The sequence below is a fragment of the Winogradskya humida genome, assembly GCF_016862215.1.
Lineage (GTDB): Bacteria > Actinomycetota > Actinomycetes > Mycobacteriales > Micromonosporaceae > Actinoplanes > Actinoplanes humidus.
In genome coordinates this window covers 1-90789 of the sequence record NZ_BOMN01000060.1, presented here as the reverse complement: position 1 = coordinate 90789, position 90789 = coordinate 1, and the positions used below count along the sequence as shown (strand labels likewise).

97 protein-coding genes are annotated in these 90789 nt (G+C 69.7%); 56 read left to right on the top strand and 41 right to left on the bottom strand.

The features are described from left to right. From Ahu01nite_RS24305 to Ahu01nite_RS24290, 4 genes are all read left to right on the top strand, one after another. The coding region (locus Ahu01nite_RS24305) for a DUF6531 domain-containing protein (RefSeq protein WP_203838913.1) at positions 1 to 3646 on the top strand (3646 nt) is incomplete at its 5' end. Between the two features lie 10 nt (positions 3647 to 3656). Continuing rightward, positions 3657 to 4139, top strand: a complete 483-nt coding sequence (locus Ahu01nite_RS24300; protein ID WP_239159091.1) for a type VII secretion system-associated protein — start codon at positions 3657 to 3659, stop codon at positions 4137 to 4139. 28 nt (positions 4140 to 4167) lie between these two features. After that, on the top strand, positions 4168 to 6906 hold the full coding sequence (locus Ahu01nite_RS24295; RefSeq protein ID WP_203838912.1) for a putative T7SS-secreted protein: 2739 nt from the start codon (positions 4168 to 4170) through the stop codon (positions 6904 to 6906). Further along, a complete protein-coding gene (locus Ahu01nite_RS24290) occupies positions 6903 to 7241 on the top strand; it encodes a YrhB domain-containing protein (protein ID WP_203838911.1) in 339 nt (112 codons plus the stop codon). Before Ahu01nite_RS24295 ends, Ahu01nite_RS24290 begins: the two co-directional genes overlap by 4 nt. Before the next feature lie 29 nt (positions 7242 to 7270). On the opposite strand, the gene Ahu01nite_RS24285 is transcribed toward Ahu01nite_RS24290, so the two are convergent. From Ahu01nite_RS24285 to Ahu01nite_RS24245, 9 genes are all read right to left on the bottom strand, one after another. Then, positions 7271 to 8119, bottom strand: a complete 849-nt coding sequence (locus Ahu01nite_RS24285) for an adenylate/guanylate cyclase domain-containing protein (protein WP_203838910.1) — start codon at positions 8117 to 8119, stop codon at positions 7271 to 7273. Between the two features lie 67 nt (positions 8120 to 8186). Continuing rightward, the gene (locus Ahu01nite_RS24280) at positions 8187 to 8501 is read right to left on the bottom strand and encodes a hypothetical protein (RefSeq protein WP_203838909.1); all 315 of its coding nucleotides are present in this window, start codon (positions 8499 to 8501) and stop codon (positions 8187 to 8189) included. 31 nt (positions 8502 to 8532) lie between these two features. Next, the gene (locus Ahu01nite_RS24275) at positions 8533 to 8862 is read right to left on the bottom strand and encodes a DUF6313 family protein (RefSeq protein ID WP_438874822.1); all 330 of its coding nucleotides are present in this window, start codon (positions 8860 to 8862) and stop codon (positions 8533 to 8535) included. A 231-nt stretch (positions 8863 to 9093) separates the two neighbouring features. Then, positions 9094 to 9747 (bottom strand): response regulator, encoded by a 654-nt coding sequence (locus Ahu01nite_RS24270; protein WP_203838907.1) that lies wholly within the window; start codon positions 9745 to 9747, stop codon positions 9094 to 9096. Then, a complete protein-coding gene (locus Ahu01nite_RS24265; protein WP_203838906.1) occupies positions 9744 to 10865 on the bottom strand; it encodes a sensor histidine kinase in 1122 nt (373 codons plus the stop codon). The genes Ahu01nite_RS24270 and Ahu01nite_RS24265 overlap by 4 nt, the downstream gene beginning before the upstream one ends. Beyond that, on the bottom strand, positions 10862 to 11380 hold the full coding sequence (locus Ahu01nite_RS24260) for a hypothetical protein (protein WP_203838905.1): 519 nt from the start codon (positions 11378 to 11380) through the stop codon (positions 10862 to 10864). Before Ahu01nite_RS24260 ends, Ahu01nite_RS24265 begins: the two co-directional genes overlap by 4 nt. A 92-nt stretch (positions 11381 to 11472) precedes the next feature. Beyond that, positions 11473 to 12648 (bottom strand): glycosyl hydrolase, encoded by a 1176-nt coding sequence (locus Ahu01nite_RS24255; RefSeq protein ID WP_203838904.1) that lies wholly within the window; start codon positions 12646 to 12648, stop codon positions 11473 to 11475. 176 nt (positions 12649 to 12824) lie between these two features. Next, positions 12825 to 13574 carry a sugar isomerase domain-containing protein gene (locus Ahu01nite_RS24250; RefSeq protein ID WP_203838903.1) on the bottom strand — a complete coding sequence of 250 codons (750 nt, stop codon included), beginning with the start codon at positions 13572 to 13574 and terminating at the stop codon, positions 12825 to 12827. Continuing rightward, on the bottom strand, positions 13571 to 14488 hold the full coding sequence (locus Ahu01nite_RS24245) for a MurR/RpiR family transcriptional regulator (RefSeq protein ID WP_203838902.1): 918 nt from the start codon (positions 14486 to 14488) through the stop codon (positions 13571 to 13573). Before Ahu01nite_RS24245 ends, Ahu01nite_RS24250 begins: the two co-directional genes overlap by 4 nt. Positions 14489 to 14708: 220 nt before the next feature. Between Ahu01nite_RS24245 and Ahu01nite_RS24240 the strand changes: the two genes are divergently transcribed. Beyond that, the gene (locus Ahu01nite_RS24240) at positions 14709 to 15005 is read left to right on the top strand and encodes a DUF1905 domain-containing protein (RefSeq protein WP_203838901.1); all 297 of its coding nucleotides are present in this window, start codon (positions 14709 to 14711) and stop codon (positions 15003 to 15005) included. A 36-nt stretch (positions 15006 to 15041) separates the two neighbouring features. Here Ahu01nite_RS24240 and Ahu01nite_RS24235 read toward each other — a convergent pair whose 3' ends face one another. Continuing rightward, complete coding sequence (locus Ahu01nite_RS24235) at positions 15042 to 15779, bottom strand: SDR family NAD(P)-dependent oxidoreductase (RefSeq protein ID WP_203838900.1); 738 nt, start codon at positions 15777 to 15779, stop codon at positions 15042 to 15044. Between the two features lie 100 nt (positions 15780 to 15879). Here Ahu01nite_RS24235 and Ahu01nite_RS24230 point away from each other — a divergent pair, with 100 nt between their 5' ends. Beyond that, positions 15880 to 16473, top strand: a complete 594-nt coding sequence (locus Ahu01nite_RS24230; RefSeq protein ID WP_203838899.1) for a TetR family transcriptional regulator — start codon at positions 15880 to 15882, stop codon at positions 16471 to 16473. Here the strand turns inward: Ahu01nite_RS24230 and Ahu01nite_RS24225 are convergent. Continuing rightward, positions 16463 to 17473 carry a zinc-dependent alcohol dehydrogenase gene (locus Ahu01nite_RS24225; RefSeq protein WP_203838898.1) on the bottom strand — a complete coding sequence of 337 codons (1011 nt, stop codon included), beginning with the start codon at positions 17471 to 17473 and terminating at the stop codon, positions 16463 to 16465. The two genes, Ahu01nite_RS24230 and Ahu01nite_RS24225, sit on opposite strands and share 11 nt — an antisense overlap. A 47-nt stretch (positions 17474 to 17520) precedes the next feature. Between Ahu01nite_RS24225 and Ahu01nite_RS24220 the strand changes: the two genes are divergently transcribed. Further along, complete coding sequence (locus Ahu01nite_RS24220; protein WP_203838897.1) at positions 17521 to 19134, top strand: AMP-binding protein; 1614 nt, start codon at positions 17521 to 17523, stop codon at positions 19132 to 19134. On the opposite strand, the gene Ahu01nite_RS24215 is transcribed toward Ahu01nite_RS24220, so the two are convergent. Next, entirely contained in the window at positions 19101 to 19472 is a 372-nt protein-coding gene (locus tag Ahu01nite_RS24215; RefSeq protein ID WP_239159090.1) for an ankyrin repeat domain-containing protein, read from the bottom strand. The two genes, Ahu01nite_RS24220 and Ahu01nite_RS24215, sit on opposite strands and share 34 nt — an antisense overlap. A gap of 89 nt (positions 19473 to 19561) precedes the next feature. Here Ahu01nite_RS24215 and Ahu01nite_RS24210 point away from each other — a divergent pair, with 89 nt between their 5' ends. From Ahu01nite_RS24210 to Ahu01nite_RS24160, 11 genes are all read left to right on the top strand, one after another. Then, positions 19562 to 20473 carry a LysR family transcriptional regulator gene (locus tag Ahu01nite_RS24210; protein ID WP_203838895.1) on the top strand — a complete coding sequence of 304 codons (912 nt, stop codon included), beginning with the start codon at positions 19562 to 19564 and terminating at the stop codon, positions 20471 to 20473. A gap of 66 nt (positions 20474 to 20539) precedes the next feature. Beyond that, positions 20540 to 21262 (top strand): SDR family oxidoreductase, encoded by a 723-nt coding sequence (locus Ahu01nite_RS24205; protein ID WP_203838894.1) that lies wholly within the window; start codon positions 20540 to 20542, stop codon positions 21260 to 21262. 28 nt (positions 21263 to 21290) lie between these two features. Further along, on the top strand, positions 21291 to 21812 hold the full coding sequence (locus tag Ahu01nite_RS24200) for a hypothetical protein (RefSeq protein ID WP_239159089.1): 522 nt from the start codon (positions 21291 to 21293) through the stop codon (positions 21810 to 21812). 108 nt (positions 21813 to 21920) lie between these two features. Further along, complete coding sequence (locus Ahu01nite_RS24195) at positions 21921 to 22478, top strand: TetR/AcrR family transcriptional regulator (protein ID WP_203838893.1); 558 nt, start codon at positions 21921 to 21923, stop codon at positions 22476 to 22478. Position 22479: 1 nt separating this feature from the next. Continuing rightward, positions 22480 to 23385 (top strand): pyridoxamine 5'-phosphate oxidase family protein, encoded by a 906-nt coding sequence (locus Ahu01nite_RS24190; protein ID WP_203838892.1) that lies wholly within the window; start codon positions 22480 to 22482, stop codon positions 23383 to 23385. Positions 23386 to 23444: 59 nt separating this feature from the next. Next, positions 23445 to 23702 carry a type II toxin-antitoxin system Phd/YefM family antitoxin gene (locus Ahu01nite_RS24185; RefSeq protein WP_203838891.1) on the top strand — a complete coding sequence of 86 codons (258 nt, stop codon included), beginning with the start codon at positions 23445 to 23447 and terminating at the stop codon, positions 23700 to 23702. Between the two features lie 9 nt (positions 23703 to 23711). After that, positions 23712 to 23981, top strand: coding sequence for a Txe/YoeB family addiction module toxin (locus Ahu01nite_RS24180; protein WP_203838890.1), 270 nt, complete (start codon positions 23712 to 23714; stop codon positions 23979 to 23981). Positions 23982 to 24029: 48 nt separating this feature from the next. After that, positions 24030 to 25028 carry a hypothetical protein gene (locus Ahu01nite_RS24175; RefSeq protein ID WP_203838889.1) on the top strand — a complete coding sequence of 333 codons (999 nt, stop codon included), beginning with the start codon at positions 24030 to 24032 and terminating at the stop codon, positions 25026 to 25028. Positions 25029 to 25049: 21 nt separating this feature from the next. After that, on the top strand, positions 25050 to 26672 hold the full coding sequence (locus tag Ahu01nite_RS24170; RefSeq protein ID WP_203838888.1) for a GMC oxidoreductase: 1623 nt from the start codon (positions 25050 to 25052) through the stop codon (positions 26670 to 26672). Between the two features lie 231 nt (positions 26673 to 26903). Beyond that, positions 26904 to 27251, top strand: coding sequence for a histone-like nucleoid-structuring protein Lsr2 (locus Ahu01nite_RS24165; protein WP_203838887.1), 348 nt, complete (start codon positions 26904 to 26906; stop codon positions 27249 to 27251). Between the two features lie 120 nt (positions 27252 to 27371). Next, entirely contained in the window at positions 27372 to 28451 is a 1080-nt protein-coding gene (locus Ahu01nite_RS24160) for an NAD-dependent epimerase/dehydratase family protein (protein ID WP_203838886.1), read from the top strand. A 3-nt stretch (positions 28452 to 28454) separates the two neighbouring features. Here the strand turns inward: Ahu01nite_RS24160 and Ahu01nite_RS24155 are convergent, their stop codons facing one another. Further along, positions 28455 to 31520: a putative bifunctional diguanylate cyclase/phosphodiesterase gene (locus Ahu01nite_RS24155; RefSeq protein ID WP_203838885.1), complete on the bottom strand. Its 3066-nt coding sequence runs from the start codon at positions 31518 to 31520 to the stop codon at positions 28455 to 28457. A 78-nt stretch (positions 31521 to 31598) separates the two neighbouring features. On the opposite strand from Ahu01nite_RS24155, the gene Ahu01nite_RS24150 reads away from it, so the two are divergent. The 6 genes from Ahu01nite_RS24150 (at position 31599) to Ahu01nite_RS24125 (ending at position 36533) form a co-directional block, all read left to right on the top strand. Next, positions 31599 to 32252 (top strand): class I SAM-dependent methyltransferase, encoded by a 654-nt coding sequence (locus tag Ahu01nite_RS24150; protein WP_203838884.1) that lies wholly within the window; start codon positions 31599 to 31601, stop codon positions 32250 to 32252. Between the two features lie 94 nt (positions 32253 to 32346). Beyond that, entirely contained in the window at positions 32347 to 33597 is a 1251-nt protein-coding gene (locus tag Ahu01nite_RS24145) for an NRAMP family divalent metal transporter (protein WP_203838883.1), read from the top strand. A gap of 4 nt (positions 33598 to 33601) precedes the next feature. Next, positions 33602 to 34363, top strand: coding sequence for a LamB/YcsF family protein (locus Ahu01nite_RS24140; RefSeq protein WP_203838882.1), 762 nt, complete (start codon positions 33602 to 33604; stop codon positions 34361 to 34363). After that, positions 34360 to 34971 (top strand): 5-oxoprolinase subunit B family protein, encoded by a 612-nt coding sequence (locus tag Ahu01nite_RS24135; RefSeq protein WP_203838881.1) that lies wholly within the window; start codon positions 34360 to 34362, stop codon positions 34969 to 34971. The genes Ahu01nite_RS24140 and Ahu01nite_RS24135 overlap by 4 nt, the downstream gene beginning before the upstream one ends. 2 nt (positions 34972 to 34973) lie before the next feature. Then, positions 34974 to 35858, top strand: a complete 885-nt coding sequence (locus tag Ahu01nite_RS24130) for a 5-oxoprolinase subunit C family protein (RefSeq protein WP_239159094.1) — start codon at positions 34974 to 34976, stop codon at positions 35856 to 35858. Between the two features lie 33 nt (positions 35859 to 35891). After that, positions 35892 to 36533, top strand: a complete 642-nt coding sequence (locus Ahu01nite_RS24125) for a GntR family transcriptional regulator (RefSeq protein ID WP_203838879.1) — start codon at positions 35892 to 35894, stop codon at positions 36531 to 36533. A gap of 237 nt (positions 36534 to 36770) precedes the next feature. Here Ahu01nite_RS24125 and Ahu01nite_RS24120 read toward each other — a convergent pair whose 3' ends face one another. The 9 genes from Ahu01nite_RS24120 to Ahu01nite_RS24080 all read right to left on the bottom strand — a co-directional run bounded on the left by Ahu01nite_RS24120 (position 36771) and on the right by Ahu01nite_RS24080 (position 45591). Then, entirely contained in the window at positions 36771 to 37511 is a 741-nt protein-coding gene (locus tag Ahu01nite_RS24120; protein ID WP_438874821.1) for an HAD-IA family hydrolase, read from the bottom strand. After that, positions 37511 to 38263 (bottom strand): ROK family protein, encoded by a 753-nt coding sequence (locus tag Ahu01nite_RS24115; protein WP_203838878.1) that lies wholly within the window; start codon positions 38261 to 38263, stop codon positions 37511 to 37513. Before Ahu01nite_RS24115 ends, Ahu01nite_RS24120 begins: the two co-directional genes overlap by 1 nt. Positions 38264 to 38285: 22 nt before the next feature. Beyond that, entirely contained in the window at positions 38286 to 39191 is a 906-nt protein-coding gene (locus Ahu01nite_RS24110; protein ID WP_438874820.1) for a DNA-3-methyladenine glycosylase family protein, read from the bottom strand. Positions 39192 to 39511: 320 nt separating this feature from the next. Then, positions 39512 to 40612, bottom strand: a complete 1101-nt coding sequence (locus Ahu01nite_RS24105) for a Pecanex-like protein 1 (RefSeq protein ID WP_203838877.1) — start codon at positions 40610 to 40612, stop codon at positions 39512 to 39514. A gap of 110 nt (positions 40613 to 40722) precedes the next feature. After that, positions 40723 to 41511, bottom strand: coding sequence for a DUF4142 domain-containing protein (locus Ahu01nite_RS24100; protein ID WP_203838876.1), 789 nt, complete (start codon positions 41509 to 41511; stop codon positions 40723 to 40725). 168 nt (positions 41512 to 41679) lie between these two features. After that, positions 41680 to 42396, bottom strand: a complete 717-nt coding sequence (locus Ahu01nite_RS24095; RefSeq protein WP_307794543.1) for a COG4315 family predicted lipoprotein — start codon at positions 42394 to 42396, stop codon at positions 41680 to 41682. Positions 42397 to 42659: 263 nt separating this feature from the next. After that, a complete protein-coding gene (locus Ahu01nite_RS24090; protein WP_203838874.1) occupies positions 42660 to 43436 on the bottom strand; it encodes an anti-sigma factor family protein in 777 nt (258 codons plus the stop codon). Beyond that, entirely contained in the window at positions 43436 to 44113 is a 678-nt protein-coding gene (locus tag Ahu01nite_RS24085; protein WP_203838873.1) for a sigma-70 family RNA polymerase sigma factor, read from the bottom strand. Before Ahu01nite_RS24085 ends, Ahu01nite_RS24090 begins: the two co-directional genes overlap by 1 nt. A 776-nt stretch (positions 44114 to 44889) precedes the next feature. Then, a complete protein-coding gene (locus Ahu01nite_RS24080) occupies positions 44890 to 45591 on the bottom strand; it encodes a TetR/AcrR family transcriptional regulator (protein ID WP_203838872.1) in 702 nt (233 codons plus the stop codon). 87 nt (positions 45592 to 45678) lie between these two features. Here Ahu01nite_RS24080 and Ahu01nite_RS24075 point away from each other — a divergent pair, with 87 nt between their 5' ends. Continuing rightward, the gene (locus tag Ahu01nite_RS24075) at positions 45679 to 46581 is read left to right on the top strand and encodes an aldo/keto reductase (protein WP_203838871.1); all 903 of its coding nucleotides are present in this window, start codon (positions 45679 to 45681) and stop codon (positions 46579 to 46581) included. A 364-nt stretch (positions 46582 to 46945) separates the two neighbouring features. Here the strand turns inward: Ahu01nite_RS24075 and Ahu01nite_RS24070 are convergent, their stop codons facing one another. From Ahu01nite_RS24070 to Ahu01nite_RS24050, 5 genes are all read right to left on the bottom strand, one after another. Next, positions 46946 to 47917 (bottom strand): hypothetical protein, encoded by a 972-nt coding sequence (locus tag Ahu01nite_RS24070; RefSeq protein WP_203838870.1) that lies wholly within the window; start codon positions 47915 to 47917, stop codon positions 46946 to 46948. Beyond that, entirely contained in the window at positions 47914 to 50403 is a 2490-nt protein-coding gene (locus Ahu01nite_RS24065) for an AAA family ATPase (RefSeq protein WP_203838869.1), read from the bottom strand. Before Ahu01nite_RS24065 ends, Ahu01nite_RS24070 begins: the two co-directional genes overlap by 4 nt. A gap of 70 nt (positions 50404 to 50473) precedes the next feature. Further along, a complete protein-coding gene (locus tag Ahu01nite_RS24060) occupies positions 50474 to 51625 on the bottom strand; it encodes an exonuclease SbcCD subunit D (protein WP_203838868.1) in 1152 nt (383 codons plus the stop codon). 9 nt (positions 51626 to 51634) lie between these two features. Then, complete coding sequence (locus Ahu01nite_RS24055) at positions 51635 to 53395, bottom strand: ATP-binding protein (RefSeq protein WP_438874819.1); 1761 nt, start codon at positions 53393 to 53395, stop codon at positions 51635 to 51637. A gap of 96 nt (positions 53396 to 53491) precedes the next feature. Continuing rightward, the gene (locus Ahu01nite_RS24050; RefSeq protein ID WP_438874818.1) at positions 53492 to 54259 is read right to left on the bottom strand and encodes a pyrimidine reductase family protein; all 768 of its coding nucleotides are present in this window, start codon (positions 54257 to 54259) and stop codon (positions 53492 to 53494) included. 70 nt (positions 54260 to 54329) lie between these two features. Here Ahu01nite_RS24050 and Ahu01nite_RS24045 point away from each other — a divergent pair, with 70 nt between their 5' ends. The 4 genes from Ahu01nite_RS24045 to Ahu01nite_RS51850 all read left to right on the top strand — a co-directional run bounded on the left by Ahu01nite_RS24045 (position 54330) and on the right by Ahu01nite_RS51850 (position 57950). Beyond that, positions 54330 to 55346, top strand: coding sequence for a LacI family DNA-binding transcriptional regulator (locus Ahu01nite_RS24045; protein WP_203838866.1), 1017 nt, complete (start codon positions 54330 to 54332; stop codon positions 55344 to 55346). 147 nt (positions 55347 to 55493) lie between these two features. Then, positions 55494 to 56252 carry an ACT domain-containing protein gene (locus tag Ahu01nite_RS24040; protein WP_203838865.1) on the top strand — a complete coding sequence of 253 codons (759 nt, stop codon included), beginning with the start codon at positions 55494 to 55496 and terminating at the stop codon, positions 56250 to 56252. A gap of 95 nt (positions 56253 to 56347) precedes the next feature. Beyond that, positions 56348 to 57415: a GNAT family N-acetyltransferase gene (locus Ahu01nite_RS24035; RefSeq protein WP_203838864.1), complete on the top strand. Its 1068-nt coding sequence runs from the start codon at positions 56348 to 56350 to the stop codon at positions 57413 to 57415. A gap of 343 nt (positions 57416 to 57758) precedes the next feature. After that, a complete protein-coding gene (locus Ahu01nite_RS51850) occupies positions 57759 to 57950 on the top strand; it encodes a DUF2716 domain-containing protein (RefSeq protein ID WP_369076637.1) in 192 nt (63 codons plus the stop codon). A 39-nt stretch (positions 57951 to 57989) separates the two neighbouring features. Here Ahu01nite_RS51850 and Ahu01nite_RS24020 read toward each other — a convergent pair whose 3' ends face one another. Then, the gene (locus tag Ahu01nite_RS24020; protein WP_239159086.1) at positions 57990 to 58547 is read right to left on the bottom strand and encodes a GNAT family N-acetyltransferase; all 558 of its coding nucleotides are present in this window, start codon (positions 58545 to 58547) and stop codon (positions 57990 to 57992) included. Between the two features lie 783 nt (positions 58548 to 59330). On the opposite strand from Ahu01nite_RS24020, the gene bioD reads away from it, so the two are divergent. From bioD to Ahu01nite_RS24000, 4 genes are all read left to right on the top strand, one after another. Then, on the top strand, positions 59331 to 60182 hold the full coding sequence (gene bioD / locus Ahu01nite_RS24015; protein ID WP_203838915.1) for a dethiobiotin synthase: 852 nt from the start codon (positions 59331 to 59333) through the stop codon (positions 60180 to 60182). A gap of 21 nt (positions 60183 to 60203) precedes the next feature. Continuing rightward, positions 60204 to 61490, top strand: a complete 1287-nt coding sequence (locus Ahu01nite_RS24010; protein ID WP_203838863.1) for a hemolysin family protein — start codon at positions 60204 to 60206, stop codon at positions 61488 to 61490. Between the two features lie 100 nt (positions 61491 to 61590). After that, a complete protein-coding gene (locus Ahu01nite_RS24005) occupies positions 61591 to 62169 on the top strand; it encodes a GAF domain-containing protein (protein ID WP_203838862.1) in 579 nt (192 codons plus the stop codon). Between the two features lie 36 nt (positions 62170 to 62205). Continuing rightward, positions 62206 to 63102: a diacylglycerol/lipid kinase family protein gene (locus tag Ahu01nite_RS24000; protein WP_239159085.1), complete on the top strand. Its 897-nt coding sequence runs from the start codon at positions 62206 to 62208 to the stop codon at positions 63100 to 63102. Positions 63103 to 63311: 209 nt separating this feature from the next. On the opposite strand, the gene Ahu01nite_RS23995 is transcribed toward Ahu01nite_RS24000, so the two are convergent. Both Ahu01nite_RS23995 and Ahu01nite_RS23990 read right to left on the bottom strand, forming a co-directional pair. Beyond that, positions 63312 to 64103, bottom strand: a complete 792-nt coding sequence (locus Ahu01nite_RS23995; RefSeq protein WP_203838860.1) for a class I SAM-dependent methyltransferase — start codon at positions 64101 to 64103, stop codon at positions 63312 to 63314. 10 nt (positions 64104 to 64113) lie between these two features. Next, positions 64114 to 65238 carry an MBL fold metallo-hydrolase gene (locus Ahu01nite_RS23990; RefSeq protein ID WP_203838859.1) on the bottom strand — a complete coding sequence of 375 codons (1125 nt, stop codon included), beginning with the start codon at positions 65236 to 65238 and terminating at the stop codon, positions 64114 to 64116. Between the two features lie 118 nt (positions 65239 to 65356). On the opposite strand from Ahu01nite_RS23990, the gene Ahu01nite_RS23985 reads away from it, so the two are divergent. The 5 genes from Ahu01nite_RS23985 (at position 65357) to Ahu01nite_RS23965 (ending at position 69223) form a co-directional block, all read left to right on the top strand. Beyond that, the gene (locus Ahu01nite_RS23985) at positions 65357 to 65935 is read left to right on the top strand and encodes an LURP-one-related family protein (protein WP_203838858.1); all 579 of its coding nucleotides are present in this window, start codon (positions 65357 to 65359) and stop codon (positions 65933 to 65935) included. Between the two features lie 56 nt (positions 65936 to 65991). Continuing rightward, positions 65992 to 67476: a deoxyguanosinetriphosphate triphosphohydrolase family protein gene (locus Ahu01nite_RS23980; protein ID WP_203838857.1), complete on the top strand. Its 1485-nt coding sequence runs from the start codon at positions 65992 to 65994 to the stop codon at positions 67474 to 67476. Between the two features lie 70 nt (positions 67477 to 67546). After that, positions 67547 to 68092, top strand: coding sequence for an ATP-binding transcription factor AbmR (gene abmR / locus Ahu01nite_RS23975; RefSeq protein WP_203838856.1), 546 nt, complete (start codon positions 67547 to 67549; stop codon positions 68090 to 68092). Between the two features lie 10 nt (positions 68093 to 68102). Continuing rightward, on the top strand, positions 68103 to 68849 hold the full coding sequence (locus tag Ahu01nite_RS23970) for a HipA family kinase (RefSeq protein WP_203838855.1): 747 nt from the start codon (positions 68103 to 68105) through the stop codon (positions 68847 to 68849). Then, the gene (locus Ahu01nite_RS23965; protein WP_203838854.1) at positions 68846 to 69223 is read left to right on the top strand and encodes a DUF3037 domain-containing protein; all 378 of its coding nucleotides are present in this window, start codon (positions 68846 to 68848) and stop codon (positions 69221 to 69223) included. Before Ahu01nite_RS23970 ends, Ahu01nite_RS23965 begins: the two co-directional genes overlap by 4 nt. Positions 69224 to 69580: 357 nt before the next feature. Here the strand turns inward: Ahu01nite_RS23965 and Ahu01nite_RS23960 are convergent, their stop codons facing one another. Then, positions 69581 to 70684: an NADH:flavin oxidoreductase gene (locus Ahu01nite_RS23960; protein WP_203838853.1), complete on the bottom strand. Its 1104-nt coding sequence runs from the start codon at positions 70682 to 70684 to the stop codon at positions 69581 to 69583. 99 nt (positions 70685 to 70783) lie between these two features. On the opposite strand from Ahu01nite_RS23960, the gene Ahu01nite_RS23955 reads away from it, so the two are divergent. The 3 genes from Ahu01nite_RS23955 (at position 70784) to Ahu01nite_RS23945 (ending at position 73117) form a co-directional block, all read left to right on the top strand. Further along, positions 70784 to 71440: a TetR/AcrR family transcriptional regulator gene (locus Ahu01nite_RS23955; RefSeq protein ID WP_203838852.1), complete on the top strand. Its 657-nt coding sequence runs from the start codon at positions 70784 to 70786 to the stop codon at positions 71438 to 71440. 340 nt (positions 71441 to 71780) lie between these two features. Further along, positions 71781 to 72386 carry a hypothetical protein gene (locus tag Ahu01nite_RS23950; RefSeq protein WP_203838851.1) on the top strand — a complete coding sequence of 202 codons (606 nt, stop codon included), beginning with the start codon at positions 71781 to 71783 and terminating at the stop codon, positions 72384 to 72386. Beyond that, complete coding sequence (locus Ahu01nite_RS23945; protein ID WP_203838850.1) at positions 72380 to 73117, top strand: hypothetical protein; 738 nt, start codon at positions 72380 to 72382, stop codon at positions 73115 to 73117. Before Ahu01nite_RS23950 ends, Ahu01nite_RS23945 begins: the two co-directional genes overlap by 7 nt. A 162-nt stretch (positions 73118 to 73279) precedes the next feature. On the opposite strand, the gene Ahu01nite_RS23940 is transcribed toward Ahu01nite_RS23945, so the two are convergent. The 3 genes from Ahu01nite_RS23940 to Ahu01nite_RS23930 all read right to left on the bottom strand — a co-directional run bounded on the left by Ahu01nite_RS23940 (position 73280) and on the right by Ahu01nite_RS23930 (position 75692). Further along, complete coding sequence (locus tag Ahu01nite_RS23940; RefSeq protein ID WP_203838849.1) at positions 73280 to 74146, bottom strand: transglutaminase-like domain-containing protein; 867 nt, start codon at positions 74144 to 74146, stop codon at positions 73280 to 73282. Beyond that, a complete protein-coding gene (locus Ahu01nite_RS23935) occupies positions 74146 to 74637 on the bottom strand; it encodes a GyrI-like domain-containing protein (RefSeq protein WP_203838848.1) in 492 nt (163 codons plus the stop codon). The genes Ahu01nite_RS23940 and Ahu01nite_RS23935 overlap by 1 nt, the downstream gene beginning before the upstream one ends. Positions 74638 to 74756: 119 nt before the next feature. Beyond that, positions 74757 to 75692, bottom strand: coding sequence for an SDR family NAD(P)-dependent oxidoreductase (locus Ahu01nite_RS23930; protein WP_203838847.1), 936 nt, complete (start codon positions 75690 to 75692; stop codon positions 74757 to 74759). A gap of 70 nt (positions 75693 to 75762) precedes the next feature. Here Ahu01nite_RS23930 and Ahu01nite_RS23925 point away from each other — a divergent pair, with 70 nt between their 5' ends. Both Ahu01nite_RS23925 and Ahu01nite_RS23920 read left to right on the top strand, forming a co-directional pair. Further along, the gene (locus Ahu01nite_RS23925) at positions 75763 to 76830 is read left to right on the top strand and encodes an ATP-dependent DNA ligase (protein ID WP_203838846.1); all 1068 of its coding nucleotides are present in this window, start codon (positions 75763 to 75765) and stop codon (positions 76828 to 76830) included. 61 nt (positions 76831 to 76891) lie between these two features. Further along, entirely contained in the window at positions 76892 to 78460 is a 1569-nt protein-coding gene (locus tag Ahu01nite_RS23920) for an alpha/beta hydrolase (RefSeq protein WP_203838845.1), read from the top strand. Here Ahu01nite_RS23920 and Ahu01nite_RS23915 read toward each other — a convergent pair. Further along, entirely contained in the window at positions 78411 to 78869 is a 459-nt protein-coding gene (locus Ahu01nite_RS23915) for a potassium channel family protein (RefSeq protein WP_203838844.1), read from the bottom strand. The genes Ahu01nite_RS23920 and Ahu01nite_RS23915 overlap by 50 nt on opposite strands. Positions 78870 to 78955: 86 nt before the next feature. Here Ahu01nite_RS23915 and Ahu01nite_RS23910 point away from each other — a divergent pair, with 86 nt between their 5' ends. Next, a complete protein-coding gene (locus Ahu01nite_RS23910; RefSeq protein WP_203838843.1) occupies positions 78956 to 79408 on the top strand; it encodes a GNAT family N-acetyltransferase in 453 nt (150 codons plus the stop codon). On the opposite strand, the gene ligD is transcribed toward Ahu01nite_RS23910, so the two are convergent. Then, the gene (ligD, locus tag Ahu01nite_RS23905; protein ID WP_203838842.1) at positions 79392 to 80423 is read right to left on the bottom strand and encodes a non-homologous end-joining DNA ligase; all 1032 of its coding nucleotides are present in this window, start codon (positions 80421 to 80423) and stop codon (positions 79392 to 79394) included. The genes Ahu01nite_RS23910 and ligD overlap by 17 nt on opposite strands. Positions 80424 to 80490: 67 nt before the next feature. Beyond that, positions 80491 to 80967, bottom strand: a complete 477-nt coding sequence (locus Ahu01nite_RS23900) for an LPXTG cell wall anchor domain-containing protein (protein ID WP_203838841.1) — start codon at positions 80965 to 80967, stop codon at positions 80491 to 80493. A gap of 167 nt (positions 80968 to 81134) precedes the next feature. On the opposite strand from Ahu01nite_RS23900, the gene msrB reads away from it, so the two are divergent. Then, entirely contained in the window at positions 81135 to 81539 is a 405-nt protein-coding gene (gene msrB, locus Ahu01nite_RS23895) for a peptide-methionine (R)-S-oxide reductase MsrB (RefSeq protein ID WP_203838840.1), read from the top strand. Between the two features lie 22 nt (positions 81540 to 81561). Here the strand turns inward: msrB and Ahu01nite_RS23890 are convergent, their stop codons facing one another. Beyond that, the gene (locus Ahu01nite_RS23890) at positions 81562 to 81744 is read right to left on the bottom strand and encodes a hypothetical protein (RefSeq protein WP_203838839.1); all 183 of its coding nucleotides are present in this window, start codon (positions 81742 to 81744) and stop codon (positions 81562 to 81564) included. A 176-nt stretch (positions 81745 to 81920) separates the two neighbouring features. Between Ahu01nite_RS23890 and hemG the strand changes: the two genes are divergently transcribed. The 4 genes from hemG to Ahu01nite_RS23870 all read left to right on the top strand — a co-directional run bounded on the left by hemG (position 81921) and on the right by Ahu01nite_RS23870 (position 84880). Next, positions 81921 to 83318, top strand: a complete 1398-nt coding sequence (gene hemG, locus Ahu01nite_RS23885) for a protoporphyrinogen oxidase (protein ID WP_239159084.1) — start codon at positions 81921 to 81923, stop codon at positions 83316 to 83318. Then, entirely contained in the window at positions 83315 to 84019 is a 705-nt protein-coding gene (hemQ, locus tag Ahu01nite_RS23880) for a hydrogen peroxide-dependent heme synthase (RefSeq protein ID WP_203838838.1), read from the top strand. The genes hemG and hemQ overlap by 4 nt, the downstream gene beginning before the upstream one ends. 79 nt (positions 84020 to 84098) lie before the next feature. After that, entirely contained in the window at positions 84099 to 84512 is a 414-nt protein-coding gene (locus Ahu01nite_RS23875; RefSeq protein WP_203838837.1) for a response regulator, read from the top strand. Next, positions 84506 to 84880, top strand: coding sequence for an Hpt domain-containing protein (locus Ahu01nite_RS23870; protein ID WP_203838836.1), 375 nt, complete (start codon positions 84506 to 84508; stop codon positions 84878 to 84880). Before Ahu01nite_RS23875 ends, Ahu01nite_RS23870 begins: the two co-directional genes overlap by 7 nt. Here Ahu01nite_RS23870 and Ahu01nite_RS23865 read toward each other — a convergent pair. After that, positions 84877 to 85320 (bottom strand): GNAT family N-acetyltransferase, encoded by a 444-nt coding sequence (locus Ahu01nite_RS23865; protein WP_203838835.1) that lies wholly within the window; start codon positions 85318 to 85320, stop codon positions 84877 to 84879. The genes Ahu01nite_RS23870 and Ahu01nite_RS23865 overlap by 4 nt on opposite strands. 77 nt (positions 85321 to 85397) lie before the next feature. Between Ahu01nite_RS23865 and Ahu01nite_RS23860 the strand changes: the two genes are divergently transcribed. Beyond that, complete coding sequence (locus tag Ahu01nite_RS23860) at positions 85398 to 85673, top strand: isoamylase early set domain-containing protein (protein WP_203838834.1); 276 nt, start codon at positions 85398 to 85400, stop codon at positions 85671 to 85673. 72 nt (positions 85674 to 85745) lie between these two features. Next, a complete protein-coding gene (gene wrbA / locus Ahu01nite_RS23855) occupies positions 85746 to 86351 on the top strand; it encodes an NAD(P)H:quinone oxidoreductase (RefSeq protein WP_203838833.1) in 606 nt (201 codons plus the stop codon). Here wrbA and Ahu01nite_RS23850 read toward each other — a convergent pair. Next, positions 86348 to 87028 carry a polysaccharide deacetylase family protein gene (locus Ahu01nite_RS23850; RefSeq protein WP_203838832.1) on the bottom strand — a complete coding sequence of 227 codons (681 nt, stop codon included), beginning with the start codon at positions 87026 to 87028 and terminating at the stop codon, positions 86348 to 86350. The two genes, wrbA and Ahu01nite_RS23850, sit on opposite strands and share 4 nt — an antisense overlap. Positions 87029 to 87145: 117 nt before the next feature. On the opposite strand from Ahu01nite_RS23850, the gene Ahu01nite_RS23845 reads away from it, so the two are divergent. From Ahu01nite_RS23845 to Ahu01nite_RS23830, 4 genes are all read left to right on the top strand, one after another. Next, complete coding sequence (locus Ahu01nite_RS23845) at positions 87146 to 87352, top strand: DUF397 domain-containing protein (RefSeq protein WP_203838831.1); 207 nt, start codon at positions 87146 to 87148, stop codon at positions 87350 to 87352. Between the two features lie 44 nt (positions 87353 to 87396). After that, a complete protein-coding gene (locus Ahu01nite_RS23840) occupies positions 87397 to 87645 on the top strand; it encodes a hypothetical protein (RefSeq protein ID WP_203838830.1) in 249 nt (82 codons plus the stop codon). A gap of 70 nt (positions 87646 to 87715) precedes the next feature. Beyond that, positions 87716 to 88513: a thymidylate synthase gene (locus Ahu01nite_RS23835; RefSeq protein WP_203838829.1), complete on the top strand. Its 798-nt coding sequence runs from the start codon at positions 87716 to 87718 to the stop codon at positions 88511 to 88513. A 46-nt stretch (positions 88514 to 88559) separates the two neighbouring features. Beyond that, entirely contained in the window at positions 88560 to 89042 is a 483-nt protein-coding gene (locus Ahu01nite_RS23830) for a dihydrofolate reductase (RefSeq protein ID WP_203838828.1), read from the top strand. Here the strand turns inward: Ahu01nite_RS23830 and hemE are convergent. Beyond that, positions 89008 to 90036: a uroporphyrinogen decarboxylase gene (gene hemE / locus Ahu01nite_RS23825; RefSeq protein ID WP_438874817.1), complete on the bottom strand. Its 1029-nt coding sequence runs from the start codon at positions 90034 to 90036 to the stop codon at positions 89008 to 89010. The two genes, Ahu01nite_RS23830 and hemE, sit on opposite strands and share 35 nt — an antisense overlap. An 86-nt stretch (positions 90037 to 90122) precedes the next feature. On the opposite strand from hemE, the gene Ahu01nite_RS23820 reads away from it, so the two are divergent. Then, a complete protein-coding gene (locus Ahu01nite_RS23820) occupies positions 90123 to 90692 on the top strand; it encodes a DUF3000 domain-containing protein (RefSeq protein WP_203838826.1) in 570 nt (189 codons plus the stop codon). Positions 90693 to 90789: the final 97 nt, after the last annotated feature.

The window sequence follows — 90789 nt, the reverse complement described above, 5'->3', positions numbered from 1 at the left end:
AATCGTCGACTTCGCCCAGGGCAAGGGCTCCGTACTCGACCTCGTCATGGGTGTTCTGGGCATCATTCCTGGCGTGAAAGGGCTGACTTCCCTCTCGAAATTGTCGGCGCTCTACAAGGCCGGCGGCGTGAAGGAGATCGCCAAGGCGGCCCTGACCGGCATGAAGGACATGGCCAAGGGCATGGTCGACCTGATCAAGAACGCCGGCTCCAGCGCGCTGACGATCCTCAAGAACCTCGGCGGGGCGGGCAAGACCGGCCTCGACAAGCTCGGAGACCTCTTCCACGGCAAGGCACCCATCGTCCCCAAGGACGTCTCGCGCTCGTTCGACATCCGCGACTGCGTCACCGACCCCATCGACGTCGCGACCGGCGAGATGGTGCTCCCCGAGCTCGACCTGGAGCTGCCCGCGCCGTTGCCGTTCAAGCTCGAGCGCACGCACCTCTCGTCGTACCGCGCCGGCGGGTGGTTCGGGAAGACCTGGGCGTCGACGCTCGACCAGCGGATCGAGACCGACGGGCGGGCGTCGCTCTACTTCGCCCCCGACGCGATGGTGCTGGCCTACCCGATCGGCAAGCCCGGCACGGCGGTCCTGCCGTACGAGGGACCGCGCTGGCCGTTGACGATCGTCGAGGACGGCACCGCGCGGCTCGACACCGGCACGCGGGTGCTCGGCTTCGACCGCGAGGGCCGGCTCGGGACGGTCGAGGACCACGACGGCAACCGCCTGCGGGTCGAGCGGGATGCCACCGGAGCGCCGACCGCGCTGCAGCACCCCTCCGGGCGCCGGGTCCGCTTCGGCACCGCGGACGGCCGGATCACCGAGATCGCGCTGACCGGTGCCACGGGCGGCCCCGAGACGCGGATAGCCGCGTTCGAGTACGAGGACGGGCACCTGGTCCGGGCGGCGAACGCGTCGGAGCGCTCGGCGACGTTCCGCTACGACGACGCCGGGCGGATCGTGCAGTGGATCGACCGGAACAACTTCGGCTACCGCTACAACTACGACGAGCAGGGCCGCTGCGTCGGCACGGTCGGCGAGGACGGCTACCTCAGCGCGACCCTGACGTACGAGCCGGAGCGCACCACGTTCACCGACTCGCTCGGCAACACCAGCGTCTACACGTTCGACGAGTGGCACCACCGGACCAGCACCACCGACCCGCTGGGCAACACCACCCGCTACGTGTGGGCCCGCTACAACGAACTGCTCGAGACCATCGATCCGCTCGGCAACCGGGTCACCGGGGACGCGGCGGGGTCGGGTGTCGCGAAGCCGTTCGACGTGGAGAAGATGCGCGGGCCGCGGGACGAGCGGGTCCCGGCCCTGGCCGGCTGGCAGGTCCTGCAGGACCGGGAGATCATCCGGTACGACGACGAGGGCTACCCCGCCGAACGGATCGACGCGCTCGGCACGGTCCGGCGCACCGAGTACGGGCCGTTCGGGATCGTGCTGGCGAGCTTCGACGCGGATGGGCTACGGACCGCGTACACCCATGACACCGAGTTGCGGATCACCTCGGTCACCGATCCGGCCGGGCTCGTCTGGCGCTACACGTACGACGCCGCCGGGAACATGGTCGAGGAGTCGGACTTCAACGGGCGGGTCCGGACCTACGGGTACGACGCGGCCGGGCGGCTCGCCACGTCGACGAGCGGGCTGCGCGAGGTCACGGAGTACGTGCGGGACGCGCTCGGCAACGTCGTGGAGCGCCGGACGGCTACGGGCAGCACGCGGTACTCGTACGACAGGCAGGGCCGGATCCTCACGGCGGACACCGGTGCGACGAGCCTGGCCGTCGAGTACGACGAGTTCGGCCGCGTCCTGGCGGAGACCGTCGACGGGCGGACCGTCGGTTTCGAGTACGACGACGAGCGGGGCACCCGGCGGCGGCGCACCCCGGGCGGCGTGACAAGCGAGTGGACCAGCGACCCGTTCGGCATGCCCTATTCCCTGTCGGCCGGCGGTCACGAGTTGCTGGTCCGCCATGACGAGCGGGGCCGCGAGCAGCGCCGGTTCCTCGACGGCGAGCTGGTGCTGGAGCAGCGGCACGGCACCGGTGACGAACTGGTCGAGCAGCACCTTCCCGGCGTGGGACGGCGGCTGTTCGAGCACCGGGCCGACGGCGGCGTGGTCGGCATCGAGGACTGGGCCGGGCGCAGCGCGTTCACCCTGGACGCGGCCGGCCGGGTCACCCGGGTCGAGGGTCCGGGCCGCGACGAGACCTACGGGTACGCGGACGGGCGGCTCGCCGCGGCGTACGAAGGCACGCTCCTGACCGCCTCGGGTGCGGTGTCCTGCACCTACGACGCGCACGGGCGGATGGCCACCCGCACCTTGGCAGGCGCCGGCACCTGGCACTTCACGTGGAACACAGAAGATCAGCTCATCTCGGTACGCACACCGCGCGGCGAGGTCTGGGCGTACGTCTACGACCCGCTCGGCAGGCGCGTGGCGAAACACCGCATGGCCGGCACCGAGATCGCGGAGCGCCACGAGTTCGCATGGTCCGGCAGTTCGCTGATCGAGCAGGCGCACACCGCCGAGGACGGCACACTGCGGGTGACGACCTGGGAGCACGATCCGGTCGACGGCCGCCCGATCGCGCAGACCGTCCACACCGGATCCGGGGTCGACTTCGCCACCGTGGTCACCGACCGCATCGGCACCGCGACCGAGCTGCTCGCCGCCGACGGCTCCCTCCTGTGGCGCAACGAGTCGACGCTGTGGGGCGACGCCCGCCCGTCCGGGGTCGCACTGGGTTTCCCGGGGCAGTACAGGGACGACGAGACCGGCCTGCACTACAACGTCTACCGCTACTACGACCCGATGACCGGCCGCTACCTCAGCCAGGACCCGCTGGGTCTGGCACCGGCTGCCGACCCCGGCGGGTACGCCGCCAACCCGCTGCTCGTCGCCGACCCGCTCGGCCTGATGTGCAGCGGTCCCAGCGGCTCGAAGGTCCCGCCCGTCACCCCCGGCGCCGCCGACAACCCGGGCATCGTGAAGGCGCTCGACGAGGCGAACGACATCAAGCCCGGCGCGTTCGACGGTCACCCGGTCAGCGTCACGCAGACGCTCAGCGAGAACGGCAAGCTGCCCGACGTGCTCTACCACGGCTCGGACGTGCCCCCGAACGTCATCTTCGAGCAGGGCCTCAAGTCGTTCGCCGAGTTCAAGGGTGCCCCGTCGCACTACGACATCAAGCTGCACCAGCAGAGCAGCTCGAAGATCCGCGACGGCGGCGCGTACAGCGGTTTCATCTCCACCACGTCCGACACCGAGGTGGCGCTGAACTTCGTGCGCTCCAAGGACATCGCGTTCCGGTTGCAGAACCTGTCGCTCGACGGCGTACAGACGACGCAGAAGATCGGGAAGTTCAACTACGACTTCCACTTCGGCTACATCTACCTCGTGAAGTCGGACCGGCAGCCGTTCATCGACCTGACCACGCAGGTGAACCAGGACATCTCCAAGGTGTCGCAGAAGGAATGGGCGGCGCTGGACCACATCCCGGGCAAGGACATCATCCAGGCCTGGAAGATCGACGGTCCGTACGACGTCGCGGCGCAGGGTGGCAAGGTGAAGTTCCCCGTGGGCGTCCCGATCAAGGAATTCATCGACAACCCGCACTACGTCGCCTGAGGAGGCCGTCATGCAGCCCTATCCGCCCGGCACCTGGGTGTACGCCATCGACCCCGCATACGGCGGGACCGAGGACGTGCCACCGTTCGCGATCTCCGGGGCGTACGCGGTCGACGAGAACGGCGTGGTCGGCGACGAGCTGATCCCGAACCCGAACTACCGGCCGTCGCCGCGGGTGCTCGGACTGCCCGCCCCCGCCAACGACCTGGAGGACGCGATCCAGCGGGCCGCCACCGGGTACGGCACCGACGAGGACGTCCGCGTCGCGCTCGGCGCCGCCACGCTCTTCGTGGAGCCGGGAGCGCCGGAGGGTCCCGAGCTACGGGCGTGGACGTCCGACCGGTATCTGCCCGGCCCCGAGGTGCGCCGGGACTGGGAGCGGTCCCCGGTGGCCGACCTGGCCGGCGTACTGAATGATCGGGCATTGTTGCTCAATCCGGGCACCGAAATGGAAGCGAAGCTTCCGGCGGCTAGTCTCGGAACCCTTACGTAAGTCGATTTCACCAGGAAAGGGAACGCCGATGTCGCGACCGATGGACTGGGACGTCCTCGATCTCAGCGGCGACCCCACCCCCGGTGATCCCACCCGGGTGCGGCAGCTCGCGTCACGGTTCCACGACTTCGCCGAGACCGCGCACCGCGCCAAGGTCGCCGTCGAGTCACTGCAGGGTGACGGCGCCGTCCTGACCTGGGTGGGCCTGTCCGGCGACGCGTTCCGCGAGCAGTTCGGCGACTTCCCCAACCAGGTCAACAAGCTCTACCAGTCACACCTCATGGTCGGCGACGCCCTCGAGACGTACGCCCCAACCCTCGAAACCGCGCAGGCCCAAGCCGACCGCGCCCTCGCCGACGGCCGGGTCGCCGCGGAGAAGCTGAAGTCGTTGCAGGGCGCGCTGTCCACGGCCCAGACCGACTTCACCGGCGCATCCCAGGCAGCCGAAAAAGCACAGGCAGAAACCCAGGCACCCGACCCCGACCAGGTCAAACAAGCCGTCAAAGACGCCGACGCCGCGAAAGCCAAAGTCAGCGGCGCCCAGAGCGCGGTCAACGGCGCCCAGCAGGAACTCGACCTCGCCAAACAACTCGCCGACCAGGCCAAGCAAATGCGCGACGGCGCCGCCCAGGTCTGCAAACGCGAGATCGAGGACGCCTCCGACGCCGGCATCCAGCCCCGCTCCTTCTGGCAGAAACTCGGCGACGCCCTCAAAGAGCTCTGGAACATCATCTGCGAGGTCGCCAAATGGGTCGCCCTCGTCGCCGGCATCATCGGCATGATCCTCGGCGGCCCGCTCGCCTGGATCGCCCTCGCCGCCGGCGCAATCCTGCTCGTCAAAGCGATCGTCGACTTCGCCCAGGGCAAGGGATCAGTCCTCGACCTCGTCATGGGCATCCTCGGCATCATCCCCGGCGTCAAGGGCCTGACCTCGCTGTCGAAGCTGTCCGCGCTCTACAAGGCCGGCGGCCTCAAGGAGATCGCCAAGGCGGCCCTGACCGGCATGAAGACCATGGCCAAGGACATGGTCGGGCTGGTCAAGGCGGCCGGGACCGGCGCGCTGACCATCGTCAAGAAGCTCGGTGACAGCTCCGCCTCCGTCCTCGGCTCGGTCAAGGCAGCGGGCGAGATCGTCGGCGATGCCGTCAGCGTCGGCGCCGCCAAGATCGGTGACCTGTTCCCGGGTGGCTCCCCGAAACCGATCCGCGACATCCCGCCGCCGCGGGGCGGGGAGGACGGCTTCGGCGTGCTCACCCTGCCGACGCTTCCGGCCGCCGCGGGCGGGCAGAAGTTCGCCCAGCGCTTCAACGACCTCGCGACGCTGAAGACCAGCACGGAGACCACCGAGTTCACCAAGATCAAGGCCGACTTCGACGCGAAGTTCCAGACCGAGAAGACCGCGATCCAGAAGAACTACGCCGACCAGTTGAAGGTCAAGACCGACCAGCTCAAGGTCGAATACCAGGCCAAGTACGACGCCGGGAAGCTACCGATCGAGAAGAAGTACGCCGACGATCTCGCGAGCAAGACCAACGAGATCAAGCTGGACTACGGCAAGCAGCTCGACCTCGAGAAGGGCAAGCTCGACGTCAAGTACGACCAGCTCAAGGCCACCAAGACCACCGAGTTGCAGCAGCTGCACCTGGCCGACCACAACGTGAAGCTCAACGAGCTGACCCAGATCCACGCCGGTAAGCAGAACGGGTTGCCCGCGCAGATGGACCAGTTCGACCAGGCTGCGAAGGCGCACTTCGACAGCCTGGACCCCGTCTCCGCGCAGAACTTCAACACCGAATACTTCACCAGCCTGCGCCCGGCGAAGGAGCAGGAGCTGACGGCGGCGTTCAAGGCGGACTTCGACAAGGGCGTCGCCGATCTGCCGGGCCAATCCCAGAAGCTCTACGACGCGGACCTTGCGAAGAACCTCGGCGACCTCGACAACCTCAAGGCCGTCGACATCAAGGCCGCCGAGACGAACTTCACCGACCTGGCCAAGGTCGACATCGAGAAGGCCGACGTCAAGCTCACCGAGATCAAGACCAACGAGCTCAACGACCTGAACAACAAGCTTGTCGGCGACATCACCGCCGACGTCAACGTCGCCACCGCCGACTTCAACAAGCTCGAACTCGCCGACATCAAGGTCGCCGAGACGAAGTTCGACGGGCTGGCCAACGCCGACATCTTCCAGGCGCAGAAGAGCATCGACACCCACTTCACCAGCCTCGACCACAATCTGCGCGGGGAGCTGCTCGACAGCTCGGGTATCGACATCGCGACGTCGAGCGGGAACGTCAAGACGCTGTTCATCAACAACGGCGCGGACGTCGGCGACCTGGGCACGGTGGTCGACAAGAACTGGGCCAAGCTCGACGACATCAACCCGAACAAGAACCTCGCCACCGACGTCAACTGCACGGTCTGTGTGCAGCGGTTCGACGACTACGTCAAAACCGACGTCGTCACGCCGGCCGGGAAGATCCCCACCATCCGGCCGCTGAGCGACATCGAGGCCGTCAAGAGCGTCACGTTCCAGCAGATCCCCAACGCCGACTACGCGACCGTCGTGGACAAGATGGCGGCCATGCCCGACAACACCGTCGGTATCATCGGCTACCTCAAGAACGGCTCGGGCGGCGGTCACGTCATGAACGTGATCAAGGTCGACGGCCGGGTCGCGTTTGTCGACGGTCAGAGCGGCAGGCTCGGCGAACTGCCCTGGCTGGACCCGAAACTGGACGAGCTGCACTTCACCATTCTCAAATGATCAGCGAGGACAGCCCCATGGACCTGACCGAGGCACGGACGCTGGCCGAGGCGAAGCTGCGCGAGCTCGAGTCCCCCGACGCCCCGCTCCAGCTCAACGAGCAGTACGCGACCGAGATCCCCTGGGCGTGGTACTTCCCGTTCAACACGGCCCGTTACTTCGAGACCCGGCAGTTCAGCGACAGCGCCCCGAGCGGCCCGATCGTGGTCAACAAGGACGGCAGCGACATCTGGGTGGCGGGTTCCGCCGCACCCCTCGAGAAGTGGCTCAACCAGTACGCCGAGGAGCACGGCTATCCCCTCGTGCCGCTGCCGCCGACGCGTTCAGCTTTTTAAGAACGTCAACGCGCCAAGCTGAACTCGCATCAGGACGGTTTTCCGCGATTGGTCGTGTCGTCTTTGCTCTCGTGCCGGCCGAAGACATTGCCGCTGAAAGTCGCGTCGAGCTGTACCCCACGAAAAGCCTCCGGCCAAGGGACCACGGGAGCTTTCGGTGTCGAGGCCGGGCCCAGTGCCGGCGGGTAGGGGTAGCCGGGCACCTGCACCCAGGCGATCTCGTGCTGCTCCTTCCGACTGACCTCGACCTGCGCGAATGACGCGGGGTCGAGGTGACGGAAGCCGTGCCGGATCAGGCTCCGGTAGATGCCGTCAGAGGCGATGACGGCCATGGTCGCCCGAGGAGCCGAGAAAAGCGCCGCCCGCAACGGCGCGGCATCGACGAGCAGGCTCGCGGTATTGATGGCCGCACCGACCCACTGGTTGCGGTCCTGCCAGCAGTCGCCCTGGTGCAGCGCGACCCGCATCCGCATCTGATGCTCGACAGGCAAGGACCCGGCCTTCTCCCGCAGGCTCTCGTTCAGGGCGATCACGAACTTCCCCGCGAGGGTGACCGCGTCGGCAGTGGGCGGCACGAGCATCAGAAGTCCGTCACCGCGATCCAGCTTGACCACGGACTCCCAGTTCAGACCGGCGTCCTCGAACGCGTTCTCGGTCTCCTCATACATGGCAGCCCGCAGCGATGCCTGTGCGACCGCTGACCGGCTGCCGTATCCCTCGATGTCGACGACCACGATGTACACAAACGTCGGCTGACTACGTCCCGCCGATGGCGTAGAGGTTTGTTCGTCCCGCTTCATCGAATCCGGGTTCGCGGTCGTCTCGCGCAGCCGAATTGCGGATCGGTCCAGCAGATCATCGATGGACTTCGTGGGCATGTCGGGAAATGACTCACGTAGGAGGCGTTCCCCGAGGGTTCGGAGGCTTTCAGAAGGCTGGGCCCGGTCAGCGTCCATCGGTTTCATCCTTCCGTGTGGCGGAGGTACCCAGAAAGCAGATCGGGCACCAGGGCCAGATCTCATCATCCGTCAAGAAGACCGCCGCGGCCTCGACGGCTTGCCTGATCGCCTGCGCCCCGCTCGCGCCGGGACTTACCGCGGTCGTGTTCAGCACCAGCCCGACAATGTCTGTCCAGTCACGGTCGGCCACGCGCCAGTTATCGCCGTGCAGGCTTACGAAATCGGGGGTGAACTTCGCCGGGACAATGTATCCACAGTGCTCATAGAGGAGATCTCTCAAGGCTGGAATCACCGTACGCATGCGACCGCCCGAGACTCTGGTCGTTCGCTGTTCAGTCAACGGAATCCACCGGCTTCGCGAGCACCTCACCGATTGGTCGTTGCCGCCTGTTCGTGATCGCGACGCTGATGATCACGCCGGCGACTGCCCCGAACACCGCGGGTGCGGCCAGCCATCCCGCTATTGAGATCGGCCAGGCCAGGGCGGGCGCGGACACCGCGTCATCGCCTGGCGAGGTAATTCCGATTGTCACGTCATATGTGGTTTTCCACCCGATCACCAGGCCGTTCACCAGGTAGACAAGGGCGAAGGCGGCCACAATGATCGTTCCTCGGACCAGGAGCCAATGACGCAGACCTGTATAGGCTCCCAGCGTTCGCATACGCCGTCGAACCCGGTCTTTCCAGCGGTCCGATGGGGGCGGGCGCATCGGCACCCTGGATCCCAGAGCTGGCGGCGTCTGCATCCGAACACGTTACCGAAGACTCGGAGCGAACTCCATGCCATCAATTCCCCGGCAAGATCGACAACGCCATCAATAGTTTTTTGGCTGGAAATTCTTATGGTGCGCTGCCTCGTCTCCACATTTCGTGGCGCCTTTGTAGATCAAACCTCATTGGGCGCGGCCGGTTCGGAAGGCGTGGGCGACCAGGGCGGCGCGGTCTCGGCAGCCGGTTTTGGCGAGCAGGTGGTTGACGTGGGTTTTCACTGTGGCCTCGGAGACGTGGAGGCGGGTGGCGATCTCCGGGTTGGTGCGGCCCTGGGCGATCTCTCGCAGGACCTCGTCCTCGCGGGCGGTGAGGCCATCGGTGTCGGCCGGGGTGGGCACCGCGAACGGTGAGCCGGCGGCGAGGGCTTCCAGGAGGCGGCGCTGGACGCTCGGGTCGAGGAGGGCCTCGCCCGCGGCGACCGTGGTGATCGCCTGGCGGATCTCTTCGGCACCGGCGTCCTTGGTCAGGTAGCCGCGGGCACCGGCCTGCAGGGCGCGAAAGACCGAGCTGTCATCGGCGTACGTCGTGAGCACCACGACGCGTGCCCGGCTGCCGGACGCCGTGAGCTTGGCCGTCGCGGCGATCCCGTCCACGGTCGGCATGTTCAGGTCCATCAGGATGACGTCCGGGTCGGCGCCGGCGGCCTGGCGCAGTGCGTCGGCGCCGTCGATGGCGGTGCCGACGACCTCGATGCCGTCGAGCAGGCCGAGCATCATGGCGAGCCCGTCGCGGACCACTTTCTGGTCGTCGGCGATCAGGACGGTGACGGCGGTCATCGGCTCCCCAGCGGCAGTGTCAGGTTGACGCGCCAGCCGGCGCCGGACGGTCCCACTTCGAGATGGCCGCCCGCGAGGGCCGCACGCTCGGCCAGACCGGTCAGCCCGAATCCGCCGGACGGCAACGCGGTGTCCGGGTCGGGCACTCCCCCGCTGTCGGTGACTGTCACTGCCACCTCCACGGGGGTCCAGGCGAGCACGACGTCGGCGTAGGCGAGCGGGCCGGCGTGCTTGGCGGTGTTGGTCAGGGCTTCCTGAACCGTACGGTAGAGCGCCAGCCCCGCCTCCCCCGGCAGCGGCTGCGGAACGCCGGTGACCACGAACGTGGCCCCCGCCTTACCGGCCAGCTCCGGGATGTGTGCCGGGCCGGGCAACGGGTCACCGCGCAGGGTTTCCACCACCCGCCGGGCCCCGGCCAGCCCGTCGCGGGCGAGCCCGTGGGCGTCGGTCAGCTGGGCCACCAGCCGCGGGTCGGCCGATGTCTTCTCCGCGAGCAGCCGCGCGCCTTCGAGGTGCACGGCGAGGCCGGACAGCGTGTGGGCGAGCACGTCGTGCAGCTCGCGGGCCATCCGGCCGCGTTCGGCGAGCCGGGCTGCCTCCTCCCTGGCCTCGCGGGCCGCGGCCTCCTCGGCGAGCTGGGCTTCCGCGGCCTCCCGGGCCAGGCGGTTGGCGCCGGCGAAGGCCGAGGACAGGAAGAGGAAACAGCCACCGATGCCGAGGTTCAGAAAAGCCTGCAAACCCTGCTGCGATGCGTACGCCTCAGCGACCGCGAGGCTCACCACCACGATCCCGCCACTGATCAGGGCGATCCGCCGGGGAAGCCGCAGACCCATGCCCGCCAGCGCCATGAAGCCGAGGATGTAGCCGGGCCCGGCGATCTGGATCCGGTCGAGCACCGCCCCGCAGAGCCCGGCGGCGGTGAAGCAGAGGGTCACGATCCGGATGTCGGTGATCCGGGAGGCCGTGCCGGCCAGCCAGAGCGCTAGCCCGGCGGCGGTGATGATCGGGACGGCGATCCGCGCGGCGTGGGAGGCGGGGAATCCGGCCAGCACACTGTCGATCGCGATGACCGCGGTGCTGGCCCAGACCATGATCCGCAATCCGGTGCGAGCGTTCACCCGGCCATTGTCCAGGAAGCGACCGGGCGCGGGGCGCGGGAGGCGAAGATGCTGGTCATGGCGAGCCGGGCGCCGACCATGGCCAGCGACATCACGATGAAGGCGGCGGTCCAGGCGTCCGCTCCGGTGATCAGGTGGGTGCGGGAGAACGTGACGAGCCCGGCGGTGAACCAGTGGTCGGCGCCATAGATGAACGCGAGCCGGGCGGCGGTGACCGCGATCCAGAGGGCGGCGAAACCGAACCCCGCGGTGGTCATGATCCTGCCGGTTGCCGGGTCACGGTGGACCTTGACGAGCAACCCCGAGAAGACTCCGAGGAGTACGCCCGCAGCGCCGCCGATCACCACCAGCGGGACGTCGTTGCCCTCGGTCGGGAAGGACTTGAGGTAGATGGCCGCGACCACCGCCACGATGATCAGCGGGCGGATGATCCGCGACCGGGTGAGCTCGTGGGTGCCGAGACCGGTGAAGAGCATGAGAGCGAGGATGCTGAGGCTGATCACGTAGTTCGTCATGCGTCAACGATCGCGAACTTCGCGCTGATCCGAATCCGCACAGGGATGGAGGTCCCGCCTCCACCCGTAGGTGGAGACGGGATACCTGAGAGTCAGCAGCGGCCGAGGTCCTCCCACTGCTGGGTCCAGCCGGGCTCGGAGCCCTGCGTCCAGTACCTCGCCTTCCAGAGGTGCTTGCCGTCACCCGAGGCGGGCCCGCTCGGGTCGCCGTACCTGCTCTTCTCGTGGATGACCGTCTGGCCACCCGTGTACGCCGTCGCGAACGCCCACTCCGCCGCGGACGAGCAGTTTCCGGGGTTTGTCGGCGGAGTCGTGGGCGGTGACGTCGGTGGCGTCGTCGTGGGTGGTGTGGTCGGCGGGTTGGTACAGCCGCCGGTGGCGTCGACCGTGTCGGTGAAGGTGGTGCCGCCGGAGCGGTACGCCGCCGCCGAGGAGCTCACCTGCGCGGGCGTCAGGACCCGGTTCTTGGCGAACAGCACCCAGTCGACCTGCTGGACGTACGTCGACAGGCCACCGCTGTGCGCCGCGGTGTCGATGAACCACAGGTTCCAGTTGATGGTCATCGTCTGGCGCGGGTAGACGTGCCCCGAGTGGTCGCCCACCTGGACGCCGTCGATGTAGTAGATGACGTGCCCGTTCGCCACGGTGGCGACCAGGTCGTGCCAGCCGTTCAGCGAGCTGCGCTGCTCGGAGTGCGTGTTGTCGGCGTACCACGGCTCGTTGCGGTACGTGTACCAGGTGGTCTGGTAGTTGATCGGGCCGGTCTCGCCCCAGCCGCCGTTGGGCAGGTACTCGGAGATGTCCAGCTCGCTGTACGTCGGGTCCAGGTCGCCGTTGAGCGGGCTGATCGTGAAGAACGTCTCGTTGATGTGGTCGCCGTCCGAACCGCCGGTCGGGGTGTCGGTGAAGCGGACGCGGCTGGCGTACGTTCCCTCGAAGTAACGCTTCTGGGTGCTGTAGAGCTCGGCGTGGTTGGTGCCGGCGCCGGTGCCGTCGGTCGACGCGGTGAGCTGCATGACCTTCTGGCCGTCGGCGGTGGGGAACGTGATGTTGTTCGGGGACCAGGTGGCACCGGAGACGCCGGGGCCGCCGGAGTAGCTGCGGGGAGTCCAGCCGTGGGCGGTCAGGGCGGTATCCGAGGACGAGCTGTAGGAGAAGTCGTCGAAGAGCTGACCGCAGTCCGCGGCCGAGGCGCTCGGTGCTCCGGCGAAGACCGCCAGCGTGCCGAGCAGTGTGACCGCCCCTGCCAGAGCCAGGGATTGGCGCATGGATCCTCCAAGTTGGGGGTTACTTGGCCGCGCCGGTGGTCATCCCGGCACGGATATGGCATTCGCGCTGCGGTAACCCCGGCTGACCGACAGGGAGGCCAGGCCCTGCGCCGGGACGTACCGCCGTCTGGGTGGATCCGGGCTGCGTCCGGCCGTCGTGACCGGCCGGACACGGCCTACGCGCCGCGGCGGATCCGGCCGGCGTAGCGCGCCTCGAGCGCGTGGTTGTGCTCACGACCGCCCGGCACGTTGTCGGACAGGTAGACCGGTGGGGTCACGCCGAGCGCCAGCAGCCGCGCCACCACTTCGGCGACGAGCTGCTGGGCCAGCAACGCGGCGGTGATCGAGGAGACCGCGCCGACAGAGCCGCCTTCGTACGACAGGGTGGCGTCGCCGTACGGTGCGCCGTTGTCGAGGACGACGTCGGCGAGGTCGGTGAGTTTGAGTCCACTCGGGTGCCGCGACGGCACGCCCGCCGAGTGGGTGAGCGAGGTGATCGCGATCAGAGCATGCCCGCGCTGCTTGACGAGCTGGGCCATCTCGACGATCGCGCCGTTGACCCCGGAGTTGCTGGCGATCACGAACGCGTCGCCGGGCTGGACGGGGGCGAGCTCGTAGAGGCGGTGCGCGACGCTCGGGGTTCGCTCGAGCTCCGGGTCGGTGAGCGCGCTGGTGGGCTCCCCTCCGTACAGAACGATGTCCCGCAGTGCGATTTTGCTGGTTGGCACCAGGCCGCCGGCGCGCCCCGCGAGCTCCATGGCCAGCGCCTCGGAATGCCCGCAGCCGAAGGCCTGGATAACCCCGCCCGCCTGCAGCGTCGCGGTCAGCAGGTCGGCGGCGCCCGCGACCAGCTCACCCTGCTTGGTGCCGACCCGGTCGATCGCTTCCTGGATCGCGGCAACGTACGCGGCACTGGAGATCGTCATTGGGGCTTGTCCTTCCGTCCTCGTTTGCGGGTCGTCGAAGGGTCCGGGACGCGGTGGGCGTCGACCGCGCGGACGGTCAGCTCGAGCGCATCGGCGGTGCGCTCGAACGTGCGCTGCGCGACGGCGACGTAGATCAGGTCGAGGATCAGCAGCTGGGAGTGCAGCGCGGAGAGCGCGGCGAGCCGGAACGTCGTCTCGTGCACCGAGGTGGTGAAGACGACATCGGCGACCTCGGCCAGCGGGGACCGGCCGAACGAGGTCACCGCGACGGTCAGCGCGCCGTGGTCGGAGGCCTCGGCCAGCGTCTCGATCGCCTCCCTGGTCCGCCCCGAGTGCGACAACGCGATCGCGACGTCACCCGGGCCGAGCAGCGCGGCGTTGGTCAGCGCGGTGTGCGTGTCCGCCCGGTAGCGCACCGGGACCCGGATCCGCTCCAGCCGGAACGCCATCTCGCTGCCCGCCGTCCCGCTGCTGCCCAGCCCGAAGATCTCCACCCGGCCGGCCGTCGCGATGGCCGTGGCGACCCGCTCGACCGCGTCGGTGTCCAGACCGGACGCGGTGGCCTGGATCGCCCGGCTGTCGGCGGCGGTGATGATGTCGAGCACCTTGTCGAGCTGGTCCCCGGGGTTGATGTCGCCGCTGATGTCGGTCTCCCAGCGCGCCTGCTCGGCCCGGCCGGTCTCGGTGGCGACGGCTACGCGCAGGTTCGCGTACCCCTTGAAGCCCAGAGCCCGGGAGAAGCGGGTGACAGTCGCCGTCGAGGTCCCGGACCGCTCGGCCAGATCGATGATGCTGGCGTGCGCGGCCGTCTCCGGGTCGTCGAGGATCGCCTCGGCGATCTTCGCCAGCGCCTCCGGCATGGTCGGTCCCTCGATGCGCAGCCGCCCCAGCAGCCCACCACTCTCACCCGTCACGGCGAACTTCCTTTTCATAATGTCGCTTAGCGATGAAAATTACGACCACTTCGAGCTCTGGTCAACAACCAGTTTCCATGGTTCGATCAGCGACATGATGCCCGCAGTGGGCCACTGTGGAGGCGACGGCACACCCGGGGCTGTCCACTTGACGCCATGTCCGCTCTGCGGCACCCCCGGAACATCCCGCCGGGCGGGGCGGGCGGGCCATGATCCGATCATGAACCCCTTCCAGGCGGGTACGCGATTCCGCGCCGAGCTACGCCGTGGCGCCGGATTCGCGGCCGGGTTCGACGTGCCCGACGACGTGCTGACCCAGCTCGGCGGCGGCCGGCCGCGGGTACTCGTCACGGTCAACGGGCACCGCTTCCGCGGCACGATCCTCCGCACCCCTCGCGGAAACTGGCTCGGTGTCAGCCCCTGGCACCGAGCCGCCGCCCGGATCACCGCAGCCCGGCGCTATGACATCGATGTCGAACCGGACATGGCCCGCCAGAGCGCGACGCTGCCGTCGTAGAGCTTCACCACGGCGCGATGCTGTCGTCGTAGAGCTTCACCACGGCGCGATGCTGCCGTCGTAGGAGAAGAAGCCGCCGGTCGGGCCGGCCTTGTCGAGCAGCGCGAGCCGCACCGCTTCGGTGGCAGCCTCCGCGGGATTGCCGATCCCTGCCGCGGCACGCGCCTCCGGGCTCATACCGCTCATCGCCGGGACCAGGTTCGTGGCGCGCAACCCCGGGGCCAGGGCGTTGACTTTGAAGCCGGCCTCGGCGAGGTCCTGGGCGTAGAAGACCGTGAGCGCGTTCAGCGCCGTCTTCGAGGACCGGTAGGCCGCCGCGTAACTGCCCCGCCGATGGTCGAACTGCGGGTTGGGCCCAGTGCTCCACCCCAGCGACGCGGTGCCGCTGGAGATGTTGACGATGCGCGGGCTGGCGGAGCGGCGCAGCACCGGCAGAAGCGCGTTCGTCACGGCCACAACACCGAAGACATTTGTCTCGTACGCCAACCGCATCGCACCGAGGTCGATCTCGCTGACGGGCGCACCGCCGTTGTTGATGCCCGCGTTGTTGACGAGCACGTCCAGCTCGCCGACCTGCGCCACGGCGGCCGCGATCGACTGCTCGTCGGTCACGTCGAGCACGAGCAGCCGCGCGTCGCCGCCGAGCTCGTCAACGGCGGCCTGACCGCGGGCAGCGTCGCGGGCGCCGACGTAAACCGTGTGGCCGGCGTCCAGCAACTGCCGGGCGATCTCCTTGCCGATGCCGCTGTTGGCGCCGGTGACAAGTGCGTGCATGAGTGCCTCCTCAAATTCCAACGCATCCGTTGGAGTTTTAACGATAGGAGGCCGCTGACCGAACTGCAACGCTGGCGTTGGAATTGGTTACCGTGGGGGTATGGCGTGGGACACCGAAGGAACGCGGCGACGGCTCAGGGAGGCCGCGACGGCGGAGTTCGCCGAGCGCGGGCTCGACGGCACGACGATGACCCGCATCGCCACCCGCGCGGGGATCAACAAGGAGCGGCTCTACAGCTACTACGGCGACAAGAACGCGCTGTGGGCCGTGGTCCTCACCGACGAGCTCGACAAGCTGGCCTCCGCCGTCGCCCTGACCGGCGCGGGCCTCGACGACATCGGTGACTTCGCCGGCGCGACCTACGACTATCACGCCGCCCACCCCGAGCTCGGCCGGCTGCTGCAATGGGAGGGCCTGACCCGCGCCCCCGCCGCCGACGTGGCCCGCCGGTCGGCGCACTACCGCGAGAAGGTCGAACGCTTCGCACAGGCCCAGCGCGACGGGCTGCTCGCCCCCGGTCTGGACCCCGACCACCTGTGCTTCGCCCTCATCGCGCTGGCCGCGTGGTGGCAGACCGTCCCGCAGCTCGCCGAGATGATCACCGGCGCCGGCGGGGACGACCTCGACGAACGCGCCCGCCGCCGCGCCTTCGTGGTCGAGGCCGCCCGGCGGCTCGCGAGTCCTAAGGCTTGACCAGGACCTTGAGGTGGGCGCCGCTCTCGGCGTCGGCGAATGCCGCTGCGGCCTCGTCCAGCGGGTGGACGGCCGTGACGAAGTCCGTGGCGGTCACGACGCCGGCGCGGAGCAGGGACATGGCGAGCGCGTAGTCCTCCGGGAGGTAGGTGGCGCTGCCCTGGATGCGGAGCTGGCTGTCCTGGACGAGGGCGAGCGGCAGGCGTACGTCGCCGGGTGGCACGCCGACCACCATGACCGTGCCGCCCTTGTTCGCGATCGCCAGCGCCTGGAGCAGCGTCGATTCCTCGGCTACGCAGTCGAAGACGTAGTCGGCGCTTTCGCCGAGCTCTGCGCGTACTGAATCGATGGCGTCCGGAGCTGAAGCGTCGACCACCGCGTCCGCACCGAAGGCCCTGGCCCTTTCCCTGCTCCGCGCCGAGCGGGCCGTCATCACCACGCGTTTCGCGCCCTGGGCCTGGGCGAGCCGGAGCGTGAGCAGGCCGATCGTGCCGGCACCCAGGATCGCCACCGCCCTGCCCTCGACAGGGCCGGCGAGTCGCAGCGCGTGCACGGGCGTGGACAGCGGCTCGATCAGCGCGGCGGTGCGGTCGTCGAAGTCGGCCGGGACCTCGTGCAGGCGGCGCGCGTCGATCGTGAAGAGGTCGGCCATGCCGCCCTGTTCGGAGCCGCAGCCGAAGAAACCCAAGTTCTCGCATATGTTCTGCCGGCCCGACAGGCACTGTTTGCACGACCAGCACGGTAGGTCCGGTTCCACGGTCACCCGGGTGCCGGGACGCACGCCGGTCACGCCGGGCGCGACCTGCTCGACCACGCCGACCACCTCATGGCCGGGGGCGTACGGCGGGTGCACGTGGGGGTGCGACCCGCGCAGGGCGTGCGTGTCGGAGCCGCAGATGCCGGAGACCGACGTGCGGACCAGCACCTCACCGGGGCCCGGCACCGGCTCCGCGGCCTGCTCGACCCGGACGGAATCCTGTTCGACGATCACCCTGCGCATCCCGCGAGACTATGGGAAAAATCGGCGACCTGGTTCATGCTGCGAAGATGGCCTCCTACGCGAGCGGGACATCCGGCGTGGCACTGCTCGGCGAGACGATCGGTGCGAACCTCGAACGCACTGTCGCCGCGCACGGTGATCGGGAAGCGCTGGTCGATGTCGCCTCCGGCCGGCGGTGGACGTATGCGGAGTTCAACGCGGCCGTCGACGAGGTCGCGCGCGGCCTGCTGGCCCGCGGCATCGGCAAGGGCGACCGGGTCGGCATCTGGGCCCCGAACTGCGCCGAATGGGTGATCGTCCAGTACGCCACGGCGAAGGCCGGCGCGATCCTGGTCAACGTCAACCCCGCCTACCGCACCCACGAGCTCGCCTACGTGGTCGAGCAGTCCGGGCTCCGCCTGCTGATCAGCGCGGTCACGTTCAAGACCAGCGACTACCGGGCCATGATCGCCGAGATCGGCTTCGAGCAGACCGTCTTCATCGGTACGCAGGACTGGGCCGCTCTGACAACCGCGGGCTCTTCGCACGGCGAGGATTTCCCCGAGCTGGCGTTCGACGACCCGATCAACATCCAGTACACGTCCGGGACCACGGGCTTCCCCAAGGGCGCCACGCTCTCGCACCACAACATCCTCAACAACGGCTACTTCATCGGCGAGCTGCTCGGCTACACGCCCGAGGACCGGATCTGCATCCCGGTGCCGCTCTACCACTGCTTCGGCATGGTGATGGGCAACCTCGCGGCGACCACGCACGGCGCGACCATCGTGCTGCCGGCGCCCGGCTTCGACCCGGCGGCGTCGCTGCGCGCGGTCGCTGCGGAGAAGTGCACGTCCCTCTACGGCGTCCCGACGATGTTCATCGCCGAGCTGGGACTGGCCGACTTCGCGGCGTACGACCTGACGTCGCTGCGTACGGGCATCATGGCCGGCTCCCCGTGCCCGGTCGAGGTGATGAAACGGGTGGTCGCGGAGATGAACATGGACGAGGTCGCCATCTGTTACGGGATGACGGAGACCTCGCCGGTGTCCACGATGACGCGGCGGGACGACAGCCTTGCCCGGCGTACCGAAACGGTCGGCCGGGTGTTGCCGCACCTGGAGTCGAAGGTCGTGGACCCGGCGACCGGCCTGGTGGTGCCGCCCGGCGAGCCGGGTGAGCTCTGCACGCGCGGCTACTCGGTCATGCTCGGCTACTGGGACCAGCCCGCGGCGACCGCCGAGGCGATCGATGCCGCCCGGTGGATGCACACCGGCGACCTGGCCACGATGGACAGCGACGGCTACGTGAGCATCGTCGGGCGCATCAAGGACCTCGTGATCCGCGGCGGCGAGAACATCTATCCGCGCGAGGTCGAAGAATTCCTCTATGCCCACCCGGACATAGCGGATGTGCAGGTGATCGGCGTCCCCGACGACAGGTACGGCGAGGAGCTGATGGCCTGGGTGGTGATGCGCCCGGGCGCCACGCCGTTGACCGCGGCGGCGGTGAAGGAATTCTGCACGGGCCGGCTCGCGCACTTCAAGGTGCCGCGGTACGTGCACGTGGTGGACGGGTTCCCGATGACGGTCACGGGCAAGGTCCGCAAGGTGGAGATGCGCACGCAGGCCGTGGAGATCCTCGCAGGTCAGCCCCGCAACAACGCGACGGTCGAGTCGTAGCCGTTGCGTTCGGCCCACTCGAGGGCGCTCAGGGTGCCGTGCTCCTTCAGCAGCGGGTCCGCGCCGGCGGCCAGCAGCTCCCGCACCGCGTCATCGTGACCCCAGCAGGCGGCGCCACACAGCGGCAGGCCCTCGTCGCACTCCTCGTTCGGTGGCGCGCCCGCTTCCAGCAGCACCCGGACGTTACCGGCGGCACCCTGGACACTGGCCCGATAGAGCGCCGTCTCACCGTCCCTGTGCACAAGCGGGTCGGCGTCGGCGCGCAACAGCGCCGCTAGTCGCTCCGGGTCATCGCAGTAGAGCGCGTCGGCCAGCTTCGCCTGCAGCTTCTTCCGCATCCGCCGATTCACCGGCCCAGTCTCCCAGCCGACGCCAGCCATTTGATCCGGCCCGATCTCCCAGCCGGCGCCGGTGGTTTGATGGGGGCATGGGGGACCTCGATCTGCGGCGGCTGCGGTATTTCCTCGTGCTCGCCGAGGAGCTGAACTACGGCCGGGCCGCGGATGCCCTGCGGATCGCGCAGCCGGCGCTGAGCCGCTCGATCGCCGCCCTCGAACGGGAGCTCGGCGTCACGTTGTTCGAACGGTCCCGGTCCGGAACGCGCCTGGCCGCGGCGGGTGAGCTGCTGCGTGACGACGCGCGGGAGCTGTTGCACGCGGCCGAGACGCTGCAGCGGCGGGTCCGGCTCGCCGACCGGGAGGGCCGCAGCCTCCGCGTCGGTTTCATGCCCGGCCTGATCGTGACGCCGGTGGTTCGCCGGCTGGAGGAGCGGTGGCCGGGGCTGCGGGTCGACGTCCTGCGTACGTCGTGGACCGAGCAGATCCAGGCCCTGCGCGACGGCCGGTTCGACGCGAGTTTCGCCCGGCGCCCGTTCGACGACGAGGGCCTGACCGTCATCGACCTGTACGCCGAGCCACGCGTCGCCGTACTGCCGGTTGATCATCCCCGGGCCGGTGCGGACGAGGTGCTGCTGGCCGACCTGACCGGCGACCTGCTGCTGCAGCCGCCCGGGTTCATCCCGGAATGGCGCGGGGCGGCCGAGCCCCCCACGACCTCGCCGACGGTGGAGGAGAAGCTGGAGCTCATCGCCGCGGGGCGCGGAATCGTCATCCTGCCCGCGTCGACCACGCGCTACTACCACCGGCCGGACGTCACGTACGCGCGGGTGATCGATCTCGCGGACACCACGGTCTGCCTGGCGATCGAGACCCGGCGCGAGTCACCGGTGCTGCGCGATCTGGTGCGCATCGCCCGCACCGTGCCGCCGAGCGACTTCTCAGGGCAGGTAGGTGAAGCCGGGCAGGTCGCTGATGCCGGGCAGGCATCAGTTGCTACCTGATTGGTCTTGGACGGCGACACGGCCGCGCACGCAGGCTTGGGGACGTTCCCTCTGGAAGGAAATCCCATGTCCCTCGCCTCGAACTCCCGTGTCGTCATCATCGGCGGCACCAGCGGCATCGGCTTGGCGGTGGCCACGGCGGCCGCCGGCACCGGCGCCGAAGTTGTCATCGGTTCCCGCTCGGCGCAGTCCGTCGAGCGGGCACTCGCCCAGCTGCCCGGCACCACCAAGGGCCACACGGTCGACGTCACGTCCGCCGAGTCGCTGACGTCGTTCTTCGCGTGGGCCGGCGACTTCGACCACCTCGTCTACACCGCCGGCGACGACCTGGTCCGCATGCCGATCAGCGACTACACCCCGGACCAGGCCCAGCGGTTCTTCGACATCCGGCTCTTCCGGGCCCTTGACTCGGTACGCGCGGCGCTGCCCACGATCCGCCCCACCGGCTCGATCACGCTGACCAGCGGCGCTGCTGCCTTCCGCGGCGGGCCCGGCATGCTGCTCGGCGCGACGGTGTCCGGCGCTGTCATCTCGGCGGGCCGGTCGCTGGCTGCGGAGCTCTCACCCGTACGCGTCAATGTTGTCGCTCCTGGGGTTGTCCGCACGCCACTCTGGGCCGCCATGCCGCAGCCGGAGCAGGAAGCCCTGTTCGCCGGGGCCGGGGCCCACACGCTGCTCGGCCGGATCGCGGAGCTGGACGACGTCGCCAAAACCTACCTGCACCTCATGGACCAGAACTCCACCACCGGCACGGTCACGCTCGTCGACAGCGGCAGCGTGCTGAAATAGCGGCTGGGCACGATGAAGACGGTGGTGCATGACCGACATCCAGACGCGGCGGGACATGGTGTGGCGGACCGCTGACGGGCCGATCGAGGCGCCGGTGGCCAAGCTCGGCGGTCAGCCGTTCTGGCTGGACGAACCGTTCTGGCCGACCTCGGCGGGCTTCGGCACCCCGATGATGTTCATCGGCCAGTTCCCGGTGCCGGGCCCGCACTCGCGCCTGGCCTTTCTCTTCATGGCCGAGGACGGGTACGGCACCGGCTCGACCTACGAGCCGGAGGACGGGGACAACGCCCTGATCGTCCAGCCGGGCGGCCGCGTGCCGCCGTTCCTCACCGGCACGTCCGCGCGCACGGGTCCGACCCTGTGGCGGCGCGGGGAGTCATGGACAGACCGCGTTCCCGTCGAGCTGCACATAGACACCGTCCCGCCGGGTGGAGGCGACAGCTACTTCGGCGGCGAGCCGCACTTCTGGCAGCCGTCGACACGACCCTCGGACGCTTCTTCTTCCAGCTCGACGGGACGGACGGGGCGCCGGACGAGGCGTACGCCCTGAATTTCGGTGGTGGCACCGGCTTCGCGTTCCTGAGCGACGACGGGCTCGAGGGCCGGTTCTGCTGGGATTGCATCTAGTATTTTGCCGAACGTTCGGTAAAGTATTCGCATGGGCCGAACCTCGAGCGTCGACGATCACGCGATCCACACCCGGCTGGCGGCGGTGTTCCGGACCAGCGGCTACGCGGGCGCGTCGCTGTCCGCCCTGTCGGAAGCGGTGGGGCTGCAACGCGCGAGCCTCTATCACCGCTTCCCCGACGGGAAACCGGGCATGGCGACAGCCGTCCTCACCAGCCTGGAAGCAGACCTCGCCGAGACCCTCGAGCCGCTCGTGTCGGAGCCCGACGTCGCCGCCGGTGTCGCCGAGATGGCCCGGCGGCTCGCGATCGGCTACCGCGACGGCCGCATGGCCTGCGTGCTGGACACGATGACGCTGGTGGGCGCGCCCGACGACATCAGGGCCCACGCCGCCCGGCTCGCCAGGACCTGGCTCCAGGCCATGACCGATGCGGCAGTCCGGGCGGGAGCCACCGAGTCCGACGCGGCCGGCCGGGCGCGCGCGGCGCTCGTACGCATCGAAGGTGCCCTGGTCGTCGCCCGCGTCCTCGACGATCCGTCCGTCTTCGCGCAGACCCTCGCCGAGCTGCCCGACCTGCTGGGAGCCTGACATGTCCCTCGACCACGCCGGCGAGCAGGCGATCCAGCAGCGGGCGCACGAGGGTGGTCCCGGCTGGGGATCACCGATGTTCGGCCCGGAGATCCCGAAAGGCTTCTACCCGTTCCTGCGCGCCCAGCCCATGCTGATCGTCGGCGCCGCCGACGACGCGGGCGCGGTCTGGTCGACGATCGTGTCCGGGTGGCCCGGCTTCACCAAGCCGCTCGACGAGCGGACCATCGCCATCGCCGGGCTGCCCGCCCCCGGCGACCCGCTGCGCCGGGCCTTCGAGAAGGAGCGCGACATCGGCGTGCTCGCCCTGCAACCCCAGAGCCGCCGCCGGATCAGGGCCAACGGGGTCGCCAAGCGCGACGGGGACGGCCTGCTGATGCGTACCGAACAGGTGCTGGGCAACTGCCCCAAATATCTGCAGACCCGCGTCGTCACCGGGATCGCCGACGACGAGCCCGCCGGGGAAGCGGTTGAAGGAGACGAACTCACCGGCGCCCAGCAACGCTGGATCGAGGAGTCCGACACGTTCTTCATCGCCAGCCGCTCCCCCGAGCACGGCGCCGACTCGTCCCACCGCGGCGGCATGCCGGGCTTCGTCACGGTCACCGGGCCGCGCACGCTGCGCTGGCCCGACTACACCGGCAACCAGTTCTACATGACCCTGGGCAACCTGCACCTCAACCCCGCCGCCGGCCTGCTCTTCCTCGACTGGGAGCACGGCCACACGCTGCAACTCACCGGCACGGCCCGCATCGACTGGGATCCGGCGAGCGCCGAGGCCTACCCGGGAGCCCTGCGGGTCGTCGAATTCAGCATCGACCGGGTCGTCCAGATCGACCGGGCCAGCTCCCTGCGCTGGACGTTCCAGGCCTACTCCCCCGCCAACCCACCCGCCCCAGCCCAGTGACTGCATGGCCAGAAGTGTCTCGGGGTTGTACGCTATGACGTACAACTCCGGGAGGGCTCATGAGGGTCATCACCGCATCGGATCTGCGCGCGAACCTCGCCAACGAGTTCGATGCCATTGAGAATGACGCCGAAGACCTCGTGGTCACCCGTAGCGGCCACGAGCCGCTGGTCGTGATGCTCAAGAGCGACTACGACGCGTGGCGCGAAACAGAGTATCTATCCCGGGGCGCCAACGGCCGCGAGCTGCGCCGCCGGGTGGCTGAGATGGACGCAGGTGAACGCGTCGCCCACGAGTTGGCCGACCCCGATGCATGAGTTCCCCGCATGAAGCTTGTTTGGCACCCCGGCGCACGGGACGAGTACATCGGTTGGCAGACCGGCGATCGGAAAATCCTCCAACGCATCAACGCGCTGATCAAAGACATTCAGCGCGGCGATGACGGTGGCATCGGCAAGCCCGAACTTCTCAAGGGTGACCTTTCCGGATGGGCCTCCCGTCGCATCAATGAGGAACACAGGCTCGTCTACCGCGTTGTCGATGCCAACGGTGAGCTGGAAATCTTGTCCTGCCGCTACCACTACGCCGATCGATAGCCGGGGTGGATTTCTTGAGCGGCGCCGGGGGATGCCGATACATCCGGCATGTCGTTGCAGACGCTCGTCACCTCGCCGGATCGGGTAGCCGGGGCCAGGCCGCACGGCTTTGAGCTGTGGGATGTTTCCGGGTTGCATTCCATTGCTCATCTGGTGCCGAAGTCGAAGGGGCGGTGCGGGATCTATGTGGCCGGGTTCCGCAACGGGGACCGGTACGTAGGACAGGCGCTGGATGTCGCTGCGCGGTTCCGGGCTCTGCGGCTGCGGTTCGGGGATGAGCTGACGTCGCTGGCTTTCCGGCGGGTGGCGACTGACGAGCTCGACGGCGTGCAGCGGGAAGCCGTCCGGCGCCTGGAGTCGCTCGGGGTGGCGTTGCGGAACGTCGTGCACGCGGGTGGGCGGCTGGATGCCGGCGATTTTGAGCTGCTGGTGAGCCCGGATGAGCAGCGGCTCTTTCTCGCGTCGCCGCGGGGCGGGGTGCGGACCGCTGACCGGCGGGTGGAGCAGCCCCAGCAACGGGAGCGGTTCGCGGAGAAATTCGGGCGGCTGAGTGCGGATCCACGGTTCGCGGCGTATCGGGAGACGCTGCGGCGCTACGTCAGCGGCGCGGTGCCTTTCCCGGTGCGGACGGAGTTGGCGTACTGGTCGCTCAGTGCGATGCCGTCGACGAACGCCGCGTCGTACCCGCGGCTGTTTACGCTTTCCGTCAATTCGCTCGAGACGCTTTTCCTCTACGCGCCGAAGGGGGAGCCGGAGCGGCCGGAGCTCTGCCTCAACGTGGACCTGGCGACCCTGCTGGAAAAGTGGGGCAGCCTGGAACAGGTGATGGCACGGCTGCCGGGAGTCGACGCCGGCGAGGCGGATTACGCGACGCGACCGGGTGTTGCCACGCTCACCGCTTTCGGGTCCCGGTCGGCCGCGCGGCTGCTCGGCACCCGGGGTGTGCTCGCCGCGGCCCGGAAACTGAACCTGGATCTGATGCGTAAAGGCCCGACCATGCATTGGCGCAGTCACTGTTTCGACCTCGCAGATCTGGCCGTTGCCTGAGCGGTCGTTTAGGTTGCAGGGATGGACTACGACGTGGTGGTCGTGGGCAGCGGTTTCGGTGGGAGTGTCACCGCGCTGCGGCTGACCGAGAAGGGTTACCGGGTCGGCGTGCTCGAGGCGGGCCGGCGCTGGGATGCCGGGAGCCTGCCGAAGACCTCGTGGGATCTGCGCGGATTCCTGTGGGCACCCGCGATCGGGTTGCGCGGCATTCAGCGGATCACCCTGCTCAAGGATGTTGTTGTGCTCTCGGCCGCGGGGGTCGGTGGCGGGTCGCTGGTCTACGCGAACACGCTGTATCGGCCGCCCGCCGCGTTCTTCGCCGACGAGCGCTGGGCCGGGATCACCGACTGGGGCGCCGAGCTGGCGCCGCACTACGACCAGGCCTCGCGGATGCTCGGGGTCACCGTCCAGCCGACCATGACGCCGTCCGACCGGGTCATCAAGGCGGTCGCGGACGAGATGGGCGTGGGCGGCACGTTCCGGCGTACCCCCGTGGGAGTTTTCTTCGGTGAGCCCGGCAGGACCGTGCCCGATCCGTATTTCGGGGGTGCCGGGCCGGAACGGACGGGGTGCACCGAGTGCGGCAACTGCATGATCGGTTGCCGGGTCGGCGCCAAGAACCGCCTCGACCTGAACTATCTCCACCTCGCGGAGAAGAACGGCGCGGTCGTGCATCCCGACACCGAGGTGACCGGGTTGCGGCCGGTGCACGGCGGCTGGCGGGTGGAGACGCCGCGCCGGGTTTTCACCGCCGAGCAGGTGGTGCTGTCGGCCGGGGCGCTCGGCACGCAACGATTGCTGCACGCCATGAAAAGGACTCTGCCCGCGCTTTCCGATCGGCTCGGGGCGCTGACGCGGACAAATTCGGAGGCCCTGCTCGGCGCGCAGACCACGGGGGTTCCCGGAGAACCGTTCTCCCGCGGTGTTGCGATCACGTCGTCGTTCCATCCGGACGCCGACACCCACATCGAGCCGGTGCGTTACGGGCCGGGCAGTAATGCGATGGGCCTGCTGACCACACTCCTGGTCGACGGCGGCGGCCGGCTGCCGCGACCGCTGCGTTTCCTCGGTCAGGCACTACGCCATCCCGGGCTGCTGGCCCGGTCGCTGTCGAACCGGCGCTGGAGCGATCGCACGATCATCGCGCTGGTCATGCAGACCCGGGACAATTCTCTTACCGTACGCAGAAAGCGCAGTGGACGCCTCACCACCGGCCCCGGACACGGCCCCGCCAATCCGACCTGGATCCCGGTCGGCCACGACGCCGTACGCCGGATGGCGCACCGGATCGGCGGACATCCGGGCGGCTCCATCGGGGACGTGTTCGACATTCCGATGACCGCGCACATTCTCGGCGGCGCGACCGTCGGGGACAGCCCGGCTACCGGTGTGGTCGACGCCTATCAACGCGTTTTCGGGTATCCGGGGCTGCATGTCGCGGACGGCTCGGTGATCCCGGCGAATCTCGGTGTCAATCCGGCGCTGACGATCACCGCGCTCGCCGAGCGGGCGATGTCCCTATGGCCCAACAGGGGCGATGTCGATCCACGCCCGGCGCCCGGCGCCGAATACGAAAGGCTCGCACCCGTCGCCCCACGGTCACCCGCCGTTCCCGACCATGCACCCGGAGCACTGCGGAGCTAGCCTAAACAGTGCTCAAGGACACATTGATAAGGGCCCGTTGTGTTGCGGGTACGTTTCCGGGCATTGTCCCGGCCACGAACCCATTTTGCCGGGCAGCGCCGCCTGCGGCTAATACCATGGATCGAAACGCGACATGCGCGCCCGACAATTTGCAACGACCGCGGTACACGTACAGTATGAAAGCACTGAAATATCCGACGACAATGGCACCGCCATAGGAGCGACCTCATCATGGCCAAGCAGGTAATCACCCTTCTCACCGACGACCTCGACGGCGGCGAGGCCGACCGCACAGTCGAGTTCGGACTGGACGGGGTGAACTACACGATCGACCTGTCGGAGAAGAACTCCGGCAAACTGCGCAAGGCCCTGGACCCGTACCTGTCGGTGGCGACCCGTGTCGGCCGCAGCACCGTCGAGGCCCGGGCGGCCCGTCGTGGCGCCCCGGTGAGCACGGGCCGGGCCACCCGTGACCAGAATCAGGCCATTCGCGAGTGGGCCGGCAAGAACGGTTACGAGGTCTCCGAGCGCGGCCGCATCCCGAGCTCGATCGTCGAGGCCTACCACAGCAAGCGCTAATTTTCCGGTAAAGGATCCGGCGCCGCCACAACCGGGCGGCGCCGTTTGCGTTTCTGCCCTATTCGCGGGCCGCCGGCGACGGGGAGGATTCAACCCCGGGCCCCGGGGTAACGCGTGGGCATGCGAGTGGTGATCATCGGAGCGACCGGTAACGCCGGCACAGCCCTGCTGCGCCGGCTGCGCAACGAGCCCGGCATCGACCTGGCCGGTGTGGTGCGGCGGGTGCCGCCGGGGACGTCCCAGCCGTACGACACGGTCGAATGGCACTCCTGCGACATAGCCGCACCAGGCGCACAGACCCGGCTCACCGAGATCTTCCGCGGCGCCGACGCCGTGGTGCACCTCGGGTGGCAGATCCAGCCGAGTCACGACCAGCGCCGTCTCTTCGAGGCCAACGTGCTCGGCAGCAGCGCGGTCGTCGAGGGCGTCCTGCGCGCCGGGGTCCCCACGCTGGTCTTCGCCTCGTCGGTGGGCGTTTACGCGCCGGGGCCCAAGAACGCGTACGTGACCGAGGCTTTCCCCCGCACCGGAGTGCCCGGATCGTCGTACAGCCGGCACAAGGTCCTCGTCGAGAACCTCCTCGACCGCGTCGAATCCGACCACCCGACCCTGCGCGTCGTCCGCCTGCGCCCCGGCCTGATCTTCCAGCGCGACGTCGGAGCGGAACTCGCCCGCTACTTCGCCGGCCCGCTCCTGCCCGCCCGCCTCCTGCGCTACGGCCGGATCCCTGTGATCCCTGCCCACCCCGGCCTGCGCATGCAGGCGGTCCACGCGGACGACCTTGCTGACGCGTACGCCCGGGTGCTCACCTCCGACGTCCGCGGCGCCTTCAACGTGGCAGCGGGCCCCGTCCTGGACCCGTCGGTAGCGGCCCGGACCTTCCACGGCGTCGAGGTCCCGATCCCCGGAGCCGTCCTGCGCGGCGCGGCAGACGCGACATGGCGGCTCAGGCTGCAGCCGGTCGACGTGGGGTGGGTGAAACTCGCGCTCAAGGCGCCGCTGATGTCGTGCGACCGGATCGCCGAGGAGCTGGGCTGGCGCCCGATGACCAACTCCGTCCACGCCCTCAAGGAAGTCATCACCGGCATGGCCTACCGGGCCCACACCGACGCCCCGCCGCTCTCGGACGAGAAAGACCTGCCGGGCCGGCTCGGCGGCGTCCTCCGCGGCCGCCTCCCCGGAACCGGCAACCCCTACTGACGGTCAGGCTGCGACGGGAATGGGGTTCCGGAGCCAGGAGAGGGCTTCGGTGGCTTCCATGGGTTCGGAGTAGAAGTAGCCCTGGCCGAGGGGGCAGCCGAGTCGGGTGAGGATGCGTTTGTGGCGGGCGTCCTCGATGCCCTCGGCGACGACGGTCAGGCCGAGGGACTGGGCGAGGCTGACGATGCCGCTGACGAGGGCGAGCTGCTGGGTGTCGCCGAGCATGTCGTCGATGAACATCTTGTCGATCTTCAGGACGTCGATGGGGCGCTGGCGGAGGTAGCCGAGGGAGCTGTAGCCCGTACCGAAATCATCGATCGCGATTTTGACGCCCAGATCGCGGAGGGTCGCCAGGTCGGTCCAGATCTTCTCGTCGTCACCCATGAGCAGGGTCTCGGTGATCTCGAGCATCAGGGCGTGCGGGGGGACGCCCGCGAATTCCAGTGACGCGCGGACCTGGTCGACGAAGCCCTGCTGGCGGAACTGGCGGACGGAGACGTTCACGCTGACGTACGGGCGACGTACCCGGGGCAGGATGCGCCACCACTGGGCGACCGTGTGCAGTGCCTGGTCGAGGACCCACCGGCCCATCGGGACGATCAGCCCGCTCTCCTCGGCGACCTCGATGAACTGGTCGGGGGCGATGATGCCGCGGGTCGGGTGGTCCCAGCGGACCAGGGCCTCGAAGCCGACCACGTCGTCGCCGGCCAGTTTGACGATCGGCTGGTAGTGCAGGACGAAGTGGCCCTCGTTGACCGCGTGGTCCAGGGCGGAACGCAGTTCCAGGCGTTCGACCATCGCACTGTGCAGGTGGTTCTGGTATCGGCGCCAGCGGTTCTTCCCGGCTCCCTTGGCGACGTAGAGCGCGAGGTCGGCCTGGCGCAGCAGTTCGTCGGCGTTGTCCGCCTCGGGGGTGGTGGTGATGCCGACGCTCGCGTTGGCCTGCAGGGTCGCGCCGTCGACGATGATCGGTTCGGCCAGGGCGGCGAGGATGCGCGTCGCGGTCTCCTCGACCGCGCCCGGGTCCTGGACGTTCTCGACGAGTGCGGCGAACTCGTCACCGCCGAGGCGGGCCGCGGTGTCGTCGGCGCGCAGGGCCGCGGAGATGCGTTCGGCGACCGCGATGAGCAGCTGGTCGCCGACGGCGTGGCCGAGGGTGTCGTTGACGATCTTGAAGTCGTCGAGGTCGATGAAGAGGACACCGACGACCGAGCCGTCCCGGGCGCCGCGGGCCAGGGCGTGCTGGAGGCGGTCGGCGAAGAGTGTGCGGTTGGCCAGGCCGGTGAGCGAGTCGTGGAACGCCTGGTGGATCAGCTCGCGTTCGAGGCGGCGGCGCTCGGTGACGTCGCGCAGGGTCACGACCATGCCGGCCACGGTCGGGTCGGTGCGCAGGTCGCGGCAGTGCATTTCGAGCAGGACCTCGGTACGCCGCCGGCCCAGCGCCCGGAAGTCGAGCCCCTCGGCCGGGGAGTCGCCGACGCGTACGGTCGCGAGCACCTCGTCGAGCCGCTGCCGGTCGCCGGGGTGGATGAGCTCGGGCAGGAGCAGGCCCGCCGGGTCGGTGCCGAGCACGTGGACGGCGGACGGGCTCGCGTACCGGACCCTGTTCTCGTCGTCGACGATGAGGATGACGTCGGACGTGTTCATGACCAGGGTCCGGAAGTACGCCTCGCTGTTGCGCCGGATGACCTCCTGGCTGAGCACGATCCGTTCCAGCGCGAGGGCGACCTGGGTGGCGAGCACCTCGAGCGCCTGCTGCAGGTCGAGCAGCGCCCAGGTGGGGGCGCCGACGTGCAGGACGCCGACGAGCGGGTCCCCGCCGGGGCGGTCGGCGAGCACCAGCGGGCAGCGCAGCACCATGGCGAACTGGTTGAGCCGCGTCGCCACCGCCCAGTCGACGTCGCGGACCGCCACCAGCCGGGCCGCCGTACCGGCCCTCCGGTCGAGGGCGTTCTGCGCGGCGGCCTCCGGCGAGACCTGGGCGTCGGGGCCGGTGAACGCCATGGCGAGGACCACCCGGTGCGGGGTGTCCGCGGGCAGCAGTGCGGCGACGGATCGGCGTACGGCCTCGGCGACCTCGTCCGAGTCGGCCGCCGAGACCAGCGCCGCGGAGGCCTCGCGCAGACCCCGCTCGCGGGTCACGGCGAGCCGGTTGCTCGCCATCACGCCGGCCATCCGGGCCAGGACGAGCAGGAACGTCAGCGCGCTCAGCGCCGCGATGACGTAGATGTCGGGCACCTCGCCGTTGAGGCCCACCTGGAAGACCAGCACGGCCGGGGCGACCAGGGAGGCGAGGGTGAGCAGGGCGAGACGTACCCGGCCCAGCTCGCTCGGGCCGACCAGCGTCGGGCGGGTCATCGCCGTCATCGTGGGGTCGAGGGCGGCGAGACCCACGGCGGCGTAGAACGGGATGCGCCCGAAGCTGGCGAGGAACGTCGGTGCGCTGTGCGAGGCGACCAGGCTGTTGACCATGTCGGCGGCGAGCATCGCGAGGATGCCGGCGGCGAGCCAGGCCGCGGCGAACGGGGGCCGGCCGGAGGCAATGAGCAGCCGGGCGAGCACGGCCAGGCAGATCAGGTCGCAGATCGGGAAGACGATCGCCAGCCACACGTCACCGGTCGACATGCTCGGGTCGCGGATGTGCGGGCCGATCACGAACGTCCAAGCGAGCAGGGCCACGCCGGAGGTCAGGGTGAGCGCGTCGAGCAGCCCGCCGCGGTCACGGCGCCCGCTGGTGCGGTGCCGCGCGAAGAGGGCCAGCGCGGCGGCCAGCATCGGGTAGACCGCGATCAGCAGCACCGTGGCGATCACGGTCAGGGCGGGAACCGAGTCGCTCTCCGCGTTGTAGCTGATCGCGCCGACCGAGGAGACCACGACGGTCGCGGCGAGCAGCTGCCACGGGCCACGGCGGTCCGGGGTGTAGCGGCGCAGGGCGAGGATGATGACGGCGAGCGCGGAGCCTCCGGCGAGCACCCGGACGGGCATCTGCAGGGCGTGCACAGACGCGAAGAGAATGCCGAGAACGACCATCCAGCCCCCGAAAAGGGCAGCAACCAGCCGTGTCGGCATGGTGCCCCCTTTCCGGGCTCGTGCAGGCGACGCCCCCCTGATCGGTTACTTGCCGGGTCAACTGAGCAGAATCGCACTGTGTCCGACACTGCAACCGACTTCGTCCGCGCGAACACCCGTGTCGCGCCCGTACCCTTCCTTCCCGAGCTGGTGCTGCACCAGGCCGAGGAGCCGATCGAGCTCTGGGAGCGCACCGAGGCGGCCGGTGGTGAGCAGCCGCCGCCGTTCTGGGCCTTCGCCTGGGCGGGCGGTCAGGCGCTGGCCCGCTGCGTGCTCGACGAGCCGGAGCTGGTGGCCGGTCGTGACGTCCTCGACCTGGCGACCGGCAGCGGGCTGGTCGCGGTCGCGGCGGCCAAGGCCGGGGCGCGGTCCGTGCTCGCCAACGACATCGACCCGTTCTCGCTGGCTGCCACCCGGGCCAACGCCGAGGCCAACGACGTCAAGATCCAGCTCTACGAGGGAGACCTTCTTTCCGAGGGGTACGCCGAAGCCGGCGTGATCCTGGCCGGAGATGTCTTCTACAGCCGCGAGATGGCCGCTCAGGTGCTGCCGTTCCTGCGTCAGGCGGCGGGCCGCGGCGCGTTGGTGCTGGTCGGCGATCCGGGCCGGGCGTACCTGCCGGGCGAGGGGATGGTGCTACGGCACACGTACGACGTACCCGTGGTCGAGGCCCTGGAAAGCGTCCCGATGCGCCGTACCAGCGTGTGGCAGGTGGTTTTTACGTACCGGTAACCCCAGATTGTTCAACAACTCTTGTGTGATCGTTGAACAATCCCTAGCGTCAGACGTGCGCCTCCCATCGAACCTTCGCGATTCAGGAGAGCCCATGTCGAAGACCGAGACCACTCAGCCGACAGCCGCCCGCAGCCGCCGCACCGCCCTGATCGGGGCGATCTTCCTGATGGCGACCAGCGCCATCGGCCCCGGCTTCATCACCCAGACCACCACGTTCACCGCGAAGCTGGGCGCGGCGTTCGCGTTCGGCATCCTGATGTCGATCCTCGTGGACTTCGTCGTCCAGATGAACATCTGGCGGATCATCGCGGTCAGCGGGAAACGGGCCCACGAGATCGCCAACGCGGTGGTCCCGGGCGCCGGCTACCTGCTGGCCGCCCTGGTCATCCTCGGCGGCCTCGTCTTCAACATCGGCAACGTGGCCGGCTCGGGACTCGGCCTCAACGCCGCACTCGGGCTCAACCCCAAGCTCGGCGGCCTGATCAGCGCGGTCCTCGCCATCTCGATCTTCGCCATCAAACGGGCCGGGCTGGCGATGGACCGGCTGCTGATCGTGCTGGGCCTGCTGATGATCGCGCTCACGCTCTACGTCGCGATCGTGTCCGGGCCGCCGGTCGGTGACGCGCTCACTCAGACGGTCCTGCCCGACGACATCGACTTCGCCGCGATCACCACGATCATCGGCGGCACGGTCGGCGGGTACATCACCTACTCCGGCGCGCACCGGTTGCTCGACAGCGGCACCACGGGGCCTGAGCACATCCGCGAGGTCACCCGGGGCGCGCTGACCGGGATCGCGGTCACCGGATTGATGCGGTATCTGCTCTTCCTCGCCATCCTGGGCGTGGTGGCGGGTGGCGTCGTGCTCGACACCAGCGGCAACGCCACCGCGCAGGCGTTCGAGTCGGCGGCGGGTGAGTTCGGGATGCGGGCGTTCGGGGTGGTGCTCTGGGCGGCGGCGATCACGTCGGTGATCGGGGCGGCGTACACATCGGTCTCATTCTTGATGTGTTTCTGGCCTCGCTTCGCTCGGCGGGCTGTTCGCTCAGAGGATCGGTTCATGTCCTGGGCAACAGTTGGGTTTATTGCCTTGTCTACGGTGATCTATTTGGTGATCGGGACGGCGCCGTCGGCGTTGCTGGTGTTTGCGGGTGGGTTCAACGGGCTCATTTTGCCGATCGGGTTTTCGATCCTGTTGTATGCGGCGTGGAGGCGGCGGGAGCTGCTGCGGGGGTACAAGTATCCGGTGTGGTTGCTGGTGCTCGGCGGGGTTGTGGCGGCGTTGACCTGGTATATGGGCGTTGTGTCGGCGCGGACGATCTTTGACTATCTGGCGGGGTGACGTGGTGGATCTCAACAGCGATCTGGGTGAGGGCTTCGGGGCCTGGAGCCTCGGCGACGACGCGGCGATGCTCGACATCGTCAGTAGCGCCAACGTCGCCTGCGGGTTTCATGCCGGTGATCCGCGGAGTCTGCTGGCCACCTGTGAACGGGCGGTCGAGCGGGGTGTGGTGATCGGCGCGCAGGTCGGTTATCGGGACCTGGCCGGGTTCGGGCGGCGGTTCATCGACTACGAGACCGAGGACCTGGTCGCCGATCTGATCTACCAGCTCGGGGCGCTCGACGGGTTGGCCCGGGCGGCCGGTGACCGGGTGCTCTACGTCAAACCGCACGGCGCGCTCTACAACACGATCGTGCACCATGAGCAGCAGGCGGCGGCTGTCGTCGACGCGGTCCGGCGCTACGACCCGGACCTGCCGGTGCTCGGGCTGCCCGGCTCGGTGTTTCTGGAGCAGGCCGAGGACGCGGGGCTGCGCATCGTGCGCGAGGCGTTCGCCGACCGGGGTTACAACGCGGACGGCACGCTCGTCTCGCGGCGGCTGCCCGGGGCGCTGCTGCACGATCCCGATGAGGTCGCCGAGCGGATGCTGCGGCTGGTCACCGATCGCACCCTGGTGGCCGTCGACGGGTCGGTCATCAAGGTCGAGGCGGACTCGCTCTGTGTGCACGGCGACTCGCCCGGGGCAGTGGCTATGGCGCGCGCTGTTGCGGAGAAGTTGGCTGCTTCGGGCGTACAAATCAATGCTTTTGCGGGAAACGACCAGTGACCAGGTTTCTCAGGTGTGGGCGGGAGGCCTTGCTTGTCGAGGTTGATGATCTCGATGCGGCGCTCGGGTTGTATGCGGCTTTGCGCGAGGCGCGGCTGCCGGGAGTGATCGATCTGGTCCCGGCGGCGCGCACCGTGCTCATCCGGCTCGATCCCGCGATCACGTCGCCGGCCGAGGTGCGGGAGGCGACCTCGGCGCTGCCACTCAAAGGACCAAGCCGCGGGTACGCCGGAAGCGTCGAGATCCCCGTCACCTACAACGGTCCCGACCTGCCCGACGTGGCCGCCCACCTCGGCGTCACGCCCGCCGAGGTGATCAAGCTGCACACGTCCGCCCGCTGGACAGTGGCATTCTCGGGCTTCGCACCCGGCTTCGGCTACCTCACCGGGCCGGAGCTCGACGTGCCCCGGCGTGACTCGCCGCGTACCCGGATCCCGGCCGGTTCGGTGGGCCTCGCCGGGCGCTTCTCCGGCGTCTACCCGCACGACAGCCCGGGAGGCTGGCAGTTGATCGGCACCACGACCATCCGCATGTGGGACCTCGACCGGCCGGAGCCCGCGCTGCTCGTCCCGGGTGTGCAAGTGACCTTCAGGGCGGTGGAGTCGTGAGCATGCGGATCGTGCGGACCGGGCCGCTGACGGTGGTCAAGGACGCGGGGCGGTTCGGGCACACCCATCTGGGGGTCGCGCCTTCCGGGGCGGTGGACCGGGGGGCGTACGGCCGGGCGAACGCGCTGGTCGGCAACCCGCCGGGCGCCGCGGTGCTGGAGTGCACGCTCGGCGGGCTGCGGGTCAGCTTCGATTCGCCCGCGGTGATCGTCCTGACCGGGACGGACGCTGTGCTGGTCGTCGACGGCGTCAGGACCTCGCTGGAGGAGACCGTGTCCGTCGCCGCCGGGGCGGTCGTCTCGGTCGGTATGCCCAAGCGGGGGCTGCGGAGCTATCTCGCCGTGCGGGGTGGCTTCGACGTCCCGCCTGTGCTGGGATCACGGTCGACGGATCGGCTCGCCGGAATCGGGCTCGCGGTGAGCGTCGACGCCGTCCTCCCCATCGGCTCACCAAGTTTTGATCACGAGCCGGACTCCGCCTCGCTCAACTCCCCTTTGTCCCGGCCGCCCGAAGCCGACTCCCCTTTGTCACGGCCGCCCGAGGGGCCGCTCGAGGTTGATCTCGGGCCGCGGGATGACTGGTTCACCGGCGAGGCGATCGAGGCGTTCCTGAGCAGCGAGTTCGTGATCACCCCGGCGAGCGACTCGGTCGGGCTGCGCCTCGACGGTCCGGCCCTGACCCGCGCGATCAGCGACGAGTTGCCCAGCGAAGGCGTCGTCCGCGGCTCGGTGCAGGTCCCGCCGGACGGCAGACCGATCATCTTCCAGGCGGACCACCCGGTGACCGGCGGCTACCCGGTCATCGCCGTGCTCACCCCGGAATCCGCCGACCGCGCCGCCCAGGCCCGGCCCGGCGCCCGCTTCCGTTTCGTCCGCGCTCCCGGCTGATCGACCCGCGGGCCGGGCTGGTTGACTGGACGCGTGACGACCGTGGAGAAGCCGGGGTCCGCCGCACGGGCCGTGGAGCAGTTGCGCAACGCGATGATCAACGGCGAGCTGGCGCCCGGGACGCGGCTCTCGGAGACCTCGCTGACCGGGCCGCTGGGGGTTTCGCGCAACACTCTCCGCGAGGCGTTCTCCACGCTGATCGAGGAGGGACTGCTCGTCCGGCAACCGCATCGCGGGGTGTTCGTGGCGTCGCTGAGCCCGGCGCAGATCGCGGACATCTATCGCGTACGCGTGCTGCTGGAATGTTCTGCCCTGAGCCAGGCACCCACCGACCCGCCGCGGGCAGCGGGCCTGCGCACCGCGGTCGACGACGCCGGCCGTGCAGCCGACGCGGGTGACTGGCGCGCGGTGGGCACGGCCAACATGCACTTCCACGAGCAGATCGTCGCGCTGGCCGGCAGCCCCCGCCTCGACTCCTGGATGCGCCAGCTGACCGCCGAGCTCCGGCTCGCCTTCGTCACCGCACCGGACCCGGAAGCGCTGCACCGCCCGTTCGTCGCGATGAACGACGCCATCACCAGCACGTACGAGGCCGGCGACGCGCACCGGGCCGCCGACATGCTCCGCGACTATCTGCTGACCTCCGAACGCGTCGTCCTCGGGAACCTCCCCTAGGGCACAAAGTTGCGTCAAAACCCGCGATGGCGCAACATCCTGCGGCGTCGGTTGTCAAACGCGGGCCAATCGCGTCTGGCCGGGAAACATATGTCTTGCGCTCAGAAACGATTGCCCGGACCTGACGATCAACACCGCATAAAATTGCGGCTTCCCGGCACCCAGCGCAACATCTAGCCCCACGGCCCCGCAGCCCCGCAGCCCCACGGCCTTTGTCAGCCCGCCCCGGCACCCGGTCTACCGGGCGTTCACCGACCCCGGCAGCAGGTCGCGCAGGCCGAAACCGTCGTCGACGATGGCGTCCGGCTGAGCAGAGCCTTCGGGGGTCTCGCGAGTGGTGCGGGGTGAGCGGAAGAGGATGGCGGCGCCCGCTCCCGCGCGGCGGGCGCAGGCGATGTCGCGGCGGTAGCTGTCGCCGACGTACCAGCAGGCTTCGGTGGGGACGGAGAGGGCGCGGACGGCGTACCAGATCATCTCGGGGTTGGGTTTTCGGACGCCGGCCTCGTCGCTGTAGATCTGGGTGGCGAAAAGGTCTCCCACGCCGGCCCTGGTCAGGAAGTCGCGGTGGGCCGCGCCGCAGAGGGTGTTGCTCACGACCGCCAGGGGCAGGCCGATCGCCCGGGCCGCGCGTAACGCCTCGGGGATGCCGGGGCGCAGCGCCCAGGTCGAGCGCCACGTCCAGTCGTAGCTGAGCCGGGTGGCGTTGAGACGGACGGCTTCCTGCGCGGCGAGCGGCCACGACGGTGTGACGAAGCGGGCCCAGACGTCCTCGTGGCCGAGCTCGGCCGGCTCGTCGAGGTCACGCCAGGCTGCGTACGCCTCGGAGCCCGCCGTCAGTGCCCTGCTGATCTCGCCCGGGGTGAGCCTGCCCTCGATCAGGTTGTAGAGCCTCAGCACCAGCTCGGGCGGGGCAGCGCCCGGTGACGGCGAGTCGGCCAGCACCCCACCGAAGTCGAGCAGCAGCGCGGCGGGCGGGATCACTTGGCGTTGAGGGTCCAGGCCCGGACGCCGCCGACGATGCCGGCGGTGTTCGGGACGACCACGACGTCGTCACCCATCCGGGCGAGCTGGGCCGGGGTGATCAGCCGGGAGTTGCCGCCGCCGAGATAGACGCGGTCCCAGAGGAAAACCGGGCGCAGCCCCTCGATCACGTTGCGGACCCGGCGGGACCAGAGCGCGTCACCCAGCCGGCGCCGCTCATGCTCGCCGATGTAGGTGTCGTAGCTCATCCCCCAGCGCACCGGGGCCTGCGACATCTCCAGGTGCGGGGCGAGCTGACCGCCGTCGAACAGCGCGCAGCCCAGGCCCGTGCCGAGCGTCAGGACCAGCTCGCAGCCGGTGCCGGCGACCACCCCGGCGCCGTGCACCTCGGCGTCGTTGAGGACCAGGGTGGGCAGGCCGAAAGCCTCGGCCAGGGCGGTGCGCGCGTCGAAGCCGAACCAGGCTTCCTGCAGGTCAGGATCGATTTTGGTACGCGGCCCGCTGCGCGTGATGTAGTGCGGGGTCGCCACCACCACCCCGTGCCGCAGCATCCCCGGCATGCCCACGGTCACCCGGTCGGCGGTGGGAAGCTGCTCGCCGAGCGTCACGAGCGTCTTGACAAAAAGATCGGGATGCAACGGGTACGGGGTCGGCACGCGTAACGGCTGCGCGCGCATCGTGCCGGCGTCATCCAGAACCGAGCCTTTGATGCCGCCGCCGCCGCAGTCGATCGTCAACGTGAAAGCCACGCCTAGCAGTGTGCCTTTTTTCTCAGAAGCGGGCAAAGCTCCGGATGGGCATCCGCGGGCCGAATTTCGGTGCCATGATCCCGCCGGCCGCGAGCAGCTCGCAGACCCGGCCACGGTGCCCGGCGAACGGCTCCAGCAGCTCGAGCATCCGCGCGTCCGTGCCGCGGGCCTCCCCCGCCAGCGCCCACGCCACCGTGTTGGGGATATGGAAGTCGCCGACACTGACGGCGTCCGCGTCGCCGTAGGCCGTGCGGACCGTCTCGGCCGCCGTCCACGGACCGATCCCGGGGATGGCGACGAGTCTGCGGGTCGCCTCGGCGCTGTCGGTGCAGCGTTCCAGCCGGGCCGCCTCGGCCGCGCAGCGCAGCAGTGCCTGGGTGCGGCGCTGCTCGACGCCGAACGGGTGGAAGACCCAGTAGGCGGTGGCCGCGACCGCCTCGGGGTCCGGCGGGAGCAGCAGCCCGCCCGGGCCGGGCGCGGGCTCGCCGAAATGCTTGACCATGGCCCGGTAGGCGCGGTGCGCCTCGATGCCGGTGACCTTCTGCTCCAGCACCGCCCGGATCAGCCGGGGAAACACCTGGAACGTCGCCGGGAACCGTAGCCCCGAGAACGTGCGGGCCAGCCTGGCGATCAGCGGATGGGCGGCGGCCAGCCCGGGGAAGTCACCCAGGTCGTCGCGGAGCCCGGCGATCGCGTCGGCGTGCTCGGCAAGCCAGTCGGCGCCGGGGCCGTGCGTGGTCGCGGTCAGCTCCGCGCCCGCTCTGCTGAGGTGCAAAGTTCCAGGACCCTGTGGGGTACGCGCGGAGAGCCGGAATTCTCCGTCGGCGAGCTCGCCGCAGGGGTCGTGCGACACGACGAGCAGCGTCCGCAACGTCCGGGTGAAGTGGTAGTGCTCCGGCGTTTTCAGCCGCCTGACCACCGTCTTCACCTGCGCCACTATACGTCCGGGACGCGGAAATGCCGATGGCCCTGACCGCGCTCCCGGTCAGGGCCATCGGGGTGGGTGGACACGGACACCCGAGTCGGTCCGCATGTCACCCAGTGATGGAGCTGGAAACTCGATCCGAGCCGGTCCCGCGCCTCCTTTCGTCAGCCGTTTCCGTGCTCGGAACGCCTGCCGCTGGTGCCGTCCTCAGGGGGATGGACGACGCCCGGTTCCCGATGGGGGGTCCCCGCCGGGGCTGCGCCATGTCAGAACTGGCGTGCCCCGAGGGGGTCGGTTACCCGGATAGCGGAAGGGCTCCGTACTCAGTTGTTGTTGTTCCCGCCGTCAGCGTTGTCGCCACCGCCGTTGCCGCCGACCTGGACCCGGGCGGAGTCGAAGGCCGGGGTCTCGTTGGCGCGCTGCATCATCGGGATACGGTGCGAACCGTCACCGGCCCACGAGGAGCACTGGAAGGTGCCCTCGGTCGGCAGGCCGGGAACCTGGATGTTCACCACGTCGGGGGCGGCACCACCCTTGCTGTCCTCGGTGGCGACGAAGAACGCGGGCACGGGCTCCGGGTCCGGAGCCTCGTCGGTGCTGTCCAGCACGCGGCAGGCGGTGTGGAAGTGACCGCGGACGAGACCGTTCTGCAGCACCGACGACTCGACGTAGTAGCCACCCTGGCCGGCCGCGAGGAAGCGGTCACGGATCAGGTTGCGGGTGCTCACCTTGATGGTGAACGCCTGACCGACGGCGACGTTGGTCGGAATCTCGGTGATCAGCAGCGACGGGTTGTTCGCGGCGACGCCGACCTCACCGAACTCGGTGGAGACACAGCGGTTGCCGTCCTGGAAACCGGTGTGGGCGTCCAGGTTGCTCGTGTCGCAGCTGTTGGTCAGGATGCCGAGACCGGCACCGGGCGGCGGGGTGGCCGGGGTGGTCGGAGCCGTGGTCGCGCCACCGCCGTTGTTGTTACCGCCACCGTTGTTGTTGCCGCCACCGTTGTTACCGCCACCGGCCGCGGTGCTGCCGGAGGGTGCGGGGCTGGCAGCGCCACCGTTGTTGCCGCCGTTGTTGCCGCCCGTGTTGCCGTTCATCCAGTCGCGGCAACGCTTGCGCAGCGTCTCGGTGGTGGGCACGTCGCCCGCACCGTCGTCGGCGTGCTGGGTCACCTTGCCGTTTCCGGTGGTGTACGTGCCGGTCTTCGTCTCCGTCGACAGCTTCGACTTCTTCGGCGCCTGGATGTTGTTACAGGCGGCGAGAGCGCGCTGCTGGTTACGGCTCTTGGTGCTCGCGTCCGACACCTGCGTGACGGTGACGATGCTGCCGAAAGCAACCACGGTGGCAACGGCGGCGATGATCCGGCGCCGACCGGTGAACCATGCGGGGAACCTGGATTCGCTCCGGTAGTGCGACCTTCGCATTGCTGACACCTTTCTGTGTCCACAGGTGGCGGACGGTGGAGCCGCCGGGGGTTGAGCCTTTGACCGGGTCTGTGCTGACCAGATCTGGAATTGCGGGTTGCTCTGTTGCTCTAGCTACCGCGCCGGAAGATGCGCATCGTGGTCACTACGCCGGCCACGAGGGCGCCGGCGAGGACAAGGAGAATGACCGAGGTGCTCACTCCGGGTACGCCACCCGAGCTGCTCGCCGCCGCCAGCATCGCGTTGTCGACCGGGACCGGGCCCTTGCCCGTGACGGCCGGGGCGGCCGCCGTCGGCAGTGCGCCGTAGTCGACGATCCCGCTGCTCTCCAGCAGCGTCATGTGCGTCATGACGAACTGGTTGGCCTGCTGCGCCAGCTTGCGGACCGAGTCGTTGCGGGTACTTGCCCGGATCGTTCCGATGGCCGGGAAGATCTTGCCGTGAGCAGCGCGCAGCCGATCGACGTAGATCTGGTCGAACTGCTTGCCGGTCTTCGCCGCTGCCATCTCGTCGAGCCAGCCCTGCTGGTCATTGTTCGGCACGTTCGGAAGCTCGATCCCGAGCTTCTTGGCGACCGCGATGTCGAACTTGTCGAGAATCACGTGCTGTTCGGAGATCGACTTGCTGAACTTCCGGAGATTCTCGTCGTCCGACTTCTCCTGGGCCATGTTCCCGGCGGGGATCTCCCAGAGCCCGGCGAGCCGGACCTTGATGACGAAGTCCTTGTCGGCCGCGGAGACCGTTCCCGCACCGTCGTCGGTCAGCCCGGTGTTGGGCGGGACCGGGACACCGTCGGCAGCCCGGGCGACGCCGGCGGGAGCCAGCACGAACGCCAGGGCCATTGCCAGTACGCCCACAGACGAGCGGCGAAGCCGGCGTGAGGAGCGGGCGGCAATCATCTTTTACACCTCCGACAACGGATGGGAAAACGATTCCGGCGAACGTGCGGAACGCTGGAAACGCTAGGAGCAATCAGTGCTGTGTCGCAATGGAACAAGGCTCGTACCGAACCGATTTAAAGAAGACTTATGAGCGCTGATTCGACGCACTCACGAGTGCGCGAGCACTCAGTAGCTGTAGTCGGACCCGCTGTCAGAACCGGCGTCACCACCGGTGTCCGCGGCCTCTTCCTTCGGCGGCGCGACGGCCTTCGAGACGGCCGGCAGACAGGTCAGGTTCTTCTTGCCTTCGGGGGTGATGACGAACCAGGCGGCCGCGACGTTCTGGCCCTTCCACTGGCCCGGCTCCTTGTCACCGATGTAGGTGTAGAGGGGCCAGTTGTCCAGGGTCAGCTGCAGCGTGCCGTCCTCGCGCTTGACGGTGCCGACGAGCTTCGCGTCCACACCCTCCAGCTTGGGCGTCTCACCCTTGTTGATCACGGCGGCCGGCCACACCTTGGCGCAGTCACCCTTGCAGTTGGAGACCGCCTCGGGCTTCGCCTTGTCCTTGTCGAAGCGGTAGAGAACGAAGCCGTCCTGGTTCTGGACCGTCTCGCCCATCCGCTTGACCGACGTGGCCTTGAGCGCGGAGGTGACCTCGTCGTCGCTGAGCTCGGTGGCGCCGGACTCGTCCGCGCCCTCCTCCGTCTCCGCGCCGGGTGAGGCGGTGGCGCCGGGGGTTGCCCCCTCGGTCGCACCGGGGGTGGCCGCTACGGCGTTCGCCGCGGGCTCCGCGCCATAGTCAGCGGTGGCGGTGTCCCCACCGCCGTATCCGGCCGGGGCACAACCGGGCAGCGCGAACGCCGCCGCGATCGCAGCGCTGACGACGATCAACTTTCGCTTCACCGGTACCACGAGAGCCCTCCACTGTGATCATTCATCTCCGTGTCCGCGCTGTAGTACGGCGCCGGTGCCGCCATGGTTGAAGAAATCCACCGATCAATTTCCCAGTTTTTTCTTTGAACCCTTCGCCGCCACGATCCGTAAATGATTGGCCTTTCACAGTCTTCGTCGCGGGCTGTAATTGCGTGATTTCGCTGCGTCCACTTCGGGGCAACACAAAAGCCCGGCCACCCTTTTCGGATGGCCGGGCCTGTTTCAGTGCTGGATCAGGGAACGCGGACCAGTGTCTCCGCATCACCCTTCGAGTCGACTTCCTGAACCTGGACATGCGCGATGTCGCTCTTCGGCAGCGCCGTGGCAGCCTGCAGCAGCAGCGGCTCCTTCTGCGCGGCGGTGCCCCAACCCTTCTCCCCCACGGTCCAGGTGGAGAGGACCTCGGTGGTGCCGTCCTGACGCACGGCGACGAGCCGGCACGCCTTCGGCCCGGAGATGTTGGCGACCGCGAAGGAGACCTGGGTGCCCCAGTCCTTCTCCTCATACGCCACCTGGAGCTTCACGCCGGTGCGGGGATCCTGGCCACCGACCAGTTCGCCCTTGAGGTCCGGGCCACCGACACCGATGCCGTCTCCGGGATCGGGCAGCGGGTCCAGCGTCTTGCTCGACCCCTCCGCCACCGTCGTGCCGCTCGACTTCTCGGGGGCGAACCACTGGCCACCGGCGAAGAGCGCGCCGACCGACAGCATCGCGAAGACGACAACCGCGGCGGCCAGCGTGTAGAGCCGCCGGCTGTTCGCCTTGCGCCGCTCCGTGCGAACCTCGCCGATCATCTTCTTGAGGACCAGGCCGTCCTTGCGCGACTGCTCGGTGGCCACCAGCGCGTCGGCGTCGACATCACTGAGGATGTCCACCACCGGCAGCAGCGACTCCAGCTCGATCGCACAGGCCGGACAGTCGATCAGATGATCCTCGAACCGTTCCGCGTCACGCTCGTCAAGCACGCCGAGGGCGTACGCGGCGACGTCGAAGTGTTGTTCCTGCGTCATTACTCGGTCACCCCCCGCTGCTGCAGAGCCGTACGCAGGGCCCGCAGGGCGTAATACACCCGCGACTTGGCCGTGCCGAGAGGCAGGCCGAGCACATCCGCGGCCTCCGGGACCGTCTTGCCCCGGAAGTACGTTTCGACAAGGATCTCGCGGTGCGACTGGCTCAGCGTCTTGAGCGCGTCGGTCACCGTCATCAGCTGCAGCACCCGATCGGTGTCGTCGGCCGTGCTGGGGAAACTCTCCAGCTCGCGGTCGTACGTCTCCGGCGGGCGGGCACTGACGCTGCGGTGATCGTCGATCGCGATCCGCCGCGCCACCGTGACCAGCCAGGGCCGCAGCGACTGCTGCCCCTGAGCGCCGAGCCGGTGGGCATTACGCCACGCCCGCAGCAGCGTCTCCTGAACGATGTCCTCGGCCCGCTGCCTGTCCCCGCCGGTGAGGCGGAGGACGAACATCAGCAGCGGTCCCGCATGCTCCTCGTAGAGCATCCGGACAAGCGTGTCCTCGTGACTCGCGGTCGCGGACCCGGCCTCATGGCGGGCCTGTCGCGGCATCACGCCGTCATCATTGCCAGCACTACGGCCTCCGTCGAGAGCCTGCCACCGGCCTCCGGAACGCTGCTGTGTCATGACGCCCACCCGTTCCGGCGCGAGCCGCTCCATGACCGTCGCATGCATCGATTCCTCCTGCCGGTGCTTTCCCCGTCGCCCCTAGTACGGGCCAGTGTGCCCGCCGGGATCAAAGCGATCGGGAAAATTTCCGGGCAGTGCGGAGGCGCGGGAGCATGGACGCGCAGTCGCAAGAGATTCCTCCGGTTCAAAGCGCGTATGGGCACGACCGGTCACCCCGCCGAACACGGGGAGTCCAGGACGCGCAACAGGGGGCGCTACATCCATGGGAGCCGATGCGACCCCCGGGGCACGCGAATAATACTCAGCGAAACGGCTGCAACGACAGACGCGCAGTGCGCATCCCACACGCTCGGACGATGCCGCATCAGCAGCCCGTTACGCACTCTTTACAGTGCGTCGCAAAAGCCCCTCCGGCGCCATCACTGAGTAATCCAAAGGCAACCCTGAGCAGGTCCCCCCACCCACCGCCAAAAGGTGCGAAAGCCACAATCCCCTGAATGATCCGTATCGGAGAGTCACCACCATCCGATCGGGTCACACCGGCACCGCGCAATCTGGATAGTCATCAACACAAGCAGCCCAGCATGGTCATCCCGGGCGCGCCGCGCTCTCCGATCGACCCCCACGCGCGCCGCGCCATCCCCATCCGATCCCATCGCCGCGGCCCAGACCGGTGCCTGCGGGTGCGCCGCGGCCTGATCCGGCCTCAGTGGCCACGTCGCACGCCCGATCCGGGCACGACAAGGGCGTCGTTCTACCCAATCCGGGCACGACGGACGTACCGCTCCACCCAATCCGGGCACGGCTGGTGCGTTGCGCCGTTATCGGGCGAGTTGCTGGAGCCAGTCGTGCAGGAGGGCGGCCTCGGTCGGGCGGAGGGGAAGCGTGGGGTCGTCGGTGGCGGCGAGGGCCGCGTCGAGGGCGAGGGCTCGTGAGGCGACGGTGGCATCCACGACCGCGGGCGGGTCGGTGATGAGGGAGTCGATGAGGGTGTTACGCATCCGGACGGAGACCTCCGGGTCACGCTCGCCGTCCGGGGCACCGATCAGGGACAGCGTGACGCCGACGACGGCCGCCTGGCAGAGGCCCGCTGCCATCGCGACCGGGACCCGGAGCCGGCCGGCGTCGGCGATCCGGTCGAGGAACTTCAGCAGCAGCCCGTGGGCCACCTCGCCGGCCGGCGGGCGGCGACCGGGCCGGTCGGTGCCGAACATCAGCAGGTAGAAGGCCGGGTGCCGCAGCCCGAAGTCCACGTGGATGTCCCAGCCGCGGCGCATGTCGTCGACCGGGTCACCGCTGGGTGTCAGCGTGTTCTTCTCGGCCAGGTAGAGGTCGAAGGCGTGGATGGCCAGGGCTGCCAGCAGCCCGTCCTTGTCGCCGAACAGCTGGTAGAGCGACGCCGCCCGGATGCCGGCCGCCGTGGCGACCGAGCGGGTCGAGACCGCCTGGGCCCCTTCCCGCTCCAGGATCCCGGCCGCCACCTCGAGGATCTGCCGCCGGGTACGGGTCTTCGCGTCATCCACGTTGCAATGCTACGCCATTAGGCGTATCACTGACTCATACAGTGCTACGCGATTCAGCGTGGCAGTGATACGAGCAGGGAGCGAACGATGAACCGAGTCGGATACGGCGCCATGCAGCTCGCCGGCCCGAACGTCCTGGGCCTGCCGGATGACCCCGAGTCGGCGCGGCGGGTGCTGCGCCTGGCGGTCGAACTGGGAGTCACGTTCTTCGACACCGCGAACGCCTACGGGCCCCGGACCGTGAACCAACTGATCGGGGAGGCACTGCGCCCCTTCCCCGAGGACGTCATCATCGGCAACAAGGTCGGCGCGGGCCGCGGCCCGACCGGATCATGGATCGTCACCGATCACCCGGACACGATCCGCCGGCAGGTCCACGAGTCCCTGACCGATCTGGGTACGGACGTGAGCGACCTGACCTACCTGCGGCTGAGCGGCGACTACGGCGGCCTGGAGAGCGACGTGCCGCTGGAGGATTCACTCGGCGCCCTCGTCGAGCTGCGCGACCAGGGCCTGATCCGCCGGATCGGACTGTCCGGCGCATCCCCGGAGATGCTCGCCCGAGCGCAGAAGCTGACCCCGATCGCCGCCGTGCAGAACCGCTTCAACCTGCTCGACCGCAGCGGCGTCCAGGTCCTCGCCGACTGCGAGGCCCAGGACATCATGTTCGTGCCCTACTACCCCCTGGCCTCCGGGCAACTCACCGGCCACACCGGCCTGACCGCCCCCGCCCAGCGCCTCGGCGCGACACCGGCCCAGATCGCCCTGGCCTGGCTCCTGCGCCGCTCCCCCGCCATCGTCCTCATCCCCGGCACAGCCAACCCGGCCCACCTACGCGCCAACCTCACCGCATCCGACATCGCCGCCACCCTGACCGACACCGAGGTGGCCCGCTTGACCGCCCTCACCGACGAATCCCAGGCCACCCTCGACCACCCCCATGAATCCACACTCAACATCCTCCGAACCGCCACCCTCGGCACGCGCTGACCTGCACCGCTTCAGTCCCCGCGCCGTCGTGGTCCGCCGCGGGCAGGTAGGCCTGGATCCGCGACCGCCCCAGGTAACAGCCGCAGGGCAGACCGCAAGCGGCAGGCGGTGGCAGGCAGGCGGGAGGGCGGCAGGCAGGCAGGAGGGCGGCAGGCAGGAGGGCGGCAGGCAGGAGGGCGGCAGGCCGAGAGGCCGGAGGCAGGCGATGGTGCAGGCGGGCGACCGTGCGGGCGGGCGGTAAGCGGCAGGCCCAACCGCCACTGAAGCCCGACGGCAAGCAGCACACCGAGCCGCCACCCATAGTCCGACGGCAAGCGGCACACCGGGCCGCCATCAAAACCCGGCGGTGAGTGGCAAATGGCCGTTAACGAAGGCGGGCGGTGGCGGTTGTCAGGGCTCGGTGGAGGACGCGGGAGTCGCCGAGCATGCCGCGGAGGCGGCGTTCGAGGCCGGCGATGGGGACGAGGTTCTGCGGGGCGCGGGGGTCCTTGTAGGCCGAGGAGGCGAAGCGGGGCAGCGTGGCAGCCGACAGCTCCGCGAGCTCGATGGCCTGGTCAGGCGTGAGGTCCGGGGAGCATTCGATGCGGACGATGCCGGCCCACGGCGCGCCGGAAGCGCCGGGGAGGCGGAGGTACCAGGACCAGCCGCCCCAGACGGTGCCCATGCCGAAGACCGGGGTGCGCTGGGCGGGTTTCAGCGAGGTGACCACCGTGGTCAGGGCCGCCGAGAGGTACTGCTTCTGCTGGGTCTTGACGTAGCCGATGGTGCGGGGCAGCTGGCGGCGGTTGCGCAGCGGGCCGTCGACCACCAGGAGGTCGGCGCCGTCGGAGCCGTGGTTGCGGGCTTCGCTGGAGATGTCGATCTCGAGGGCGGTCAGTGGGGGCTGGACGGCCGCGGGGAGTTTGCTGGCCTCGCCCGTGCCGCTGACGCGGTGGACCTCGTAGCGGACCGAGCCCGCGGTGACGTCCTCCGCGGAGGGGCTGGCGGTGAAGAGGCCGCGGGCGACGCGGGCGCCGGCGAGCTCGGCGCGGCCGTTGTGGAGGTCGCAGCGGACCACGCCGGCGGCGTAGGAGGCGGCCAGGCCGGCGTAGGACTGGCCGTCCTCCTCGGCTGTCCAGAGGCCCGCGTCGTTGCGGCGGACGCCGTCGACGAGGAAGACGACGTCCGGGGGCTTCAGCCGGGCCGGGACGTCGACGGGGGCCCACTGATCGGCGGGGATCTCGACGTCGGTGTTGACCTGGGCGCTGCTGGGCGAGCCGGGGCCGTCCGCGGCGTCGCCGCCTTCGAAGGAGGCTCCGTAGGACGGGTCCCACGCGTCGACGAACATTCTGGTCAAAGGCCGAGCCTCTCCACGTGTGCCGTACGGGCGTCCTTGTGCACCTCGAAGCGGACCGGGACGCGTTCCGCGAGGGCGTGCACGTGGGTGACCACGCCGACCATGCGGTCACCGCGGGCCGCCAGGTTCTCCAGGGTGGCCGCGACCACGTCGAGCGTGGCAGCGTCCAGGGTGCCGAAGCCCTCGTCCAGCACGATCGACTCCAGGCTGGCCGCCGTGGTCGACATCCCGGCGAGCTGCTCGGAGAGGGCCAGGGCGAGCGCGAGGGAGGCCTGGAACGTCTCGCCGCCCGACAGCGTGCGCACTCCCCGGCGCAGGCCAGCGTCGTGATGGTCGACCACGTAGAACTCGCCCTTGTCGTGCATGAGGTCGTACTGGCCGCCGGTCAGCTCGCGCAGGATCCGCGAGGCGCCGTCGACGAGCAGGTCCAGGGCTTCTTCGAGGAGCCAGCGCTCGAAGTTGTTGGCGCGCAGGTGACCGGCGAGGGCCTTGGCGACCCGGTTGTCGCGGACCAGGCCGGCGCGCTGTTCCGCATACGCCTGGGCTTCCTCGCGCCGGTCGCTGAGCCGCTGCCAGGCCGCTTCCGCCCGCTCCGCCGCGACCGCCGCCGCCCGGATCAGGTCGGCGTCGGCGCCACCGGCGGGCGCCGGGAGCTCCGCGTCGGTGAAGAGGGCGACCACCTCGGTGCGGGCGCGCCGGGTCTCGGCGTTGGCGGCCTCGACCGCGGTGGCGGCCTCGCCCCGGGCCACCTCGCGCTCCTTGGCGGACTGCCGGGCCCACTCGACCAGCGTCGCCCAGGCGGCGGCCAGGTCGTCGCGGTCGGCGGGCGGGGGTGCGAACCGGGCGACCGCGTCGCGGACCGCGTCGAAGGACCGCCAGGCCGTACGCTGCTGCTCCTCGGCTGCGGCGACCGCGGCCTGGGCGCGGCGCTGGGCCTCCCGGGTCGTACGCACGTCCGCGCCGGCGTTGTCGAGTTTGCGCTGGAGCTTGGTCAGCTCCGCGAGCCGGGTCTTGAGCGCGTCCTGGCCCGGCGAGTCGGCGAGGGCAGCCTTGACCTCGGCGAGGCGCGACTTGTGATGCTCGAACTGGGCGCGCTTGCGGTCGAGGCCTCGCTCCAGCTCGCGGGCCACGGCGTCGCGCTGCTTCCACGCGTTGGCGGCGACGTCGGAGGCCGATCGGGCAGCCTTGCCCTGCTGCTCGGCGGCCTGGACCGCGGAACCGGCAGGCATCGGCGGCACGGTGGTCACCTGCTGCTCGCAGACCGGGCATTCGTGGCCGGCGGTGAGGTGGGCGCGCAGCGCGGCGGCCCGGTCGAGCGCCTGCGCCTCGGCGTAGTCGAGCCGCGCCTGCTCCAGCAGCTGCTCGGCGCCGAGCTTGGCGTGGTGGGCCAGCTCGGCGGAGGCCACGGCGTCCTTGCACTCGACCTCGGCGACGGAGACCTGCCCCGCGAACCATTCGGCCTGGTCGGTGAGGCGGTCGAACTCGATGTGCCGGTCGAGCATCAGCCCGAGCGAGCCCGCGTCACCCGCGGCAGCGAGCTCACCTCGTACTTTCTCCTCGAGCTCTTCGGCCGACCGCACCTCCGCGACCGCCTTTTCGGCAGCAACCCGCGCCTCGGCTGCGGCTTTTGCGGTCTGTGCGCTTCCTTCCGGGGTACGCACGCGGCCCAGCAGAGCGAGCTCCTGCGCGACGGCATCCCGGGCGGCGGCGAGCTCGGCCTCCCGATCGCGAACCGCCTTGAGGCGCGGCACGGCCTGCTCCACCGCGGCGGTCAGCTCCCGCATGGCGGCCAGCCGGGTCGCGGCAACCTCGACCGCCTCGTCGTCGGCGTCGGCGAGGTTGGCGAGCGCCCCGTCGACGATCTGGAGCTGTGCCTCGGCCTTGCTCGCCCGCGCCGTGGACCGCGCCTGCACCTCCTCGTAGACGTGCAGTCCGAGGAGGTTGACCAGGATCTGCTGGCGGGTGGCAGGCTTGGCGTGCAGGAAGTCGGCGAACTGGCCCTGCGGCAGCACGACACAGCTGGTGAACTGCTCGTAGGGCAGCCCGACCGCCTCGACGACGGCGGAGTCCATCTCGGCGGGGGTGCCCGCCAGCACGTCGCCGAGATCGTCCAGGCTCATCCCGGTGTCGAGCCGGGTCACGTCGAAGCCCGGCGGCATCAGCTGCAGGCCGGCACCGGCGGTCTTGACGTTGCCCCGGCCGTCGCGGCGCACCACCCGGGTGGCCACGTAACGCGAGCCGGCGGACTCGAAGACGAGCCGGACCCGCGCCTCGGTGGACGAGGGCGCGAGCGCGTTGACGATCCCCCGGCTGCCGCCCCAGCGCGGGACGGTGCCGTAGAGGGCGAAGATGATCGCGTCGAGCACGGTCGACTTGCCCGAGCCGGTCGGGCCGACCAGCGCGAAGTAGTCGGCGTCGGTGAAGTCGACGGTGGTCTCGTCCCGGAACACCGTGAAGCCGGCCATGTCGAGCCGCAGAGGCCTCATCCGCTTACCCCGCTTCGCTCGAACGCGCATAAGGCCAGGGCACTGAGCCACTTGCATTCGCTTCGCTCATTCACTTTGTGCTGCTCACCTCGTCGTAGAGCTCGTCGAAGAGTTCCCGGACGCCTTCCTCGGCGGTGCCCTTGTTGTCGAGGTAGTCGCCGAAGAGCTCGCGGGGGGACCGACCGGCGCGCTGGGCCATCCGCTCGCCGGACTTGTCGGGGATCATGTCGGGGTCGATCCGCACCTCGAGCGCGTTGGGCAGCAGCTCCTGCACGTCCTCGCGCAGGCCGACCCGGGGCGTCTCACGGACGAAGACACGGAGCCAGGCATCCGGAAGGTTCACCGTGGCGAGTTGTTCGATGGTGCCGCGCACCGTGCGGAGCGCCTTTGCCGAGGTGATGGGCACGTCGCGGGTCTGGGCCGCCTTGTCGACGCCGACGTCCACGATCGCCACGGAACAGACGTTCTCCTCCTCGCCGAAGTCGATCGCGAGGGGGCTACCGCTGTAACGCACCGGGCCGGGGCCGATGACCCGCTGGGAACGGTGCAGGTGACCGAGGGCGACATAGTGCGCGTTCTGCGGGAAGACGGTCGGCGGGACGGCGTACCCCATGATGGTGTGCGCCTCGCGCTCGCCGCCGCCCGCGCTGGCCCCGACCACGGTCAGGTGGGCCGTGAGCAGGTTGACCACGCCGGGCTCGGAGAAGCCCTCGCTCAGCCGCGCGATCAGGCGCGCGATGTGATCCGCATACGTCTGGTTAGCCTCGGCGGCGGTCAGGTCGTACATCTCGACGGCGCGGATCGCGTATCGCTGGGAGAGGAACGGCAGGGCAGCGAGCTGCCACTTCTCGCCGCCCTCGGTCTCGCCCTTGAGGATCAGGTCCTCGGGCTTGTCGCGGACCGAGCCGCGCAGCTCGATGCCGGCCGCGTCGGCCCAGGGCCGCAGCGCGTCGAGGGCCTGGCCGTTGTCGTGGTTGCCGCCGATGGCCACGACCCGGGCCCCGGTCTGGCGCAGCGCCGACAGCGCCCGGGTGACCACGCGGGTCGCGTCGGGCGAGGGCGCGGCGGTGTCGTAGAGGTCACCGGCCACGATGACGAGGTCGGGCCGTTCGGCGCGGGCGACGTCGACGACCTGGCCCAGCACCCGGATGTGTTCCTCGTGCCGGGTACGTCCCTTGAGGACCTTCCCGACGTGCCAGTCGGAGGTGTGCAGGATGCGCATCGCAGAACCTTAGAACGGAATGTCGTCGTCCGAGGAGCCGCTGCGGCCGCCCACGACCGCGAACGGGTCGACGCCCTGCACGATGGAGCGCATCGTTTCGGCCGGCGGCGGCCCGGACTCGGACTTTCGGGTGGCCCAGGCCGGGAACGGGAATTCCACGCACAGCGGCACCGGGATGTCGGGCTGGTTGACGAACATCGTGCCGGGCCGGGCCAGCAGCGCGCGCTGGCGCATCGCCGGGGGCAGGAAGCCGTATTCGGGGCGGGAGGCCTCCGCCGGGTCGAGCCGGCCCACCACGCGGATCGCGGAGTTGGTGACGATGCGGCGCTCGACCTCGCTGGCGGTCTGCTGGGCACCGATCAGGATCACGCCGAGGGAGCGGCCCCGCTCGGCGATGTCGAGCAGCACCTCCTTGATCGGCGAGGAGCCCTCGCGGGGGGCGTACTTGTTGAGCTCGTCGAGGACCACGAAGAGCAACGGGCGGCCGGTGCCCGCCTTCTCCTTGTCCTCGAATTCCGTCTTGAGGGTGACACCGACCACGAAGCGCTGCGCCCGGTCGGGCAGGTTGTGCAGGTCGACGACGGTGACCTGGGCGCTCTCCGCGGTCTTGATCTGGTGCGGGCGGCGCGCGGCGAGGTCACCGCGGATCAGCCGGGACAGGTCGCGCTTGCTGCCGATCAGCCGGCGCGCGAACGCGTTGACCGTGCCCATGTTGACCGCACTGCCGGCCCAGGTGGACCGGGTCTCGTCGTCGGTGAGCTGATCGACGATGTGGTCGACCATGTCGCCGTAGGACCCGAGGCGGCGCCCGTCGATGCTGATGCCGCCCTCGGCGGGGACCGCGTGCCGGGCCAGGTGGGCGGTGACGGAGTGGACGACCATCGTGTACTGCTGGCGCTCGTCGTCGGCGTCCGCGAAGACATACGGCAGCAGCCGCTTCTCGCAGAACTCCTCGATCGTCCAGTAGAAGCTGTCGACCCCGGTGAGCCGGCTCGCGACGTCGGGCGCACCCGAGGAGTCGTTCGCCCGCGGCGGTGCGTAGACCCGGACATCAGGGAAGGGCGTCGCAGGCAGATCGAGCAGTTTGTACGCGGCGCGCGTCCGGTCGTCGAGTTTGGTGTTGGGGTGATCGAGGAAGAGCAGGTCCTCGCCCTTGACGTTGAAGATCAGCGCCCGCGCGTTGGTGCCGTCGGCGCCGAGCTGCCCGGAGCGGAACACCGAGTAGAGCAGGAACGTCGCGAAGCTCGTCTTGGTCGCCACGCCGGAGATGCCGGAGATCGACACGTGCGCGCCGCGGGTGCCGTCGAGGAAGTCGGCGTTGAGGAAGACGGGCACGCCGTCGCGGCCGGTGCCCATCGGCACCCGGCGCTCCATCCGGTCGAAGTGCAGCGCAGCGTCGCGGGCGGCACCGGTCGCGCGGTGCACCACGGCGCCGGGGGCGGGCGGCACGTAGAGCTCCGGGTCGACCCGGGTGGTGGTGATCTCGGCGGCCTCCTGCACCAGCGCGGGCAGGGTGCCCTCGGCGATGGCGAACACGTCCGAGTCGAACTGGGCGCCCTCGTGCCGGGCCCGGACCTGGGTCACCACGCCGGCGATCGTCACCGGCTCGCGGTCGGGCAGGTCACGCTTGGTCACGACCACGTCGTCGAGCTGCAGGTAACTGCCGGGCGTCACGGCCGTCCAGAACTGCAACGGGGTCGCGTCGGCAGTCCCGAGGACTCGGCCCACGGGGTCATTAGCCAGTTCAACTTCGTCAGACACGCCGATCATGTTGCACCAGGGGTCTGACAAGTTGTCGGACGGCACGTCGGTTGGCATGCGTTGTCCACAAGTTATGGGGGTCATCCACAGACTTATCCACAACTTCTAGCGGCTCCGGGCGTACCGGAGAAAAAGATAGTCGTCCTCGGAGAGCGAGCTGAGCAGTGACATCTTGCGCGGCGAACCGTCTTCTCCGGTTGCTATGCGGCCTGAGGTGCCGCCGGCGAGCATCGGAGCGACTGTCAGGCAGAGCTCGTCGACAAGGTCTTCCTTGAGCAGGGCCCCGAACAGGTGCGGCCCGCCCTCGCACAGGATCTGCAGGGCGCCACGCTTGTGCAGCTCGGCGACCATCCCGGCGAGATCGGTCATCTCGATGATCTCGGCGACGTCGGCGAGACCTGGCGGCGGCTCCGCGCCCGCGCGGGTGAAAACGAGCGGCCGGATCGGGGCGTCGGCGAAGACCAACTGCTTCGGATCGAGATCGAGGCTGCCCGAGACGATCACCATTAGGGGGAACTCGGGCAGACCTTGGCCCTTGCGCCACGTGCGGCTGTGCTCGTTCAGCCGCAGCCCGTCGTAGTTCTCCGCGCGCACCGTGCCGGCCGCGACGACCAACGCGTCGCTGACCATCCGCAGCGTGTCGAAGATCTTCTTGTCACCCGGACCACCCAGCGCACCGGACTTGCCGTCGACCGTCGCCGCCCCGTCCACACTGCTGATGAAGTTGACCCGCAGTGTCGGCGCCGCCATCCGTGGGTAGCGGTCCGCGAGGTGATCAGGGATCATGGCGAGGCCGGTCCGGTGCTGACAGTCGCACCAGGAACCACCCCGGCAGTCCTCGTGCCGCAGCTCCCGGCAGGCAGGACAGATCATGGACCAACCCTATTCGGTACGTACGCGGACCGGGCAGACACACGACGTTCGGCTGGAGAATAATGCGCCCATGACCAGGCAGCCTGTCCGCTCCGCGGGACGCCCGACGCTCGACGCCGTCGCGGCTCGCGCCGGGGTGGGCCGGGGCACAGCCTCCCGCGTCCTCAACGGCTCTTCGCAGGTCAGCCCGCAGGCCAAGGCCGCTGTGGAGGCCGCCATCGTGGAGCTGGGCTACGTGCCCAACCGCGCCGCCCGCTCCCTCGTGACCCAGCGCACCGACTCGGTGGCGCTCGTGGTCTCGGAGTCGCAGGAGCGGCTCTTCGGCGAGCCCTTCTTCGCCGGCGTGCTCCGCGGCATCAACTCCGCCCTGATGGAGACGCCGTTGCAGCTGTGGCTCGCGATGGCCGCCTCGCCCGAGCAGCGTGAACGTGTCGTGAATCACTTGACGGGTCACCACGTGGACGGCGTACTGCTGCTGTCGCTGCACGACGAGGACCCGCTGCCGGGGATCCTGCGCGACCGCGGCATGCCCTTCGTGCTCGGCGGCCGGCCCGTGGACCCGCACCCCGAGGACTTCTTCGTCGACGTCGACAACGTCTCCGGCGCCCGCCAGGCGGTCGAGTTCCTGCAGGCCAACGGTGCCACGCGGATCGCCACGGTGGCCGGTCCGCAGGACATGGAGGTCGGTCGGGGCCGGCTCGCCGGATACCGCGCGGCCGTGCACGGTGGCGAGCTGATCGAGGTCGGCGACTTCAGCGAGGAGGGCGGCGCGGGCGCGATGCGGGCCCTGCTCGACCGAGAGCCGGGCCTCGACGCGGTCTTCGCCGCCTCCGACCTGATGGCCAGCGGTGCCATGCGCGCACTGCGCGACGCCGGCCGCCGGGTGCCGCAGGACGTGCAGGTCGTCGGTTTCGAGGACGCGCCCGTCGCCCGGCAGACCCAGCCCCCGCTCACCACGGTGCACCAGCCCGTCGAGGACATGGGCCGCCGCATGGCGGAGCTCCTGGTCAGCCTCATCCGCCGCGAGCCGGTGGAGAATTCTCATGTTCTGCTCGACACCCACCTGGTGCGTCGCGGCACTGCCTGACTCCCCTAGTCTCAATGTGATTCAGCGCATATCTATGCGTCTTGACGGCCGAGACACGGCGGCGCAACCGGCGCGAAATGCCACCCCGGCAAGCTGGGCGCATCTCGGACGGCACCGCCGTGCCGTCTTCCAGACGGGAGGAGCTGCATGTTGCTGCGGGTACGGGTCACTCTGCCGGACCGTCCTGGCGCGCTCGGCCAGGTGGCGCGCACGCTCGGCGTCGCCGGAGCCGACATCGTCCAGGTCGTGGTGCTGGAGCGGCTCGGCGGCCGGGCCGTCGACGACTTCACCGTCGTCTGGCCGGGGGCGTCCCGCGTCGAGCGGCTCCTCGCCGGCCTCGCGGCCATCCCCGGCGTCCAGGTCGACGGCGTCTGGAAGGCGATCGGCGCCCCGGTCTCCGGCGGCCACGACGCCGAACTGCTCGCCCAGGTCGCCGCGAACCCCGCGGACGGCCTGGCCACCCTGATCGACGCCGTCCCCGGCCTGCTGGCCGCCGACTGGGCCGCAGCCGCCGTGGTCCCGGCCGACTGGGCCGCGCGTTCCGCCGCACCCCGGCCGCCCGCTGACGAGCCGTCGCTGCGGATGCACATGGGCAGCGAGCCCGCGGTGGCCTACGCGAGCTGGCGCGCCCCGTCCCCGCTGCACCTGCCCGAGGTCACCCCGCTGCGCGCCCGCCCGATGCTCGGCCCCGACACCACGAAGTACGCCGTGGCGCCGTTCGGCCGGGCCGGTCTGGTCCTGGTGCTCGCGCGCTCGGACGACGACGGACTGCCCGCTGCGGCGTTCCACATCACCGAGGTCGACCGGGTCGCGCAGCTCGTCCGCGCCGCCGCCGTGATCCTCGGCGACCGTCTCGACCGGGCCGGTGTGCCACCGGTCGCATCGGCTGTGATTGACCCCTCATAGTTCCCGCAGCTCAGGCAATGTGCAGGTAACACCGGCGAGAGACGCTTAAGTTCGATTCAGGGAAAGCGACTCGATCCGGAGGGGAGTGCCCACGCATGGCGTTGTGGCGGATCAGGGCAACAGTCGATGACCGGCCGGGTTACCTGTCGGTGCTGACAGCGAGTCTCGCCCTGCGATCGGTCAACATCCTCGCCGTCCAGGTGCACACCACCGAGGAGGGCGCCGTCGACGACTTCCTCGTCGACGCCCCCGACACCATGTCGGAGCACGAGCTGCAGGCCGCCATCGCCCGCGGCCGCGGCCGGGAGGCTTTCGTCACCCGCGCCGAGGCCCAGGGCCTGGCCGACCAGCCAACGCGTGCCCTCGCGCTCGCCGGCCGCCTGGTCCACGACCCGGATTCGCTCGGCGAGGCCCTGGTCGCCCTGCTCGACGCGGCCGAGGTCCGCTGGCGCCCGGCCGGCACGGTGGTGCTGCACGGCTACGACGAGCAGCACATGACGCTGATCGACCCGGCCGGCGGCACCTACGAGGTCATCCGCCCGGCCCCCGCCTTCACCCCGGCCGAATACGCCCGCGCCCAGGCCCTGGTCGAGGTCGGCAGCGCGGTCCTGCGCCGCGGCGCCGAGCAGGCCACCCTGCTCCTCCCCGACGGCAGCGAGCTCCTCATCCGCGAAGCCACCGCCGACGACCTCGACGGCGTCCGCCGCCTCCACACCGAAAGCTCCGACCAGTCCCGCCAGCGCCGCTACCTCACCGGCCTCACGGTCCCGCCCGACGCCCGCCTGCGCCGCCTCCTCGAGCCCGCCACCGGCCTCACCCTCCTGGCCATGCACCTCGACCCGGCCACCGGCGAGGAACGGGTCGCCGCCATGGCCAACCTCCTCACCGAAGGCGACCTCGGCGAGATAGCCCTCCTCGTCGGCGACGACTGGCAACGCCGCGGCATCGGCACAGCCCTGCTCCGCCGCATCCTCGCCTGGGCCCGCCGCGCCGACCTCGAAGCCATCGTCGCCCACATCGCCGCCGACAACGTCGCCGCCCTCCGCACCCTCCGCCGCTTCGGCGCCGCCCAGGGCGACCGCGACGGCAACCTGCTGAGCGTCACCCTCCCCGTCACCGAACGCCACCCAGCATCAAGAACAACCCGCGCCACGTCCGGCTGACGGCCCCAAACTTCCGCCGCCCACTTGGGTGGCGGTGACAGACTGCCGTCGCTCTGAGGGCGACGGCGACAGGCTCCTGCCACCTTCGGGTGACGGGTGAGAGCGGCGACGGTGGACCCCGCCCGGGTCCACCGTCGCCGATGGGTATCCGGCCCATTCGCCGGGGGGCGCCCGGCGATCCGGCCTACGGTCGATCTCAGCCCGCTCTTCACCAACCCGGGCCCGAGGTTCGCCGCCGGCCACGCAGCGGTCATGCCATCGCCCTCTACGCAATGACCCAGGCGGCTCTGGCGTTGTTGAAGGACGGGTTGTCGCGGCACATGCCTTCCCACCCGGCGAGCGCCTGCTCGTCCTGGACTGGCACCATCCGCGCTACCGCTACCAGCCCCACCTGCATGCCCTCGCCGACGATGAGACGTGGCCCGTCGAAGTGTCTCCTGATGGGGACTACTACGCGTTCCTGACCGAGGACATGGACGAGGGCAGTTCGGCCATCCCTGGGAGCAGACGCTGTGCGTTTTCGGCGCGCGGCTGATGCCCGTCCTGGTGCCGATGCTGACCAGTTGGTTGCCGGTCAGACGGGTGAATGACCTTCCGGTGGCAGGCTGACGAACTCGGTGGCGAGCAGGTCCATGAGCAGGCCGTCGTGCCAGGTGCCGTCGGCGGATCGTTCGTATTGGCGCATGATGCCGATCGGGCGGAAGCCGACCTTGGTGTAGCAGCGGATCGCGGCGGCGTTGTCCGCCGCCGGGTCGATGACAAGACGATGAAAACCTTCAACCTCTGTCAGGTACGCCGTGAGCGCCCGCACCGCATCCGTGCCCACCCCACGACCGTGCACACCGGGGTCCACAAAGATGTCGATGCTCGCGTGCCGGTATTCCGGATCCTCCTCGGCGGACCACTGGATCGCGCCCACCACCCGGTCGCCGAGCAGGATGGTCAGGAGCTGCAGCCCCGCGTCCTCGATCGCGGCGTGGATCTCCGGCGCTGTGTCATCGTCGCCGCGCCAGCGGGCTCGGACCTCGGGGGTTGCGCGGATGGCGGCGAGGGACGGGACGTCGCTCTGCGTAGCGGGACGGAGCGTTACCTGGGCTCCGCGCAGCAGTGCGGGCGGTGGGATTTCCGGCATGTCGCTCCAACGTGGTCGCGCCCCGGCGGGGGCGATCCGGGCGGCGGTGGACGGCGCCGCCGTACCCGTACCCTACTCATCGGGGGGTGGTAGTTTCGCCCGCGAAACGGTTCGGTGTCTTGATTGCGAGGGTGCGGTGACGGGCTGGCACGCGACGCCCGGGCCCCACGTCCGCAACCGGCCGGACCGTCCCCAACTCTCGAGCCCGGGCACCCCGGCCTGCGGCCTCGGGCGCGCCTCGAACGTGATCGTGGAGTACGCACCGTGACAACCGACCGGACCACCCCCGCCCGGCCCGACGTCTGGTTCCAACCAGAAGCCCAGCCCGACCCCACCTTCCAGCTCCTCTCCCCACCTCCCCGCCCGAAAGCCGACACCGCCCTGCCCCGGACCGACACCGCCCTGCCCCGGACCGATACCGCACGGGCCAGGACCGATACCGCGCTGCCCAGGACCGGCACCGCACAGCTCCGGGCCGGAACCGCGCGGGCCAGGGCCGAAGCCGCCTGGTCACGAGCTGACACCGACTGGCCGCGACCGGAACCCCGCCCGCACTCCCACGCACAGACGCCGGCGTGGTCACTGGGCGACCCGGAGCCAGACCCGGTGGAAGAACCCACACCCTCCGGCCCTGGCGGCCCCATCCCGGTCTCCCCCTCGCCGGACGAACCTTGGCCGGACGAACCTTGGCCGGCCAACCCCAACCCGACGCCGAGCGAACCCGACCCTGCACCCAGCGAGCCCGGCTCCACGCCCGACAAGCCCGGCGCAACACCGGGCGAGATGCCCGACAGGCCCGGCTCCACAGAGGCTGAGACGGCCGGCAAGTCCGCGTCGGCGTCGGCGTCGGCGTCGGCGTCAGAAGCGGGATCCACCCCGGCGGCGCGTCCGACAGCCCGGCCCGCGGAGGCCGGGGAGTGGCGCGGGATCGTGTTGATCACCGGGACCGATGTCGAGGTGGGCAAGTCGGTGGTGACGTCGGCCATCGTGGTGGCGGCACAGGCGGCCGGGCTGCGGGTGGCGGTGGTCAAGCCGGGTCAGACGGGTACGGCTCAGGGCGGCCTCACCGATACCGAGCTGATCACCCGGCTGGCAGCTCCGCACACCTGCAGGACGATGGCGTCCTATCCGGAGTCGCTGGCGCCGTTGACCGCCGCGCGGATCGGCGGGGTGGAGCCGTTGGAGCTCTACGAGGTGGTTGACGCTGTCCGGGCCGAGGCGGAGAAGCACGATCTGGTGCTGGTCGAGGGGGCCGGCGGGTTGCTGGTGCCGATGGGCGTACGGCCGTCGGGTGATGCCTGGACCATGGCGGATCTCGCGACGAGCCTGGGGGCGCCGACGATCGTGGTGACCCATGCGGGGCAGGGGACGTTGAATCACACCGCGCTGACCCTGGAGGCGCTGGCCCGCCGGGGCGTTGCGACGAAGGTGGTGCTCGGGGCGTGGCCGGCCGAGCCGCAGCTCGTGCACTGGGCGAACCTGACCGAGCTGGTGCCGAATCTGATCGGGGCGCTGCCCGCGGATGCCGGCCGGATGGATCCCGGGGTATTTCACCGGTCGGCGCCGGGGTGGCTCACGCCCGCGCTCTACGGCGTACTGGATGATTGGCGGGTCTGGGCCGAAGAGGCCGGCTGACTTCACGGAGCGAGGCTGGGCGTGGATGGCATAGGCGGGCAAATTGTGCTCGTGCTGGTCCTGGTGCTGGTGAACGCGGCCTTTTCCGGCAGTGAGATGGCGCTGGTCTCGTTGCGGGACAGCCAGGTGCACAAGCTGGAGCGCAGCACCAGGGCGGGTCCGGTGCTGGGCCGGCTGACCCGGGACCCGAACAGGTTTCTCGCCACGATCCAGATCGGCATCACGCTGGCCGGGTTCCTGGCGTCCGCCGCGGCTGCCGTGTCGTTGTCGAAGCCGCTGGTCAAGCCGCTCGGGTTTCTGGGGGCGGCCGCTGAGCCGGCGTCCATCGTGCTGGTGACGATCGCGCTGACGTTCATCACACTGGTGATCGGGGAGCTGGCGCCGAAACGGATCGCCATGCAGCGTACGGAGGGATGGGCCCTGCTCGTGGCCCGCCCGCTGGACCTGCTCTCGACGATCTCGCGACCGGCGATCTGGCTTTTGAGCAAGGCCACCGACATGGTGGTGCGACTGGCCGGGGTGGATCCGAAAGCACAGCGTGAGGAGGTCTCCACCGAGGAGATCCGCGACATGGTCGCCGCGCAGCAGGATTTCTCGGCGGAGCAGCGCACCATCATCTCCGGGGCGTTCGAGATCGCCGACCGGATCCTGCGGGAGATCCTGGTGCCGCGCCGGGACGTGCTGACGCTGGCGACGGGGTTGCCGGCGAGCGAGGCGCTGACCCAGCTGATCGCGGGCGGGCATTCGCGGGCGCCGGTTGTCGGACCGGCCGGGCTGGACGACGTGATCGGCGTGGTGCATCTGCGGGAGCTGGTCAACGCGCAGGGGCCGGTGGACGGGTTCGCCCGGCCGGGGTTGTTCCTGCCCGAGACGTTGCGGGTCTCCGACGCGATGCGGCAGCTGCGGCTGGAGCGCGCGCAGCTGGCCCTGGTCGTGGATGAGCGCGGCGCGATCGACGGCATCGTCACGATGGAGGATCTGGTCGAGGAGATCGTCGGGGAGATCTACGACGAGACCGACCGGGACGTGCAGTCCGTGGTGCACGAGCCGGACGGCGCGCTGCTGATGCCTGGTTCGTTCCCGATCCATGACCTGCCGGACATCGGGTTCGACGGCAACGGGCACGACGACGGTGACTACACCACGATCGCCGGGAAGGTGCTGGCGTCGCTGGGGCACATCCCGACAGCTCCGGGTGAGGTGGTGACGCTGCCGGAGTTCACCGCGGAGGTGGTCGAGGTGACCGGCAGGGCGATCACACGGGTACGGCTACGCGCGCTGGCCGGCGAGCGGGAACCCGCGGAATGAGCACAGCTTGTGCGACATTCCCGTGCTGGGACACCGCCGGAGCGAGATTGGCGCGTCGCACCATTGCGGAGACCCCCGGAAGTTTCACTAGGGTCTAAATATGACCAACAGCAACCCGGTTTCCGGCGGGGCCTACGAGTACCTCGACAACGTCAGCCCCGAGGAGCGGCGGCGACTGGACGCCGTGCGGCGCTACCGGCTGGTGGATCAGCCGAGCGAGGACGCGTACGACCGGATCGCCTTCGTAGCCGGCGCCATCTTCGACACTCCCATCTCCACCGTGTCACTGGTCGAGCAGGACCGGGTCTGGCTGGCCGCCTGTCAGGGGCTCGACGGCATCCGTGAGGTCGGCAAGGAGCCCGGGCTGTGCGCGTCGGTGATCGCCCAGGACGACGTCTACGTGATCAACAACGCTGCGGTGGACCCGCGCACGCTGGAGCATCCCCTGGTCCGCGGCGAGCTGGGCCTGCGCTTCTACGCCGCCGCCCCGATCCGCACGCACGACGGCTATCGGCTCGGCACGGTCAACGTGATCGACAACAAGCCCCGCGAGGCGACGAAGCGCCAGCTCACCGCCCTGGAGCATCTCGCATCGATGGTCTCCGACGAGCTGGAGCTACGGCTGATGGTCATCCGCAGCGCCGCCGCCGAGCAGCGCATGCGTGAGAGCGTCAACTAACGGGTAAGTCGGCGTCCCATGCGGACCCCCCGGAAAGTGGCTGTGATCGCCCATCAGCGCAAGACCCTCGGCGGCGGGCTTGACGAGCTGCGCCGGCTCATCACCGACCAGGGCGTCGAGGACCTGTTCTGGTACGAGGTGCCGAAGAGCAAGTACGCCCCGAAGCAGGTGCGCAAGGCGATCAGGAAGGAGCCCGACCTGCTGATCGTGTGGGGTGGGGACGGGATGGTCCAGCGCAGCCTCGACGCGATCGCGGGCGCCAAGGCGAAGATCCCGGTCGGCATCATCCCGGCCGGCACCGCGAACCTGCTCGCCACCAACCTGCACGTGCCGGCGGATCTGCCGGGTGCGGTCGACAACGCGTTCCACGGCGAGCGGCACAAGCTCGACCTGGGTGTTCTCAACGGCGAGCACTTCGCGGTGATGGCCGGGATCGGCTTCGACGGGGCCATGATCCACGACGCGGACGGGAAGCTGAAGGACCGGATGGGCAAGCTGGCGTACGTCTGGACCGGCCTGCGCAACGTCAACGGCGAGTCCCCGCGGGCGAAGATCAAGGTGGACGGCACCGCCTGGTTCGACGAGGAGGCCAGCTGCGTGCTGGTCGGCAACGTGGGCACGGTGACCGGGGGCATCCACGCGTTCGACGACGCGAAGCCGGACGACGGCTGGCTGGACGTCGGGGTGGCGACCGCGCGGGGCGCCGCTCAGTGGGCGCGCACGATGGGTCAGATGGCGGTCGGGCGCTCGGACGAGTCGCCGTTCGTGCACATGACGCGGGCCCGGAAGATCGACGTCAAACTGCGGGAGCCGCTCACGTACGAGCTGGACGGCGGCGCCCGTGACGCGGTAAAGAAAATCCGTGTCTCCGTGGCCCCCGGCGCCGTAAAAGTGTGTGTGCCCCGCCAGCGTACGGGCGATAAGTCCTCTTAAAAGCCCTTAAATCCCCTGGTCAGCGAGCCTATCGGGCCTCCACACTGAGAGCGTCCGGCACACCGCTCCGCATCTCCAGGGGGTTCGCAATGCCGTACCACCAGAAGCACAAGATCTACCTGGGCCACGTCCGGCCGATGTTGCTCGGCGGGCTCTTCTTCCTCGCCATCTTCGTGGTGGCTGCTCTCGACGCCGCGAGCTAGGGCCTTTCAGGGCCGCCACACCACCGCTTCGACTGCACCTCGCCGTTCGGCAAAGAGGCCGGACGGCGAGGCCTCCCGCAAGATGGCTCGCAGCTCGGCCTCGAAGGAGACGAGCCGCTCGGCGAAAAGATGCGGCGCCGACGAGGACAGCGAGAAGACCGACGAGACGATGTCGTCAGTGCTCCGGCCGACCACGTCACCGCCGGTGATCGGCAGCCGCGCGGGCCCCCGGAAACCGGCCGCCCGCATGATCTCCTCCTCACCGCCCGGCGTACCCGCCGGCAGCAGCCCGCGCCCCGCCCGGCGCACCGGACCCAGATATGCCGCGACCAGCGCATCGATCCGGTCCCATGGCACCCCGGAACCCGGCAGCCCGCGATGCGTGGCGGCGGAGACGTGCACCCAGGCCCCGCCCGGTTCGATCATCGGCCGGACCCGCCGGGCCACCAGTTCCCGATCCATCCAGTGGAAGGACTGGGCGAACGTGACCACCCGGAACGTCCCCAGGTCGGCGGGCAGATCCTCGGCGCGCAGTTGGCGCCACGAGATCCCGGGTGCCGCCGCGCGGGCCACCTTGATCATGTCGGCGTCGGCGTCCACCCCGGTGGCCTGCGCGAAGAGCGGCGCGAGCAGGGTGGTCAGCGGGCCCGGACCGCAGCCGACGTCGAGCAGCCGGCCGGTCCCGTCCAGCCCCAGCTCACCCCGGAGGGCGTCGGCCAGGGCGGACGGGTACGGCATGCGGCCGCTCGGGTAGTGAGCCGCGCTTCCGGCATAGAGCAGTTCGTCGAAAGGCGGCATACCGCTAAACCTAGAGCTGCTGCCACCAGCCGTCGACCGCAGGCGGGTTGTCGACGTCGACGCGCTCGCCCGGGCGCGGGACCGCGAGGTTGACACCGCGGGCCTTCGCCTCGGCCCAGGCACGGTCGGCCGGCTCGGGCCAGTCGTGCAGGGCGAGGTTGAAGGTCGCCCAGTGCACCGGGATCATCAGGCCGCCCTTGACGTCGACATGGGTCGCCACGCCGTCCTCGGGGAACATGTGGATGTCCGGCCAGGCGTCGCCGTACGCCCCGATCTGCACCAGGGTCACGTCGAACGGGCCGTGCTGCTCGCCGATCTCGGCGAAGCCCGGGAAGTAGCCGGTGTCGCCGGAGTAGAAGGCGTTACGGTTCGGGCCCTTGATCACCCAGGACGCCCAGAGCGTCTCGTCACGGGTGAAGCCGCGGCCCGAGAAGTGCCGGGCCGCCGTGGCGATGAACTCGATGCCGGCGACGGTGGCGCGCTCGTCCCAGTCCAGCTCGATGATCCGGGTGGCGGGCACGCCCCAGCGCTCCAGGTGCGCGCCGATGCCCAGCGGCACCAGGAACGGCGCGGCCTGCAGATCGACCAGGTTGCGGATGCTCTCCATGTCGAGGTGGTCGTAGTGGTCGTGGGAGATCACCACGGCGTCGATCGGGGGCAGCTCCCGCAGCGCGACCGGCGGCTCGTGCAGGCGCTTGGGGCCCTGCAGCCGCGACGGTGAGCAGCGCTCGCTCCACACCGGGTCGAGCAGGACGCGACGGCCCTCGATCTCGATCAGTGCGGACGAGTGGCCGTACCAGGTGACGTAGAGGCCGTCGCCACCCGTCTCCGGGGTGACCACCGGGATCGGGGAGCCGGGGTGGCGCCGGTCGCGGTTGGTCAGGGTCGCGGCGAGCACCCGCGACATCGAAGCCGGCGCCATCTCGGCCGCGGGCAGCGTGTTGCGGAACTTACCCTCTGAGAACTGCGGGGAGCTGCGGTAACGCTCGCCACGCTGCCCGTCGGCACGCTTGCCGATCTTGCGGGAGCCCATCTGGAGCGGGATGTCGTGGGCGGCCCACACCGCCGCGGCGCCCAGCGCGAGGGCGACCCATCCACCTGCCCGCCGCCGACGGCCGTTTGCCTCTTTCGTCATGCGCGGTTCCTCCGTGTCGATTCTGTCCCGGGTTTCAAGTCTGTCCGCCCCGGCGGCACTGCGCCACCGCGCTGCTGAGGGACATCTCAGCAACGGGAGGTATGTCACACTGCGGCGCGTGACTGTCGACACCCTTCAGACCCAGCAGCAACTCATCGTGCGCCAGCGTGTGCGCCTGATGGTCAACCAATATGAGGTCCACGCCGTCGCTCCGGACGGCTCGGAAGCCGGCATCCTGGCCTTCGCGCAGCAGAAGCGGATGGCCTTCAAGGAGCAGGTCACCCTCTACACCGATGACAAGAAGACCACTCCCGTCCTGGGCTTCAAGGCACGCCAGGTGATGGATCTGGGCGCCACCTACGACGTCACGGACGCCGCGGGGACTCCTATCGGTCTGTTCCGCAAGAACTTCAAGGAATCGCTGCTGCGCTCCACGTGGCACCTGGAGCAGCCCGGGCACGGCGAGATGATCGGCCGGGAGACGAACCTCACGGTCGCGATCCTGCGTCGTTTCGTCGACTCGCTGTCGTGGCTGCCGTACCACTTCGACTTCCTGCTGGGTGACCGCCCGGCGTTCAGCGTGGTCAAGAAGTGGGGCCTGCGCGACCGCTACGTCGTGACCATCCACGACCCCGCGCTGGACCGCCGCCTGGTCGCCGCGATGGCCGTCGCCCTGGACGCCCTGCAGTCTCGCTGACCTCCTCGCTGAGCTGATGTAACCTCCCGCCGAGCTGATGTAATAGCGTCGGGCGCATGGATGATCCGCGCGCCCGGCGCCTCTTCGGTGATGGTCTCGTCGCCCCCGGCGACCTCGCCACCAGCCCGTTCCGCGTCGACCGGGACCGGATCGTGAGTTCGCCGTTCTTCGCCCGGCTCGGCGGGGTCACCCAGGTGATCAGCCCCGGTGGCGCCGGACTGCTGGTGCACAACCGCCTCACCCACAGTCTCAAGGTCGCGTCGGTCGCGCGGGCGATCGCCGAAAACCTGCTCCGCCGGTACGCCGGCGAGCTCGACAAACTCGGCGGCTGCGACCCGGACGTCGTGGAGGCCGCGGCGCTCGCGCACGACCTGGGCCACCCGCCGTTCGGCCATCTCGGCGAGCGGGTGCTGGACAACCTGGCCCGCCAGCGGCTGCGGCTGCGCGACGGGTTCGAGGGCAACGCGCAGTCGTACCGCATCGTGACCAGCACGGAGATCCGCGGCCAGGCCACCATCGGGCTCAATCTCACTGCCGCCACCCGCGCGGCGATCCTCAAATACCCCTGGACGAGGCGTACGCACCCCGCGCCGCACCCGCGCCTCATGGACCCGCCGCCGCGGGGAGCCGCCGCGCCGGCCGACGATCCGGACGGCGGTTCGCTGAAATTCGGCGCGTACACGACCGAGGTCGGCGACATGGTCGAGGCCCGGCTCCCGTTCACCGGCCGGGTCGCGGACTGGCAGCAGACCCCCGAGGCCTCGGTGATGGACACGGCCGACGACATCGCGTACGCGATCCACGACCTCGAGGACGTGCACCGGGTGGGCGTCCTGCAGCAGGGCGCGGTCGCCGCCGAGCTGATGGCCTGGCAGCGCACCTCCTACTCCGGTCTCGCCGACGAGGACCTCGACCAGCGCCGCTCCGGCACGGCGATCGAGATGCTGCGCCGCCAGCTGCACCGCAAGGACGGGTGGGTGGCCGATGACGATGCCTTCGCTGCGGCGATCGAGCAGGTACGCGCAGAGCTCGTCGACGGCCTCCTCAGCGCACCCTTCGACGGCTCGTTCGAGGCGGAATCCCAGGTCGCGGCGTTCTCGGCGACGTGGACGAAGCGGCTGGTCGACTCGATCGAGGTGACCGAGACCCCCGCCGTACGTTCGGGTCACGTGCTGCTCGCCCCGGCGCAGTGGCACGAGGTGCAGGTGCTCAAGTTCGTGCAGAACCGCTTCGTGCTGGCCCGGCCCGACCTGGCACTGCACCAGCGTGGGCAGGCGCGGCTGCTCGCTTCGCTGGTGGAGGCGCTGCTGGCGTGGCTCGCCGACCCGGACGAGGTCGAGCGGCTGCCGCGGCGCATCCGGGACCTCGTGGAGCTGGCCGAGGACGAGCTGCCCGAGGGGACACCGGACCGGATCTCGCGGGCTCGGGGACGGGCCGTGATCGATTACGTGGCGGCGCTGACGGACAGTCAGGCGGTGGCGTTGATGGAGGCGCTCTCCGGGCGTACCCGTCAGCTCTGGACCGATGCTTTTGTGCTCTGAGCGGATGGGGTGGTGCAACGCCTGCAACGGTGTAAGCATGTAATCAGCTAGAACACCGGGAGGTTTCATCATGCGTTTCCGCCCACCGTCCGGAACCCGGACCGAACCGCCACCCGCCGATGACGCCGCCGCCTGGATCACCGGCGCCGCCCCCGACGGCTGGTTCACCGAGCCCGCCGAGGTTGTCGTCGACCGCGACGAGATCCTCATCTGGGGCCGCGTGCCCACCCCCGAGCTCGGCGCCGACGCCACCGACGCCGACAAGGCGGCCGCCCAGGCCGGCCGGATCCACCAGTTCCGCGAGGACACCCGCGAGGACCGGATCAAGGTCGCGCTCCAGGTCGAGCATCGCTACCAGCGCAAGGTGAGCTGGGGTGTGCGCTGCGGCGACAGCCAGGAGCTCTTCACGCACCTGTCGGCGCCGGTGATGACCCGCCTGCGCCAGCCGGAGCGCCAGGTGCTCGACACGCTGGTCGACGCCGGGGTGGCCCGCAGCCGCTCCGAGGCGCTGGCCTGGTGCGTCCGACTGGTCGGCGAGCACACCGACGACTGGCTGACGTCACTGCGCGACGCGATGACCAAGGTCGAGGATCTGCGGCGGCAGGGTCCTCAGTAGGGTTGTCCCCGTGCTACCCGATGTCACTGCCACCCGCTATGTCACGCCCCTGCGCGAGGGCGGGTCGCTACCCGGCATCGTCGAAGCGGAGAACCTCGGCACCTACGTCGTGAAGTTCCGCGGCGCGGGCCAGGGCCCCAAAGCCCTGGTCGCCGAGGTCATCTCCGGGGAGCTGGCCCGCCGTCTCGGCCTGCCCGTCCCCGAGCTCGTCGTCGTCGAGCTCGACCCGGTGGTCGCCCGGGCCGAGCCCGACGAGGAGGTCCAGGAGCTGATCAAGGCCAGCGCCGGCGCCAACCTCGGCATGGACTACCTGCCAGGCTCCCTCGGGTACGACCCGGTCGCCCACCCGATCGACGCCGAGCTCGCCTCGCGGGTGCTGGTCTTCGACGCCTTCGTCGAGAACGTCGACCGCAGCTGGCGCAACCCCAACCTGCTCATCTGGCACGGCGACCTCTGGCTCATCGACCACGGCGCCACGCTGTACTTCCACCACAACTGGCCCCGCGCCGCGGCTGTCGTCCACCGGCCCTACAAGTGGGACGACCATGTGCTCAAGCCGTACGCGACGGCCCTGCCCGCAGCTCGTGATTTTGTCGTCCCGCAGCTGACCGGCGACGTGCTCGACGACGTGCTCGCCCTGGTCCCGGACGAGTGGCTGGCCGAGTTCGACTTCGACTCACCGTCAGCGGCGCGTTCGGCCTACCGGGAACACCTTCTCGCCCGCGCCGCCGCCCCCGACGCCTGGGTGCCCGCGTGAAGGCCCCCTATGAGTACGCGATCATCCGCGCTGTCCCCCGCGTCGAGCGCGGCGAACTGATCAACGTCGGCGTCGTCCTCTACAGCCACCGCCTGGACTTCCTCGCCGCCCGCACCCACCTCCACGAGCCCCGCCTGCTCGCCCTGGACCCCAACGCCGACCTGGACAGCATCCGCGCAGCGCTCAACTCCTGGGAGATCACCTGCGCGGGCGGCACCGACAGCGGCGCGGCCCGCGAGATGAAACAGGGCGAACGCTTCCGCTGGATGGTCGCCCCCCGCAGCACCATCCTGCAGGCCGGCCCGGTCCACATGGGCCTCGCCGACAACCCCGCGGCGGAGCTCGACCGCCTGGTCGAGCTCCTCGTCCGCTAACCGCGCCTCCCGCGGCCGCGCCTCCCGCAGGCGCGCCTCCTGTTGAGTGCCTCCCGCTGGTGCGCCTCCTGTGAGTGCGCCTCCTGTGAGTGCCTCCCGCTGGTGCGCCTCCCCGAGTGCGCCCTTCGCCGGCGCGCCTTCCGCGAGTGCGGCAACTCACCCTGGGCGCCCGCCGGGCAACGCAGTGTGAGGCCAGAAATCTTTATGTGTCTCAAGCGAAGACGTAATGATGCGCGTTTGACAAAAATCACCGCACAAAGCTGCGCGGCAATGGTTGGCAGCACAATATTCAGCGTGGCGCGGTGAGGCCACCTTCAGCAGCCTCACCTGCGCTTACACCCTGTTGCGGAAGGCGCGTCAGTACAGCTCTTTCAGCATCCCGTTCTCGTACGCCTTGATCTCGTCGAAGCGGCCGTCACGCACCTTGTTGGGCCACTCGGGGTCGGCGATCAGTGAACGCCCGATCGCGACGAGGTCGAACTCGTCACGCTCCAGCCGCTCGAGCAGTGGCTGGATCTCGGTGCGGGACGGCTGGCCCTGGCCGGCGAGCGAGTCGGTGAACACGACGTCGAGGCCGACCGAGCCGACCGTGATCACGGGGTGGCCGGTGAGTTTCTTGATCCAGCCGGCGAGGTTGAGCTCCGAGCCCTCGAACTCGGGCTGCCAGAACCGGCGCTGCGAGGCGTGGAACGCGTCCGCGCCCGCCTCGATCAACGGGGTGAGCACCCGCTCGAGGGTCTGCGGGTCCTCGGCGAGCTGGGCGTCGTAGGCCCCGCTCTTCCACTGCGACATCCGGAAGATCACCGGGAAGTCGGGCCCGACGGCTGCCCGCACGGCGGCGGTCACCTCGGCGGCGAACTTGGCCCGGGACACGGGGTCGCCGCCGTACTCGTCGGTGCGGCGGTTGGTGCGCTCCCACAGGAACTGGTCGATCAGGTAGCCGTGCGCGCCGTGCAGCTCGACACCGTCGAAGCCGGCCGCCCGGGCAGCCTTGGCCGCTCCGGCGAAGGCCCCGATGATGTCGTCCACGTCGGAGAGGCTGAGCACGGCATCGGGACCGGGCAGCTCGGCGCCGTCCAGGTCGAGCCCCGACGGGCCGGTGACCGGCGCCTCGGGGACGGGCCCGCGGCCCGCCTTGCGCGTGGCACCGACGTGCCAGAGCTGCGGCACGATGCGACCGCCCGCGGCGTGCACACCATCGACCACACGCTTCCACCCCGCCAGCGCGTCCTCGCCGTAGAAACGCGGCACCCTCGTGCTGGTGCCCGCCGACGGATGCTCGACGTAGGTGCCCTCGGTGACGATCAGCCCGACCCCACCCGCGGCCCGCCGCGTGTAGTAGTCGACGACGTCCTGACCGGGCACGCCACCCGGAGAGAACTGCCGCGTCATCGGGGCCATCACGATCCGGTTGGCGAGGGCCAGGCCGGCCAGGTCATACGGGCGGAAGAGCGGGTTCACGGGCGATCCCTTTCACGGCATGACGGAAGCGGAGCACGTGCTCCGAAAAAACGTAGCACGCACCCGGCCTGCCGGATATGTGGCGATAGACTCGTCCCCATGACCGCCCAGGCCGACGCCCCCGCCTCGGTCCCGCCGCGCCCCGCGGATGCCCCGACCGTGGTTTCGCCGCGAGGTGAGGTGCGGCCGCTGCGGCGGGATGCGGTTCGCAACCGGGCGGCGATCGTCGAGGCGGCCCGGGGCGCGCTCGACGAGCACGGCGGCACGGTCGACGTCCGCGAGATCGCCCGCCGAGCCGGAGTGGGGATGGGCACGCTCTACCGCCACTTCCCTGCGAAGGAAGACCTGATCGCCGAGGTGCTGCACGAGCAGTTCACCTCCTGGTCCGCCACGATCCGCACCGCCACGGCGACCGCCGACCCGTGGACCGCGCTCACCGACTTCTTCGACCAGGCCCTCCGCGGCTGCGCGAAACAGCACGCCATCATGGATTCCGTCGCCGCCGGCTGGTCCCGCCCATCGGCCGAGGCCGTGGTGCTCGGCGAGATCATCGACGAACTCCTCGCCCGCGCCGCCGACCTGCTGCGCCCCGGCGTCACCCGCGACGACCTGCTCCTGATGCTCCAATCCCTCAGCTGCGCCGTCCGCGTCACCCAGCAGAACGGCCGCCCCCGCGACCGCACCGCCTGGACCCGCCTGGTCCGCATCTCCCTGGACGGCCTCCGCGCCACCCACTCCGACCCCCTGCCGCAGTAGCAGCCGGCCATCCTGCCGGCCACCGCCGCCGCGGCGCTGCGGGCCGGGTCGGTGGTACTGGTCCACCCGGGCGGGTCCCTGCCCGGTAGCAGCCGGCCACCGCGAAGCCCTGCCCCAGGAACAGCCGACCGCTGCCGCGTTAACACACCGACCCGCTTGCCGTTGTCCCGAACCCTGCTTGAGCTGGGAAAGCAGTGTCGGCGGGCAGCAGGAGTAGCCGCCCGGGGCCGATCGGTAAGGTTTGTTCACGGTAGTGATTGCCGTGCGCCCGGTGACTGTTGATCATCAACAGCGATCACGGGGCTTTCCTGCCTCTCATGACAGGACTGGAGCACTACACATGCAGCTCAACCACCGCCGCAGGGCTTCCGGGCTCGCGGCCATCTTCCTCTCGGTTGCCGGCAGCGCCATCGCGGCCGCTCCCGCCCAGGCATCCGACCTCTCACCGCAGGCCGTTGTCATCTGCGAGCCGAACACCACGGACCTCAAAATCACCAGCAAGTCGTCGACCCGGACGATCACGCACGCCCAGTACTTCTCGATTCCGGCCGGCGGTACGGGCTCGCAGACCAAGTCCGTCAGCAAGGTGGCCACCATCAAGGCGTCGGTCAGCTACACCTCGACCACGACGGTCAGCGCGAACGTCGTGATGGGCGAGTTCAGCGAGGCGGTCGGCGTCGAACTGGCCCTCTCGGGCGAGGTCACCAAGAGCAGCACCGAATCGGTCACCGTCAACGTGAAGTCCGGCAAGTACGCGTTCTTCCACGGCGAGAAGAAGTTCAACGGCGGCTGGACCGGCAACAAGTGCAACAGCAACGGTACGGTCATCACGCCCGTCAAGGGAACCGCGATCTCGTTCGCCGTCCCCGCCGAGGGCGCTGCCTCCTGCTCGACGACCTACGCTTCGAGCACGTTCGAGTACAAGGCAAAGGCCATCGCTTGCTAAGGCACTCTCTCACCCGCGGGCTGCTGCTCGCCGCGCTGCTGACGGGCTTGACGGCCTGCACCGGTGACTCGGATCCGGTCGCGGAAAAGCCGACCGTGGGACCTTCGGCGGGCGGGGCGACGGGCGGAGGTGCAGTCGGCAGCAAAGCTCCCTGCCGCACCGACCTCGATGAGCCGAAAACGGGCCTGCTGACGGTCGAGCAGATCTGGCCGACCACGACCAGCATCGTCAACGGCTACGCCGCCGCGTCCTACGACGCCGCCGCCTGCGCGGCGCTGGGCCCGCCGCTGACCACCCCGCAGCCGGTCGACTGCACCGGCTCGTTCCCCTGGATCTCCGCCAAACCGGAGCAGTCCGACGCCATCTTCGGCACGACGGGGATCGAGCGCTCCTACACGGCGACCGTCCGCGGTTCGGACGCCAAGCCTGCCGGCCAGGTCGTCACCCCGTTGGAGGTCCGCGAGCTCGCGCTGACCCTCAAGGGCAGCGACACGGCGGCGAAGCACCCGGTCGTCCAGGCCGCCGTCCAATGCGCCAAGCCGGTGCGGGACCTCCCGTTCACGGCCTATCGCACCGAGATCGACAGCCAGGACATCGACACCCCCATCACGGCATTCCTGGCCGTCACGAGCGACAAGCTCATCTGGCTGGAATTCGACGAGCAGGGCTGGACGGAATCCGCCTACACGCGGGTCCTCAAACTGGCCGTCACCGACGCCACCAAACTGTAGAAAGCCACCAAACTGCAGGAGCCACCAAACGGTCAGAAGCACCGCCCGTCACCGCACAAAGGTGGCGGGCGGTCCGCCGTCCCACCCGACCGCCAGAACGCGCCGGCGGCCGAGGCCGCCCAGCGAAGCCGGGCGAGAAGAGCCAGGCCAGCAAAGCCACCATCAGCGTGCGAGGGCCAGCTCGGCCGCCCTCTCGGTCCGGGGCGAGTAAGTGGTGACCGTCGGGCCGGGGTGGAGCCGCGGGTCGGTGCGGTAGCGAAGCTCGAGACGCCGTTCCGCCGAGGCGTCCCCCGCGTCGGCGGCGGTCACCAGGGCCGCGACCTCGTCGATCAGGGTGAGGTCGCCGTCCAGCTCCAGTGACTGCACGCCGAACGTGTCCCACAGCAGCAACTCGTCGCCATAGCGGTGGGCGACCTCGTTGAGCACGTAGTTGCGGACGAACCACGCACCCCGTAACGGGTTCTCAGCACCGCCCACCCCACACTTGCGAGCGTCGATGTCGCCGCGCCGATACGCCGTCCAGACCTGTGAGGCCGGCATCAGACCACCGGGCGCAAGCGGCACGGCGAGCGGATCGACCGGCATCCCCCACGCCGGATCCACCTCGACGTCCACGGCGTGCCAGCGGATGCCGTCCCACCACTCGGTGATCACGTGGTCGCTGTGGAAGCCGGGCTCGATGTAGTCGGCGAAGCCCACCCGGCTGCGAGCGGGAATGCCGTGCACGCGCAGGGCGGCAACGCTGAGCAACGTGAAGTCACGGCAGCAGCCGACGATGCGGTCCTTCTCGGGGCGTGGTGCGAGCAGCGAACCGGGGAAACGCCCCTGATCGTGGGCGAGGAGCCGGTCGGCCCAGCGGCTGTCGATCTCCCTGAGCCGCTCGTCGGGGAACGCGATGCCGGACGCCCGGTAGTGCACCACGAGGTTGCGGATCGCGGCGGCCAGGGACGGCACGTCGGACGGCAGCTCGGCGAGCAGGGCGGTGAACTCGCGCGGGTCGGAGTAGGCGGTCTGGCGGGTGTAATCCATCAGGGCACCTCGATCGGCTGAGCGACGTGGACGAAGGGATCCGTGCCGGCGATCTCGTGCCAGGCACCGAGGTAGATCTCGCGAGGCGGGGCGCACAGCCGAAGGTTTTTGGCATACACCTCGACCGCCGCGTAGGCCCGCATGATTCGCGGATAGAAGCAGTCGTCACGGGCGACCGTCGTACAGACCTGGGTGTGGGCCGGCTCGATCCGGATCACCACATCGCCGGCGGGCTCGGCCACGCCCCGGAACCGCACACAGATCTCGACGGGCGCCGCGCTCTCCGCGGTGACAAAGCTGTGGTAGATCACCCAGTGCTCGGTCGTGCTGACGGCACCGGCGGCGTCGAGCACCGCGCGGACCTCGGCCTCGCCCCGCTCGATCGTCTCCATCAGGCCCGCCTGGTCGGTCTCGTAGCGCACCGAGGCCAGCTTCACGGCGGTGACCTCGCGCGTGCCGGCGAGCACCTCCGCCACGATGGACAGGGGCATGTCGCTGGGCGTAACAGGCTGATCCGGCGGTGTCGGCGAGCACGGACACCCCGGCGAGTCGTCAACCCCCGCAGGTCGTTGGTCATACAACGACTCTGGAGCCTCCCCTAAGGGGAGAGTCAACCCCGGAAAACGCGACGGCCCAGGAAAAGTACGGCCGAAGCGCCAACGGCAGCGGCAGCGCCCACCGCGACCCGGCCGAGGCGCAGGGGCCCGCCTTCGGAGCGGGAGGCCGGGCCCAGGACGTTGCCCGTGGTCGGGGGCGTGGTGCGGCGGGACAGGGCGACCCGGGTCATCAGGGGGCCGACCAGCCTGTCGTAGACCGGGGGCAGGGCGGTGAAGCCGAATTCGATGAGCCTGTTCGTGGCGCCGACGGAGATGGAGCGGCGGGGGCGGTCGGCGAGGCTGAGGATGGCGGCGCCCATGCGGGCGGCGGTGTCGACCGGCGGGGGCGGGCGGCCCACGAAGCCCGCGTAGTTCGCCGCGCTGGTGTAGATGGGTGTGTCGACGCTGCCCGGGGCGAGCTGGCAGATGTGGATGTCCGGGGCGTCCATCGTTTCCTGGTGGAGGGTCCGGGCGAGGGCGCGCTGGCCCCATTTCGACGTCACGTAGGCGGACATGTTGGGGACGGTGACGTGGCCGAGCAGCGAGCCGGTCAGGATGAGGGTGCCGCGGCGCTGGGTGCGGAAGATGCGCAGGGCGGCGCGGGCGACGTTGGCCGAGCCGAGCAGGTCGGTGGTCACGGTCCGGTCGAAGACGTGCGGGGGGATGTCTTCGAAGCGTCCGTACGCCATGACGGCCGCGGTGTCGACCCAGACGTCGATCCGGCCGAACTGGTCGACGGCCGCGTCAGCGAGGTCCTCGACCTCCGCGCGTACTGATATATCGGTAGGCACGACCAGCGCCGCGCCGCCGCAGGCAGCCGCCACCTTTTCCAGGTCGGCGAGGCCGCGCGCGGCGAGCACCACCTTGTCCCCGCGGGCGGCGAACGCCAGCGCGGCGGCCCGGCCGATCCCGCTCGAACCACCGGTCAGAACCACCACACGTGACGTCATGGACCACGATTACCCGGCGTGGTGGCCGATGAACGCTTTCTTTTCGAGAACAAAAAGGGAGACTGGCGGCATGGACCTGCCGATCAACCCGCCTGTCAAGCCGATGCTCGCGAAGCCGGTCACCGACATCCCGGCGGGGCAGCTCTACGAGCCGAAATGGGACGGTTTCCGGTCGATCATCTTCCGCGACGGGGACGAGGTGGAGATCGGGAGCCGCAACGAGAAGCCGATGACCCGGTATTTCCCCGAGGTCGTCCGGGCGGTGCTGGCGAACTTCCCGGAGCGGGCGGTGATCGACGGCGAGGTGATCGTGGCCGACACCGAGCGCAACATGCTCGACTTCGAGGCGCTGCAGCAGCGGATCCATCCCGCGGCGAGCCGGGTCAAGCTGTTGTCGGAGCAGACGCCCGCCGGGTTTGTCGCCTTCGATCTGCTGGCGCTCGGCGACGAGGACCTGACCACGCGGCCGTTCGCCGAGCGACGGGCCCGCCTGGAGGCGGCGCTGGCCGGCGCGAAACCGCCGGTCTACGTCACGCCCGCGACCGATGACCTGGCGACCGCGCGGCGGTGGTTCGAGGAGTTCGAGGGTGCCGGGCTGGACGGGCTGATCGCCAAGGGCAAGGACCTCGGCTACGAACCGGACAAGCGGGTCATGGCCAAGATCAAGCACAAACGTACGGCGGACTGCGTGGTCGCCGGATACCGCGTGCACAAGTCTGCCGAGAACCGCATCGGATCGCTGCTGCTCGGGCTCTTCGACGAGCGCGATGTGCTGGTCTCGGTCGGGGTGATCGGAGCCTTCCCGATGAAGGTACGCGAGGAGCTGTTCGACGAGCTCCAGCACCTGATCGTGCCGTTCGAGGGGCATCCGTGGAACTGGGCGGCGCACGAGTCGGGTGAGCGTACGCCGCGCAAGAATGAAGTGAGCCGGTGGAACAACGGCAAAGACCTCTCTTTCACGCCTCTACGCCCGGAACGGGTGGTGGAGGTGCGCTACGACTACATGGAGGGCCTCCGGTTCCGGCACACCGCCCAGTTCGAGCGGTGGCGGCCCGATCGCGAGCCGGCCTCCTGCAACTATGAGCAGCTCGAACGGCCGGTCCGGTTCCAGCTGGCGGACGTTCTGACAAGCCGATGACCGGGCTTGCGGCGACCACCGCGTAGCCTCGTGAGCGGACACCGCCGAGATGCGAGGAAATATGCCGCGTACCCCCCGCCTGGTTCTGGCTGCCCTGGCCGCCGCGGTCATCGCGACTGCCGGTTGCACACTGCCGGTCTTCGCGCCCGAGGATGACAGTGCCGCCCCCGCCACCCCCGGAGGCAGCGCGCCCGCCGCGGTGCCCGGCACACAGGCCCAGTGGACCTCGTGCCCCGAGGTGCCGCAGGAGCTCGTCGGCCGCGGTGCCAGCGGCATGACGTACGACTGCGCGTCGGTCGCCGTGCCCCAGGACTGGAACAACCCGCAGAGCGGGAAGACGTACGACGTCGCCATGATCCGGATCCGGTCCGACACGCAGACCGCCCGGGTCGGGTCGCTGCTGATCAACCCCGGTGGCCCCGGCGGTTCCGGCATCGACACGGCCGTCTACCTGTCGTACGGCCAGACCCTCGGTGGCCTGCCGACCGAGGTCACCGACAAGTTCGACATCATCGGTTTCGACCCGCGCGGTGTCGGGCGCTCCAGCCCGGTCAAGTGCATCAGCGATGCCGACCAGGACGCCTCGTTCGCGATGGAGCCCGACCCGAAATCGGCCGCGGCGTTCCAGCAGGCCGTCGATCTGAACAAGAAGATCGGCGCGGCCTGCGGTCAGAAGTACGGCGACCAGCTCGCGAACTTCAGCACCGAACAGGCCGCGCACGACATGGACGCGCTGCGCACCGCCGTCGGCGACGCGAAGATGACCTACCTCGGTTTCTCGTACGGCACGCTGCTCGGCGCGACGTACGCCCAGCTCTACCCCGACAAGATCCGCGCCCTGGTGCTGGACGGCGCGATCGACCCGGAGCAGGACGGGATCGCCTCCGCGGAGACCCAGGCCAAGGGCTTCGAGCGGGCGTTCACCAACTTCACCGCGTGGTGCAAGGCCAACGCGGCACGCTGCCCGATCTCGGCCGACCCGCGCAAGGCGGTCACCGACGCCCTGGCCAAGGCGCAGGCGTCACCGCTTACGGGCAGCGACGGCCGCAAGGCCACCTCCGGCTGGGTGTTCCTGTCGGTGATCTCGTCGCTCTACACCGAGACCGGCTGGCTCCAGCTCGCCCGCGCGATCGAGAGCCTGCAGGGCGGCGACCCGGACGGCGTCTTCGACCTCGCCGACCAGTACGCCGACCGCAAGACGAACGGCAGCTACTCCAACCTGTTCGACGCCAACTACGCGGTGAACTGCGCGGACACCTCGGAGAACCTGACCGTCGACAAGATCCGCCAGCTGCAGGGCGAGTGGCGTACGAAATATCCGCTCTTCGGCGCGTCCATGGCGATCGGCATGATGGGCTGCGCGTTCTGGCCGGGCAAGCACGACCCCTACCCGACGGGTGCGGCCAGCGGCGCCCCGCCGATCGTGGTCGTGGGCACCACCGGCGACCCGGCCACGCCCTACGAGAACACCGCCCATCTGGCCTCGATGCTGGGCACCGGGCACGTGCTGACCTGGGAGGGCGAGGGTCACACCGCGTACCCGAGCACCAAGTGCATCGTCCAGGCGGTCGACAACTACCTCATCGATCTCCAGGTGCCGCAGGAGGGTCTGCGCTGCCCGGCGAAGTGATCCCCTCGCGCTCCGCCAGCTCCTCCAGCAGCTGACGGACCCGGCGCAGGTTGTTCTTCAGCTCCTCCTGCTCGTCGTGCTGGAACGCGTCCGTGTCGACGATGAGCTTGCTGGCGAAGTGCGCTGTGATCAGCGGCACCACGATGAGCACCATGATCGAGATGAGCAGGGCCGCCATCACGCGGCCCTGCCACGTCTCTGGCGAGATGTCGCCGTAACCGACCGTCGAGGCGGTCACTACCGCCCACCACATCGCGTCGCCGAACGAGGTCTCGTCCTCGAAGAAGTGGTACAGAACACCACAGATCATGATCAGCAGCAGGTACGACAGGATCAGCGTCCTCGGCGAGTTCGCCAGCCAGACAAGTCCCCGGTAGACGCCGCGGAACGGCGCGAGCAGTATCCGCACGAAGTCATCGTGCACCGGGACGGAAGGCCAGTCTTCAGCCAAGTGACGGGTGGTGGCGGGGCGGTTCGATGGGGCACTCTGGCCACGTGGATGAACTGACCTTCCGGACGGCCAACCGCGCAGACCTGTCCGATATCTTGACACTGCTGGCCGACGATGTGATAGGTAGCACCCGGGAGACCGAGCAGAGCGACGCCGGTTACTGGGCGGCGTTCGAGGCGATCGACGCCGACCCGCGCAACGAGCTGATCGTGGGGGAATCCGGCGGCGAGGTCGTCAGCACCTGCCAGCTGACGTTCACCCCGTCACTGAGCCGGCGCGGCGCCGAGCGCATGACGATCGAGGCCGTGCGGGTCCGCAGCGACCAGCGCGGGCAGGGCGTGGGCAACGCCATGATGAAGTGGGCCATCGATCGCGGTCGCGAACGCGGGTGCAGTGTGGCCCAGCTGACCACCGACAAGCTCCGCATCGACGCTCACCGCTTCTACGCCGGGCTCGGCTTCGAGGCGACGCACGAGGGCTTCAAGATGTCGATTTGAGATCGCGGTTCTTCGACGGCTGCACTCGTTTCGGCTCACCGGGCATCTTGGGGTGGTCGGGCGGGTAGGGCAGGTCGCCCTGACCGGCCGCCGCGTCACGGTCGGACCACTCCAGCAGCGGCGTGATGTCGTGCGCCACGTCGTCGATGCCGGCGTGCGGGTCACCCATCTCGGCGAACCGCTTCGGCACCGTACGCAGATCGAAGTCGTCCGGCTCCACCTCGGTCAGCTCGGCCCACGTGACCGGGGCCGACACCGTGGCCCGCTCGTTGGCCCGCAGCGAGTACGCGCAGGCGATCGTCCGGTCCCGGGCCATCTGGTTGTAGTCGAGGAACACCCGCTCGCCGCGCTCCTCCTTCCACCAGGACGTGGTGATCCGGTCGGGGCTGCGCCGCTCGACCTCCCTGGCCAGCGCGATAGCCGCCCGGCGCACCTGCACGAAGGACCAGTCGGGCCGGATCCGCACATATACGTGTACGCCGCGGCCGCCGGACGTCTTCGGGTAGCCGGCCCAGCCGAGGTCGCCGAGCACCTCGTTGATCACCCCGGCGGTGCTGACGACGTCGGCGAACGTGTTGCCCGGCTGCGGGTCGATGTCGATACGCAGCTCGTCGGGGTTGTCGGGGGCCGTTCCGCGGACCGGCCAGGGGTGGAAGACGATCGTGCCCATCTGCGCGGCCCAGGCCACGTGCGCCAGGTCGGCCGGGCACAGCTCGTCGGCCGTACGCCCGCTCGGGAACGCGATCGTCGCCGTCCGCACCCAGGTTGGCACCCCGCGGGTGGGGATGCGTTTCTGGAAGAACGTCTCCCCCGCGAGCCCGTCCGGGAAGCGTTGCAGCGTGGTGGGCCGGTCCTTCAGGGCCCGCATGATGCCGTCGCCGACGGCGAGGTAGTACTCGAAGACGTCCCGCTTGGTGTAGCCCTTCGCGGGGAAGCAGACCTTGTCGGGGCTGCTGAGGCGCACGGTGTGCCCCGCGACCTCGATCTCTTCGGCGGGCGATCGGGAAGCTGCCATCCGCTGACCATAACGACGGCCGCCCTCCTCGGGTAGGAGAGCGGCCGTGTCGCACTACTTGAGTGGATCAGGCGGACCGGCGGCGACGGCTGGCGTAGACCGCGCCCACGCCACCGGCGATCAGGACCGCGCCGACGGCGACGGTGAGGCCCATCGGCGCACCGGTGAGCGGCAGGGTGCCGGCCGGGCTGACGCCGCCCGGGGTGGGCGAGCTCGGGGTGGCCGCGGGGGACGTCGCCGGGAGCTCGCCGCCCGGCGGGACGGTGTCCACGCTGGCGGTCGGCGTCGGTGCCGTGGTCGGCGCGGTGCTGCCGTAGCCCGGGCCGCCGCGGGTGGGCTCGGTGGCGCCCGGTGCGGTGCTGGCGTACCCACAGTCGTCGTCGCGGTCGCCGGCGGCGCACGGCGTCTGCATGACCGCCGGCTGGGCGGCCTGGACGGCGGCCTGGTCACCCGCAGCGGCGGGCGCTCCGGTGAGAGCCAGGGCGGCGAAGGCGGTGACGCCGGCCACGGGGAGACCCGCGGCCAACCGGCGCGTGAAACTCATCAGAAGAATCCGTTCTGTCGCGTTTTGTGCCATTGGTCCGGTGAAGTTTAGCGCTTGAGGTCCGTTTTGCACGTATTGGACCCACGGAGAAGAGCGGACAGAGACTTCAACGGCAGCGGGTACGCGCGACGCCGCACTACCAGTGCGGCGCGAAGTACCTTTGATATATGGCGACTGACGAATCCACGATCCCGACCACCGACGACGAGTGGCGGGTTCGCCTGACTCCTGATGAGTTCCGCGTCCTGCGCCTCGCGGGCACGGAGCGACCCTGGTCCGGCGAGTACGTGAACACCAAGACCGAGGGAATGTACGAGTGCCGCGCCTGCGGTGCCGACCTCTACCCGAGCGACACGAAGTTCGACTCCCACTGCGGCTGGCCGTCGTTCGACGATGCCATCCCGGGAGCCGTCAAGGAGATCGACGACCACAGCGCCGGCATGGTGCGCACGGAGATCCGCTGCGCCCGCTGCGACAGCCACCTGGGCCACGTGTTCAAGGGCGAGATGATGACGCCGAAGAACACGCGGCACTGCGTGAACAGCCTGTCGATCAAGCTGGACGCTAAATAGGCGAGGTCAGGGTAGGCGCCGGTCAGGATCTGACCGCGTCGGGCTGAGTGGCCCACCACTCCGAGGGGACCATCTCGTAGACCTCCTGCGCGAGGTCCTTGAGGTGTTCCCCCGTCGGATGCCCGTGGTGGGCGTCCGCGATGCCCTTGAGTCGCACGTACCACTCGGCCAACTGCTCGACTGTCACGGAAACCTGATAGTCCATCACCTCAGCGTAATCGCACACATGGGACCTTCGGCCCTGCCCCGCCGATCGTTTCGCCGGGCAAGGTGGGTGCTGTGCCGCTCACATCGAAGGACCCCGGTCACCGGGGCACGAGCCAACCTGACAGTGTGGAGAACGCTTCAGTTCGGTTGAAGGCGGTGGGGCAATTGCACGGTGTGCGCAAGCGAGTAGCTGTCATCGGCGGCGGCGTGGCCGGATTGGCCGCCGCGGTGCGGATCCGCGACCAGGCACCCGCCGACACCGAGATCATCGTGTACGAGCAGTCCGGCCGGCTCGGCGGAAAACTGCGTACCGGCGACATCGCGGGCACCCAGGTCGAGCGGGGCGCCGAGTCGATGCTGATGAGCTCCCCCGACGGCGGTGAGTCCGCCGCGATCCGGTTCGCCCGCCGCCTCGGGCTCGGCGACTCCCTCGTGCACCCCGCGGCCATCCCGGCGGCGCTGGCGATCGGCGGCAAGCTGGAGCGGGTCCCGGCCGGCACGCTCGTCGGCGTCCCCGGCGACCTGAGCACCCTGGGCGCGGTGGCGACACCGAAAGCCGGCGCCGACCGCGATGAGGGCCGCCCGCTGCTCGCCGAGGGCGAGGACATAGCCGTCGGCGAGCTGGTCCGGGCCCGTTACGGTGCCGAGGTCGCCGACCGGCTCGTCGACCCGATGCTCGGCGGTGTCTACGCGGGACGCGCCGACCGGTTGTCACTCGCCACCACCATGCCCGCGCTGGCTCGCACCGCTCGCACCGAGCACACCCTGGCCGGTGCCGTCCGCGCCGCCCAGGCCGCCTCCGTCAGGGCGCCGGGCCGCCCGATCTTCGCTTCGCTCGCCGGTGGCATGAGCAGCCTGATCGGCGCCGCCGCCGCTGCCAGTGGCGCCCGGATCAGCCTGGGCCTGCCGGTCCGCGAGCTGCAGCGCACCGCGCACGGCTGGCGGTTGCTGCTGGGCCCGGTGCCGATGCCGCAGACCGACGACGTCGACGCCGTGGTGCTGGCCGTGCCCGCGAGTCCCGCCGCGCGCATGCTGGCCGGGATCGATCTCTCCGCCGCCGCCGAGGTCGAGGTGCTCGGCTACGCCAGCGTCGCCCTGGCCGCGTTCGCGCTGCCGCCCGGCACCGAGCTGCCCGAGCTCTCCGGCTTCCTGGTGCCGCCGGGTGAGGGCACGCTGGTCAAGGCAGCCACGTTTTTCACCCGCAAGTGGTCGCACCTGGCCACCGGGGACGGTCCGGTGATCGTCCGGGTCTCGCTGGGCCGCGACGGCGAGCAGGAGCGCCTCCAGTACGACGACTCCGTGCTCGCCGCCACCGCGCACGCCGAGCTGGGCCGCCTCCTCGACACGGAGCTCCCGCAGCCGACCGCCTCGTGGGTGCAGCGCTGGGGCGGCGGACTCCCCCAGTACGCCCCCGGCCACCTCGACCGGGTCGCCCTCGCCCGCGCGGCCCTCAACGACCACCCCGGCCTCGCGCTGGCCGGCGCCGCCTTCGACGGCGTCGGGGTGCCGGCCTGCGTGGCCAGCGGCGAGAAGGCCGCCGACGACGTCCTGAAATACCTGGAGAAGCGATGAGCGAGCCCCAAAGCAATGCCGCCCGGATCAACGAGCTCAACGCCACGATCCGTTACACCATGTGGTCGGTCTTCCGCGCCACGACGCCGCTGCCCGCGTTGCGCGACGAGCTCGCGGGCGAGGTCGACGCGCTGTTCGAGCAGCTCGGCGGCAAGGACGTCACGGTCCGCGGGACCTACGACGTGTCCGGGCTGCGGGCCGACGCCGACATCATGATCTGGTGGCACGCGAGCACCTCCGACGCGCTGCAGGACGCCTACGGGCTGTTCCGCCGCACGGCGCTGGGCCGGCACCTCACCCCGGTCTGGTCCCAGATGGCGCTGCACCGCCCGGCCGAGTTCAACCGGAGCCACCTGCCGGCGTTCCTCGCGGACGAGACCCCGCGGCCCTACATCAGCGTGTACCCGTTCGTCCGCTCCTACGAGTGGTACATCCTGCCCGACGAGGAGCGCCGCTTCATGCTCGCCGAGCACGGCAAGATGGCGCGCGGATACCCCGACGTGCGGGCCAACACGGTCGCGTCGTTCGCGCTCGGCGACTACGAGTGGATCCTCGCGTTCGAGGCGGACGAGCTGCACCGCATCGTCGACCTGATGCGTGACCTGCGCGCCTCGACCGCCCGCCGGCACGTCCGCGAGGAGGTGCCGTTCTACACCGGACGCCGCCGCTCGGTCACCGAGATCGTCGCGACCCTGCCGTAAGGCGGTCATCACCTTAAAGGGCGACAGAGTCGCGGTTTGAGCCACAGAAGCCGCGGGCCCGATTAGCGTCGGGCCCGCGATGACTAAGCCATCAAGCGGTTCACTGCCCGTTGTCCTGATCGTCGAGGACGACGCTGACGTGCGTGACGTCATGTCCTACTCGCTGGAGCGCCGGGGCTTCGAGGTGCTGTCCGCCGCGGGCACGGACGCCGCGACCGAGATCTGCAAGCAGCGGTCCGGCAAGATCGACGTACTCATCGCCGATCTCTCGCTGCCCGGCGACACCACCGGTGGCCTGGCCCGCTGGGTCAGTACGGTCTACCCGCGGATGAAGATCGTCTACGTGAGCGGCATTCCCCGGCACGTGGCGCTCAGCTCCGGCATCGTCCAGGGCGGCGCGCCGTACCTCGAGAAGCCGGTCAGCCCGGACGTCCTGGCGAGCACCGTGCAGAGCCTGCTCCCTCGCCCCGTCGACGCTCCGGACGATTGGTAGACGCCGGGGCCGACCGCGCCGGTATCCAGGCGCGGCTCGGCGAGATCTGCGGACCCGCACCGTCGGAACCGGAACGGAAGCTGATGGTCCGGCTGCTCACTTCGTACGTTGCGAAGACGCCGGCGGCCATCGACGGCCTGGCCGAAGCACTGAACGCGGGCGACACCGAGCAGGTGCGGGACCAGGCGCACGCCCTCAAGGGCTCGGCGGCCAACCTGGGCATCCAGGCCATGAGCACGCTCCTCGCCGATCTGGAGGACACCGCCCGGGCCGGAGACCTGCCGGACCCGCTGTCCACCCTGGACCGGATCCGTGCCACCTACCAGCGGATCGAGCCGATCTGCGCCGGCCTCGCGGAAGAGCTTTAAGGGCGCTTCATGGGTACGTGCGGAATGCCGTCCTCGAGGTACTCAGCGCCCACGGTCTCGAAGCCGAACCGCCCGTAGAAGCCGGCCAGATGCGCTTGAGCCTCCAGGACGCTGGGCCGACGGCCGATGATCTCGAGCGCGTGCTCGATGAGCCGGCTCGCATACCCGCCCCCGCGCGCGGACGGCGCCGTCACGACACGCCCGATCCGCTCGACCTCGCCGTCGTCCAGGATCCGCAGGCAGGCCAGGATCTCGCCGCCGCGCTCGATCCACACGTGCCGGGTGCCCGGCTCGGCGTCGCGGCCGTCCAGATCGGGGTATGCGCACTTCTGCTCGACGACGAAGACGTCGACGCGCAGCTTCAGGATCGCGTAGAGCGTGTTGACGCCGAGATCGCGGAACGACGCCGCGCGGATCTCGTCATGGGGCTCGGGGTGCATCTCAAAATTCTAAAGGCCGTGACTTCCCGTATCCTCGGGCGTTGTTCTGACCGGAGGCCGGAGCCTTGGGAGCGAAGATGATCAAGCGAAGCAAGCTGTTCGGCAACAAGACCCGGGTGACGTTCTGCCTGCCCAGCGACGCACCCGCCGGGACGGTGAGCGTGGTGGGCACGTTCAACGGCTGGAAGCCGGGGCTGCACGAGCTGAAGGTGCGCCGCGACGGCACCCGCACCATCACGGTGAACCTCGCCCCGGGCCACCACAAGTTCCGTTACCTGGCCTCGGACGGCGTCTGGCTGGACGACGAGCAGGCCGACGGCGTGGGGCCGCACGGCAGCGAGTTGCTTCTCTAGAGTTTCACCTCGCCCTCCCCGGGAACGAACTACCGTTAGTTGACGGTGCAAACAACTACGGAAGGGGCTCTCGTGGCGAACGTGAAACTGGCGATCATCTACTACTCGTCCACCGGAACGATCCACGGCATGGCGGAGCGACTCCAGCAGGCCGGCGAGAAGGCCGGTGCCGAGGTGCGGCTGCGCCAGGTCGCCGAGCTCGCACCCGAGGAGGCCATCGCCTCCAACACGGCCTGGAGCCAGCACTTCGATCGCACCAAGAACGACCCGAAGGCGACCGCGGACGACATCGTGTGGGCCAACGCGGTGCTGCTCGGCACCCCGACCCGCTACGGCAACGTGGCGAGCCAGCTCAAGCAGTTCCTCGACACGCTCGGCGCGCAGTGGGGCCAGGGCCTGCTGGCGAACAAGGCCTACGCCGGCTTCACCGCCAGCCAGACCGCGCACGGCGGCCAGGAGTCGACCCTGCTGGCGCTCTACAACTCGATCTACCACTTCGGCGGCGTCATCGTGCCGCCCGGTTACACCGACCCGCTGAAGTTCGCCGACGGCAACCCCTACGGCGTCTCGCACGTCACGGGCGCCACCAACGACGACCCGCTGAGCGACGCCACGACGGCGGCACTGGACCACCTGGCCCAGCGCATCGTCGAGATCGGTGCCAAGCTCGCCGCCTAGGCGAGGACGAACGTGTATCCACGGGCCCGGAGCCGGGTGATGGTGGCTTCGAGCGAGGCGGCGGTGTGACTCCGGTCCCCGCCGCCGTCGTGCATCAGGACCACGGAACCGTTCTTGACGTGCGCGGTGATCCGGGTGGTGATCTTCTTGGCCGGCGGACGGGTCCAGTCCTCGGGGTCGACATTCCAGCCGAGTACGCGGAGACCGTACCCATGGACGACCTTGCGGGCCTGGCTGTCCGACGCACCGTATGGGAAGCGGAAGACCTTGGGTGTCACCTCGGTGGCCTTCTTGATCTGTTTCTGCGCCTTGGTGACCTCCGCGCGGACCTTGGCCGTCGAGGCCTTCTGCAGGTTGGCGTGATCGCGGCTGTGGTTGCAGACCTGGTGCCCCTCGGCGACGACCTGGCGGGCGAGCTCGGGGTATCGGCGGGCCTCGTCACCCAGCATGCAGAACGTGGCATGCACGTGGTGCCGGCGCAGCACGGCGAGAATCTGCGGCGTGTAACGGGACGGCCCGTCATCGAACGTCAGCGCCACTGTCCTGGCCTGCTTGGGAACCGCCGGACCGTACGCCCTCGGGGACCGCTCCGGTGCTTGTGCCGCCGGTTTCACCGGTGCCGCCGGAGCGGCCGGACCCGTGGCGAGCAACAACGCCGCGGCCCCGAAAAGCGACATAGGCTTACGGAGCGACCGGGTCCAAGCTTTTAGTCGAAGATCGGTAGAAACGAGCACACGCCAGAGTACGTCATCCTTTCGGGGACGTATTTCGCAGCTGATGGCAGACTGTGCGCCGTGGTGAAGAAGTTCGAGGCAGATCTGAGCGGCGCAGTGTGGCGCCGCAGTGCAAAGTCCGAGGAAGCGGCCGTTGAGGTCGCCCTGCTGGACAATGGGGTGGCCGTGCGTGATTCACGGCGCCCGGAGGGCGATGTGCTCTTCTTCACGCCCGCCGAATGGGATGCCTTCGTGGGTGGGGCCAAAGACGGCGAGTTCGACCTGTAGCGATATCAACCCGAACAACCTTCATCTCCCGTTACGGTTGGGACATGAGCAATTACGAGGGTTCTGAGCTGCTGAAGAAGGTGGAGCGCTACGAGGCTGCCGTCAAGGAGCTTCAGGAGGCCCACGACGAAGTCAAGAACGTTCTGATCGAAGCCATCCTGTTCGACAGATGGCAGCAGCTCGGCACACAGCTCGGCTTTCACGCCGAACCGGCGGAGAAGGAAGAGCCCAACCGCGACCTGGCACAGCTCAATCAACAGATCTCGGCGATGAGCGACGCCTGGTCCCGATGACGTGTGACCCGCGCCGCGCCGACCGGTAACAACCACGGGCGGCACGGCGCGGCGCGTTAACGTGTCGGCCATGCCCGACACCCAGTACGAAGAGTTGCTCCGACGTGTCCTCGAGACCGGGGTCCCCAAAGCGGACCGCACCGGCACGGGAACGGTCAGCCTCTTCGGCGAGCGGCTGCGTTACGACCTCTCGCAGGGCTTCCCGCTGGTCACGACCAAGCGCGTGCACTTCAAGTCGGTCGCGGTCGAGCTGCTCTGGTTCCTGCGCGGCGACAGCAACGTCGCCTGGCTGCGCGAGCAGGGCGTCTCCATCTGGGACGAGTGGGCCGACGACAACGGCGAGCTCGGCCCGGTCTACGGCAAGCAGTGGCGCTCCTGGCCCACCCCGGACGGCGGTCACGCCGACCAGATCACCGAACTGCTCGCCACGCTGAAACGCGACCCCGACTCCCGGCGCATGATCGTCTCCGCCTGGAACGTCGCCCAGCTGCCCGAGATGGCCCTCGCCCCGTGCCACGCCATGTTCCAGTTCTACGTGGCCGACGGCCGGCTGAGCTGCCAGCTCTACCAGCGCAGCGCCGACATGTTCCTCGGCGTGCCGTTCAACATCGCGAGCTATGCGCTGCTCACGCACATGATCGCCGAGCAGTCCGGGCTGGTCCCCGGCGACTTCATCTGGGTCGGCGGCGACTGCCACGTCTACTCCAACCACGTCGAGCAGGTCCGCGAACAGCTCAGCCGGGAGGCGTATGACTTCCCCGCCCTCAAGCTCGCCCCGGCCCCCTCACTCTTCGACTACAGGTACGAAGACTTCGCGCTCGAGGGCTACCAGCACCACCCGGCTCTGCGGGCCCCGGTCGCGGTATGACCGACCGCACCGAACTTCGCGAACCGCGCCGCTCCGGGGGCTCAGCATGACGATCCACATGATCTGGGCCGAGGCGCAGAACAGGGTCATCGGGAACGAGGGCGAGATTCCGTGGCGGATTCCCGGTGAGCAGAAGGTCTTCCGTGAGCGCACGATGGGCGCCACGGTCGTGATGGGCCGCGGCACGTGGGAGTCGCTGCCCGAGAGGGTCAGGCCCCTTCCCGGGCGCCGCAACGTCGTTCTCAGCCGCCGCCCGGGCTGGTCCGCGCCGGGCGCCGAGGTGCTGTCCTCGATCGACGAACTGTTGAGCAAACTCGACGACTTCTGGGTGATGGGCGGCGCGGAGATCTACGCCGCGCTGCTCCCCCACGCCGGCCACATCGTGCGGACCAGGATCGACCTGGCCGTCGACGGTGACACCTGGGCGCCAGAGCTCGGCCCCGAGTGGCAGCTGAAGAAGGCCGAGCCGGCGGATGCCTACGTGGTCGAGGACCTCAGACGGAGTGGACCAGCTCGACCAGGCGCGTGAGCACGTCCGGGTCGGTTTCCGGCATGACGCCGTGGCCGAGGTTGAAGATGTGGCCGCGGGCGGCCCTGCCCTGCGCCAGCACCCGCCGGGTCTCGCGCTCGACGACCTCCCACGGCGCGAACAGGATCGCCGGGTCCAGGTTGCCCTGCAGGGACCGCTCCGGGCCGACGACGCTCACGGCACGGTCCAGTGGGGTACGCCAGTCGACGCCGACGACGTCCGCACCCGCCTCGCCCATCGCCTCGAGCAGGACACCCGTGCCGACCCCGAAGTGGATCCGCGGGACACCCGCGTCGGCGAGGCCGCTCAGGACGCGCGTGGAGTGCGGCATGACGTATTCGCGGTAGTCCGCCTCGGAGAGCGCGCCCGCCCACGAGTCGAAGAGCTGGACGGCGCTGACACCCGCGTCGATCTGGACCCGCAGGAACGTCAGGGTGATGTCGGCCAGGCGGGAACACAGCGTGTGCCACAGCTGCGGGTCGCCGTACATCATGGCTTTGGTCTTGAGGTACGTGCGTGAGGGCCCGCCCTCGATGAGATAACTCGCCAGCGTGAAGGGCGCCCCCGCGAACCCGATCAGCGGCGTGGCACCCAGCTCGGGCAGCAGCAGCCGGACCGACTCGGCGACATAACTCACATCGGTGGCGTCGAGCGGGCGCAGGGCCTCCACCGCGGCCGCCGTGCGGATCGGCTCGGCCACGACCGGCCCGGTGCCGGGGACGATGTCGAGGTCGATCCCGGCAGCCGCGAGCGGGACCACGATGTCGCTGAAGAGGATGGCGGCGTCGACGCCGTGGCGGCGGACCGGCTGCAGGGTTATCTCCGTGACCAGCTCCGGCCGGCGGCACGACTCCAGCATGGCGACACCCTGCCGGATCTTGCGGTACTCCGGCAGCGAACGGCCGGCCTGACGCATGAACCAGACGGGGGTGCGGGGCACTTCCAGCCCGCGGGCGGCGCGGACGAGGGCGGAGTCGGCGGGAGAGTTGCTCACCCGCGACATCGTGCCACGTGAGTGAACGGGAGCGTGCGGCGCGCCGCGCGCGGACACGAGGCAGTGATCGGCATACCCTTCCTTGCATGGCGCCTACGTCCGCTGCACCCGAGGCGTTCACCCGCGCTGTGGCAGGGTTGCGGGCCGCTGCCCCGCGCGAGGAGATCCTCCTCGAAGAGATCGCCGCACCTCAACGGCTCGCACCGTACGGCTTCGCGCTCAGCGCCACCGTGCTGCGCGACGGCGAAGAGGTCGCGAGCGGCCGGCTGATCCTGCTGCACGACCCGGACGGCCACGAGGCCTGGCGGGGCAATCTGCGGCTCGTGACGCTCATCACCGCCGAGCTGGAGTCCGACCTGGCCGGCGATCCCCTGCTGCCCGCCGTCGCCTGGACCTGGCTCACCGACGGGCTCGAGCAGCACGCGGCCGCGTACACAGCGATCGGTGGCACGATCACCCAGACAGCGTCGACCCGCTTCGGCGAGCTGGCAGGCCCCCTGCCCACCGCCGACCTGGAGATCCGCGCCTCCTGGACGCCCACCTCCGACGACCTCGGCGCCCACCTGCAGGGCTGGTGCACCATGCTCGCCTCGACCGCGGGCCTGCCCCCACCCGGCGTCACGTCCCTGAACCGCCAGCGCGCCTCAACCGCCTAGCGTTCTGCCTCCCGGGCCTCCCGGGCCTCCCGGGCCTCCCGGGCCTCCCGGGCCTCCCGGGCCTCCCGGGCCTCCCGGGCCTCCCGGGCCTCCCGGG

Bases quoted from the DNA above. Each gene is read 5' to 3' on its own strand.
- Ahu01nite_RS24300 (WP_239159091.1), top strand. From the start codon at position 3,657: ATGCAGCCCTATCCGCCCGGCACCTGGGTGTACGCCATCGACCCCGCA.
- Ahu01nite_RS24295 (WP_203838912.1), top strand. From the start codon at position 4,168: ATGTCGCGACCGATGGACTGGGACGTCCTCGATCTCAGCGGCGACCCC.
- Ahu01nite_RS24290 (WP_203838911.1), top strand. From the start codon at position 6,903: ATGATCAGCGAGGACAGCCCCATGGACCTGACCGAGGCACGGACGCTG.
- Ahu01nite_RS24285 (WP_203838910.1), bottom strand. From the start codon at position 8,119: ATGCCCACGAAGTCCATCGATGATCTGCTGGACCGATCCGCAATTCGG.
- Ahu01nite_RS24280 (WP_203838909.1), bottom strand. From the start codon at position 8,501: ATGCGTACGGTGATTCCAGCCTTGAGAGATCTCCTCTATGAGCACTGT.
- Ahu01nite_RS24275 (WP_438874822.1), bottom strand. From the start codon at position 8,862: ATGCGAACGCTGGGAGCCTATACAGGTCTGCGTCATTGGCTCCTGGTC.
- Ahu01nite_RS24270 (WP_203838907.1), bottom strand. From the start codon at position 9,747: ATGACCGCCGTCACCGTCCTGATCGCCGACGACCAGAAAGTGGTCCGC.
- Ahu01nite_RS24260 (WP_203838905.1), bottom strand. From the start codon at position 11,380: ATGACGAACTACGTGATCAGCCTCAGCATCCTCGCTCTCATGCTCTTC.
- Ahu01nite_RS24255 (WP_203838904.1), bottom strand. From the start codon at position 12,648: ATGCGCCAATCCCTGGCTCTGGCAGGGGCGGTCACACTGCTCGGCACG.
- Ahu01nite_RS24250 (WP_203838903.1), bottom strand. From the start codon at position 13,574: ATGACGATCTCCAGTGCCGCGTACGTTGCCGCGATCCAGGAAGCGATC.
- Ahu01nite_RS24240 (WP_203838901.1), top strand. From the start codon at position 14,709: ATGAACCCCTTCCAGGCGGGTACGCGATTCCGCGCCGAGCTACGCCGT.
- Ahu01nite_RS24235 (WP_203838900.1), bottom strand. From the start codon at position 15,779: ATGCACGCACTTGTCACCGGCGCCAACAGCGGCATCGGCAAGGAGATC.
- Ahu01nite_RS24230 (WP_203838899.1), top strand. From the start codon at position 15,880: ATGGCGTGGGACACCGAAGGAACGCGGCGACGGCTCAGGGAGGCCGCG.
- Ahu01nite_RS24225 (WP_203838898.1), bottom strand. From the start codon at position 17,473: ATGCGCAGGGTGATCGTCGAACAGGATTCCGTCCGGGTCGAGCAGGCC.
- Ahu01nite_RS24220 (WP_203838897.1), top strand. From the start codon at position 17,521: ATGGCCTCCTACGCGAGCGGGACATCCGGCGTGGCACTGCTCGGCGAG.
- Ahu01nite_RS24215 (WP_239159090.1), bottom strand. From the start codon at position 19,472: ATGCGGAAGAAGCTGCAGGCGAAGCTGGCCGACGCGCTCTACTGCGAT.
- Ahu01nite_RS24210 (WP_203838895.1), top strand. From the start codon at position 19,562: ATGGGGGACCTCGATCTGCGGCGGCTGCGGTATTTCCTCGTGCTCGCC.
- Ahu01nite_RS24205 (WP_203838894.1), top strand. From the start codon at position 20,540: ATGTCCCTCGCCTCGAACTCCCGTGTCGTCATCATCGGCGGCACCAGC.
- Ahu01nite_RS24200 (WP_239159089.1), top strand. From the start codon at position 21,291: ATGACCGACATCCAGACGCGGCGGGACATGGTGTGGCGGACCGCTGAC.
- Ahu01nite_RS24195 (WP_203838893.1), top strand. From the start codon at position 21,921: ATGGGCCGAACCTCGAGCGTCGACGATCACGCGATCCACACCCGGCTG.
- Ahu01nite_RS24190 (WP_203838892.1), top strand. From the start codon at position 22,480: ATGTCCCTCGACCACGCCGGCGAGCAGGCGATCCAGCAGCGGGCGCAC.
- Ahu01nite_RS24185 (WP_203838891.1), top strand. From the start codon at position 23,445: ATGAGGGTCATCACCGCATCGGATCTGCGCGCGAACCTCGCCAACGAG.
- Ahu01nite_RS24180 (WP_203838890.1), top strand. From the start codon at position 23,712: ATGAAGCTTGTTTGGCACCCCGGCGCACGGGACGAGTACATCGGTTGG.
- Ahu01nite_RS24175 (WP_203838889.1), top strand. From the start codon at position 24,030: ATGTCGTTGCAGACGCTCGTCACCTCGCCGGATCGGGTAGCCGGGGCC.
- Ahu01nite_RS24170 (WP_203838888.1), top strand. From the start codon at position 25,050: ATGGACTACGACGTGGTGGTCGTGGGCAGCGGTTTCGGTGGGAGTGTC.
- Ahu01nite_RS24165 (WP_203838887.1), top strand. From the start codon at position 26,904: ATGGCCAAGCAGGTAATCACCCTTCTCACCGACGACCTCGACGGCGGC.
- Ahu01nite_RS24160 (WP_203838886.1), top strand. From the start codon at position 27,372: ATGCGAGTGGTGATCATCGGAGCGACCGGTAACGCCGGCACAGCCCTG.
- Ahu01nite_RS24155 (WP_203838885.1), bottom strand. From the start codon at position 31,520: ATGCCGACACGGCTGGTTGCTGCCCTTTTCGGGGGCTGGATGGTCGTT.
- Ahu01nite_RS24145 (WP_203838883.1), top strand. From the start codon at position 32,347: ATGTCGAAGACCGAGACCACTCAGCCGACAGCCGCCCGCAGCCGCCGC.
- Ahu01nite_RS24130 (WP_239159094.1), top strand. From the start codon at position 34,974: ATGCGGATCGTGCGGACCGGGCCGCTGACGGTGGTCAAGGACGCGGGG.
- Ahu01nite_RS24105 (WP_203838877.1), bottom strand. From the start codon at position 40,612: ATGCGAAGGTCGCACTACCGGAGCGAATCCAGGTTCCCCGCATGGTTC.
- Ahu01nite_RS24100 (WP_203838876.1), bottom strand. From the start codon at position 41,511: ATGATTGCCGCCCGCTCCTCACGCCGGCTTCGCCGCTCGTCTGTGGGC.
- Ahu01nite_RS24090 (WP_203838874.1), bottom strand. From the start codon at position 43,436: ATGACGCAGGAACAACACTTCGACGTCGCCGCGTACGCCCTCGGCGTG.
- Ahu01nite_RS24085 (WP_203838873.1), bottom strand. From the start codon at position 44,113: ATGCATGCGACGGTCATGGAGCGGCTCGCGCCGGAACGGGTGGGCGTC.
- Ahu01nite_RS24075 (WP_203838871.1), top strand. From the start codon at position 45,679: ATGAACCGAGTCGGATACGGCGCCATGCAGCTCGCCGGCCCGAACGTC.
- Ahu01nite_RS24065 (WP_203838869.1), bottom strand. From the start codon at position 50,403: ATGAGGCCTCTGCGGCTCGACATGGCCGGCTTCACGGTGTTCCGGGAC.
- Ahu01nite_RS24060 (WP_203838868.1), bottom strand. From the start codon at position 51,625: ATGCGCATCCTGCACACCTCCGACTGGCACGTCGGGAAGGTCCTCAAG.
- Ahu01nite_RS24055 (WP_438874819.1), bottom strand. From the start codon at position 53,395: ATGATCGGCGTGTCTGACGAAGTTGAACTGGCTAATGACCCCGTGGGC.
- Ahu01nite_RS24050 (WP_438874818.1), bottom strand. From the start codon at position 54,259: ATGATCTGTCCTGCCTGCCGGGAGCTGCGGCACGAGGACTGCCGGGGT.
- Ahu01nite_RS24045 (WP_203838866.1), top strand. From the start codon at position 54,330: ATGACCAGGCAGCCTGTCCGCTCCGCGGGACGCCCGACGCTCGACGCC.
- Ahu01nite_RS24040 (WP_203838865.1), top strand. From the start codon at position 55,494: ATGTTGCTGCGGGTACGGGTCACTCTGCCGGACCGTCCTGGCGCGCTC.
- Ahu01nite_RS24035 (WP_203838864.1), top strand. From the start codon at position 56,348: ATGGCGTTGTGGCGGATCAGGGCAACAGTCGATGACCGGCCGGGTTAC.
- Ahu01nite_RS24020 (WP_239159086.1), bottom strand. From the start codon at position 58,547: ATGCCGGAAATCCCACCGCCCGCACTGCTGCGCGGAGCCCAGGTAACG.
- bioD (WP_203838915.1), top strand. From the start codon at position 59,331: ATGCCCGACAGGCCCGGCTCCACAGAGGCTGAGACGGCCGGCAAGTCC.
- Ahu01nite_RS24005 (WP_203838862.1), top strand. From the start codon at position 61,591: ATGACCAACAGCAACCCGGTTTCCGGCGGGGCCTACGAGTACCTCGAC.
- Ahu01nite_RS23995 (WP_203838860.1), bottom strand. From the start codon at position 64,103: ATGCCGCCTTTCGACGAACTGCTCTATGCCGGAAGCGCGGCTCACTAC.
- Ahu01nite_RS23990 (WP_203838859.1), bottom strand. From the start codon at position 65,238: ATGACGAAAGAGGCAAACGGCCGTCGGCGGCGGGCAGGTGGATGGGTC.
- Ahu01nite_RS23980 (WP_203838857.1), top strand. From the start codon at position 65,992: ATGGATGATCCGCGCGCCCGGCGCCTCTTCGGTGATGGTCTCGTCGCC.
- abmR (WP_203838856.1), top strand. From the start codon at position 67,547: ATGCGTTTCCGCCCACCGTCCGGAACCCGGACCGAACCGCCACCCGCC.
- Ahu01nite_RS23955 (WP_203838852.1), top strand. From the start codon at position 70,784: ATGACCGCCCAGGCCGACGCCCCCGCCTCGGTCCCGCCGCGCCCCGCG.
- Ahu01nite_RS23950 (WP_203838851.1), top strand. From the start codon at position 71,781: ATGCAGCTCAACCACCGCCGCAGGGCTTCCGGGCTCGCGGCCATCTTC.
- Ahu01nite_RS23940 (WP_203838849.1), bottom strand. From the start codon at position 74,146: ATGGATTACACCCGCCAGACCGCCTACTCCGACCCGCGCGAGTTCACC.
- Ahu01nite_RS23935 (WP_203838848.1), bottom strand. From the start codon at position 74,637: ATGCCCCTGTCCATCGTGGCGGAGGTGCTCGCCGGCACGCGCGAGGTC.
- Ahu01nite_RS23930 (WP_203838847.1), bottom strand. From the start codon at position 75,692: ATGACGTCACGTGTGGTGGTTCTGACCGGTGGTTCGAGCGGGATCGGC.
- Ahu01nite_RS23925 (WP_203838846.1), top strand. From the start codon at position 75,763: ATGGACCTGCCGATCAACCCGCCTGTCAAGCCGATGCTCGCGAAGCCG.
- Ahu01nite_RS23920 (WP_203838845.1), top strand. From the start codon at position 76,892: ATGCCGCGTACCCCCCGCCTGGTTCTGGCTGCCCTGGCCGCCGCGGTC.
- ligD (WP_203838842.1), bottom strand. From the start codon at position 80,423: ATGGCAGCTTCCCGATCGCCCGCCGAAGAGATCGAGGTCGCGGGGCAC.
- Ahu01nite_RS23900 (WP_203838841.1), bottom strand. From the start codon at position 80,967: ATGAGTTTCACGCGCCGGTTGGCCGCGGGTCTCCCCGTGGCCGGCGTC.
- msrB (WP_203838840.1), top strand. From the start codon at position 81,135: ATGGCGACTGACGAATCCACGATCCCGACCACCGACGACGAGTGGCGG.
- Ahu01nite_RS23890 (WP_203838839.1), bottom strand. From the start codon at position 81,744: ATGGACTATCAGGTTTCCGTGACAGTCGAGCAGTTGGCCGAGTGGTAC.
- hemQ (WP_203838838.1), top strand. From the start codon at position 83,315: ATGAGCGAGCCCCAAAGCAATGCCGCCCGGATCAACGAGCTCAACGCC.
- Ahu01nite_RS23875 (WP_203838837.1), top strand. From the start codon at position 84,099: ATGACTAAGCCATCAAGCGGTTCACTGCCCGTTGTCCTGATCGTCGAG.
- Ahu01nite_RS23865 (WP_203838835.1), bottom strand. From the start codon at position 85,320: ATGCACCCCGAGCCCCATGACGAGATCCGCGCGGCGTCGTTCCGCGAT.
- Ahu01nite_RS23860 (WP_203838834.1), top strand. From the start codon at position 85,398: ATGATCAAGCGAAGCAAGCTGTTCGGCAACAAGACCCGGGTGACGTTC.
- Ahu01nite_RS23850 (WP_203838832.1), bottom strand. From the start codon at position 87,028: ATGTCGCTTTTCGGGGCCGCGGCGTTGTTGCTCGCCACGGGTCCGGCC.
- Ahu01nite_RS23840 (WP_203838830.1), top strand. From the start codon at position 87,397: ATGAGCAATTACGAGGGTTCTGAGCTGCTGAAGAAGGTGGAGCGCTAC.
- Ahu01nite_RS23835 (WP_203838829.1), top strand. From the start codon at position 87,716: ATGCCCGACACCCAGTACGAAGAGTTGCTCCGACGTGTCCTCGAGACC.
- Ahu01nite_RS23830 (WP_203838828.1), top strand. From the start codon at position 88,560: ATGACGATCCACATGATCTGGGCCGAGGCGCAGAACAGGGTCATCGGG.
- Ahu01nite_RS23820 (WP_203838826.1), top strand. From the start codon at position 90,123: ATGGCGCCTACGTCCGCTGCACCCGAGGCGTTCACCCGCGCTGTGGCA.